Here is an 83128-nt window from a genome sequence, read left to right as displayed (position 1 = left end):
AGGGGAAAACTTGTTGTTCTTGCTCATGGCTCCATTCTCTCAAGAAATGAAGCCTCCTCAAAACCCGGTGTGATTCAATGTCTGCCTTGATATTATAAAATAGCAAGTCTGCATGGGTCCGTTTGCTTAGTGCGTGGTTCACGCCCTCCAAAAGCAATCTGAACATGTGCGCGTCTGAAGGTCGTAGGTTTCGCCTCGCATTGATTCGCACAATATGAAGTTTTGGGAACTCCAAAAGAAGCAAGGCCTGAACTGTCTCTGCACAGGTCGTTTTGCCCATACGAGGGCTCGCGTAAAGGTATACACCTGTTCGCTTCATCCATACGCGCTCACGGATGATGGCATACGTCCGCTCCAGCATGGGGGTTGGCAATCGATAGTTTTTTTCTAAAATTGGATGAGAATTGAGAAGAGCTGCTCGCTGCTCTGTCGTGAGTTGATTGACCATTTTCTTATCCAGCATGGTCCTCTCCTATCGCCGATTTTTAACTAACCGCAATATTGGAGCGTCCGTGTCCATCAATGATCGGCGCTGCTTGCTCGTTGATGAAGCTTTTGGGGCGACTATAGAGTTTTCTCGGCCTAGTTCTGGTGCAGTCACTATTTTTAACGGGAGATTTGCCTCTTTGGCAATTCGAGTGGCGTCGGTTGCCTGTTTTCTTGGCACTAGACTTGTTGAGCGCTGCTTATGTTGTACTGAAAGATGAGAAAGATAGGCACGTACGGGATCGTCAAACTCAGACACTACAAGAGTGCGCTTGGACATGAGACTGTTAATCGCCTTGCGTGTGCGGCGACTGTGCTTCGAATTTGACCACCTTCCTTTAGCAGTTAGAAAACCTAATTCCGCACCATTTTTTAAAAATGCTTTCACCTGACGCATATCGTCTTCATCAATTTTGATCAGCAATTTTTCACCGATTAAATTGCCAAGCTCGACTAGCACAGGACTGGTGTAATGAACCCGATCAAGCTGAATATAAGGTCTACGACCGTCCTTAACACTTCCACGAACGGTGGCCTCTTCGGTAACCGACAACATGTGCGTTTCCCCTGTCTCTGGCAGCGTACGAAGCATGAAACCTGAGCTCTGATTATCCAGAAAATGCCTGATGTATTCGAATGGCGTAAGAAGGGAAATGCCTTCGCAGGGAGTCACATTATGCTGGGCGATGTATACATCGAGCATTTGCTCCGCTTCCTCGGCTCGAATTTTGTAGCGCAACGCCTTGGCCTCCCCGTCCGGAGCCCTGCCGTTATAAGGATTTGATCCTGTCGTGGAGGGCAGGCGCTTAAAAAGATCATCTGCTATACGCCGAAAGGTGCGCTCTACGTTCGGTCGTCTCTCGAAGTGCCCGGGAGCGCCCCAACTAATGACAAAGCCAAGCTGCTTACGAACACGCTCGTAAACGGCGCGCGATAAATGAGCCAATGCCCCGTCAAACAGAAGCAAGTTCCACACGGCGCCATATGCCTCTGGAATAACACCGCTAGGCAGCCCTCCCCAAAGCGGATAATTAAATGGCAAGGTGAGTGCCTTAGGCTCCCATTTTTTCGTTATAGCATCCCGAATGACCTTCAAAACGTTATCAGAGGTCACTTCACTGCGGTAGACCACGTCATAAGCGATTACAGCCGTCGAAGCCCGGTCAACTGCCGCTATCAGCCACAAACGCTCCAGGAGAACTTCCGTTTCCGTTCCCTCAGGTGTCCGGAAGGCAACGGTAAGATGAGCGTCAATCCTATAGGAGTCTATTTCCACTACATCATAAGGCTCTTCAAAAGTAAGAAATGGAGCATGCCCAGTTCCTACGTTCATATGTGCCTTTGCTGTAGGCCCTTCGCGAGATATAACAGATTTGGTGAAATTTTCATTTATCACATACCTCATATATGCGTAAATCGTACGCAGCCCGAGGTGCTGTGTGGTAAAGGGCCATTCCAACTCAGAAACGCCTTTCGCTTTTACACACTGAATGAAGAGGCGGTGCAGGTCCTTTGCTCGGATCTTGAATTCGGGGATCCGCTTAAGCTTCCTGTCCTGCCTAATGCACTTTACGAGATCATCTTCGATGTCCGGAAATCGCATCAGCAGAGCGCCTAATGCCCCCGATTGCCCACCCTGCTGATGCTGCCGCTTTGCTTTCAATTCTGCATTGCGCTGGTAAGGCCTAGTCCTTATGTAGGGAATTAAGGCTCGGAATCCATAAACAGCACCATCCGGCGCCATCTGTAGACATTTTTGCGCCATTCGCGCGAGGCCGTACCGATTCACTCCTGTCACACGCGTAATTTTCTCGACCGGCTCGTCCGCGAAATATAGCCGCATGGCTTCTTTGCGGGCAATAAACGTTTGTGCCTGTTTGCGAGTCATTCCATCACTATTGACGGTCGGCCAAAGCGCAGTTGGTAGCGACGATGCCAGCATGGATCTTCTTGTCCTCATATCAAGGCCCCTTGACCCGCAGCATCCAAGGTGTGTAATACCCAAAGCCATTGGCAGTGAGGTCTAGCCTGATGTGCCCCTTAATACAAAGGCGAACGATTAAGCCAAGAATAACGGCTGGCTCCTGCTCACATACTTCAGCCTTCGCCAACACCTGCCCTACATCCCCATTGCCTTGCTGTCTAAAGTACTCAAGCAGCAAAAGTGTCTGACGGGTGTATTCTCGATCGCGCAAGGCAGACGCAAAAGCGATGGCTTTGAGCCATCGCAGGCTAGTTTTTACAAAAGGTTGAAGATCTTCATCGGTAAAAACCCGGATATCTGTAGGTGACGCGTTATCGGCCGAGTCCTCATTTTGAAGCTCACGTGCATCGCAGTGCTGCTCAGCCTTCTTCTGCCCGAGCTGATGTCTTACCCACGTACCGCTAGATAACAGAACATCGACGAGGCATAAGCGACTATCCCCACTATTGCCTTCCGACGTAAAAGTGAAGCCGTGCACCTCTGGATCTGTTTCCAGGTAGTGAACCCAATGCACCAGGTGCCTGTCGCTAGGCAACACCCAGTCCTGGCCTGTCTTTACGCTATAGACCACGAAAAGGTTGCTGCTCCTGTGTCCTCGCCCTCGATAAGCTTCGAAAAGGCGTAGGCGCTGAGCATTGCTTGGCGATAGATGTTCGTTGCTCAGACGAACCTCCTTCTTCCGTGCGGAAAGCGGGAAGTTGGAAATAGCGAAGATGCACAAGTGCACATTCGCACCGTGTCGCTCCCTCCCCCCGCAAGTCAACGGGCTTTCACCGAACAGCGCAGGTAAGGGTCATACAAACTCGAAGGATTATTATGCGCCCATCTTGAGCAATCAGCGTATCGAATTTGAGGAAATTACATGGCGGTTAGTACCCGCCCTCATCGCGTTAGTAGTTGTGCACGATATCGACAGTCCAGCATCCATGTGGGGAATTTAGTTCCTTTTCTGCCGTAAAATGAATTAGCACCCAATGATTTGGGAACTAAACTCCCCACCTAAAGACACAGTCAACATTAAGTTATCGCTGTAACCGATTAATTTAACATGTTTTTTATATTATGAAATGTGGGAAGTTTAGTTCAGCGTGCTCAAATTAGGACTCAAGGTAAGATGCTGGTTTACGGTAACTCAGGCTGCCTGCTTTTGCCATGCGCATCAATCCCTCCACCCTGATCGGCATCGTCACCAGCATTTTGCTGCTGGCACTCGTTCTGGCGCTTTCAGCCGACGATCCGCGTCTGTTTATTGATTGGCCGGGGCTTGGCATTGTTCTGCTGGGCACTGCCGCTGCAACCTTCATTGCGTACCCTTTGCGCGAGGTCTTGCGCATTTTCGGATTAATGGGCAGCGTGGTGCGCCACGAAAAACTTCACGCCGAACGCGATCTCGAAGATCTGGTCGAGATCTCCAGAATCTGGATGCAAAGCGATATCCGGGCTGTAGAGAGCGCCCTGGAAAAAGTTTCCAATCCATTTCTGCGCAGCGGCGTGCAACTGGTCATCGATAACGTCCCCGAACAAGACATCATCGATCTACTGCAATGGCGCATGGCCCGCATGAAAGCCAAAGAACAGGCAGAAGCCCAGCTATTCAGGATCATGTCGGGTTTTGCACCTGCCTTTGGGATGGTCGGCACCTTGGTGGGCCTGGTCAACTTGCTGTTTTTGCTGGGTGGCGGCGATATCAGTGCCATTGGACGGCAGATGGCGCTGGCCCTGATGACAACCTTTTACGGTGTGCTCCTGGCCAATCTGGTGTTCAAGCCAATCGCAGTCAAGCTCGAGCGACGCACCGAGCAGCGCCTGGTCCTGATGAACACGATCACGCAAGGCATCTCGATGATGAGTCAAAAGCGCAGCCCGGCGATGATGCGCGAAACACTCAAGGCCTTCGTCGCTGACGTGCAGGACGAAATCAAAGACAGCGCTCCCCGCACACACACCCAATCCTCATGAAATCTGGTCCTGTCGAACTCCAACCCGCCCGCGAGTTCATGCAGCGCATGCAGGAGCTCGAAGCCGAGCTGCAACGTGCACGGAAGGCGGCCCATCGCCACAGAACCAGCCCAGACGCCACAGCACGCTGGGGCCTGGAGCCCAGGCCCGCACCAGAACACGAGGAAGGCTGGTTTCTAACCTACCTGGACATGATGACTTTGCTTCTGGTCGTCATGATCGTCATGCTGGCCTTCTCCGGCGGGCTGGTTGGCGGGCTATCAGCCCCCGGCGCGCCCGGCCGGCCTGCATCGCCCACCCTGACCTCAGTCGCACCTGTCACGGGTAACCACGTCTCTCCCGCACCGGCAGCATTGCCTGATTCTCAGGCCGACACGGCCTCTACAGACATCCCGGCGCCCGACACCACGCTACCCTACCCGGCTGCACCAGAAGCCGCGTTCGAGCAATCGGCATACCCAGACCACGCAACCGCAGTGATCGCTTCCGCTTACCCGACACCGGCCGATCTCGCACCACCACCTAAACCCCAACCCCCGGCAACTCCGGCGCCAGGTCCTGAACCCGCAGCAGCCAGTGCGGTTTCACCCGATACCCCGGCCCCCAACCAACCAGCTACCACGCAGGCACCCACGACACCTGTGGCTGGCAGCACTGCCGCCCAGGCAACCACAGCTCCAAAACCCGCCGTTGCACAAACTACGGACACCCCCAGCCACGCACCAGCCAATCCCCCTCCAGCCAAGCCTGCCGGCCCATCAGAAGGCCAGGCATTGGCTGCCGCCCTACCCCTGGACGAACTCGGCAGCGAAGTCGAGGTTGTGGTCAACCAGCGCTCAGTCAGCCTCCGTATCAATAACGAGATTCTCTTTGGTACCGGACAGGCTGACCTCAGCACCCATGGATCTGATGTCCTCAAGCGCATGGCTGAAGTTCTGGCAAAAGGCGGCTACAACATTGTTGTAGAGGGCCACACAGATTCGATTCCGGTGCGCGGCAACGGGCGATATCCGTCAAACTGGGAGCTCTCGACTGCACGCGCAGGCAGCGTGGTGCGGTATCTGTTGGCCAACGGCGTGGATAAAGCACACCTGAAAGCAGTGGGCTACGCGGATACGCGCCCCATCGCCAGCAACAAGGATACCGAGGGTCGCGCAAAAAACCGCCGGGTTGAACTGGTGATCGAAAAGCCGGCCGCCAATGACAAGCCGCTTGAGCACGAGCAGCCTTAACGCTTAGCCGCCGCAAACTTGGCACACGTCCGGCAGCTTATCCACAGACGCCAAATGCGCACAGAGATCAGATCTGCTCGAAGCGCTCGTAGAGCCTCTCGGTTTGAACCTCTTCGTGGTGCACTTGGTTCACCCGTGCGGCCGGCGGCCCCTGCAGCAGCCAGGACAGCATCTGGTCTACGGCCCCGTGAGGCCCTTGCAGCAGTGCTTCTACGCGGCCGTCGGGCAGATTGCGAACCCAACCTCCCAGTTTCAATGCGTGAGCCTGCCGAACAGCAGCCGCCCGAAAGCCGACCCCTTGAACCTTGCCTTCGATCAGGACAGACAGGGTCTCGATGGAATGGCGCGTATGAAGAGACTTCATGGTGGTGTCAATGGTATCGTTGTAAATTGCAGCCGCCACACAGTGGCGCCTGTGGCTTGCTTAGGCGATATTTTGACACAAGGAGATTTCATGGCAGGTTCTGTCCCTCGCGTTGCTCTGGTTACTGGCGCATCCGCTGGCTTTGGTGCAGCTATCGCACGGCGACTGCTGTCTGAAGGCTATACCGTCATCGGCGCTGCGCGGCGTCTGGACCGCCTGCAAGACCTCCACGCCGAGCTCGGAGAGCGCTTCAGCCCGATGGTCATGGATGTCACCGATCCAGCGTCCGTCGAACAAGGCTACACCTGGATACGCGAACGGTTTGCAGGCCTGGATGTTCTGGTAAACAACGCCGGCCTGGCCCTGGGAGTGGCGCCGGCCCACGAAGCCAAAATGGCCGACTGGGAACGCATGATTGCCACCAATGTTCTGGGCCTGACACGCCTGGTGCATTGCGTTTTGCCGGATATGGTCAAGCGCAATCAGGGACACATCATCAATATCGGTTCTACCGCCGGTAACCACCCCTACCCTGGCGGCAACGTTTACGGCGCCACCAAGGCATTTGTACGCCAGTTAAGCCTGAACCTCAGGGCAGACCTCTGGGGTACCCGTGTCCGGGTCACCAACATCGAGCCCGGCCTGTGCGGTGGCACCGAATTCTCTTTAGTGCGGCTGGGCGATCAGGCACACGCAAAGGCGGTGTATGAAGGCACGGATCCACTGACCGCTGATGATATTGCCGACGCAGTGGCCTGGGTGGCAACTCGCCCCGCACGAGTCAATATCAACACACTCGAGCTCATGCCCGTGTCGCAGGCCTTCGCTGGGATGAAGATACACCGCGAATCCTGATCTTTAAGGTGGCGTCGGCATCCGCCAATGCCACCGGCAACAAAACACCCCAGGCGCGCTAATTTTTCAGCAACATCAGTGTCAGCGACCGTGGCTGGATGATGGTGGAGCCTGTAAAAGGCCTGTCATACGAGGCAATCAGATACAGCGTGGCACCAAACCCCAAAGAAAACAGAATCAGTGCCAGCACCATCGCGCGTCGTTGCAGTGCGTGAAGCTCGCAGATCACGCAAGCAGCTACAAACAACAGCACCAGCACCGCAATCCACTTGGTGGCCACCACTTTCCCACTGGCAACCAGCAAGCGCTGATTGCGGGCTTTTTCGATCTCTTGTGTGTAATGACGTAAATCCATAGCAGCCAGGCGCCAGCCAGTGCGCTCAGGGCCTGCGTCTGCGGCCGCCACATCCACCTGAACCGAGGTTTGTTCCAGGGCGTCAAGCAAGCTCTCCGCCTTGGCGCTAGACTGCCCGTTGCCCATCAAGGGCCACTCTTGCTCGACCACCTCACGGATATAATCGCTGACCAGACCTGTTGCCTGGTCGAGGAGCTCGGGCGGAAGATGTTGTGCCACCCGCAAAGTATCCGACACTGCAATGGCTTCTTGCTCAACAGCGATCCGGCCACGGTTTTCCTGTTGCCAGACATCTGATGCCACAAAGGCAATCACCAGCCCCGCCGGCAGCAAAATACCCGATAACATGGTGTTGACCATGGCGGTGCCACGACGATTGGGCCAAGCCAGGCGAAACAGCCAGATAGCCCCCCAGGACAGGACGGTAATCAGGCCCACGACCATCACACAGAAAATAAACAAAAGACTATCAGGCAACTGATACATGAAGTCGAACATGCGGTCTCCCCAAGCCGGCTGTGGTAGATTCTGAAGCATATTGCTACGGCGCTCAAGATATACCGGCATATTCTGTTTTAGCCTGGCACCGGCGCAGTCACCTTCACGTTTAATCAAGGGATACTGGTACATGCATACCCTTCAGCGCACCCGCTCATCACGATCCTGGCACCTGGGTCTTGTCTTGCCCCTGGCTCTTGCACTGTCTGCGTGCGCCAGCGGGCCACAGGATGGCGCACCATTGATTCCGGCAGAAACAGCCGAAACCACTGCCGCAGACGGACTGTTTGCACAACCCGTGAAATGGTCGGCCAAGCGGCCTGGCTGCACCGGAGAATGTCCAAAGCTGGTGCTCGACTCGCTCGCGTTTCCTGGCCATCCACAGCTCACCACACTGATAGACCACGCTCTGGCGGCCATGACCTGGCTGGACACTCAGCGTCAGGCACCCTACAACACCGTGCAGGCGTATCAAGAATATTTCTGGAAAACAGCAGGCCCCCGTGACGAAACCGACCTGATTGCCAAGCTTCGCTATCGCAATACGCGATTAACCGTAGTTGAGCTCATTGCCGGCCAATATCGCACAGGCATGGCGCACGGCATGACCGGCACCCAGCTGATTAATTGGGACAACCAAAGCAATCAGGTACTGACAATCGACCAACTGCTTGCCCCCGGCGCCCGGCCGGCGTTTGATACCGCATTAAAGCAAGCCCACAGCCGCTGGCTGCAGGCCCACCAAGACGCCGTACAAGACATGGACAGCTTTGCGCGGATGTGGCCGTTTGTGAGCAGCGACAATGTCGGCCTGACAGACCAGGGTCTGCTGGTGAAGTATCAGCCCTACGAGATCGCTCCTTATGCCTGGGGCCAGCCGGAGATCATGATCTCCTACCCGCAGTTGCGGGGCATCCTGAAATCCCGCTACCTGCCGCCAGGTAGCTAAACAAGGCTAACGCGCTGTGTTGCTGTCCTCGAATCTTCCCAGATCGAAGTAGCGCGAAAAAGAATCCGCATCATCGCTGGAAGTATCGGGTGCCTGCATCTGGCCCTGCCCGGATGCTGTTTGCGGGGCCATCGTATCGCTGTTTGTTCCTGCACCCTGGCCCTGGCGCGCACGGGCCTGCTGCACCCTGTGTGCAGCTTTTTTCAGGCTTTCTGCCAATGCAGTGTTATTGCGCTTCAATGCCCAATCCACGGCGGTTTCTCGGGCTGAATTAAACATGGTGGGATCGGCCCCGTGTGACAACAGCAATTGGACAGTGTCTGCCTTGCCCCACAACGCAGCCATCATCAACGGAGTAGTGCCATCAGGGCCCGGCGCGTTAACGATTGCGCCGCGCCGGATCAGCATTTTTGCCGTCTCCAACTGGCCCTTTGATGCCGCATAATGCAACGGTGTCCAGCCAAGCCGATTAACCTGTGCACCCACCTGAATCAATGCAAGCGCACGTTGGGTTTCACCCAATATGCACAGGTACATCAGCGCGGTTTCATTGTGCGCATTGGCCAGATCAACCTGCACGCCAGGTGCAGATTTGAGCAGATCAAACACTTTCCAGGATTGCTCTCGCGCAGCCTGGGTAAGGGCTGGGTTTCCCAGAGCATTGAAGGCGTTGACATCGACACCGCGCAACAGCTTGGTTTGCACCTCAGACACATCGTCGCGGCGGATGGCAGACCACCAATCGGCGTCAGGTGCTTGCGCGGCCTGTACAGTGGCCGCCCAGGCAACACCGCACAACAGAAGCGCCATCAGCCAATGCATGACAACACGTTTGCCAGATTGAATCTCTCGGCAGAGCAACATTTCTTTGGATGTCATCGGACGGTTCTCTTGCTGGATTGAACACAGGTCCACGGATACCACCCCAGAGGGAAACCGGCGGTATGCTTAGCTGTGTGCGTCGATCTTGTTAAACAGTGTGAAGAAATTGTGTGTGCTGGCATCGGCTATGGCAGACACCGGGGCACCCCGAAGCTCGGCGATTTTTTCTGCGACATGAATCACCCTGGAGGGATCATTCATCTTGCCACGATATGGCACGGGCGCCAAATAGGGAGAGTCAGTTTCGATAAGCATGCGATCCAGGGGCACTTTTTGTGCAACCTCTTGCAGAGCGACCGCATTTTTAAACGTGACAATACCCGAAAAAGAAATATAAAAACCAAGATCCATCGCTGCCCGGGCAACCTCCCAGGACTCGGTAAAGCAATGCATCACACCGTTATCTGCCTGCTCTTCACGCATCAGGCGCAACGTATCCTCTGCCGCCGATCGGGTGTGGATGATCAGGGGCAAGCCTGTTTTTCGTGCCACCCGGATATGCGTACGGAAACGGTCTCGTTGCCAATCCAGGGGCTCTGGCAGCCGGTAGTAATCCAGGCCGGTTTCGCCAATCGCCACCACCTTTGGATGCCGGGCACGCTGCAGCAGGTCTTCTTCGGTGGGTTCAACACCGTCTTCATCATCGGTATCATTGTCGGGATGTACGCCCACCGAGGCATGCAGGTGCGCCTGGCTCTCGACCAAAGCCATCAGCCCGGGCCAATCGCGCAAATTGACGCTGACAACCAGCGCGTGCCCAACCTGGGCAGATTTCATGCGTGCCAGGATATCGGGCAACTGGGCCTGAAGATCCGGGAAATTAAGATGGCAATGAGAATCCACGTACATAAAGCAGCCTGAAGCAAGAAAATTTATTGGGCCCTGACAGTGTAAGGCCTCACTGCCTGCAGCAGACGTTCGGCCGCATAATCACCCAGCAGCTTGACGTTTAAGGGATGGGAAACCAGCCCCCGCTGTGTTTGCAGCCACTGTCCGGTACGCGCCAGCGCCAGCGGATCCAGTTTGACAGCCAGCGCCTGGATCTCTTTGCTTTGCCCTGGGTAGTACCGAATCCCCAAGCCATGCGCCGACAGCCCCAAATCCACCCAAAGCCGTTGAAAGGCATCTACCCAGACAGCAGCATCTTCTGCAATTAGGGCGTCGGCCAATTGGCTGCGCGCACCATGATGCGCAGCCAGATCCAAAAACAGACGAATGAAATCCGGCACCGCAGCGTGTCCACCTTGTGCCAGCTGGTGCGCCAACAAAGGAGCGCCCCCTGCCGCGGCCAGGTACGCCGATGCATCCGCCACGCCATGCGCCTGCAGCCACTGAAGTGACTCTGAAGTACCTGGCACTGGCAGGGGCAAGCGCCGGCAACGGGACACCAACGTGGGCAAGAGCCGATCGGGCGCCTCTGCCACCAGCAAAAAAACTGTATGCGCGGGAGGTTCTTCGAGGATCTTGAGCAAGGCGTTGGCGGCAATGGTATTCATCGCTTCGGCCGGGTACAGCAAGGCAACACGCCAGCCTCCGCGGTGCGTGGCCATGTTGAACCAAGGCAACAGCCCCCTGATTTGCTCGATACGGATGTCCTTGGAAGGCTGTTTCTTGCTGGCCGCTGCCTCAGTATCTTCCGGCGATGCCCCTTCTTGAGCAGCCACCGCATCGGGCCGTATCCGACGAAAATCCGGGTGGTTGCCTGCCTGTAACCAGTGGCATGCCTGGCATTGGCCGCACGCCACGCCCGAGGCAGAATCTTCACACAGCAAGCTGGCTGCACCGGCCAGGGCAAATTCCAGCTGACCGATCCCCGGCAGCCCATGGATAAGCCAGGCATGGGCAAACCGCTGCTGCTGGGACAACCACTGGCTCGCCAGGGCCTGCTGCCAGGGCAAAAACGCTGTCATGCTCATGGGCGACCTGTCAACGTGCCATCCCGCCCCTGCCACCGGGATACCAGAACCTGCAAGGCTGCCGTCAACTGCCGCCGCACGTCTTCGATTGAACCACAGGCATCAATCACCACGAAGCGCCCTGGCTCTGCCTGTACACGCTCGTGATAGGCCTGACGGGTGCGTTCAAAGAACGCATGGTCTTCCTGTTCGAAGCGATCTGCGTGGGCTCGCCCGCTTTGCAACCGCTTTTGTGCGATTTCCAGCGGCACATCAAACAAGAACGTGCAATCAGGCCCCAGGCCTTGCTGCACCCAGTGCTCCAGCTGAGCAATCGCCGGAGCTCCCAGTTGGCGCCCTCCGCCCTGGTAGGCAAAAGACGCATCCGTGTAGCGATCGCAAAGCACCCACTGCCCCCGGGCAAGCGCAGGCTGTATGACCATGCGCCAATGTTCGTTGCGAGCCGCAAACATGATCAGGGTTTCAGTACGCAAGTCCATGGGCTGGTGCAGCACAAGCTCGCGCAGGTGCTCGCCCACTGGTGTACCACCTGGTTCGCGGGTTTCGATCAGCGAGATCTCTTGCACCTTGAGCCAAGCGGCAATCCAGGCTACATGGGTACTTTTACCCGCTCCGTCGACCCCCTCGAGGGTAATGAAACAGCCTTGCTGCGCCATTGTGTCACTGCCGTTTGAGAATGTATTTGCCCACCGCACGATTGTGCGCCGACAAGTTTTTGGAGAATTCGCTTGTCCCGTCGCCGCGAGACACAAAATATAGATAATCGTGCTGCTCTGGATGCAAAGTGGCCAGCAGCGCCGCCTTACCCGGATTTGCAATAGGCGTCGGGGGCAAGCCTGCCCGAGTATACGTGTTCCAGGGCGTGTCCTGCTCAAGGTCTTTCTTGCGCAAGCGCCCCTGGTAGTCCTTGCCCATGCCGTAGATGACGGTTGGGTCGGTTTGCAAAGGCATCCCCAGCCGCAGCCGGTTGATGAACACGCCGGCAATTTTCGCACGGTCGGCTCCGTGCCCAGTTTCTTTCTCGACAATAGAAGCGAGAATCAGCGCCTGGTAGGGGTTTTCAAGCGGCAGCCCGTGATCCCGTTCAGCCCATAGGCGATCCAGCAGCTGTGCCTCTGCCTTGGCCGCACGGCGCAGGATATCAAGATCAGAGGTGCCAGGCGTAAATACGTACGTATCCGGGTAAAACAGGCCCTCGAGAGAGTTTTGATCAATTTGCAACTGCTGGGCGATTGCCAGATCATCCAAGCCCAGGGTGTCATGTTTCACCTCTGGATCGGTATCCAGTGCTGTACGCATCTGCGTAAAGGTCCAGCCCTCCGGAAACGTCAGCCGCACCTGAGTCATATCGCCGTTGGCCATCCGCTCCAGCAAGCGCCAGGGGGTATCACCCGCCTGCGCCTCGTAGGCGCCGGCCTTGAGCAACTTGTCACGGCCACTCAGCCGGGCCAACAAGACAAAGGCATCCGTATTGAGCTCAATACCCGCCGCCTGCATGGCCTTGGCAATCTGGCGTGGCGTGCTGCCAGACTCGATCACATAATCAATGACAGGCGTTTGCATGGGCACCGGCCGTTTCCAGCCCCACCAGGCCGCCCCACCGATACCGGCACCGGCGATAGCCAGGCAAATAATGAGCGCCCAGATGAAGAATCGCAGCGTTTTTTTCATGGACGCCAGTTTACCCGAGGCGCACCACAACTCCATACACACCTGGGCACAGCCTGAATGAAAACCCCTGTCTCCCGGACAGAAACTGGTGTGGCCGCCTGTTCGGAAGAGGTCACCCTCACCAGGGTCTTTGTTTGGTGAATCCCTCCCCGACCGCTATCATGTGAATCTTCACGCATCCGGCTTTTGGGCGTTCAGCATGACAGCATCAATTATCCAGGGGAAGTGGCGGCTGCCCGACCACGCCATCATTCAGGCACAGGGCGCCGACGCTTTCCATTTCCTGCACAGCCAACTCAGCAACGCGGTCGAAGGCCTGGGCAGGGATCAGGCCAGGCCTGCAGCCTATTGCACTGCACAGGGGCGCCTGCTCGCCAACGGCATGTTTTGGCAGCACTCAGACACAACCATCCAATGGGTGGTTTCCCAGGATCTGGCAGAAGGATTGGTTCGCCGGCTTGGTATGTTTGTTTTGCGTGCCAAGGTGACGCTTACCCTTGAACCACGCTGGCATGTATGGGGAGCTACCGGCCCACAATGGGTGCCGGCTGCCTTGCATCAGCAGCCAGTGTGGTCGCGGCTGGACACCGAAGGTGACACCTGGATTGTCGCACCACACTCGCAGCCGCACGCGCCTGCAGCCTGGTGTATCCGGGCAACCGCCGATCCCACGCATGCCGCAAAAGCAATCCCCAACGATGTCGACGACCTGGCAAGCAAGGGCGCTGCCATATGGCAGGCGGCACGCCTGGATAGCGGCTGGCCCTGGATCCGCTCAAGCAGCCAGGATATGTTCTTGCCTAGTGCGCTGAACATGGACACCAACGGCAGCATCGATTTCAAAAAAGGCTGCTACCCCGGACAGGAAGTTGTGGCACGCAGCCATTACCGTGGCGCTACCAAACGCCGGATGGCCTTGGGCGGCGCTGTGTGGCCTGATACCCAAGAAGCCCCCGCGGCAGGTAGCGATCTGTTTGCGGCCGGCCAGGCCCCCGGCCGCCCGGTGGGGCGCATCATCGAAGCCATCGCCACCCCGGGGCGCCTGCATGTTGCCGCCGAAATCACGCTCACAGACTGGCCACAAACCACATACGCCATCGGCAACCCCGATGGCGTATGTCTGGATTTGACGCTGCCCAAGCCCTGAGTGCAAGGCAGGCGCCTGCCTGGGGCTAGGCTTGCAAGCTCAGCTTTTTTTAGCCTGGTGATACATCGTCTGGATGCTGGAGAAATCCAGACGTCCATTGCCTTGAGCGCTGTGCAAGGCATACAGGTTCCGGGCGAGTTCACCCAAAGGCGTCGTGGCCCGGGCCTGCATGGAAGCCTCGGCAGCCAGCCCAAGGTCTTTAAGCATCAGATCCACACCAAATCCACCCGCATACTGGTGCGAGGCGGGTGCTTGCTCCATCACGCCCGGCCACGGGTTATAGAGCTCGGTGGCCCAGTTGCGCCCTGAACTCTTGGAGATAATCTCGGATAGCGTGTTGGGATCAAGCCCATTGGCGACGCCAAGAGCCAGTGTTTCGGCAGTGCCTGCCATCAGGATTCCCAGGAGCATGTTGTTGCAAATTTTGGCGACCTGCCCTGCTCCGGCCTCGCCTGCGTGGAAGATGTTTTTTCCCATGGCCTGCAAATAAGGCATTGCGGCCTCGAGATCGGCCGCAGCACCACCCACAATGAAGGTAAGCGTACCTGCCACTGCACCGCCGGTACCGCCCGACACCGGTGCGTCAATCATGGGGATACCCAGTTGGGCAGCAGCCCGCGATACTTTGCGTGCGGATTCTGGCGCAATTGTGCTGCACTCAAGCACCAAGGTGCCTTTGGCAATGGTTCTCAGCAGGCCCGCGTCGCCCAGATACAAGCCTTCGACATGGCGGCTGGCCGGCAACATCGTAATCACCACATCTACGCCGGCTACCGCTTGGGCCGCCGACTCTACCGCAGTCGCTCCGGCCTTGACCGCCGCCTGCAGCGCCTCGGGAACCAGATCAAATACTTTCAAGCTATGGCCAGCCTTGATAAGGTTTTGCGCCATCGGGCCACCCATATGCCCCAAACCGATAAAACCGATTGTCTTGCCCATCATGTGTCTCCTTTTATTGGATTGGTATCAGATGATCTGCACTGGTTACCGCAAACGGATGCGCCGCCCTTGCAGAAAAATTAGCCTCGTAGATCTGCCAGGGGATGAACCTGCCCGCCGCCAGGCCACGGCTGCGCAAAAAAACGGCGCACCCACTCGGGAGAGGCTTGCTCGAGGGTGGCAGGCCGCCAGCGGGGCGACTTGTCTTTGTCAATCAGCAAGGCCCGTATCCCTTCACGGAAATCAGGTTCTGCACAGCAATGCAGCGACGCAATGTATTCCATTCGGAATACATCTGCCAACGACTGATGGCGCGCGCGCCGCAACAGCGTGTGGCTTAGCCGTGCAGACCCAGGCGAGCCCGCCAGAAAAGTGTTGGCAGCCCGCACCAGCCATGGATCGGTGTGAACCCGAAACCGTGCCAGCCGCTCGCCGATCTGGTTGAGATCCGAGCGATTGCATACCTCACGTATCACGGTGGCGTGCTGCTGCAGGGGCCCGGGTTCGGGTGCCTGCAGTTGAAGGCGATCAAATACAGCATCCACCTGAGACATGTGATCGGACACTTTGCTTGCCCATTCTGTTGCGGCCAGGGCCTCGAGCAAGGCCTCAAGGCCATCGGCAGGACAGTAATGATCGGCCAAACCAAAATGCAGGCAATCAGCTGCCCCCAGCTGAGCACCGGTAAGGGCCAGAAACTCGCCAATGCCACGCGGCATGCGGCTTAACATCCAGGTGCCTGCAACATCCGGGTATAGGCCAATGGTGATCTCGGGCATGGCAAAACGGGTATTGCCGGTGACAACCCGATGGCTGGCCCCCAGCATCAACCCGACACCGCCTCCCATGACGATGCCCCCACCCCAGCAGATAATCGGCTTGCCATAGCGGTGAATACGGTAATCGAGGCGATATTCTGTTTCGAAAAAGCTGCGGGCGTCGATATTGGCCCAGACTTCACCCGCAGGAGTATCCAGCATGCTGCGATAAAGGCTGTGGAGATCGCCCCCCGCGCAAAAGGCTTTTTCGCCTGCGCCACGCAATATCACGGCAGCGATCGCATCATTGTCCTGCCAGGCTTCCAGGCGCTCATCGAGCAAGCGGCACATACTGAGAGACAGACCATTCAGCGTTTGCGGGCTGTTCAAGGTAGCCACACCAACGCGCCGGCCGCCGCCCGAAGGTATTTCTTCAAACAGAACCGGCTCGGGTGGGATCTCGGATACGCTGCTGGAAACAGAATCAGTCATCGAAGATCAGCCTCCTGGGCAAGAATGTGGCGCGCCACAATGACGCGCATGATTTCGTTGGTTCCCTCAAGAATCTGGTGCACGCGGGTGTCCCGCACCAGGCGCTCGAGCGGATAATCCTTGAGATAGCCATAGCCGCCGTGGATCTGCTGTGCGTCCAGGCAGGACTGAAAGCAGAGGTCGGTGGCAAAGCGCTTGGCCATGGCGCAATAAGCACTTGCCTGGGGATCAGACTCATCCAGCCGGCTGGCAGCCAGGCGCACCATCTGACGCGACGCCACAATATTGGCCAGGAGATCGGCCAACTTGAACTGCAAGCCCTGAAAATCTGCCAGGGGCCGGCCAAACTGGTGGCGCTCAGACATGTAACGCCGCGCCGCCTCGTAGGCGCCTTGTGCGGCCCCTACCGAGCAGGTAGCAATATTGATGCGTCCGCCATCCAGGCCTTTCATGGCAAACCGAAAACCGTCGCCTTCGTCGCCCAATCGGTTGATGACCGGCACACGGACATTTTCGAAGGTAATGGGGCGTGTGGATTGGCTGTTCCAGCCCATCTTTTTTTCTTTGCGGCCATAGGTAATGCCATCACTATCTGCCGGCACCACCAAAGCGGAGATCCCGCGAGCGCCCGGGCCGCCCGTGCGCACCATCACCACCAGGACATCGGTATCACCAGCGCCCGAAATAAACGCCTTGGCACCATTCACAATGTAGTGATCACCTTCGCGTCGGGCACTGGTGGACAGTGATGCGGCATCCGATCCGGAGGCGGGCTCGGTGAGGCAATAGGATGCAAGTTTTTCGCCACTGGCCAGCAAGGGGCCCCAATGATCACGCACCTCTGCCTGCGCCCAACTGCCGATCATCCAGGTGGCCATATTATGGATGGTAATGAATGCAGTGGTGGATGGGTCGACGGCCGCCATTTCTTCGAACACCAATGTGGCATCCAAACGGGGTAGCCCAAGCCCTCCGATGGACTCAGGCGCATACATGGCGCAGAAACCCAGCTGACCGGCCTTGGCAAAGGCTTCTCGCGGAAAAATGTGTTCTTCGTCCCATCGGGCAGCGTGGGGGGCGAGCTCGCCCTGGGCAAATTCACGCGCAGCCTGCACAAAAGCCTGTTGTTCTTCGCTGAGGCGAAAATCCATTTGCTTGTCTCCGGATAGGTGTCGTCACGAGGGTAAGACGCGGATTGCGCTTTTCCGACATGGCTGGCCTGATCAAGCCCTGCCACTGTGTCGCAGGGCTACTTTAGCACCTGACGCGTCCGCTGTCGGAACAAACCCACCTTAAAACACACCTGAAGACACAGCTGTCAGGGGGGCGACAATTTGCCCTTGCGCGTGTCACGCCGGTGCTCAGCGCGGCGCCGACGGGAGGCCAGTGGATCGAACACCAGCGGGCGGTACAGCTCGACGCGATCCTGATCATTCAACACACGACTCAGCGCGCATCTTTCGCCATACACGCCGACGTCTGGCAAATGGTCAGTGAATTCGGGAAACACCCGAGAAAATCCACTGGCAGCAATGGCCTGCCCCACCGTACTGCCTTCGGGGAGATCCAGCGTTTGGCGCCACAAGGATGTGGGCGCCGCAAAGGCAATACTGATGCGCATTTAAGCCCCGTACACCGCGTGAGCCCGCTGAGTGAATGAATCGATAAAACTGCTGGCAATACGATTGAACACCGGCCCGATCACAGCCGACAGGGCCCGGCTGGAGAACGCATAATCCATGGTGTAGAGCACCTTGCACCCATCTTCGCCCAAGGGCAAAAACTGCCAATGTCCGGTAAGATTTGAAAATGGCCCGTCCACCAGGTGGAACACGATTTTGTCCGGGTACTCGTGATCGTTACGGGTAGTAAAGCTTTGACGAATACCCGCAAAGTGGATATGCACGGTTGCTTGCATGCCTTGGTCGTTTTGCCACTGGACATCCGCACCACCACACCAGGGCATGAATTCCGGATAACGTGCAACATCTGCTACCAGATCAAACATCTGGGCATTGGAGAACGGAACAAGAACAGAACGCTGAATCGAAGGCATTGAGGAGTCGTTGGGGCAGATTGTTACGCTAGAATGGAAGGATTTTATCAGTGTGTACCCGGGCCTTAAAAATATGAGCATTGTAGACAACCGCAAAGCCACCCACGACTACTTCATCGAAGAGCGCTTTGAGGCCGGACTGGTGCTGGAGGGTTGGGAAGTCAAGGCAATCCGTGCCGGCCACGTGCAGCTAAAAGAAAGCTATGTGATCGTGCGCGACGGTGCCCTCTGGATCATCGGGATGCATATCAGCCCCTTGCCCACCGCCTCGACACACATCCACCCCAATGCCACGCGCACCCGGAAACTGCTGCTTCACAGCCATGAAATCAGCAAGTTGATCGGCAAGGTTGAACAGCGCGGCTACGCCTTGATACCACTGAACCTGCATTACAAGGGGGGGCGGATCAAGCTGGACTTTGGGCTTGGGCGTGGCAAAAAACTGCACGACAAACGTGATACCCAACGCGATAAAGACTGGGCGCGCGAAAAAGAACGCCTGATGAAGCACGACACCCGCCAACCCCGCACCTGAGGCAAACGGCAGGAGGCAATAGCATGGCATCCATGCAGCACGGCAGCCTCTATTGCCAAGCGACTAGACGCCGATCTGCAGGCCTTCGAGCCTGAGCAGCTTCATCTTGCGATCCAGCCCGCCACCATAGCCGTTAAGCGTGCCATCACGGGCCAAAATACGGTGGCACGGAATAATGATGCTGATGGGATTGCTGCCTACTGCTGCGCCGGCAGCACGCCCGTGGCCGGCCGTCATCCCGGCTTTTTCTGCAAGTTGTCCGTAAGACAGGGTGGCACCAAACGGTACCTCTAGCAGAGCCAGCCAGATTTTCTTCTGAAATGGCGTGCCTTGAGGATCAAGCGACAACTTGAACCGTTGTCGCCGGCCTTGCCAGTATTCTTGCAGCTGAGTGCCTGCGGCTTCGCAGACAGCCTGAACATTTGCCGGTACCTGAGGTTGCAGCCACTGAACCGCTGGAACCGGTGCCTCATCTTGTGCAAGCGCTGGAATGGGTTGCTGGACGTCGTGGCAGCCCAGCAAACCCGGCAAGACTGCATTTTCCAAGGATTGCGGGGAGCCCACCCGCAAACTGCGGCTTGGGTGACCCTCGCACACGCCAGCTGAAGGCTGAGTAACGATCGCAGTGGCTGCCGGGACGCCCGGCACTTGCGGGCAATCGCGCTGATCAGTGAAATGCAGACCACAAAGCCCTGACCTGCTGGCAGACAGCAGGATCGGGCCCAGTGGAGAGGCCACAAGCGCATGAAAGGCTGTGTGTGCCATTGATTACACCTCTTTGTGTCAGGCAGCTACCCGCGTATCAGCCAGCTTCTGCCAAGTGTCGACCACCGTATCGGGGTTCAGTGACATCGACAAAATGCCTTCGTCACGCAGCCACTGCGCGAGATCGGGGTGGTCGCTGGGGCCTTGGCCGCAAATACCTACATACTTACCAGCTTTCAGGCAGGCCTGAATGGCACGGCGCAGCATGAACTGCACGGCAGGGTCACGTTCGTCGAAGTCGGCGGCCAAAAGCTCCATCCCGGAATCACGATCCAGGCCCAGTGTCAGTTGCGTCATGTCATTGGAGCCAATCGAGAAGCCATCAAAAAACTGCAGGAACTCATCAGCCAGGATGGCATTGGACGGCACTTCGCACATCATGATCAGGCGCAAGCCGTTTTCGCCCCGCTTCAGGCCATGGCTGGCCAGGAGATCGACAACACGCCCGGCTTGAGCCAGCGTGCGGACAAACGGCACCATGATTTCGACATTGGTGAGGCCCATCTCGTCGCGCACCTTTTTAAGCGCTTCGCATTCCATGCGGAAGCACTCGGCGAAGTCTTCGGAGATATAGCGTGATGCGCCACGAAATCCGAGCATCGGGTTTTCTTCTTCGGGCTCGTAGCGCGAGCCGCCTACCAGCTTCCGGTACTCGTTGGATTTGAAATCGGACAGACGAACGATGACAGGCTTGGGATAGAACGCCGCACCGATGGTGGCAATGCCTTCGGCCAGCTTCTCGACAAAGAAGGCACGCGGGCTGGCATAACCACGGGCAGCTGACTCAACGGCCTTTTTGAGGTCGCTATCCACATTGGGATAATCGAGAATCGCCTTGGGGTGTACGTTGATATTGTTGTTGATGATGAACTCGAGACGAGCCAGCCCCACCCCGCTATTGGGGATCTGGGAGAAATCAAATGCCAGCTGGGGATTGCCGACGTTCATCATGACTTTCAGGCCAATATCGGGCATTTCGCCCCAGCGAACTTCCTCGATCTCGGTTTCGATCAGGCCATCGTAAATATGGCCTTCGTCGCCTTCGGCGCAGGACACCGTGACCTCGCGGCCATTGGCCAACACATCGGTGGCATCTGCACAGCCCACCACGGCAGGAATGCCGAGTTCGCGTGCAATGATGGCTGCATGGCACGTGCGGCCCCCCCGGTTGGTGACAATCGCCGAAGCCAGCTTCATGACGGGTTCCCAGTTGGGGTCGGTCATGTCGGTAACGAGGATATCGCCTGCGCGAACCTTGTCCATTTCGGAGGCATCCGCCACCACACGAACGGTACCGGAACCGATCTTTTGCCCGATGGCACGCCCCCGGACCAGAACATCACCAGTGGCTTTCAGACGATAGCGCTCCTGGACGTCGTGATGACCTTGCTGTGACTTCACGGTTTCCGGGCGAGCCTGCAGGATATACAACTTACCGTCTACACCATCACGGCCCCACTCGATATCCATGGGCCGTTGATAGTGGTCTTCGATGATCGTTGCGTAGCGCGCGAGTTCGATGATTTCTTCGTCGTTGAGCGAATAGCGGTTGCGCTCGGAGGCGGGAACCTCGATGGTGCGCACCGCGTGCCCGGAGGTCCGTTGCTCGTCGAACTCCATCTTGATCAGTTTTGAGCCAATGCGCCGACCGATGATCGGATAGTGACCGGCAGCCAATGTGGGCTTGAACACGTAGAACTCATCGGGATTGACGGCCCCTTGAACCACGGTTTCACCCAAGCCATACGACGAGGTGATGAACACCACATCTTTAAATCCAGATTCGGTATCAAGGGTGAACATCACTCCGGCACTGCCCTTATCGGACCGCACCATGCGCTGGATACCGGCTGACAGGGCGACGTCGGCATGTGCATAGCCTTTATGTACGCGGTACGAGATGGCGCGGTCGTTGTAAAGCGAAGCGAACACGTGACGGATTTTCTCGAGTACGTCGGCGATGCCAACCACATTGAGATAGGTTTCTTGCTGACCGGCAAACGAAGCATCGGGCAAGTCTTCGGCAGTGGCAGAGGAACGCACGGCAAACGAGCCTTTGCCATCCGCATCCAACTGGGCAAACGCTTCCTGGATGGCCTGCTCGAAGGCAGCTGGAAACGGCGTGTCGATAATCCACTGGCGAATCTCTGCGCCAGCAGTAGCGAGCTCGCGCACATCGTCGGCATTCAGCGTATCCAGCCGCGCCTTGATGCGGGCATCCAGGCCTGTTGCCTGCAGAAAATCACGGAAGGCATCCGCAGTGGTTGCAAAACCACCCGGCACGCGCACACCGGCGCTGGCCAGCTGGCTGATCATTTCACCCAGCGAAGCGTTTTTGCCCCCGACAGAGTCAACATCCGACATGCGGAGCTGCTCGAACGATACAACATACGACATGATGTCACCTTTGAGATAGAGAAAGCGTGTTTGCCCGGCACACGTGATCTGCAGCAAAATGGCTGCACACAACGCGATGTTGCGCCTGGTTCACTGCATAGGCAGCAGCCCAAGCGCAGCAGGCGAGCGACATGTGTCTGGCAAACCAGCCTTGCCTCACCAACGGGTGACTGGTAACCTTCGCGGATTGTACCGTTTCTGACGCCTGCTGGCTCAAAATCCATGACGAACCCCGCTCCCGAACGTCCTGTCTTCATCGTTTCAGACAGCACCGGCATCACTGCCGAAACCTTCAGCCACGCAGTGCTGTCGCAATTTGAAGAAATCGCGTTCCAGGCGGTTCGGCTGCCGTTTATTGATTCAGTCGAAAAAGCCGATGCTGCGGCACGCCGCATCTCCCAGTGCGCCACCCAGGACGGCCAGCCTCCTTTGGTATTCAGCACATTGGTAGATCCGGATATCGCCGATCGTATCCGGCAAGTGCCCTGCATTTTTCTAGATCTGTTTGGTGCCTTTGTCGAGCATCTCGAAGGTGTACTGGGCGTCAAATCCAACCGCTCAGTGGGCCGTTCGCATACCAACGGTTTATCCAAGCAGTACAACAGCCGCATCGAAGCCATCAATTTCAGCCTGGCACACGACGACGGGCAATACGTTCAGGGGCTCGAGCAAGCTGACGTCATCTTGGTGGGTGTCTCGCGCTGCGGAAAAACCCCCACCAGCCTGTACCTGGCCATGCAGTACGCAGTCAAGGCAGCCAATTACCCCTTGATCCCGGAAGACTTCGACCGCGGTGCCCTACCCGCTACATTGCTGCCCTTTCGGCGCAAGTTGTTTGGATTATCCATCCAGCCAGAGCGCCTGTCAGAGGTGCGCAACGAGCGTCGCCCCCACAGCACCTATGCGTCGCTCAAGCAATGCCGCCAGGAAATCGCCGACGCCGAGCGCCTGATGCGCATCGAAAACATCCCCTGGTTATCCACCACCACCCGCTCTATCGAAGAAATCTCCACCAAGATACTCGACGAAGTGGGCCTGGACCGCACCACATATTAAGCAGGCCACTCATCAGCAGGCCACCAGACAACAGGGCTGACGCCTTGCTACTGGCTTTGCTGCCTGCGTTGCTCAAACAGGCACACTGCGGCAGCGGCGGCAACGTTAAGTGATTCAATCCCGTCAGCCTGAGGAATATGTATCCGCAAGGCTGCCTGCGTCAGCAAATCGGGTGCAACACCCCTGCCCTCATTGCCAAACAGCCACGCACACGGCTGGCGCAGATCCTGTTGATACAAAGAGCCAGCCGCTTCGAGCGTGGTGGCTGCCAGCGGGATATCCATCCGCGTCAACAAAGCGGAAAGATCCACATGCTCGTGCACCCGGATGGCAAAGTGAGCACCCTGGCCGCTGCGCAATACCTTGGGTGACCACGCGCTGGCGCAACCGGATGACAAAAAGGCATCTGCCAGCCCGGCGGCGGCCGCCGTCCGCAGCAGGGTACCGAGATTACCCGGATCCTGCACCCTGTCCAGGCACAGACAACCTTGTGTGATGCGCGCCGGCAGGCTGACCAATGGGGTCTCTACCAAAAAAAATATGGCGGGCCCGTGTTGTACCTGTGAGAGCAGCTGCGCCAGATGGTCTTCGAGGACAATTCTGCGGGTACTCTCGCACTGCTGCCATAAAGGCTTGATCCATCCTGGCGCGCGCGCCTGAATGTCCTCGCTGACAATCAGCGCCTCGGGTACACCAAATTGTGTCAGCCAGGCCCGGCACAGATGCTCGCCTTCAAGCAATATGCGGGATTCACGCTGGCCCGGGCGCCCTTGCGCAAGCCGAAGCCAGAAGCGAAAATCCGGATTATCCCTGGACGCAAGATGGCGGACAGAAATGGGGTTCATGTGGCCACCGGCATCAGGCTGCGGCGCACTGGCGCAAAGCTGCGCCGATGCTCCGGACACGGGCCGTATCGCACCAGCTGCGCCAAATGAAACGCGGTGCCATAGCCCTTGTGCCGATCAAAACCGTATTCCGGAAACTGTTGGTGCAGTTCCAGACAATAGGCGTCCCGTGCGGTTTTAGCCAAGATGGAGGCTGCTGAAATCTCGGCAACCAGTGCATCCCCCCGAACAATCGCCTGGGCCTGGCATGGCAAGCCAGCCGGCAAGCGGTTGCCATCCACCAAAATGCGCTGTGGCATCACAGTCAGCAGCTTGCAGGCCTTTCGCATGGCCTGCAAGGTGGCCTGCAAGATATTGATCTGATCAATCTCCTGGGCGCTGGCACTGCTGATTGCCCAGGCTACTGCCTGTGCCTTGATCTGCACTGCCAGCTGCTCTCTTTGTCTGGCGGATAATTTCTTGGAATCCGCCAGGCCCGCCACGGGCTGGGCCGGATCCAGAATGACGGCAGCAGCAAACACCGGGCCGGCCAAGGGGCCACGGCCGGCTTCATCCACCCCCGCTGTCAGGGGTGCGGCACACACCAGCAAATCCAGCTGTTCAGCCACGGCCACACACCTCTAAAATGGTCTGCGCAGCCAGAAGTGGCGTGTCGCGGCTCAATGAATGGTGCAACGCTGTAAAGCGCTGTGCAACCTGTTGCCCACGTGCGGCGTCCGTCAGTGCGGCCCAGGTGTGCTCGGCCAGCGCTTCAGGCGTAGCAGCTTCTTGTAAAAGCTCAGGTACGACAAATTCGCGTTCGAGGATGTTGGGTAAACCAACCCACGGCAGGCTGGGGGCCGTCTGCCCGGACTTCCAGGCCATGATTCGGCGCATCCAGGGACTGATCACATAGGAGATCACCAAGGGCCGCTTGAACAAGGCCGCTTCAAGTGTGGCTGTTCCGCTGGCGACCAGAACGGCGTCAGCCGCTTCCATCGCATGCCAAGCAATGGGCCAATCGAGGGAGTTCAGCCCGTCTGCGCGATTGGCCACCAGTGTCGGCGGTGTGTCGAGAACACGGCAATGATTCAGTGGGAACTGCTGAAAAATACGCTGAAATTGCGCCTTGCGCTGCGCATTGACGACGGGCACGACAACCTGCAAATTGGGGTCTTGCTTTTGCAGCAAGGCTGCAGCCTGCAAAAACCGCGGGGCGAGCCATTTGATTTCAGATTCACGGCTGCCCGGCATCAGGGCCAGCACACGGGCCTGGGGAGCAATACCCAATGCCTGGCGGGCCGCCGTGCGATCGGGCCGCAATGGGATCAGTTGCGCCAGGGGATGGCCTACATACGTTACCGGCACCCCTTGCTCTCGGTAAAGATCCACCTCAAAGGGAAACAGGACCAGCATGTGGGACACTGCCCGGCGGATCTGATGAATGCGCTCAAAGCGCCAGGCCCAGATCGAGGGACCAACAAAATGTACGGTGGGAATGCCTGCCTGACGCAACTGCTCTTCGAGGCGTAGATTGAAGTCGGGTGCATCCACGCCCACAAACACATCTGGCCTCTGTGCCAGAACCTGGCGGCGTGTGTCCCGCCATGTGCGAATCAACCGAGGGGCCTGCCGGATTGCATCAACATACCCAAACACGGATAAGGCATCCATGGGATGCCAGGCCTGGAGCCCTGCCTTGAGCATGGCGGGCCCGCCAATACCTGCCACCAGCATGTGCGGCTGCCTGGCCCGCAAGCCCTGCATCATCCGTGCGGCCAGGAGGTCACCCGAGGGCTCTCCGGCTACCACAGCAAGCTGCATGGCCGAGGTAGTCATGGCTGCACCCCGCAGGCGTCTGTTGCCCTGCAGGCTTTGCACAGGACACTGCCGGCCGAACGTGTCATGGACGCGCGATGCCCCGGCCTGCGTCGCGAAGGAAATCAATCAAAATCTGCACAGCAGGCGCCTCGTGCGGATGATCCTGTTGTAACACCAATAGAGCATCAACCGCCTGAGGAAGCTTGAGCTGGCGCCGGTACAAAATTTTGTAGGCTTCTTTGAGCACCAAAACATCATCAGCGGTAAATCCGCGCCGCCCAAGGCCTTCGGCGTTGATTCCGACAGGACGGAAGGAGTCGCCAGCACCGATCATGTACGGTGGCACATCCTGACGCACCGAGCTGGTGCCGCCAACCATGGCGTGCGCCCCGATTCGCACAAACTGGTGTACGGCCGAAAGGCCGCCGATGATCGCCCAGTCTCCGATGTGGATATGGCCACCCAGTTGCACGCTGTTGGCGATAATGATGTGATTGGCCAACTGGCAGTCGTGCGCAACATGCACATACGCCATGATCCAGTTGTCGTCACCCAAACGGGTAGTGCCAATATCCTGCACCGTGCCGGTATTGACGGTGACGAACTCGCGAAACGTATTGCCCGCACCGATCTCAAGGCCAGTGGGCTCGTCCGCATATTTTTTATCCTGCGGGATGCCGCCAATCGAGCAATAACGGTAAAAGTGGTTGTCCGGGCCAATGGTGGTGTGGCCATCGATGACACAATGCGGCCCGATCCGGGTACGCGCGCCCACTTTAACGTGTTCTCCCACAATGCTGTAGGGCCCCACCTGGACGGACTCATCCAGTTGGGCCCCGGGCGCAATAATAGCCGTGGGATGAATCATTGCCTCAGGCACTATTCTTCCAGGATGCGCACAGCGCACATGATTTTGGCCTCGGCTGCAATTTGATCACCCACCTTGGCAACCGCCGTATATTTACAGATAGAGCGGCTAAGCTTGTCTGCCGAGACTTCCATGCGCAGTTGATCACCAGGAACAACCGGCCGGCGAAAGCGCGCACCATCAACGCCCACCAGATAGTAGGCAACCTTGGTGCTGACCAGATTTGGAGCCCCGGCGTCGGCAAACGAAAACAGTGCGGCTGCCTGCGCCAGTGCCTCGATGATGAGCACACCCGGCATGACGGGGTGATGTGCAAAGTGTCCCTGGAAAAACGGCTCGTTGTAAGTGACATTCTTGATGGCCACGATGCTTTTGCCCGGGTCCATCTCGAGGACGCGGTCTACAAGCAACATAGGCTGCCGGTGAGGCAGCCTTTCCATGATGTCTTTAATATCGAGTTCCATTATTGTGTGTCCTGCTTGTTGTTCATCGGTGGCTCGCTCAGGCGTGCCGCCTGCTTTTCTGCTACCCGGATACGCTTGCGCAATTGTGCCAGTTGCCCAATCACGGCAGCATTGTGTTGCCATGTATGGTGTTCGGCAACCGGGAAAACGCCTGTATAGCGCCCGGGTGTCAGGATATCTGAGGTAACTGCAGTACCTCCGGAAATATGCACATCATCGGCCAGCGTCAGGTGCCCGCCAAACATGGCCGCCCCTCCTATGACGCAGCGCTGGCCCATGGTAGTGGAACCAGCCACCCCTACGCACGCGGCCATCGCCGTGTGATCACCGATACGGCAATTATGGCCGATCATGATCTGATTATCGAGTTTCACGCCATTGCCCAGAACCGTGTCTTCGACGGCACCGCGATCGACCGTGGTGTTGGCACCGATTTCAACATCGTCTCCGATGCTGACGCCACCCAGCTGGGCAATCTTGGCCCAGGCGCCGGGCGTGCGAGGATCCGGGGCAAATCCAAAACCGTCCGCACCCAGGACAGCACCCGAATGCAGGATCGCCCGTGCTCCCACCTTGACCCCATGATAGAGGGTGACGTGGGCATGAAAATAACAATCCGGCCCAATCTGACAATCAGGGCCAATGGTGCAACCGGCTCCGATGCGGGTACCCGTCTGAATCCGGGTGCCGGATTCGATGACCGCCAATGGCCCTACATGAACGCCGTCCTCGAGAATGGCGTCAGGGGACACCACCGCCGAAGGGTGGATGCCCTGGGGCAGACCGGCAATGCGGTGCTGATCAAACCACTGAGCAAGCAAGGCATACATCAGGTAGGGCTGGGTGCACAGCACAGGCACCCAGGCCGGGGCCTGCGGATGTTGTTGCTGGTAGGTTTCCCAATCCTCGGCCCGCAAAATCACTGCTGCCGCCTGGCTGTCAGCCAACTGTCCCTGCAAACGCGGATTGGACAGAAAACTGATCTCAGCCGGCCCGGACGTGTTTAGAGAGCCGATACCACCAATGAGGCGGGACGCATCTGGAGACGAACCCGCAAGGGTACAGCCCAGACCAACCGAATCAGCATCCTGCAGCAGCTTGGACAAGGCCGGGGCCCGCTGCGGCGCAAGCAACACCGGCATAGGGGATTAACCGCCCAGAACCTTGATGACCTGATCGGTGATGTCCACCTTGGGACTGACCGTGACGGCATCCTGGATGATTAGGTCGTAGTTTTGATCTTCCGCGATTTTTTTGATGGCTGCATCGGCTTTTTCGACGATGGCGGAAAATTCTTCGTTGCGGCGACGGTTGAAGTCTTCCTGGAACTCACGACGCTTGCGTTGAAGGTCGGAATCCAGATCCTGCAAGTGCCGTTGGCGTTTGACACGATCAGACTCTGACAGCACAGGTGCGTCTTTGTCGAGTTTCTGAGCCTGGGCACGAAGATCATCCGCAAGTTTCTGGAGAGCCTGATCGCGCTTTTTGAACTCGGCTTCGATTTTGGCTTGAGCTGCCTTGGCCGGCTTGGAATCACGCAAAATGCGCTCGGTGCTGACAAAACCGATTTTAGTGCTCTGCGCATACGCAGGAGACACGAACACAGCCCCCAGTGCAATTACGGCTGCCGCCGCAAAGGCCAGTTGCCTGGAGACGGCGCGTCGCGCCGAAATTGAAACGTTCAAGCCTGAAAGAATCATGATCAAAGAACCACCTGCCAAAAAGGCTGCGATAAAAAAAGACAATTGTGCCATTAAATGGCCAGAATCAGAAACCCGTACCGATCTGGAATTGGAAGACTTGTTTTTGGTCGCCTTCTTTGGCGTTGAGGGCCCGGCCAAACGATAACTGCAGCGGTCCTAGGGGCGACTCCCAGGACAAACCCAAACCAGCCGAGTATTTCCAGCCGCAGGGGTCTGCCACTTGCCCATAACGGCCCTGGGCGCAATCCGAGCCATCGGTTGTAGTGATCTGGCCAACATCAGAGAACACGAACCAGCGCAGCGTGCGATCGCGAGAGGCACCGGGGAAAGGCAGATACAACTGCACATTACCGACGATACGACGCGAGCCGCCCAGATAGGTATCCGTGAGGGCGTCGCGTGGCCCCAGAGAGGCACCCTCGTAGCCACGCACAGACCCTATCCCGCCGGCATACATGTTTTTGATGACCGGGAAGGCTTTACCGCTGCCATACGTTTTTGCCCAATCCACCTGGCCGTTAAGCGCCAGGGTAAACGCACGCCCGAGAGGCAAGTAGTATTGCTGCTGCCCCGACAACTTGTAATAGCGCAGATCCATGGTGGAGAAATCGGTGGACAGGCGGGTGTAGCTGCCCTTATGGGGAGCCAGTGCGCTGTCCCGGGTATCCTTGGCCCATCCCAGGCTGAAGATGCCGGCATTGGTGGTTTCACCGTACTCGCTGACAAAATTTTGGTAAGCCAGCGGCGCCGGATTGGTAACTCCGCAACCATCCAGAGTGCTTGGCCCGACGCAACCGCGGACATCCCTGAGCGAGTTGCGCTCGAAGGTAAAGCCGGCAAAGACGCGATCGACTTCGGAGATGGGCACCCCAAAGTTAAGCCCCAAGCCCATGGACTCGACAGAATACCAACCCAGAGACCCACTATCCGAGACATCGTATGGTGTCGTACGGCGATAGTACAAGGACGTTGTCTTGCTGATGCCGTCTTGTGTCCAGTATGGATTGGTATGAGAAATCACCGCGGCGCGGTTGGTCTTACTGGTGTTGACATTGAGTGACAGAGAATTGCCACTGCCAAACACGTTGTCCTGGCTGATGCCGGCCGACAACAACAGTTTGTCAGTAGAGCCGTACCCCACCCCCAGATTGATCATCCCGGTGGGTTTTTCTTTGACATTGACATTGACATCGACTTGATCAGGCGAGCCTGGTACCGGGTCGGTTTTAACATCGACCTCGCTGAAGTACCCCAGGCGATCCACCCGGTCTTTGGAAGTCTTGATGCTGGAGGAGTCGTACCAGGCGGCCTCTTGTTGGCGCATTTCGCGGCGCACAACTTCGTCTCTGGTACGGGTATTGCCACCGACGTTGATGCGGCGCACGTACACCCGGCGGCCCGGATCCACGTAAAAGGTAAGCTTGGCAACGTGCGTGTCACGATCCAGCACGGGGCTTGGGTTTACGTTGGCAAAGGCATAGCCCAAAGAACCCAGATAATCGGTGATGGATTTGGCCACCGTGTTGGTTTTTTCGGCTGAAAAGGTTTCACCCTGTTTGACCGTGACCAGTGGCTGAAGCTTGTCCTCGAGGCCCAGCAGATCACCGGCGAGGTCGACCTCGCCCAAGGTGTAGGGCTCGCCCTCGTGAAGCGTCATCGTGATGAAGATGTTCTTGCGATCTGGTGAAATTGTTACCTGTGGGGGCTCCATCGAGAACTCGAGGTAGCCACGATCCAGATAATAAGAGCGGATGCGCTCGACATCACCCTCAAGCTTCTCGCGGGAGTACTTGTTGGTACCGGTATACCAGGTCATGAAGCCACCCGTGGTGAGCTCCATTTCGTCTTCGAGGGTGCCGGCCGAAAACGTATCGTTACCAATGAATTCGATTTTTTCGATGGTGGCCACGCCGCCTTCGAAGATGTCGAAGCTGACCCCAACACGATTACGCGGCAGCGGCGTAATCACGGGGTTGATCTGCACCCCATATTTGCCCTTGGACAAATACTGCTGTTTGAGCTCGAATACGGCACGATCCAGCATGGCCTGATCAAACACCCGCCCTTGGCCAAAACCCACCTGGGACAAGGATTTGTTCAGCGCCTTGGCGTCGAACTCGCGCATGCCATTGAAACTGACGGATGCAATCGTGGGCCGCTCTTTGACAGACACAACCAGCACATCACCGCGAGAATCGATTTTGACATCGCTGAAAAACCCCGTGCCATACAATTTTTGAATGGCAGTGGCGGCTTCTTCTTCGGTGAAGGTCTGACCAACTTTAACGGGCAGATAGGTGAAAATAGTGCCCGGATCGACGCGCTCGATGCCCTGCACCTGAATGTCGCGCACAACAAACGGCGTAAACGCATCCGCCACCGCAGGTGCCAGCAACAAGGCAAGCACCATGGGAATGGCGCGCTTGATCAAACGAGTGTTCCGGAGAGACGACATCCTGGCAATCCTTTTTCGGCCGTGACGTGGACAGGGGCAAGTGATGCAGGATTGTAAGTCACAACCCGATCAACTGAAAAGCCGCGAAAAATCATTAAATAAGGCAAGAAATGTGAGACCCAGCACGAGACTCAAGCCTACGCGCACACTCACCTCTCGAACGCGGTCGGACACCGGCCGACCACCACGCAATGCCTCGATCAGATAAAACAACAAATGCCCGCCATCCAGCATTGGAATCGGCAGCAGATTGAGAATCCCGATGCTGATGCTGATCAGTGCCAGAAACCGCAAATAAGCATCCACCCCGATCCGTGCACTCTGGCCCGCGTACTCGGCAATCGTGACAGGCCCGCTGATATTACGCCAGGAGGCCGCCCCAACCACCATGCGGCCCATCATCCGGAGCGTAAATATGCTGGTATCCCAGGTTCGCTGCACGCCAGACAAAAGGCTGTCCAGCGGGCCCAGACGCACCAGAACCGTGTCCCTGTGCCCGGTGAGCATGGCACCAATACGCCCAACCGGCTGGCCCTCATCCAGTGCCTGCGCCGGCGTCACGCTGACATCCAGTACGGTGGCACCTCGTTGTACTTGAAGCTTGATGGGAGTTTGTGCGTGAGCCTGCACCAATTGGACGAACGCCTGGGCAGAGGGTTGTACTACGGTGCCGGCAGCCAAAATGATGTCTCCGGGCAAAAGGCCTGCCTGCTGGGCACTGCCCTCCGGCGTCAGCGAACCAATCTGCAACTGGGGCGGCTGCAGCACCAAGCCGACCTGATGCAAGGGATCTTCTGTATCAGGGCGAAAATCATGCGCCTGAACCTCAAGGGACACCTGACGACTCTGGCCGTTATCCCCTTGCACCAAAAGGCTGGCACGCCCACCAGAGGTAAGCGGCTGAAGCAACTGCCAGCGCGCCTGTACCCACGAAGCCACCGGCTGACCATCGACCGCCCGGATGGTATCCCCGGACTGTATTCCGGCCACAGCGGCCGGCGACCCTGCGGGTGGCGCCGACAGACGGGCAATGGGTTCTTGTGTGCCTATCAAGCCCAATACGGCATAAATCACTACCGCCAAGAGCAAATTGGCCAATGGCCCGGCAGCCACAACCGCTACCCGGCGAATCCAGGGTTGTTGATTGAAGGCGGCCTGGCGGGTAGCCGCATCGGCGCCATCAGGCGCATCATCCAGCATCTTGACGTAGCCACCCAGTGGAATCGCAGACAGGGCCCACTCGGTGCCATGGCGATCAAGGCGACGCAACAAAACGGGACCGAAGCCCACCGAAAAACGCAAAATGCGTACGCCGCAACGGCGGGCTACCCAATAATGACCCAGTTCGTGAAAGGTGACCAGCAGGCCCAGGGCAAAAACAAAAGCAAACAACGTCAGCACTATGCGGCGTCCAAAAAACAGATATCAGCAACTTGCCCGACAAAAATCGGTTGCCAGCCGTCTTGTGTGGGCATCCAGATGAAGAACGTCGTCCAGTGAGCCTAACGCTTTTTGCTGGCTGCCGGCAGCAGCATCCAGACAATGCTCGATGATCGCAGGAATCTGCGTATACCGGATCTGTCCACGCAAAAAGCCATCGACGGCGATTTCGTTAGCGGCGTTAAGAGTAATGCAGGCTTCCTGCCCTTGCTTCAAGGCAGCCAGGGACAAGCGCAAACACGGAAAACGGAGCAGATCCGGTTTTTCAAAATCGAGATGCCCCAGGCGTGCCAGCTCGAGCAACCCTACGCCGCTTTCGATACGCTCGGGGAACCCCAGACCGAAGGCAATCGGGGTGCGCATATCGGGTTGCCCCAACTGCGCCAAAATGGATCCGTCGATGTATTCGACCATCGAGTGCACCACGCTTTGCGGGTGTACCACCACCTGGATGCGATCCATCGGCATGGCAAACAACCAATGTGCCTCGATGACCTCAAGGCCTTTATTCAGCATGGTGGCGGAGTCTACCGAGATCTTGCGTCCCATCCGCCAATTGGGATGTGCGCATGCCTGCTCTGGCGTGACGTGCTCGAGTTGTTCGATGGCGGTACAGCGAAAAGGCCCGCCCGATGCTGTCAGAAGCAGGCGGCGCACACCCTCGGCAGGCCGAAAAGGCGCCCTGACGCGATCAGCGGTTTGCGGCAGGCACTGAAAAATCGCGTTGTGCTCGCTGTCGATGGGAAGCAGCTCTGCACCTGCTGTCCGGACAGCCTGCATGAAAAGAGAACCTGCCGCCACCAGTGCCTCTTTGTTGGCCAGCAATACCCGCTTGCCAGCCCGTGCCGCAGCAAGCGCCCCAGGCAAACCCGCTGCGCCGACGATTGCTGCCATCACGGCAGTGACTTCGGTGTCTGCGGCAGTATCTGCCAGTGCTTGCGCCCCGACACGGATTTCAGGACACGTCCGCCCTGCCGGCCAGATGTCGATAAAACGTTGACGCGCATGCGCATCAGGCACGATCACCACCCGGGGCGCATGTTGCAGGGCCTGCGCAGCCAGTTCATCAATCCGGCTGTGGGCGCTTAGGGCGTAGACAGATAAGCGATCCGGGTGTCGGGCGATGACATCCAGCGTATTCACCCCGATGGAGCCTGTTGACCCCAACACACACACACGTTGCACGACAGGCATGAGCTTATCCAATCAACAATAAGAGAATGGCTGCCGGCGCCACAGGCAAGACCGCGTCAATCCGATCGTACACCCCGCCGTGCCCCGGCAACAGTTGGCTGGAATCCTTGACCCCGGCACGCCGTTTGAGCAAAGACTCGAACAGATCACCGAGGATTGACCAGGCAGACAGCAGGACACCCGTCAGCACCAGGCCCGCGGGCCCCCACTGCGCCAACACCAGCGCACCGTAGCTGCCAGGCCACCAAATGGCGGTTGCTACCAGCCAGATCGTTGCCACCAGAATCCCGCCAAAAGCACCTTCGCGCGTTTTGCCCGGACTGACATCAGGCGCCAGCTTATGACGCCCGAACTGGCGACCTACAAAATAGGCCGCGATGTCGGCGCACCAGATCAGCGCCCACAAGCTGATCAGAGCAGAGGCACCATACTGTAAAAAAATCCATGCCAGAGCGAACCACATCGCGAGCAGTGTCAAGGCACCTGCCGCGATCAGGCCTGCAGTGGGACAACGCTTGGGCACCTGTGCGCGAACTACCATCAGAGGCACGGGAATCAGCCAAAAGAACACGGCCAAAGGTAAAACAATCGACTGAAAGGCCCACAACGTTTGCGGATGCGCATCCACCAGCAGGCGTGACAATACCCCCAGGACGCAAACAAACACCACAACAGCGCCGTTGCGCGCCAGTGTATGCGACCACACCAGGCGCCACCACTCCCAAACGGCGCACGCTGACATGATTGCGAGCAGTGCCAGCATCGGCCAAGGCGTTGAGGCACTGACAGCCGCAACGACAATCAGTAAAAGCACAATCGCCGTGAGGATTCTTTGACGTAGCATGGGTACCCTCAGTGTGCTTCGTGCAACTGCTCGCTGGTTCGGCCGAAGCGCCGCTCTCGCTGGCGATACCAGATAAAAGCCTGCTCGATCTCGTTGGCACCGAAATCAGGCCAATAGCAGTTTGTGAAATAGAGTTCAGTGTACGCCAGCTGCCAGATCAGAAAATTGGAAATGCGTTGCTCACCACCCGTACGGATAAAAAGGTCTGGCTCAGGGGCGTACGCCATAGCCAGCCGCTCGCTGATAGCTGCTTCGTCGAGCAGCTCAGGATGTTGTTGAAGTTCTGGATGAGCCTCCAGCAAGGCGCGCGTTGCCTGAAGAATATCCCAACGCCCACCATAATTGGCGGCGATGGTGAGGGTCAAAGCAGATTGATCCGCCGTTTTTGCTTCAGCCTCGCGGATCAGTCCTTGTAATTTTGCATCAAAAGCACTGAGGTCTCCGACAATGCGCAAGCGCACGCCCTGTGCGATCAGCTTGTCGACTTCTTTTTCGAGGGTGCGGACAAACAAGCGCATCAGCAATGTGACTTCTTGTGCCGGACGCCGCCAGTTTTCGGAGCTGAACGCAAATAAGGTGAGGTACTCGACCCCACGCCGGCCGCAGGCTTCGACAGCGCGCCTTACTGCCTGAACACCACGGACATGCCCTGCCGTGCGGGGCAAACAGCGCTGGGTTGCCCAGCGCCCGTTACCGTCCATAATGATGGCGACATGACGGGGCGTCTCTCCGGTGACAGGGATCGAGCAAGTCGAGCTGAGTGGGTTCATGCCGCGAAAACAGAGATGATCGACAATCAGACGGTCATGATCTCGGCTTCCTTTTGGGAGACGAGCTTGTCAATATCAGCCACATAGCGGTCGGTGAGCTTCTGAATGTCATCCTGGCCACGGCGTTCGTCGTCCTCGGAGATTTCTTTGTCTTTGACCAGCCTTTTAAACGTATCGTTGGCATCCCTGCGCAAGTTGCGAATCGCAACCTTGGTGTCCTCGCCTTCGCTGCGAACCACTTTGGTGAGGTCCCGGCGGCGTTCTTCGGTGAGTGCAGGCATTGGTACCCGGATATTGTCGCCCATCGCAATGGGATTGAGGCCAAGATCAGATTCGCGAATCGCCTTATCGACCGTGGCAGCCATGGTTTTCTCCCATACCTGCACGCTCAGCGTACGCGCATCAATGACGGTGACGTTAGCCACCTGACTGATAGGCACCGGAGAGCCATAGTACTCGACCTGAATGTGATCCAGAATACCCGCGTGCGCACGGCCTGTGCGAATCTTGCCCAGGCTGGCTTTCAGGGTTTCGATGGACTTGCCCATGCGTTCTTCAGTAGAACGACGTATATCGGAAAGGCTCATGAGGATTCCTATACCTGCACCAGAGTGCCTTCATCTTCGCCGCATACGACGCGACGCAAGGCACCTGGTTTGTTGATCGAAAATACCTTGATAGGTAATTTTTGGTCGCGACACAAGGCAAATGCGGTGGCATCCATGACTTCGAGTCGGCGCACAATGGCTTCATCGAAACTGATGCGCGAGTACCGGGTGGCGCTGGGGTCTTTATTGGGATCGGCACTATAGATGCCATCCACCTTGGTGGCCTTGAGCACCACTTCGGCGCCGATTTCGGCACCGCGCAAGGCAGCTGCTGTATCTGTGGTAAAGAACGGGTTACCCGTGCCTGCGGCAAAAATCACTACCTTGCCTTCTTCGAGGTAACGCAGTGCCTTGGGCCGAATGTAACGCTCGACCACTTGATCAATATTGAGAGCCGACTGCACCCTGGCATCCACACCATGGTTTTTAAGCGCATCCTGCAAAGCCAGGGCGTTCATGACGGTGGCCAGCATCCCCATGTAGTCGGCGGTTGCGCGATCCATACCCTGGGCACCCGGGGCTACACCACGGAAAATATTTCCGCCGCCGATCACCACCGCCAGTTGCACACCCAAAGACACAATACCGTGGATTTCCTCGGTCATGCGAAGGATGGTTGCGCGGTTGATACCAAAGGGATCACCCCCCATCAGCGCCTCACCCGAGAGTTTCAGAAGGATGCGCTTGTAGGCTGGATTTGACATGCACCAGGTTCCTGGAAGGACGAAACGGAAGAAAGGGTTTTAAGCGGACGTGCAACGGCACCGCGCACAAGGCGCGATGCCATCGTACCTGAATCAGAGAAAATCAGGAACCGCTGGCGGCAGCAGCGACTTCGGCAGCGAAGTCTTCTGATTTCTTTTCAATCCCTTCACCCACCACAAACAGGGCATAGCGATTGATTCGGGCGCCTTTTTCCTTGAGCATCTGCTCGACAGACTGCTTATCATTTTTGACAAAAGGCTGAGACAGCAGCGTGACCTCTTTGAGGAACTTCTGCACAGAGCCTTCAACCATTTTAGTGACGATCTCGGCAGGCTTGCCGGACTCGGCTGCCTTTTGCGCTGCGACGGAGCGTTCGGCGGCGATCAGGGCGGGATCTACCCCACCAGCGTCCAACGCACGCGGCTTGGTAGCTGCAATGTGCATGGCCAGGTCTTTGCCGACTTCGTCGGAGCCGGCGAAATCCACCAGCACGCCGATCCGGCCGCCATGCACGTAGCTGTTGAGCGCATCTACTGTCTCGAAGCGCTGGAAGCGACGAACGGACATGTTTTCACCGATCTTGCCGATCAGTGCGGCCCGGGTGGTTTCGACCGTGCCTTCACCCAGGGCACATTGGCTCAGGGCAGCCACATCAGCCGGGTTTTGTTCGGTTACAAGGCGGGCGAGATCATTGACGAAGGCGACGAAGTCGTTGTTCTTGGCAACGAAGTCGGTTTCGCAGTTGACTTCGACCAGTGCACCGGCTTTGCCATCCGCTGCAATATGCAGGCCGACCAGGCCCTCTGCAGTAATGCGGCTGGCTGCTTTGGATGCCTTGCTGCCCAGTTTCACGCGCAGTAATTCTTCGGCGCGAGCCAGATCGCCATCGGCCTCAGTGAGCGCTTTTTTGCACTCCATCATGGGCGCGTCGGTTTTCTCGCGCAGTTCTTTAACCATGGCGGCAGTAATTTGAGCCATTCGATTCTCCTGTTCGATCAATGCGGATACCGGCCTGTGCCGGTATCGGGCGGATCGGGGTGGCGTCAGACCACCCCGGCCGGTAAAGCAAACGGATGCGAGGAATTATTCCTCGTGGTGTTCTTGCTCAACCTCGATGAATTCTTCGCCTTCTGCCAGTTCTTCGACCAGGCCGTTGACGCTTTGCTCGCGGCCAGCCAACACCGTATCCGCCATACCACGTGCATACAACGCAATGGCTTTGGATGAGTCGTCGTTACCGGGAATGATGTAATCGATACCTTCGGGGGAGTGATTGGTATCCACCACGCCGACAACGGGAATACCCAGGGTGCGGGCTTCGGCAACGGCAATCTTGTGATAGCCGACGTCAATCACAAACAGCGCTTCGGGCAAGGTGTTCATGTCCTTGATGCCGCCGATCGACTTGTTCAGCTTAGCCAGCTCGCGTTCGAACATCAGGGCTTCTTTTTTGCTCATGTGTTCGGTGGCGCCTTCAGCTTGCAGGGCTTCCATGTCTTTCAGGCGCTTGATGGACGTTTTGACCGTCTTGAAGTTGGTCATCATGCCACCCAGCCAGCGGCTGTCGACATAAGGCATGCCGCAACGCTGGGCTTCAGCGGCGAGGATCTCGCGAGCGGAGCGCTTGGTGCCAACAAACAGCACATTGCCGCCACGGGCAGCGACCTGACGCACAAACTGAGTGGCTTCGAGGTATTTTTCGACGGTGCGCTCGAGGTTGACGATGTGAATCTTGTTGCGTTGGCCGAAAATGTATTCGGCCATTTTGGGATTCCAGTAACGGGTCTGGTGACCAAAGTGCACACCAGCTTCCAGCATTTCACGCATGAGGCTCATAGAGTTCTCCAAAGGGTTTCGTCTTGTACAGAGCCAGTATCCGGGGCTAAGATGTTGTTTATGCCCCAAGACACCCATGGTTGGCCCTGCACGCTATTTTCGCGTTACAGGCTGTGCGTTTTTGTACTGCTACCAGCGCCTGCCAATGTTGTGCCAACACATGGCCAAACCTGCATAGCTGCCGAAAAACGCAATTTTATTTGCAAACCCGCCTGCAAATATCTTATCCGCAGACAAAAGGCTACTAAGTAACGCGAAGCCTATAATTCTACTATTCTTCCTTTGTTTTCAGCAAGTACACCCCATGATCCCACTTATCACAGACCCAAAAGAACTCGATCAGATGCGCGCAGCCTGCAAGGACGCTGCCAGCATTCTTGATTACCTGGAACCTCATGTTCAGCCAGGTGTCACCACCGGCGAGCTTGAGCGTCTGTGTATGGCATACCTGACCGACGTACTGCATGTAGAGTCTGCCACTGTGGGCTATGCGCCACCGGGCTACCCCCCCTACCCCGCATCCATCTGCATCTCGGTCAATCATGTTATTTGTCACGGCATCCCGGGCGACAAGGTACTCAAAAACGGCGATATCCTTAACATGGACATCACCATCATCAAGGACGGCTGGTTTGGCGACACCAGCCGCATGTATTACGTGGGCGAACCCTCCATCCTGGCCAAGCGCCTGACTGAAACCACCTTCGAGTGCATGTGGCTGGGTATCGAACAAGTGCGCCCCGGCGCCACATTGGGCGATATTGGTCATGCCATCCAGAAACATGCAGAAGCCGCCGGGTTTTCGGTGGTACGCGAATACTGCGGCCACGGCGTTGGGCAGCGCTTTCACCAGGATCCGCAAGTACTCCACTATGGCAAACCAGGCACCGGCACGCGTCTTGAACCCGGCATGATCTTCACCATAGAGCCCATGATCAATGCTGGCCGTCGTGAAATCCGCACTTTGGCCGACCAATGGACAGTGGTTACCCGCGACCACAGCCTGTCCGCACAATGGGAACACAGTATCCTGGTAACCGACACCGGCTACGAAGTACTGACTGTTTCTCCGGGGATGCCTCAGCCGCCGGCATTCGTCAAGGCGGCGACCGCGTCTGCATGATGACGCAAGCGCCCGGTGCGCTGCAGGCACTGCGCACCGAGCTGCACGAGCGCCGTGCCAAGGCCATCGCCGCCTATCGCCAGCATTTGCGCCCCGACACCCTGCTCACGGCGCTCAGGCGCATTGCAGATGATCTGGTGCGACAACTGCTCAAGACCCACCCCGCCCCGGTTGGGGCCTGCGTGGCGGCGGTGGGAGGATACGGTCGTGGTGAGCTCTATCCGGGGTCCGACCTCGATATCCTGATCCTGCTTGATCATTTGCCCAACGCAGGCGATTGCGAACGGGTTGAGGCCCTGATTGCAGCCTTATGGGATATTGGCCTGGAGCCCGGTCACAGCGTCAGAACACTGTCGCAATGCCGCGATGAAGCCGCGGCCGACATCACGGTCCAGACGGCCCTGCTCGAGGCAAGGTGGCTTGCCGGCAGCCGGAAACTATTTCAGCGATTTCGGGATCAGATGCAATCTGACCTGAATCCGCGCAACTTCTACCTGGCCAAGCAGACAGAGATGCAGCAGCGTCATGCCCGCCACCAGGAAACCCCCTACGCACTCGAACCCAACTGCAAAGAGTCTCCCGGTGGATTGAGAGACCTGCAAGTGCTGCTGTGGCTGGCCCGTGCATCCGGCTTGGGAGACCACTGGAAAGCGGTTGCACAGACAGATCTCCTGACCTCCTCGGAGTTTCGCTCGCTGCACCGAGCCGAGCTGGCTTTCAAACGCTTGCGCATCGAACTTCATCTGCTGACGGGACGCCGGGAAGATCGCGTATTGTTTGATTTGCAGCCCCGCCTGGCTCAAATCTACGGCTTTAAAGATCAGGCCCACCGGCGCGCCAGTGAACTGTTGATGCAACGGTACTACTGGGCTGCACGTGTCGTCAGCCAGGTAAACAGGCTGTTGATGCAAAGCTTTGAAGAGCATCTTTTCCCGCAGCCCCACGCCGTCAGCATCTCGCTGGATGACGATTTTTTTATTCACAGAACCCGGCTGGCACTCTGTCGCCCGGACGCCTTCGAACGCAACCCGGCACTGCTGCTGCGCGTATTTTTGGTCATGCAGCAGCACCCCGAACTGCAAGGCATGGCGGCAGGCACCCTTCGCGCCATCTGGCATGCGCGACACCAGATCGACGCGCAGTTTCGCAAAAACCCGGTCAACCGCAAGCAGTTTTTACAGATTCTTCAGCAGCCGCGAGGGATCGTGCATGCCTTGCGGGACATGACGATGTGGAACATCCTGCCGCGCTATTTGCCGGTATTCAGGCGCATCGTCGGCCAGATGCAGCACGATCTGTTTCATGCGTACACCGTAGATCAACATATCCTGATGGTGATCCGCAACCTGCGCCGGTTTACCATGCCTGAGCACGCCCAGGAGCACCCGCTGGCCAGTCAGCTGATTGCAGACCTGGACGAGCACTGGCTTTTGTATATTGCCGCATTGTTTCATGACATCGCCAAGGGTCGTGGTGGCGACCACTCACAACTGGGCGCCGCCGAAGTGCGCCGCTTCGCACACCAGCATATGCTCGACCGCGAGCAAACCGCGTTGCTCGAGTTTCTGGTGCGGGAACACCTGACACTGTCTCAGGTTGCACAAAAGCGCGATCTCAGCGATCCGCGCGTTATTCACGAATTCGCCACACGGGTAGGCACGCAACGCAGGCTGGCCGCGCTTTATTTGCTGACGGTGGCGGATATCCGCGGCACCAGTCCAAAGGTCTGGAATGCCTGGAAAGGCAAGCTGCTGGATGATTTATATCACCAGGCACTGGCTGCCCTGGGAGGTGCCCGGCCCGACACAGGCACGATTCTAGCCTTGCGCAAGGATGCCGCCACCACAGAAATCCGGCGCATGGGGCTTAGGGACGAAAGCCGAGATGCATTTTGGTCACAGCTTGATGTTGCATATTTTTTACGGCACGATTCAAACGAAATCGCCTGGCACACCCGGCATCTGTACCATTGTTTTCAGGGTCCCAATCCAGTTGTCCGTGCGCGCGTCCTGGGCCAAAGCGAAGCCTTGCAAGTATTGGCCTACGCGCCAGACCGCGACGACCTCTTCATGGATATCTGCCGATATTTCGACCAGCACGGCTTGAGCATCCAGGACGCCCGGATTCACACTACCCGGCAAGGGTGGGCACTGGACAGTTTTATCGTGCTCCTACCGGATGCAGACCGCGATTACCGCTCGCATGCCACCTTGGTAGAGCACGAGCTGCTGGCGGCTCTTGGCAACCCACATGCCACCCAGACGCCGGCATCCACGCTTCGGCGTGGATCGCGGCGTTCGAGGGTGTTTCCCATCCTGCCCACTATCAGCCTGCAGGCAGACGAGCAAGGCGGCAACTGGCGGCTGTCGATTACCGCCGCAGACCGTATCGGCTTGCTGTACGATCTTGCCAGCGTGTTTACCCACCACAATATCAACCTGAAGATGGCCAAGATCATGACGCTGGGCGACCGCGTTGAAGATATTTTCATCCTGCAAGGCGCTGTTCTGGCGCAGCCGCGCGGGCAACGACAGTTCGAGCGCCATATTTTTGCAGTACTCTCCATAGATGCTCAAGACGGTGCAGTATCACGCCCCGCTTTCAATTCCGATGAACCACCCTTACTTGGCCATGAATCTTACCCAATCTGACCGAATTCTCAGAACCATCGCAGGGCTGTGCCTGAGTGCAGTGGGAATTGCCCTGGTTTCACAACATATGTTCGGGATGGCACCTTGTGCCTGGTGTGTACTGCAGCGGCTGATTTTGCTGGCCATTGCAGCAGTGTGCGGCTTGGCCGGCACGGGATGGGGCAAGGTAATTGTGCTGCGCCTGGGTGCCGCCATTGCCACGATTTTGTCAATCTGCGGCGTAGTGGCCGCATGGTACCAATATAGCGTCGCATCCAACTCGTTTTCGTGCGCACAAACGTTTGCCGACCGCTTTATTGCAGGCTCTGGCCTGGATGCTGCTGTCCCCTGGCTGTTTGGCATTTACGCCAGTTGTGCCGACGCTCGGGTAGAGCTTTTGGGGATCGAATACTCTATATGGGGTTTGATCCTGTTTATTGTGTGTGCCGCACTAGCCTTGTCGGTTCTCGCCTCTAGGCGGCCTCGACAAGGCTAACCACCGTTATCGGATCAGGCGTCTTCGGGCGCCGCTGCCATTGCTCCCGACTGAATCGGCTGACCACGGCCCAAACGCAGGCGTTCGAGATAAGCGTCATCAATATCGCCCGTCACATAGCGGCCGTTAAAGCACGAGGATTCAAATTCCTTGAGTGCCGGATTAAGGTCGCGCAGCGACTGCTCGAGATCGGCAAGCTCTTGATACACTAGGCCATCCGCACCAATCTCCTGGGAAATCTGTAAGGTATCCCTGCCTGTGGCAATGAGCTCGGCCTGCGTGGGCATGTCGATGCCATAAACATTGGGAAACCTTACCGCGGGGGCTGCCGACGCAAAATACACCTTGTTGGCGCCAGCAGTCCGGGCCATCTCCACAATTTCGCGGCTGGTCGTGCCCCGCACGATGGAGTCATCCACCAACAACACGTTTTTGCCCCGAAATTCAAGATCGATTGCGCTGAGTTTCTGCCGCACTGATTTTTTGCGCACCGCCTGCCCTGGCATGATAAAAGTACGCCCTATATAGCGGTTTTTGATAAAGCCTTCACGATAATTGAGCCCCAGATGGGACGCCAGCTGCATCGCAGACGGACGGGAGGAATCCGGAATAGGCATCACGACGTCGATATCACCCAGACGCAACGATTTGGCTACGTTATCAGCCAGATATTCACCCATTTGCAGACGCGCATCGTAAATTGAGATCCCGTCCATGACGGAATCAGGGCGTGCAAAATACACGTACTCGAACACGCACGGCGTTTGCTCCTGGCCTGGCTCGGCGCACTGCTGCTGGCTGACTTCACCTTCTTCGGTAATGACAATGGCCTCGCCGGGTTCGATATCGCGAACCAACGTAAATCCCGTACCTGTGAGTGCGACGGATTCTGAGGCCAACATCCACTCTGTACCAGTCTCGGTATCATGACGGCCCAGGCACAGGGGACGAATGCCGTGGGGATCACGAAACGCCACCAGACCAAAGCTGCTGATCCGGGCGATGACCGCATACGCCCCTTTTGCTCGCCGATGGACAGCCTGGACCGCCTGAAACACGGCATTGGCATCCAGTGTGCCCCCATTGGAGGCTTGCTGGAGTTCATGGGCCAGCACATTAAGCAAGACTTCAGAATCGGAATTTGTATTGATATGCCGCCGATCATGCTTGAACAGCGCCTCGCGCAGCTCACGCCAATTGGTGAGATTGCCGTTATGAACAAACGTGATCCCAAAGGGCGCATTGACGTAAAACGGTTGTGCTTCATCGACACTCGCACTGGAGCCGGCCGTGGGATAGCGCACTTGCCCAAGGCCACTATTGCCTGGCAGGGCCCGCATATTGCGCGTGCGAAACACATCACGCACCAGGCCATGGGCCTTGTGCATACTGAAAAATTGCTCGTGTGCCGTGGCAATACCGGCCGCGTCCTGTCCACGATGCTGCAAGAGCAGCAAGCTGTCATAGATCAATTGATTGACGGGGCCCTGCCCCACCACACCGACGATTCCACACATGATTAGATTTTCCGAAACTAATAAGGAAGCAACTGCGCGATATCGACAGGCAGTGCAGATTTGATTTGTTGAAAGCCTTTGACCAGAGCGTCCGAGGTACGCGCCTGCTGCCACCAGGCTTCTTGGGGCAATTTGGTATAGCCAGCCAACCCCACCAGAGCCAGCACAAGAATCAACCCGCGGGCTGCACCAAATACCGCACCCAGCCCATGATCTGCCGGCGTCAGGCCCGTGCGGTCGATCAGGGCGCCCAGTGCCATATTAAGCAGCCCTATCGCCAATAAAATCAAAATAAAAACGGCCCCATAGGCCGCCAATGTACGCAACAAGCCGTTTTCGATCAGGGTATCCAGCCACTGAGACGCCATTGGCCCCCACCAGATAGCCGCCACAAACGCTGCCAGATACGCAATCAACGACAGGACTTCCCGGAGGAAACCCCGCAGCAGACCGATCAGGCAGGACACCACCACGACCGTCAGGACGATGTAATCGAAGCTGGTCACTTGTCGGAAATCAGGCCATTTTGGTAACCCAACGCACGCAGCCGGGTTTGTGCAGCCTGGGCTGCCTCGTGTGAGCTAAAGGGCCCAACCCGTAGTCGATAAACTGTGCGACCCCCTGATTGACCTTGCTCGACGTAGGCATCGGTAACCCCGGACTGACGCAAGCTGTCACGCCGTTGAAGGGCGTCTTGCTGTGCGGTGTAAGCCGCCACCTGGAGGTAATAACTGCCTTGGCCGGAAGCCGGTACGGGCGTTTTGCTGGAAGGTTTGACGGGTGTTTTGCCCGACAGCAGCGCCAAGGCCACCGAACCGTCATCCGTGCGTTCGACTGATTTTGGTTTTGGCTCGGGCTTCGCTGGCTTGGGTGCTGGTTCGGGGGCCGGGACCGCTGCAGAGGGCTCTGGAGCCGGTGCGGGAGCAGGTGTTATGTCTGCCTGACTGCCGCCAGCTTGGGCAGCCCCTGAGGTATCGTCTGGCGGCGAGGCACTGCCAGAAGCCTGGGCAAGAGATGTCGAGCTGCCGCTTGCGGCAGGCGTGCTGGTGGTATCGGGCTGAGCCGGTACAGTAGAGGTGTCTGGTGACACCTGACCGGATGCACCACCCGACTGAGCGGCGAGTGTCGGCCCGGAGCCTGGCAACCCTGACGGCGCAGCAGGCACCACAATGGGAGCCTGAGCGTCGTCGGTGACAGGCTCGTCGAATAACCACGGAACAACAACGAAGGCGGCGAGCACCAGTGCCAGCGCACCAATCAGGCGCCTGCGGGCCCTGCCTCGAAGTTCTTTAAGCTGGGCCTCGCTGGTGCCGCCGGAACGCGTGGTATTGCGTTTGCCGGGCGTGGTCCCTTGACGAAAAAACATCAGTCAGCTCACCCATCGAAAAGGCAGGCTGACCCGCCTGCCTGGTCAAGAAAGAACGTCCCGGCCTTCTTGGCGCAGGACCTGAAGCACGGGCCCCACTGTTGCAAAAGACCCGAACACAAGAATTCTATCATTGTCGGTTGCCAAACGACGGGCTTCTGCAAAGGCTTGTTCCGGACTGTCAAAGGTTGAAACCTGAACATCTTGCTTGGCCACGGCTGGCCGGGGAGCCGCTTTTACCCCGGGTTTGTGGTCTCCGCGCTTGATTTCTGCGGTTTGTACAACGAAAGGATCGACCGGCGCCACATCACCGGTAATCCGGTGAACGATGTCGGCAAGCGCCTTGGCCGAGGTACCACGAGGGCCTTCAGTGGTGGCGCACAGCCAGCGATCCACCCGGCGGGTAAGCTTGGCCAGAGTGTGCTCGATGTCCTTGTCGTGCAGCATGCCCACGACTGCGTAGGTATGCGGGTAATGACCCATGCTGTCGAGGTTTTGCCCCACTGCAGCCGCAGCGTGCGGATTGTGGCCAACATCCAGGATGGTGGCGGGCAGGCCAGGCAAAATCTGCATGCGCCCAGGCAGACCGACATGCAAAAGCCCCTGACGCACATTTTGCTGTGTCACCACCAGGCGGTCGCGCAGATTTTCGAGCGCAGCCAGCGCAGCGGAAGCGTTGAGCAATTGATTGGCGCCACGCAGGGCGGGATAGCCCAACGCATTACGGCGCTGCAAACGCCCGCCGTAGGCCCATTGCTGCCGGTCTCCGGAATAGTTGAAGTCGATCCCAAAGCGCCAGAGATCTGCGCCAATTTCTGCTGCGTAGTCAATGACGGTTTGTGGAGGGACGGGATCCGCGCAGATCGCGGGCTTGCCCGGCCTAAAGATATGCGCCTTTTCCCAGCCGATCGCTTCACGGGTGTTGCCCAGATAGGCCATATGATCGAGGTCGACGCTGGTGAGCACGGCGCAGTCGGTATCAATGATATTGACCGCATCCAGGCGCCCACCCAAGCCAACCTCAAGCACCACTACATCCAGGGACGCCGCCTGAAACAGCAGGAGTGCTGCCAGCGTTGTCATCTCAAAATATGTGAGGGAAACATCGCCACGGGCCGCTTCGATGTGTTCGAGCTGGGCCACGATATCGGCATCGGTGACCTCCTGGCCGTTGATACGGATGCGCTCGTTGAAACGCAGCAGATGAGGCGAGGTGTACTGACCCACGTGATAGCCCGCATCCAGCAAAATGGACTCGAGCATGGCACAGGTGGAGCCTTTGCCATTGGTGCCTGCCACTGTGATTTTCACGCAGTCCAGCGACAGCTGCATGCGCTGGGCCACCGCACGGATACGATCAAGACCCAAGTCAATGGCTTTGGGATGCAGGGTTTCAAGGTAAGCCAGCCAGTCGGCTAACGGGGCACCAGAAGCAGGAGCAATAGAAGACATGAGAATGAAAATCACATAGAAAACGGCAGGTGCCGATATTAGCACCTGCCGTGTACGGACTGGCTGACACCCCTACTGCCAACCAGGCCCTTATCCCTTATCGGGCTGGCCGCGCAGGGGGTACGTCTGTGCAGTGACCATCGGCGATCTCTGCCGCCATGCCGACGGATTCTCCCAGGGTGGGATGCGGATGGATGGTTTTGCCGATATCCACCGAATCTGCGCCCATCTCGATGGCGAGTACAACCTCGCTGATGAGATCGCCCGCGTGGGTACCCACGATGCCACCACCGAGGATCCGTCCGGTTTCGGCATCAAAGAGCAACTTGGAGAAGCCCTCATCGCGGCCGTTGGCAATGGCACGCCCGGACGCCTGCCAGGGGAACAGGCCTTTTTTAAGGGCAATCCCTTGTTTCTTGGCGTCTTCTTCAGTGAGCCCCACCCAGGCAACTTCGGGGTCTGTGTAGGCAACCGAAGGAATCACACGGGCATCGAAGAAGGCTTTCTGACCGGCGATGGCTTCGGCGGCAACATGTGCCTCGTGTACTGCCTTGTGGGCCAACATGGGCTGCCCGACGATGTCGCCAATGGCATAGATATGCGGCACATTGGTGCGCATCTGCTTGTCGACGCCGATGAAACCACGATCGCCAACAATGACACCCGCTTTGTCGGCACCGATTTTTTTACCATTGGGCGATCGACCGACTGCTTGCAGGACAAGGTCGTAGCACTGTGGTTCTTTGGGGGCAGCCTCGCCCTCGAAAGTGACCCAGATCCCGTCTTCCTTGGCCTCGGCAGCAACGGTTTTGGTTTTGAGCATGACATGATCAAATCGCGGCTCGTTGCGCTTTTGCCATACCTTGACCAAATCACGATCGGCACCTGTCATGAGCGTTGGCAGCATCTCGACCACATCCAGCCGGGCGCCCAGTGCGGAGTACACCGTACCCATCTCGAGGCCAATAATGCCGCCACCGATGATCAGCATACGCTTGGGAATGGCCGACAATGTCAACGCACCGGTTGAGTCGACGATACGGGGATCTTCTGGCAAAAATGGCAATTTTACCGACTGGCTGCCGGCTGCAATGATGGCTGAGGCAAACTTGATTGTCGTGGTGCCACCGTCGGCTTTCTCTACCGTCAAATGGTGGGGATCGGCAAAAGAACCGACGCCCTGGACAACTGTTACCTTGCGTGCCTTGGCCATCCCGGCAAGACCGCCCGTCAGCTTGCTGACCACGCCATCCTTGTAGCCCCTGACGCCGGCCAGATCGATTTTGGGTTCGCCAAAACTGATGCCATGCGCACCCAGGGACTTTGCTTCTTCGAGTACGCTGACAGTATGCAGCAGCGCCTTTGACGGGATACACCCGACATTAAGGCACACGCCGCCCAGCGTGGCATAGCGCTCGATCAGCACCACTTTGAGGCCGAGATCCGCTGCGCGGAAGGCGGCCGAGTATCCGCCGGGCCCCGCACCGAGCACCAAGACATCGCACTCGGTGTCTGCCGTGCCACTGAACTGCCGTGCTGTCGGCGCAGGAGCCGGTGCACTGGCGGGTGCAACGGCAGCAGCCGCAGCAGGTGCCGCCGGCGCATTGCTGCTGGACGGAGCGGGTTCATCGGATTTTGCCGCCGTTTTTTTCTCGGCTGCAGGCGCCGACGATTGGCCGGATTCAATGGCTTCGACACGCAAAATAGTGGTGCCTTGGGTAACCTTGTCGCCGACCTTGACCAACACCTCTTTGACAACCCCGCCTTGATCAGACGGGATCTCCATGGAGGCTTTGTCCGATTCGACGGTGATCAGACTTTGCTCTGGGGTGATGGTGTCGCCCACAGCCACCAGCAATTCAATCACATCAACCTGATCAAAATCACCGATATCCGGAACATTGACGTCATTTAGACTCATGTGTGCCCCCTTTACAGGATGATGCGGCGGAAATCCGCCAGCAAGCCCGCCAGATAGGCGTTGAATCGGGCCGCAGAGGCTCCATCAATTACGCGGTGGTCGTATGACAGCGACAACGGCAGCATCAGCCGAGGTTGAAACGCCTTGCCGTCCCAAACCGGCTGCATGGCAGATCGCGACACCCCCAAGATGGCAACTTCAGGCGCATTGATGATAGGCGTAAAGTCTGTACCGCCAATGCCACCCAGAGACGAAATCGAGAAGCACCCGCCCTGCATTTGCGATGGCGAGAGTTTTCCTTCGCGCGCCTGGGCTGCAAGCTCGGAGGTTTCTGTGGCAATCTCAAGCACGCCTTTTTTGTCGGCGTCACGGATCACCGGGACGACCAGGCCATTGGGCGTGTCTGCCGCAAAACCAATGTGGAAATAATGCTTGAGGACGAGGTCGTCACCATCGAGCGAGGCGTTGAAGTCGGGAAACTTCTTGAGTGCCGCCACGACTGCCTTGATGATGAATGCCAGCATAGTGACCTTGATGCCGGCTTTTTTGTTCTCGGCATTGAGTTGCTGACGCAGCGCTTCAAGATCAGTGATGTCTGCAATGTCATTGTTGGTGACATGCGGGATCATGACCCAGTTGCGATGCAGGTTGGCGCCCGAAATCTTTTTGATGCGTGACAGCGCCCGGGTTTCAATCTCACCAAACTTGGTGAAATCAACCTTGGGCCAGCCCAGCACACTGAAGCCTTCGCCGGCTGGCGGGGTTGAACCCACCTGGCCGGCGCCACCCATCGACAAGGCCTGCTTCACGTAGGCGCGCACATCGTCGGCTGTGATGCGGTTTTTCGGGCCCGTCCCGCTGACTTGTACCAGATTGACACCAAGTTCGCGGGCAAATTGACGCACAGAGGGTGAGGCATGCGGCAGGTTGCGCAAGGGCATTTCGGCCTCGGCAAAGGCTGCAGTTGGCGAGGTACGGCCAGAACCAGCAGTAGCGGCCAGCGATTCCGCCGGCGCAGCCTTGGGTACTGCTACCTCGGGCGCCGCCTGCTGAGGCTCAGCAGGCTTGGCTTTCTCGGCTTCTGGCTGCTTGGCCTCGGGGGCGTCTGCCTTGGCTGCGGGTGCAACAGAGGCCTCGGCGGCCTTGGCGTCGCCTGCGGCTTCAGCCTCAACTTCGAGGATGACGGCGCCTTCGGCAACCTTATCCCCCACCTTGACCTTGATGGACTTGACCACCCCACCCTCGGAGGCGGGAATCTCCATGGAGGCTTTATCGGATTCGACGGTCATCAGGCTTTGTTCGGCTGTGATGGTGTCACCGACAGCCACCAGCAGCTCGATGACATCGACCTGGTCGAAATCGCCGATATCCGGGACTTTGATTTCCACGATACTCATGTTCCTCATCCTCCTCAGGCGTGATGCGGGTTGGCCTTATTGGCATCAATCCCGTACTTGGCAATGGCTTCTGCACACTTGGCAATATCAATCGTGCCCTCATCGGCCAGACTGCGCAGGGCAGCCAGCACGATGAAGTGTTGATCGATCTCGAAGTGCTTGCGCAGCTCGGAGCGGAAATCCGACCGGCCAAAGCCGTCGGTGCCCAGCACCTTGAAATGGCGGCCATCGGGAATGAATGGCCGGATCATGTCACCATACGCCTTGATGTAGTCGGTGGACACGATGATCGGGCCTTGAGTGTCTTTGAGTTGCTGGGTGACATAGGGCACCTGGGCGGGCTCAGTGGGATGCAGCAGGTTGTGCCGCTCGACATCCATACCATTCCGACGCAGCTCGGTGAAGCTGGTGGCGCTCCAGACATCAGAAGTCACGCCCCAGTCTTGCTCGAGCAGTTTTTGAGCGGACAGCACTTCGCGCAAGATCGTGCCCGAACCCATCAGCTGCACATGCGCCTTGGCCGGCTTTTTGCTGGCATTGAGCTTGTACATGCCACGCAGGATGCCGTCCTCATCGCCAGATTTGAGACCCGGATGAGCGTAGTTTTCGTTCATCACGGTGATGTAGAAAAACACGTCTTCCTGGTTGTGCATCATGCGCTGCAAACCGCTACGGATGATGACTGCGACTTCGTGTGCAAAGGCCGGATCATAGGCCACGCAATTGGGAATGAGCGAAGCCTGAATATGGCTATGGCCGTCTTCGTGCTGCAGACCCTCGCCATTAAGCGTGGTACGGCCAGCCGTACCACCCAGGACAAAGCCTCGCGCCAGCATATCGCCCGCTGCCCAGGCATGATCACCAAAGCGCTGGAACCCGAACATCGAGTAGTAGATGAAGAACGGGATCATGATGGTGTTGCTGACCGAGTACGACGTGGCCGCCGCAATCCAGGAACTGAAACCGCCCGCTTCGTTGATGCCTTCTTGAAGCAGTTGCCCGTTCTCGGCCTCGCGATAGTACATGACCTGGCCTTTATCGACCGGCACGTATTTCTGTCCTTCTGGTGCATAGATACCGATCTGGCGGAACAGGCCTTCCATGCCGAACGTGCGCGACTCATCGACCAGAATGGGGACAACCCGCGGAGCTAGTTCCTTGTCGCGCAAAATCTGGTTAAGCACGCGCACAAACGCTTGCGTTGTAGAGATCTCGCGACCTTCGGCGGTAGGCTCGAGCACGGCCTTGAAGGTTTCAAGCGGCGGCACTGGCAAGGATTGATCGGCCTTTTGGCGACGATGGGGCAGATAGCCACCCAAGGCCTTGCGGTGCTCGTGCAGGTATTTCATTTCGGGCGAATCGTCGGCCGGCTTGAAATACGGAATGTGATCGACCTGATCGTCGGGGATGGGGATATTGAAGCGATCGCGGAATTCGCGTACCGAATCGATGTCCAGTTTCTTTTGCTGGTGCGTGGGGTTTTTGGCCTGGCCCACATGCCCCATGCCGTAACCCTTGATGGTTTTTGCCAAAATCACGGACGGCTGCCCCTTGTGGCTAGCGGCCGAGGCAAAGGCGGCATATACCTTATGGGGGTCGTGGCCCCCGCGATTGAGACGCCAGACATCTTCGTCGCTCATCCGGCTGACCATTTCAAGCAGCTTGGGATGCTTGCCAAAGAATTTTTCGCGCACAAACTTGCCATCATTGGCTTTGTACGCCTGATATTCGCCATCAACGGTTTCTTCCATGATGCGACGCAAGATACCTTCTTTGTCGCGCGCAAACAGCGGATCCCAGTAACCACCCCAGATCAGCTTGAGGACGTTCCAGCCGTTGCCACGGAACGCGCCTTCAAGCTCTTGAATGATCTTGCCATTACCACGCACCGGGCCATCCAGCCGCTGCAGGTTGCAGTTGACCACGAAAATAAGGTTATCAAGTTTCTCGCGCGAAGCCAGGCCAATGGCTGCCAGGGTTTCGGGCTCGTCGATTTCGCCGTCGCCAACAAATACCCAGACCTTGCGCTCGGCCGTATCCGCCAGACCGCGGGCATGCAAATACTTGAGAAAACGCGCCTGATAGATGGCCATCATGGGGCCAAGGCCCATGGACACCGTGGAAAATTGCCAGAAGCCAGGCATCAATTTGGGGTGCGGATAAGACGGTAGCCCCTTGCCCTTGCCACCGACTTCCTGGCGGAACCAGTCGAGGTTTTCTTCTGTCAGGCGGCCTTCGAGGAAGGCACGTGAGTACATGCCAGGCGAGGAGTGCCCCTGAAAGTAGATCAGGTCGCCACCGTGTTCGGGGGACTCTGCATGCCAGAAATGGTTTTGACCACATTCAATCATGGTGGCCAGAGAAGCAAACGACGCGATGTGCCCGCCCAGGCTGCCGCCGTCGGCTGGCTCGTGCTTGTTGGCTTTGACGACCATCGCCATCGCGTTCCAGCGAATATAGGAGCGGATGCGTTCTTCGAGCACCATATTGCCCGGATGCGGAGGCTCGAGCCCTGGCGGAATCGTGTTGACGTACGCCGTGTTGGGCGAGAAGGGGATATGGGCTCCTGAGCGGCGTGCCAGATCGATCAGGTTTTCGATCAGGAAGTGGGCACGCTCGGCTCCTTCGCGATCGAGAACGGCTTCCAGTGAATCGAGCCATTCTTGAGTTTCTTGTTGATCAGGATCTGCCACCTGGGCGTTTGCTTGTTCAAGAGAGGACATTGTGCGTGTCTCCTGGGATGATAAGGACGCGATCACATATCGCGCCTGCCTGTTATGAGCCGGACATGAGGGCTCGAGGGTAAAAACATCGAGGTGCCGGCAACTACGCCCATTCTAGGAAAGACCCGGTCTGAGCACAAGCGAAATTTCACCTCGTGGTTTTAATTTTTATTATGTGAAATATTGAATACTGTTTTCGCGTCTAAAATGGCGCAATCATCTGACCTTCAAGGCCATGGCACACCCTCACCGCAAGTCACTCATCCCAACCAACTTCTACGAGCATGCGCGCAATAGCCGCCGCCTCTATTGGTTGACCCCAGCGATCGTACTGGTGCTTTATCTGTGCGTCATGGGCGCCTTCTTGTGGCTGCAACGGCTGCAAAGCGACAGCGTGATGTTTGTCACCATCGATCAGGAAGCCCGTCAGCAACGCCTGATGATGGTGGTGTTTGCCCTGTCGCTGGTGATTGTATTCAGCCTGCTGGCCTTGTGGCGCTATACGCGCTTTCGTACCCAGGCGGAAGCCGCCCTGATCGCCGAAACCGGCTTTCGGCGCGCCATGGAAAACTCCATGTCCACCGGCATGCGGGTATTCGACATGCAGGGCCGCATCGCATACGTCAATCCGGCATTCTGTCGCATGATCGGCTGGAACGAAGCCGACCTTGTCGGCCGGACGGCCCCGTTTCCGTATTGGTTACCAGGACGACACGATCACCATCGCGAGACGCTTGCACAATTGCTGTCGGGGCGCACGCCCAGCAGCGGGCTGGAGATCGAAGCCCAGCGGCGCGACGGCTCCCGGTTTACTGCCCGCATGTATGTCTCGCCACTGCGCGACCCAAAAGGCGAACAAATCGGCTGGATGACTTCCATGACCGATATCACTGAACCCAAGCGGATTCGTGAGGCACTGACCGCCGCGCACGAGCGGTTCATGACCGTGCTCGAAGGTCTGGACGATGCCATCTCTGTGGTGGCCGACACTCCCGAAGGGCTGGAGCTTTTATTTGCCAACCGCACCTATCGGCGCCTCTTTGGTGCGCAAACCACCGGCCACGCACAGCTGCTGGGCGGGCGGCTGGGCCGGTTTACCGACGACACCATGGAGCTTTTCTCGCCCACTGCCGAGCGCTGGTTTGAAGTGCACCACCGGATGCTGGCCTGGACGGATTCGCGACGGGTGCGGCTGCAGGTGGCCCGAGACATTACCGAGCGGCGCAAACACGAAGAAGCATCTCGGGTACAACAAGAGAAAGCCCAACTGACCAGCCGCCTGACTACCATGGGTGAAATGGCTTCATCGCTGGCCCATGAACTCAACCAGCCCCTGACCGCCATCAGCAACTACAATATGGCCGCCGTGGCGATGGTGAAATCCGGCAAGGCCCCCACCGAATCCTTGCTGCAGGCCCTCGAAAAAGCCTCGCAACAGGCCGAGCGCGCAGGCAAGATCATCAGCCGCATCCGGGAGTTTGTGAAGCGCAGCGAACCCCGCCGTCAGGCAGTGGGCTTGTCCAGGATCGTCGAAAATGCGGTTAGCTTTGCCGATATCGACGCCCGCAAACGGCAGATCGACATCATTCAAAGCCTTCCCGACCCCATGCCGGAAGTACTGGCCGATCCAATCCTGATCGAACAGGTGCTGCTGAATCTGTTAAAAAATGGGGTTGAAGCCATGGAGCACAGCGAATATCGCAGCTTGCATGTCAATATTACCGACCAAGACCCCCAGATCGAGATCGCTGTCATCGACCGAGGCCATGGTCTGCGCAATCCCGACCGCCTGTTCGAGCCCTTCTACAGCACGAAGTCTGAAGGCCTGGGCATGGGATTGAACATCTGCCGTACCATTATCGAGTCGCACCACGGACGTCTGTGGGCCACCCCCAACCCTGAGGGCGGTACCATCTTTCGCTTTACACTGCCCAAGGCACCATCAGGCTTTCAAGCCCGGGAATCCACGGAGGAAACGCAAGCATGACAGATCCCCAGCTCTCCAGCATTATTTACATCGTTGATGACGATGAAGCCGTCAGGGATTCTCTACGCTGGCTGCTCGAAGCCAACGGTTATTCAGTTCGCAGCTATGCTGGGGCAGAAGAATTTCTTGACGCCTATAACCCAGACCAAGTGGCCGTCCTGATTGCAGACGTGCGCATGCCCGGCATGAGCGGCCTCGAGCTGCAAGAGACGCTGATCGCGCGCAAGGCGCCGCTGCCAATCGTCTTCATTACCGGCCACGGCGATGTTCCCATGGCTGTTTCCACGATGAAAAAGGGTGCCGTCGATTTCCTCGAAAAACCCTTTAACGAAGCCGATTTGCGTCGTATCGTGGCCGGGATGCTCGAGCAGGCCACCGAAAAAGTCCGCGAGGCTCAGGTGCAACGCGATCAACAGGCCGTGCTGGGTCGTCTTACCGCACGCGAACAGCAGGTACTTGAGCGCATCGTGGCAGGCCGCCTCAACAAACAGATTGCCGGCGACCTGAACATCAGCATAAAAACGGTCGAAGCGCACCGGGCCAACATCATGGAAAAACTTGAAGTCACCACCGTGGCTGATCTAATGAAAATCGCTCTCACCCGCGCCGAGGAAACCCACTCATGACCGCCCGCATCATCGACGGCAAAGCACTGGCTGCACACGTTCGCGCAGATGTTGCCACGCGCGTTCAAGCCCTTAAGCAGCACGGCGTAACACCCGGGCTGGCCGTTGTTCTGGTGGGCGAAAATCCCGCCTCTCAAGTGTATGTGCGCAACAAGGCCGCTGCCTGCGAAGCAGCCGGCATGCTGTCGCGGGTAATCCCCCTGGGAGAAGACACCTCCGAGGGAGAACTTCTCGACGTGATTGACACACTCAACCAGGATCCAGCCATTCACGGCATCCTGGTGCAGCTGCCCTTGCCTGGCCACATCGACACCGGACTGGTGATCGAAGCTATCAGCGCTGCCAAGGACGTGGACGGTTTTCACATCAGCAACGCCGGCTTGCTAATGACGGGACGGCCGCGGTTTCTACCATGCACACCTTATGGTGTGATGAAAATGCTCGAGGCTGAAAACGTCCCATTAAGGGGTGCAGAAGCAGTCATCGTAGGTGCCAGCAATATTGTGGGCAAACCCATGGCCATGCTGCTGCTGGCGGCAGGTGCTACGGTTACCTTGTGCAATTCCAAAACCCGGGATCTTGGTGCACAAGCCCGCCGGGCGGACGTTCTGGTGGTTGCCACAGGCAAGCCCGGCATTGTCCAGGGCGATATGGTCAAGCCCGGCGCCGTCGTGATCGATGTGGGCATCAACCGTCTACCCTCGGGCAAACTGACTGGTGATGTCGACTTTCCGTCGGCTTCTCAGGTGGCCGGCGCCATTACACCGGTTCCTGGTGGAGTAGGCCCCATGACCATCGCCATGTTGCTGGTCAATACAATTGAAGCAGCGGAACGCACTGCACAGTCTTGAAATCAGGGCAACCGCCCCCATGTGCCGCTCATGACAACGCAAACGTTTGCCGAGAATCCCCTCCTCGTTCCGGCCGAGGCTTACGTCGACTATGCTGCAGTCAAGCCTGAGCATATCGAGCCTGCAATCCGCGAGCTGATCTCCGCCACTCGCGCGGCAGTCGACGTTGCAGCCGATTGTCCCCAGCCACCAAACTGGGAAAATCTCGTCGAGGCAATCGAAACCCCATCAGAGCGGCTGCACCGTGCCTGGTCGATTGCCGGCCATCTTAATAGCGTGGTCAATACGCCCGAGCTGCGCGCGGCTTATAACAGCTGCCTGCCGCTGGTCAGCGAGTTTTCAACCTGGGTCGGTCTGCATCGGGGGCTTTATCAGCGATACCAGGCCTTGGCCAACAGCCCCGCTTATGCGCAACTGGGCGCCACACGCCAACGCATCGTAGACCTCGCTTTGCGAGACTTCCGTCTTAGCGGAGTCGAACTGCAAGACGCAGCCCGGGACACCTATGCCCGCAACGCCGACCTCCAGGCTCAGGTATCCCAGAAGTTCTCCGAAAACGTCATGGATGCCACTGACGGCTGGACACTCCTGATTACGGATGAGTCCCGCCTCAAGGGCCTGCCCGAGCAGGTGATTGCGCAGGCACGCCAACAGGCGCAGTCCACCAGCGAAAGCGGCTGGAAGCTGACGCTGCACATGCCCTGCTATTTGCCGGTCATGCAATACGCCCAGGATCGTGAGCTACGCCAGACACTCTATCGGGCATATGGCACCCGCGCATCCGACCAAGGCGACATAGCGTTTGATAACTCCGAATCCATCGAATCCCTATTGGCACTGCGCGCAGAAGAAGCCGGCTTGCTGGGTTATCCAAACTACACCGCCCTGCGCCTTGAAACCCGGATGGCGGACAGTGCGCCACAGGTACTCGATTTTCTGCACCAACTGGCTGCCCGGGCACGCCCCAGTGCCCAGCATGATCTGCAAGAACTGCGCGAGTTTGCCGCCCGGGAGCTCGGGCTGGACACGCTGGAGCCCTGGGATATCGCCTTTGCCTCCGAACGCCTGCGCGAGCAGCGATATGCGTACTCTGACGAAGCCTTGCGCCCCTATTTCACCGAATCCCAGGTGTTGAAGGGCCTGTTTGAAGTCATCCACACGCTATTCGGCGTGCACTTGCAAGCCTGCGACGCACCCACTTGGCATCCTGACGCCCAGATCTTCCGCGTACTGGACGATCAAGACCAGGAGCTTGGGCGCCTGGGCATGGATTTGTATGCCCGGGCAGGCAAACAGGGCGGCGCCTGGGTGGACAGCGAGCGCAATCGCAGACGCCACGGCAAAACCCTGCACCGCCCCCTGGCGTGGCTGACATGCAATTTTTCTGCCCCCCAGGAAGGCCGTGATGCCTTGCTGACGCATGATGAAGTCATCACGTTATTCCACGAAAGTGGTCATGCCATGCACACCCTGCTCTCACGCGTTGACGACCCCGGCGCCTCAGCATTTGTCGCAGTCGAATGGGATGCCATCGAACTCCCCTCGCAGTTCATGGAGAATTTCTGCTGGGAATGGGGAGTCCTCAAATCCCTCACGCGGCACGTCGATACCGGCGAGTCTCTGCCGCGCGAGCTGTTTGACAAAATGACGGCTGCCCGCAACTTCCAAAGTGGCCTGCAAACGCTGCGCCAAGTCGAATTCGCACTCTTCGACCTCTTGATCCATACGCACGATCACGGCCTTTCCATCAGCGCGGTGCTGGACACACTCGACCAGGTGCGTCAGGAAGTCGCTCTGCTGATTCCCCCCGCCTGGCACCGGTTTCCACATGGGTTTTCGCACCTGTTTGCCGGCGGCTACGGGGCCGGTTACTACAGCTACAAGTGGGCGGAGGTTCTGTCCTCGGATGCCTTTGGCGCCTTTGAAGAGCACGCACAAACACTCGAGGATGGGACACGCAATGTCTTCCATCCCGACACCTGCCGACGCTATCTGGATGAGGTCATTGCTGTGGGTGGATCACGGCCGGCGGCTGAGTCATTTCGGGCATTTCGTGGCCGCGACCCTTCTATAGAGGCCTTGCTGCGCCACAGCGGGCTGATCGAGGCCTGAAAGATGCCCATGCGCCCGCAACCCCTCCTGAATATGCTGCGCCGCCTGGGCGCGGGGTTGCTATTGTGGCTGGCGGGCACCGGTCTGGTGCTGGCGGCCGTGCACCCCGTGAGGGGGTTTCTGCCTGATCTCCAATTCAGCTTGCAGGGTGCAGGGGGCGTGACGCTGACGCAAAAGGATTTTGAGGGCAAGGTGGTGCTGATGTTTTTTGGCTATGCCAGCTGTCCTGACATCTGCCCCACAACCATGGCGCAATTGGCCCAGGTAACCGAGGCCCTGGGCCCGGGCGCCGACCAGGTGCGGATTTTATTTGTCAGCGTAGACCCCCACCGGGACACGCCCGACATGCTGCAGGCGTATGTCGATCAATTCGACCGCCATGCCATCGGCCTGACCGGCAACGAGACCGCCATTGCCAGCCTGGCGCGACGATACCGCGTTGCCTACCAGATTGCAGCCCCCGATCCGGCACACCCAGACGCCCCCTACGAGGTTTCTCACAGCCGCGGGATCTACGCCTTTGATCAAACAGGGCATGCAAGCTGGCTGGCCTCCGACAGCGAATCGCAGGAAGACCTTCTGGCTGCGATTCGGCCCATGCTTAAATAAGGCTGGCCACCCGATGGGTGGCCCCAGACACTACTCTGCCTAAACAGCGCCCCTGACGGCATCCCGCAGGGCCGTGCGCACCCCTTCTTCGATGGTGGGATGATAAAACGGCAGCATCAGCATCTGCGGGACAGACAACTGCATCTGCAACGCCCAGGCCAGTAAATGTGCCACATGCTCTGCATCCGGGCCAACCATTTCGGCCCCCATGAAACGCTGGTCGGATCGACGCATATACACATGCAGCAAGCCCTGATTACGCAACATCACGCGAGAACGTCCCTGGCGCGTCCAGTCGACAGCACCAATCGCCATCGAGTCTGGGTCAAACTGAGAGAACCCCCCCCCTACCTGGACGATCTGGGGATTGCTGAACACCACCGCCATGGGAGCCCGCCGCGAGCCTGCCTGAACGTTGGGCCACAAGGCTGCATTACGCCCCGCCAGACGGCCATCGTCGGACGCCTCGTGCTGGATGGCATGGCGACCGGTGACGTCGCCAGCCAAAAACACCGGCTGCCCCGAAGCCTGCAAGGTATCCGGGTTGATCACGGGCGCTCCACGCTCGTTGAGCTTCAGGCCTGTGCGCTCGAGGTGGAGGCCGGCCAGTGCCGGTGCCCGGCCGGCAGTCAGCAGGACATAATCGAAAGATTCCTGAACCTCAGGACCACCATTGACTGTCCAGCCCACCACGGCCTGCACGCCTTCTTTGCGCACAGAGCTTACCTGGGCATCCTGTACCAGATTGAGCTCGGGGCCGAGGATATCCAGTGCTGCCTGCCGCACAGCAGCGTCTGCCAGGTGCGCAAAGCTTTTTGAGCGATTAAGGACGCGTACCCGCACCCCTAATCGAGCCAGAGCCAGACCGAGCTCGACCCCTATGACACCTGAACCCACCAGCAGCACACTGCTTGGCAGGGTTTGCCAGTCGAAGACGTCATCGTTGACGATGGCAAGCTTGCCCAAGGGCTGATAGATCTCAGGGATCACCGGCTGGGTACCTGTAGCCAGCACGACGCGCGAGGCATGGATCTCGTGCCCTTGGTCGCTTTTCAGCACCCCATCCCGCACAAACTCGACCCGAGCATCTAACCGGTGCTCAGGTGGCATGGCCTGAACATCTTCGACCACAAAGCCTACAAACCGGTCTCTTTCGCGGCGAACCCGTTCCATGACAGCCTCGCCATCAATGACAGGCGGAGCAGCCTGGACGCCAAAACCTGGCGCGTGCCTAACTGACGCAGCAGCTTCGGCGGCGGCAATCAGCAGTTTTGACGGCATACAACCCACCCGCGCGCACATGGTGCCGTGCGGGCCAGCTTCAATCAGCAATGGTTTGAGCCCAGCTTTGACGACCTCACGGTAAGCAGGCAAGCCAGCCGAACCGGCGCCCACGATGGCAACATCACACTTGATTATCTGGGTCATGAAGCCCCCTTTTCTTTAGGCTAGCCGGGCATCGTAATCGGCATCAAGAACGGCAGCTAGCACCGCGTCGCCTTGGACGCTGGCAGATTCTACCGTGACGCGATGCGTCGGCAAATCGGCCTGTACCTTGGCATCCGGCGCAATCGCCTGGACCGCTTGGGTAATGGTTTGCACACAATGATTGCAGGTCATGTCTGAGACGATCAATTCTGTTTTCATGGAGGACTCCTGTGACGAATGCCCTATCTTAAACCTTGACGCTGTGGCAGGCTCAAGCTTGCCAGGGCATAGAATCTCGTGATTGACCTTACCCTTAGGGCAAGCCTGATCCTACAATCATGGTAAATAACTGGAGTTGGTAATGAATGCCCTCTCAAAAACCCTTGATCTCGATATTGAGGGTATGACCTGTGCATCCTGTGTCCGCCGGGTAGAAACCGCCCTGAGCAAAGTACCCGGGGTAGCCCAAGCCAGCGTCAATCTGGCGACCCGCAGTGCTCACGTCACCCTGACGCCCGAGGGGGCAGCCCCCGAGGCGCTGCTGGCTGCCGTCAAAAAAAGAGGTTACGGAGCCACTGTCCGGACTCCCGAAACCCGCAACCGTAATGTACCGGCAGAAGAGGAATACCACGCCGCAGGCCTGCGCTTCTGGATAGCACTGGTGCTGACACTGCCTGTATTTTTGGTTGAAATGGGCGGACACCTGATCCCTGCTGTGCACCACTTTGTGCAAAATGCGGTCTCGGGGCAGACCCTGGCAATTGGCCAGTTTGTCTTGGCCACTGCCGTGCTGGCCGGCCCTGGCCGGCAATTTTTCAGCCGAGGCTTCAAGGCATTGTGGCATCTGGGCCCCGACATGAATACGCTGGTGGCGCTGGGCGCCGGCAGCGCCTGGCTATATTCCACGCTGGTTACGTTTGCGCCAGCCATCTTCCCTGAGGCCTCAAGGCACCTGTACTTCGAAGCCGCAGCAGTCGTCACCACACTGATCTTGCTGGGCCGCTGGCTTGAAGCCAGGGCCAGAGGCCGTGCCGGATCGGCGATCCGACAGCTGCTTAATCTTCAGCCCCGAACAGCATGGGTTCTGCGCGACGGGCACTGGTCAGAGCATCCCATCGACCAACTGTCTGTGGGTGATCACATCCGTGTACGACCTGGCGAGAAAATCCCTGTAGATGGCCTGGTCACAGAGGGTGAGTCCTGGGTGGATGAGTCGATGATCACGGGTGAGCCCATGCCCGTGACACGCCGCAGCGGCGATCCGCTGATTGGCGGGACGATCAATACACGCGGCAGCCTGGAGTTTCAGGCCACCCAGGTGGGTGCGGACACTGTCCTGGCACACATCATCCGGATGGTCGAACAGGCGCAAGGCTCGAAATTGCCGATTCAGCGGATGGTGGATCGGGTAACCGGATGGTTTGTGCCAGCAGTGATGCTGCTGGCTGTGCTGGCGTTTTTAGCCTGGCTGATGTGGGGGCCCACACCACAACTGGCGCACGCATTGATCGCGGGAGTGGCTGTGCTGATTATCGCCTGCCCCTGCGCGATGGGGCTGGCCACACCGATTTCAATCATGGTTGCAACAGGCCGGGCGGCCGGCCAGGGGATTGTGTTTCGTCAAGGTGACGCCCTCCAGCGCTTGCGCAATGCACGGGTAGTGGCTTTTGATAAAACCGGCACACTTACCCAGGGGCGGCCTGCACTGAGCGATATCAAGCCGCTGGGTGCCTGGGACGACACCCGTCTGCTGCAGGCGGTCGCCTCAATACAGAGTGCGTCCGAGCACCCCATCGGCAAGGCAATCACGGAAGCTGCCGAGCACGACCACCTGACACTGGACAAGGTCAGCGAGTTCGCTACATTGACGGGCGCCGGTGTACAGGGTCGTCTGAGTTCCGGCACGTGGCTGCTAGGTAATATCGCCTTGATGCAGGGGCGGGATATCGCCGTGTCCGACTCAGTGCAAACACAGGTGGAAGCGCTGGCATCACAAGGAAAAACCGTTTTTCTCGCTGCCTGTGATGGCCATCTGGCGGGGATTTTGGCCGTTGCCGATACGATCCGGCCCAGTGCCGCTGCGGCTATCCGGCAGTTGCACGCGCTGGGCCTGAAAACCGCCTTGATCACTGGCGATCATCGCTCGACGGCACTAGCGGTTGCCAAAACACTGGGGATCGATATCGTGCACGCGCAAACCCTGCCTGAACACAAGGCAGAGATCTTGCGCCACTTGCAACAAGAGACGGGTGCACTGGCCTTTGTGGGTGACGGCATCAACGACGCCCCCGCCCTGGCGACAGCAGATGTCGGGATCGCCATTGGCCAAGGGACAGACGTCGCTATCGAATCCGCCGACGTCGTCCTGATGAACGAAGACCTGGGATCTGTGGCACGTGCGGTGCGCCTGTCGCGCCTTACCTTGCGCAACATCAAGCAAAACCTGTTCTGGGCCTTTGCCTACAACGTGGCACTCATCCCGGTGGCTGCGGGTGCACTATATCCTTGGACAGGCCTGCAGCTCTCGCCCATGCTGGGCGCCGGCGCAATGGCCTTGTCCAGCGTCTTTGTCGTTACCAACGCCCTGCGCCTAAAATGGCAAACTCTGGAGGTTTCAGATGCCCGATCCTGATCACATCACACTTGCTGCGCCCCCAGGCAAACCACGCCTGAACAAGCCCGCGCATCTGCTGAATATTGGTGAGGCCGCAAAACAGACCGGGCTGACACCCAAGATGATCCGCTATTACGAAGATCAGGGGCTCTTTACGCCGCATACCCGAACACTGGCCGGTTACCGTCAATATGCGGAACCCGACCTGCACGCCCTGCACTTCATCCGCAGCGCACGGGATCTGGGGTTTTCGGTAAAGCAAGTGGCAGAACTTACCGAGCTATGGCGCAATCACGATCGCGCGAGCAGTGAGGTAAAAAAGCTGGCCATGGATCATATCCAGGAACTGGAAAACAAAGCGGCCATCTTGCAGCGCATGGCAAACAGCCTGAAAATCCTGGCCCAGCACTGTCATGGAGACGAGCGCCCCGACTGCCCCATCCTGGATGGCTTGCAAAGCCAGGACATGCAATCAAGGGCTTAATTGGCCTCTTGGTTGGTCACCGAGTGCCGGCCTTGCGATGCACTCCATTGCGACACCAGTGAATGCCAGTCAGGTCGCTCGGGCTGCTGCGGCGCATTGACAGGCGTGCCAATCGCCAGGTATCCCATGAAGGTCTCGTCCAGCGCATCAAACCCAAAGGCTTCGCCCATATTATCGAGATAGGTGCCCAGGCCTGTGCTCCAGTATCCATGAAAACCCAGTGCATGCGCTGCATTCAGGATATTCATCACCGCGCAAGCTACTGACAGCCGGCTTTCTTCTGGCCGGATACGTCCGTTGGGATCGGGTCGACAAGCCACTAAAATCAGCAAAGGTACGCTGCCAAGCCATTTTCTGGCCGTGGCCACCTTGGCTTCCGGCAGGGCTTGTCCGCTGGCCTGAGCCGCCTGCTCGGCCACATCCACAATGGCGGCCACGTCGGGCCCCTGCACCAGCGAAAAACGCCAAGGCCGGACAGCCCCGTGGTCGGGCGCACGCATGGCCGCCCGCATGATCTGATCCAGTTGTGCAGCATCCGGCCCCGGTGCCTGAACAAATTTGACCGATTGGCGGCTCAAAAGCGTGTCGAGCATCAAAGACATGGGATCTCCGAAAAAATAAACAGACAAATAAGGCCTTGAGAGGAACCGATCAGGCTGGTTGGCCGCTGGCAGCCTGCACCATCAGGGCCTTCATGCGCCGGATGGCCGGCTCCCAACCGTCGAATACCGCTTGCGCCACAATGGCATGGCCAATGTTAAGTTCGGTGATACCCGGGAGCGCGGCAATCATCTGAACATTGTCATAATGCAGCCCGTGCCCCGCATTGACGCGCAAACCCTCGCCCACACCGATTGAAATCGCCGCTTTCAGGCGCGCAAGTTGCTGTGCCTGCTGCGTATCGTCGGCCGCATCGGCAAAAGCGCCCGTATGGAGCTCGATGATTGATGCGCCTGCACGCACAGCCGCTTTGATCTGATCTGCCTCGGGATCAATAAATAGCGATACCCGGATGCCCGCATCCTGCAAACGCGCCACAGCAGCTTGTACTTCGTGAAACTTGCCCAAGACATCAAGCCCACCCTCAGTGGTGAGCTCACGCCGGTTTTCTGGCACCAGGCAAACATCCTGTGGCTGGATCTGGCAGGCGATTGCCAGCATCTCTGGTGTGATTGCGCATTCAAGATTCATGCGTGTACGCAACACCGGGCGGATCGCCTTGACATCCGCGTCCTGAATGTGGCGGCGGTCTTCGCGCAGATGCAGGGTAATGAGATCGGCCCCCGCGTCTTCTGCCCGCAAAGCCGCCTGCAGGGGATCTGGGTATTGAGTAAGGCGCTGTTGACGCAAAGTGGCAATATGGTCGATATTGACCCCGAGTTCCATCAGTTTTCTCCGGCAGGCACATCAGCGGCAGACCAGCCACCACCAAGCGATTTGTAGAGCTCTACCCGATTGGCCAAGGCAGCAGTGCCCACCTGAATGAACTGCTGTTGCACACCGTACAAATTGACCTGCGCGGTTTGCACCTGCAGGAAACTGTCAACCCCGGTTTCGTAGCGCAACTGGGCCAATTTCAGGGCTTTCAGTGCGGAAGCTTCTGTATCACGCACAGCATCGAGCTGGCGACTGTAGGTAGCCTCGCCGGCCAGACCATCTGCAACTTCGCGAAACGCGGTTTGTATGGTTTTCTCGTAGGCTGCCACGGCAATATTTTTGCGCGCCTTGGCCAGATCAAGATTGCCCTTCACTCCCCCGGCAAACAGCGGCATCTGGATTTGTGGCGAAAACTGCCAGTAGCGCTGGCTGCCGCCAAACAGGCCACCCAGCTGGGGGCTGGCAAATCCCAGCAACCCTGTCAGGGAGATATGTGGGAAGAACGCAGCACGGGCGGCTCCGATTTGTGCGTTGGCGGCTTTCAGACTGTGCTCGGCTGCCAGAATATCCGGGCGGCGCTCGAGTAGCTGCGAAGGCAGGCCGGCGGGAATGGAGGCCAGGAGCTGGTCGCGGCCAAACGCTTGCGGTGCCGGCAAGTCGCCTGGCACCGGCATCCCGAGGATGAGCTGCAAGGCATTGCCCGACTGCAAAATGGCTCGCTCGGTGGCAACCAGATCAGCCCGCACGGTATCCAGTTGCGCCTTGGCCTGGGCAAGATCAAGATCAGAGGCTACCCCGGCATCAAAGCGGGCCTGCACCAGATCGAGAGTCCCCTGGCGTGCAGTCAGGGTTTTCTCCATCAAGGCATGCATGGCCTGGGCCGAGCGCAGATTGAAATAGGCCTCGGCAGTTTGTGCCACCAGGCCCAACTGCACCGTCCGACGCGCTTCTTCGGTAGACAAATATTGCTGAAAGGCGGCTTCGCTGAGGTTGCGCACACGACCAAAGAAATCGAGTTCGAAGGCAGTCATGCCCACACCAGCAATGAAACTGCGATTGACCGACGAGCCGTCTGACTGGCGCATATTAGCTGGCAGCCGGGTGGCCTGCTCGGAGCCCAGCGCGCCGATGGTTGGCAAACGATCACTTTGCACGACCCCATATTGGGCACGCGCTTCTTCGACGCGATCGATGGCGATGCGCAAGTCTCGATTATTGTGCAAGGCAAGACCAATCAGTGCCTGCAGGCGCGGATCGTGAAAGACGTCATGCCATTCGGGAAGCATGCTTGTCTGCCCCGCTGCCTGTGCTTGCCCAACCACCCGAAACTGATCGGGCACAGGGGCAACGGGCCGTTGATAATCAGGTGCCAGAGAGCAGGCACTCAAGGCCAGGCTTAAGGTGGTCAGGGTGGCCAGGCGCCCATATTGCATCCGGATACTCATGCGCGATCTCCGCTGTCGTCATCGGCTGCGGGAATATGCGGTGCCTGGTGTCCCAACAGTTTGGGTTTGGTCTTGAACAATTTCAGAATCACCACAAAAAAGGTTGGCACAAAAATAACCGCCAGCGGTGTCGCTGCCAGCATGCCGCCCAACACCCCCAGACCGACTGCATTTTGGCTGGCGGCCCCGGCGCCGTTGGCCATTACCAGCGGTACCACCCCAAGGATAAAGGCGAACGAAGTCATCAAGATTGGCCGAAACCGCAGGCGGGCGGCTTCGATAGACGCCTCGGCAAGACCGGCGCCACTGGCGTACAAGTCTTTGGCAAATTCCACAATCAAAATTGCATTCTTGGCTGCCAGGCCGATCACGGTGACCATCCCCACCATGAAATACACGTCATTGGACTTGCCCATCAGGCTGCTGAGCAATACGGCGCCCAACATCCCCAGTGGAACTGCCAACATCACCGACAGCGGAATTGCCCAGCTTTCGTAGAGTGCCGCCAGCACCATGAACACCACCAGCACCGCCAAGCCCATCAAAATCGTGGACTGACTGCCTGCTTGAATTTCCTGGTAGGAAAGGCCTGTCCACTCGTAACCCAGGCCGCCAGGCAGCTCGGCAATCAGCCGCTCCATCTCGGCCATGGCCTGGCCGGTAGAGTATCCGGGCGCCGCCGAACCACCAATACGAACGGCCTCGTAACCGTTATACCGTACGACCTGAACAGGCCCTCGCGTCCACTCGAGCGACACAAACGAAGACAAGGGCACCATGTCGCCAGCCGCATTTCGGGCATTGAGCTGCAGGATATCGTCGGGATCCATACGTGAGGATTGATCGCCCTGTACCCAGACATTTTGCACCCAACCCTGGTTGGTAAACTTGCCCACGTAAGAAGAACCGATCGCAGTGGAGATCAGGCTGGCCACCTCAGAGAAATCCACCCCCAGAGCGGCCGCCTTGGCCCGATCAATCTGAACCTTCAGCTGGGGCCCTGCTCCCAGGCCCGTGATTCGGGTACCGGTAAGGATCGGGCTCTGGCTGGCAGCCTGCAACAACTGCTGAGCAGCTGCCTGTAAGGCATTATTGCCCACGCCGCTGCGATCCTCGAGGCGTAAATCAAAGCCGGAGGCATTGCCCAGCGACGAGATGGCCGGCGGCGTGATGGAAATCACCATGGAATCAGGCAAACCAAACAGCAGTTTCCCCATGGCGGTACCCGAAATTGCTTGTGCAGAATCTCCCGGGCCCTTGCGCTCGGAGAAGTCTTTGAGCGGAACAAAGGCAATTGCGGCGTTCAGACCATTACCGTTAAAGCTGAAGCCCTGGACGGCAATGACATTAGCCACTTGAGGCAGGTTCATGAAGTACTGCTCAACCTGTTTGATGACGTCAATCGTACGATTGGAGGTTGACCCCGATGGAAGCTCGATATTGGCGATCACGTAACCTTGGTCTTCCTCGGGCAAAAACGACGTGGGCAAGCGCGTGTACATCCAGACCAACGCAATCACCAGCACCGCAAACACAATCATCAGACGGGCCGAACGTTTCAGGCTGCGACCCACCCACCGCGCATATCCCTGCGTGCTGCGATCAAAGAATCGGTTGAACCAGCCAAAGAACCCGCCCTTGGTTTCGTGGTGTCCCTTGGCAACGGGTTTGAGAATGGTGGCGCACAAGGCCGGTGTGAAGCTGAGGGCGAGAAAGGCCGAAAACAGAATGGACACGGCCATTGCCACCGAAAATTGACGGTAGATGACCCCCACCGACCCTGACATAAATGCCAGAGGCAGGAACACGGTGGTGAGCACCAGTGTGATACCCACGATGGCGCCACTGATCTGTGGCATGGCCTTTTTGGTGGCTTCTCGCGGAGACAGGCCTTCCTCGGACATGATGCGCTCGACGTTCTCGACGACCACAATGGCATCATCCACCAATATCCCGATGGCCAACACCATGGCAAACATCGTCAGCACATTGATGGAGAAGCCCAGCGCCAGCATGACGGCAAACGCGCCAAGAATCGCCACAGGTACCACCAGCGCGGGGATCAGCGTGTAACGGATGTTCTGGAGGAAGATGAACATCACGACAAACACCAGGAGCATGGCTTCAAACAGCGTATGCACCACTTGTTCGATGGACAAGTTTACATAGGGCGAGGTGTCGTACGGAATTGCGTAGGTAATGTTCTCCGGGAAGAACTTTGCCAGCTCTTCCATTTTTGCCTTGGCCAGCTTGGCTGTCTCGAGCGCATTGGCTGTTGGTGTGAGAGAAAGCGCAAACGCAGCGGTTGGCTTGCCATTGAGACGCGCCCCAAACTGGTAATTGTCCGAGCCAAGCTCGACACGAGCTACATCCCGGATGCGCACACTGGAACCATCAGGATTGGCCCGCAGGATGATATTGCCGAACTCATCGGGGGTCATCAACTGGCCATTGACAACCAGGGGCGCTGCCACCCGCTGATTGTCGGGATTGGGAGGGGATCCCAAGGTGCCACCAGAAATCAGGACGTTTTGGCGCGCGATCGCATCGTTAACCTGCGACATGCTCAGGCCGTAGCCCACCAGCTTTTGCGGATCAACCCAGACACGCATGGCTTTGCCCGAGGCAAACAGCTGGAACTTGCCAACACCCTTGATGCGGGACATCGGGTTTTGCACATTACGAGTAATGTAGTCAGCCAGGGCGGTCTGATCCATGGAGCCATCCTTGGAGGACACCGTCACCACCATCAGAAAGCCCGAATTGGACTGGTTGACTTTCAAGCCCTGCTGCACAACGGCCGCCGGCAATTTTGCCATGACATTGGACAAGCGGTTTTGCACGTCGACCTGGGCCAAGTCGGGGTCGGTACCTGCGGCAAAAGTGACGGTAATCTGTGCCTGACCATAGGAGTCACTGACTGACTCGTAATACAGCAAGCCCTTGGCGCCATTGAGCTCGTTTTCGATCACGCTGGCCACAGAACTGGAAACATCGGTGGCTGATGCCCCTGGGTAAGTCGCACTGATGTTAATCGTGGGTGGCGCTACCTCTGGATACTGGGACACCGCCATATTTGGGATGGCCAGCAGCCCCGCCAAGGTGATGGCCAAGGCCACCACCCAGGCAAAAATTGGTCGATCAATGAAAAACTGTGGCATGAGAGCTCGCTAGAAAACCGGGAACGGGACGAGACAGCAGGCGCTTAGCCTGCTTTCGCCTGATCGGAAGCGCCGGGGGCGGGCTTCTGCCCCGCTTTAGGCTCTTGTGCTGACGCGGCAGGTTTCTCTGCACCAGAAGCCCCCTTGGCACCCGCTTGCTTCCAGGGCATGGCTTGCACCGGCGCACCGGGCCGGATTTTCTGGAAGCCCTCTACCACCACTTGATCTCCCGCCTGCACACCCTCGTAGAGGACATAGCCTTGTTCCACGCGCGGCCCAATCCGCACGGGCACGAACGCAGCCTTGCCGTCCTTGACCAGCACGATGGTGCTGTTGCCATCAGCGGTGTGCTGAATGGCCTGCTCGGGAACCACCAGCGCTTCTTTATCCATGCCCTGAGCCACCTGCACCCGGACATACAAGCCAGGCAAAAGAATTTGTTCAGGGTTGGGAAACTGAGCACGCAAATTGACCTGGCCAGTACCGGGGTCGACCGAGACCCCGGAAAACAGCAGTTTGCCGGGGTGGCGATATTGAGTGCCGTCTTCGAGGAGCACAGTTGCCTGTGTGTCGCCCTGGGCATCCGGCTGGATAACGCCATCGGCAATTTGGCGACGCAAAAGGGAGATCTGTGCCACTGGCTGACTGATATCAACGTAGACTTCGTTGAGCCGCTGCACGGTAGCCAGCTGGGTGGCAGAGGAAGCGCTGACCAAGGCGCCGACAGTTACCAGGGATTTACCGATCTGGCCACTGATCGGCGAGGTAACCTGGGTGTAACCCAGATTAATTTCTGCAGACTCAAGCGCCGCTTCGGCAGCTGCCACAGAGGCATCTGCCTGACGCGATTGCGCAGTGGCATTATCGTAATCCTGCTGGCTAATCGCATGTTGCTTGATCAGGGTGCCAAAGCGCTTGGCCTGAAGCCTGGCAGTAGTGGCGGCCGCTTGTGCATTTTTAAGCTGGGCAGCAGCCTGATCCCGGGCGGCCCGATAAGGAGCTGGATCAATGGTAAACAACAACTGGCCTTCTTTAACCAGCCCACCCTGTTCAAAATCAATGGATTTGACGATACCGGTAACCCTGGCACGGATTTCGGCATCTTCGATGGCCTGTACACGACCAGGGAGCTCAGTGGTCACCGACACGGCTCGAGGCGCAATCTGTACCACGCTGACCGGTATTTGCATGCCTTTCGCCTGCTCCTGGGGTTTGTCGCCGCAGGCAGCCAGAGACAGCAACAAGACCAGCGTCAAAGGCCGCATGATACGGCTGACGTGCGGTTGCACAAAACCCATAAGAGAACTCCAGGTGAGACAAAATTGAATTGATCGTCTGAGCAGCGAACCACAGCTGCACAGCCAATTTGCTTTAAGCTGAAAATATCTTCCGGACAAATGCCGCTACCGCCAAGTATAAAATGGAAACAACGATGGTGTTGTGACAGCCGGGCGTCTAACCCAGCAACAACGTGTCATCCGCGATTTCTTCACCCCGGACACGCTCGAACATTGCCAGCAGATCGGTAACCTCCAGCCCGCGTCGGGTATCGCCCGAAACATCCAGAACCACACGTCCCTGATGCAGCATCACAGTGCGATCACCAACATCAAGTGCCTGACGCATGCTGTGGGTCACCATCATGGTGGTCAGCCCATGTTCGGCCACGATTCGGCCAGTGAGATCAAGCACGAATTGTGCCGTACGTGGGTCCAGTGCGGCAGTGTGCTCATCGAGCAATAGAATTTGAGACGGCCGAAGGGCCGCCATCAGCAGACTGACCGCCTGACGTTGACCACCCGACAACAGGCCGATGCGGTCGGTGAGGCGATTTTCGAGGCCCAGACCAAGCATCACGAGGCGTTCGCGAAACAAGACGCGCATTTCTTCACGCACCGCCCGACGCAAGCTGCGAAACTGCCCGCGACCCAAGGCAAGTGACATATTTTCTTCGATGGTCAGGTTCTCGCAAGTGCCCGCCATGGGATCCTGGAACACCCGGGCCACCTTGCGGGCGCGATCCCAGACTGGCTGGCGCGTAACGTCTTCGTTCTCGATGAGGATGATGCCGCTGTCTACAGTTTGCTCGCCAGAAATTGCATTGAGAAAGGTGGATTTCCCGGCGCCATTGGAACCGATAACCGTGACAAACTGGCCTGCGGGGATTTCGAGGGACATCCCTCGAAGCGCCTGGGTCTCGATGGGCGTGCCCGGATTAAACGTGAGCTGGAGGTTTTGTGCACTTAACATGGTTCAAGCCCTCTTCTTGGAGAAACGCTGCTTGACCAGAGGGATCACCAAGGCAACCGTTACCAGCACCGCCGTGACCAGATTAAGGTCTTGCGCCTTCAGGCCAACGAAGTCGGCATTCAGGGCCAACGCGATAAAGAACCGGTACAGCACCGCACCAATGACCACCGCCAGCGTTGCCACCACCAGGCGGCGCGTGGGCAAAATGGACTCGCCAATGATGACTGCTGCCAGGCCAATGACGATGGTGCCGATGCCCATGGAGATATCCGCCCCGCCCTGGGACTGTGCAAACAAGGCGCCCGCCAGACCACACAGGGCATTGGAGATGGCCATCCCCAGCAAAACCATGCGGCCGGTGTGAATGCCCTGGGCTCGGGCCATCCGGGGGTTGGAGCCCGTGGAACGCATGGCCAGGCCGACCTGAGTGGCAAAAAACCAATCGAGTGCCAATTTGACCACTACCACCAGCACCAGCAAGATGAGCGGCCGGGCAACAAAATCGTCCAGGCCCGCCGGCTGCAGCACTGTGAAAACGGTGGGGTCGGTAATCAGCGGCACATTGGGCGCATTCATAATGCGCAGGTTGATGGAATACAAAGCAATCATCATCAGAATGCTGGCCAGCAAATCCATGATCTTGAGGCTGACATTAAGCCAGCCGGTAATCATGCCCGCAAACCCGGCCGCCAAAGTGGCAATCAAGGTAGCCAGGAAGGGATCCATGCCATTGTGAATCAGGATGGCCGCAGTGGCACCACCCAGTGGAAAGCTGCCATCCACGGTGAGATCGGGGAAATTCAGGACGCGGAAGGAAATCAGGACGCCCAAAGCAACCAGGCCAAAAATCAGCCCGATTTCAAATGCACCCCACATGGAATAAATGGACATGGAACTCTCTGGAAAATCTACCCCCTGAGGCGCTAACGGCCAGGGCGGGCAAGGAACACCCGTCCTGACAGACGGATGTCTGGACACGGTACAGAAGACGTACCGCATCCGTGCAGGTAAGGTTATTTAATGACTTCTGCCGCAGATTTTATCAGGGCATCAGACAAGGTTACGCCTTGCTTTTTGGCGGCCTCGGGATTAACAAAAAGCTGCAACTTGGAGCTGGTTTCAGAGGCAATGCTGCCGGGCTTCTCGCCCTTGAGAATACGCACAACCAGGGCGCCCGTCTGGATGCCGAGATCGTGGTAATTGACCCCCAACGCAGCAATGGCGCCTCGCTTGACGCTGTCGGTATCCGATGCCACCAGCGGGATCTTGGCAGAATTACCCACCTTGACCAGGGCCTCGTAGGCAGACACCACGTTGTTGTCGGTATTGGTATAGATGACATCGACTTTACCCACCAGACTACGCGCGGCAGCACCGACATCTACCGTACGGGCTGCCGTGGCTTCGACGAGAGTCATGCCAGCCTTGGGCAGGAGCTCACGAAGCTGCTTGACCACGACCACCGAATTGGCCTCGCCGGGGTTGTAGACCATGCCCACGTTTTTGGCATCAGGCACAACCTTTTTGATGAGCTCGATTTGTTTATCGAGAGACAAGGCATCAGATACCCCGGTAACGTTGGTACCAGATGGGCCCCAGCCAGGAACCAGCTGCGCAGCAACGGGATCGGTGACTGCGGAATACACAACCGGGATTGTTTTAGTGGCCGCAACAACTGCCTGGGCAGACGGCGTGGCAATGGCCACGATGACATCCGGTTTGTCGCCAATGTACTTGCGTGCGATCTGGGCGGCAATAGCGGTATTACCTTGGGCCGTTTGAAACTGCCATTTCAAGCCCTTGGCTTCGGTGTAACCGGCATTTTCCAGGGCTTTCTTGACACCATCCTTGACCGAATCCAGGGCAGGATGCTCAACAATCGAGGTGACGGCCACTGATTGCGCCGTTGCCTGCGTAGCAGCCAAGGCGCCCACAACGGCAGCAACACTAGCCAGCTTGCGAACAATGGGTTGCAGTTTCATGTAAGGCTCCTGAATATTGAATTATTGTCTGGAGGCGTGAGCCTCGCGTGGCGCTTATTCTAACCTGCCCGTCTCGTCGGCCAAGCGGACGGCTTCTAAAAATGCCTGTACCTTTTTTGCATCTTTCAGCCCTGGCGCAGTTTCGACACCGCTACTGATATCGACCGCATGCGGGTGCCAGGTGTGGATGCTCGCACCCACGGTGTCTGCAGACAGACCACCAGACAGCACCCAGACCGGGTGCGACTGGCCACGAGGTACCTGCGACAACAGAGATTGATCAAATTTGCGGCCACTGCCCCCATAAGCAGGGCTATAGCTGTCAAACAGCCAACCACTGGCATGCGGATATTGCAGACATTGGGCTGCCACGCCTTCAGGTGTATCCAGCCCCGGTGCTCCAATGCGAAACGCCTTGAGATACCGATGATCAAACTGAGCACAGAATGCCGGCGTTTCGTCGCCATGAAACTGGAGAAGGTCGGGTTGCACGCTTTGTATGGTGCGCCGGACATCCGCCGCATCCGGATTGACAAATAACGCCGCCACCGACACGAATGCAGGGACAGACGCCCGCAAACGCGCCGCGTCTTTTAGTGAGACCAACCGACGGCTGGCCGGATAAAACACCAGCCCAACGGCATCGGCCCCAGCGGCCACCACTGCCTGCACATCCTGGGGGCGCGTCAGGCCGCAGATTTTTACACGGGTTCGGGATGTCACTGGAACCCCCCGCCGGCATCCGTCCCATAGCTATCAAGCCCGTAGGCACTATCCTGGCCAAAAGTGACCGAATCGGGATTGACCTGCGGCGCATCACTTTTATAGTGCGTCACCATCCCAGGCATCGTAAGAACAGCCACCACCATCAGCACCTGAATGACAATGAACGGGATGGAACCCCAATAGATTTCGGCAGTCGTTACCTTTTTGATCAGTTGCCCCGTGACGCGGTCGTGGTAATCCTCTTTGGGTGCCACTGAACGCAGATAAAACAGTGCAAAGCCAAAGGGCGGGTGTACAAACGAGGTTTGCATATTGACTGCCAGCAGCACGCCAAACCAGATGAGGTCGATGCCCATTTTGTCGGCCACAGGCCCCAGCAAGGGCACAATGATAAATGCCAGTTCGAAGAAGTCGAGGAAAAAGGCCAGAAAGAAAGTAATCAGGCTGACCACAATCAGGAAGCCGATTTCACCACCGGGCACATGCAGCAGCAGCTGCTCGACCCATAAATCGCCGTTGATGCCCCTGAAGCTGAGGCTGAAGATGGTAGAGCCCACCAGAATAAAAATTACAAAACAGGTAAGCCGTGCCGTGCTTTCCATGGCCTGACGCAGCTGCTGCATCGAAAACCGCCCCCTGGAGACAGCCATGATAAGCGCACCTACTGCGCCCATGGCCCCGCCTTCGGTGGGGGTAGCCAAACCGATGAAAATGGTACCCAGCACCAGGAAAATCAGTGCCAGCGGGGGGATCATGACAAACACGACTTGCTCGGCCAACGAGGACAGCCAGCCCAGATGCAGGAGGCGATTGCCCAGCGCCATGGCCAGGGCTGCGCAGCCCCAGAACAGCAAGATGATCACTACCCGTTCGTCCACCGGGATATCGGCATGTGAGCGGAAGTAGTAATCAGACCCGAAATACGCCACTGCGGCGCCGATCACGGTGAGCACCAAAAGTGAGCGCAAGCCACGACGACCCTTGGCGTCGACCTCGCCACGGGCCTCTGGTGGCAAGGCCGGCACATAGCTGGGCTTAAACACCGCGACGATGAAGACATACGCCATGTAAGCACCTGCCAACAGCATGCCTGGCAGCATCGCCCCCCGATACATGTCACCAATCGACCGTCCGAGTTGGTCGGCCAGCACAATAAGCACCAGTGACGGTGGGATGATTTGCGACAGTGTGCCCGATGCCGCAATGACACCTGTTGCCAGGCGCCGGTCGTAGCCATAGCGCAGCATGATTGGCAGGGAAATCAGGCCCATCGAAATGACGGACGCAGAGACAACCCCTGTGGTGGCTGCCAGCAAGGCACCCACAAACACCACGGCAATCGCCAGCCCCCCCCGCAGGGGCCCAAACAGGCGCCCCACCGTATCGAGAAGGTCTTCCGCCATGCCTGAGCGTTCGAGAATGAGGCCCATGAACGTGAAAAACGGCACAGCCAGCAGTGTGTCGTTGCCCACAATGCCAAAAATGCGTTGCGGCAAAGCCTGAAACAACAGGGGGCTCATGAGATTGAGATCAATCGCCACCAGGCCGTACACTACCCCCGTTGCGGCCAATGAGAACGCCACCGGAAACCCGAACAGTAAAAACACGATCAGGTTGAAAAACATGACCGGGGCAAGGTTATTAACGATAAATTCCATGATCAGCGACCGTGGGTGTCGGGTTGAATTTGCCCGGCGTGTTGCTGAGCGAGGATGTCTTCGACAAGGGCTTCCTCAGCGCTCTTGCCACTGGATACCTGCATTGGATTGCTGCACTGCCCGCGCAGAAACCCGATGCACTTGATGAGATGCGATATCCCGGCCAATATCAGCAAGAAAAAACCCACAGGAATAAGCAATTTGGCGGGCCAACGGATCAGGCCATCGGTATTGGAGGAGAGCTCGTGGGTAATGTAGGACTCCCAGAAAAAGGGAATCGACAACCACAGCACCAGACAGGCAGCCGGCATCAGGAAAAAAATCACGCCGAAGATCTCTACACCTACCTGGGCGCGCTCGGGCAACTTTTGGGCCAGCACATCGACACGGACATGCTCGTTGCGCAAAAACGTAAATCCCGCTGCCAACAAGAATATGGCACCAAACAGATACCATTGCAGCTCGAGCCAGGAATTTGAACTGAGACTGAAGAGTTTTCGCATGACCGCATTGCCCGCGCTAATGATGGCGACAATGAGCACCAGCCAGGTCACACCTCGGCCAACAGCCGTATTGAGGGCGTCAATCCACCCGGAAAGCTTAAGAAGGATTCTCATTGCCAGCCTGCAGAACAAAGACCGCCGATGCAAAAGACACCGCGCGTAACAAAACGTCCAATTTTATCCGAAGCGCAGCGTATCACACCACGGTACTGTCCCGAACCCCCGCAAGTTAGGAATCGGCTGGGCACAACAGGCCCAAATGATGATGCAAGACATCATAAGCAGGTCGCAACGGCAAATCAGGCGCTGCGGGGTATCCAACATGCGCCAGATACAGGCCGTCGGGCATAAAGGTAGGGGCAGCCAGGCGACGGTCTTTGCTGGCCAACACATCGGCCACCCAGCGCACTGGTCGACGACCACGCCCCACCATCAGCAAAGAACCCATCAGGTTACGTACCATATGGTGCAGAAACGCATTGGCACGAAACTCAAAAAACAGGAATTCTCCCTGTCGCTGGACATCCAGTGCATCGAGTGTCCTTACCGGGCTGGCCGCCTGGCACTGGGATGAGCGAAAGGCGTTGAAATCATGTTCGCCCCGCAGCAGAAGTGCTGCTTCTTGCATCGCTTTTTCGTCCAGCACATCGTGCACCCAACCCACACGCCCGCGAAGCACTGGCGAGCGTACCGGCGCACTACGCAAAATATATAGGTAGGTACGGCCCCGGGCGTCGAAGCGGGCATGAAACGTATCTGCCACCGGCCTTGCCCACTGAACCGCCACACTGGCCGGCAACAATGCGTTCAAGCCCCGAACCCAGGACTCATCGCGTCGGATTGCATCCGTATCCAGATGCACAATCTGCTGCAAAGCATGGACACCGGTGTCGGTGCGGCCGGCACAAATCGTGGCAACCCGAGGGGTGTTGAGGAACTGCTGTAAGGCGGCTTCCAGCGTGTCCTGGACGGTTTGCCCGCCTGGCTGGGTTTGCCAACCTTGCCAGGCAGCGCCGTCATAGCTGATGCAAAGGGCAATCCGACCCACAGGGTGTCAGCCCTTAGGTGGCACGTTGGGTTCTTCTTGTGAAAGCTCGAGATCGAGCCCCTTCAATTTTTCACGCACCATGGCTTCGGTAGGCTGGGCGGATTCGATGATGACATCATCACGGCCCACGCTGGCACGTCGCAGCAACCAGGCAATAATGAAAACAATCAGGGCCAGCAGTGCTGTCATGACCGCCAGCAGGTGATCCTGGATCCAGGAAGCCCGATCTTGCGCTTGTGCCGTGGATGCCAGCTCGGCCGCTTCGGCGGCTGCCCCTTCGGGGGGTTCAGTTGAAGCCAGATTAGCGGCTACAGGCGCATTTGTTGACATACCACCGGTTGACGCACCACTGGCAGATGAGCCACCTGCGGCAGAATTGGACGCAGACGAATTGCCAGACGAAGAAGTGGCGCCCGAGGCACTGGAGGCAGACGAACCGGAAGCATCAGACCCTGACGCGCCCGAAGCCGATGAAGTATTGGACCCATCTGGTGCGGCAGATTGTGCTTTGCCGGCGTCGGCAGGCGCAGCCTGGCCCGGGGATGTGGATCCCCCCTGCCCTGAATGCTGTGGGTTTGCGCTATCGGAAGCGGCTGTTGGTGAAGATGTTTGCTGGTCAGACGCGGCAGAGCCATCTGCCCCTGCTTGTGTGCTTGCATTGGCTTGCGCCGCCGCATCCTGGCTGGCCTCGGTAATGGCACTGGCGACCTGCTGGATAGACTGCGTGATGGCCTCGGCACCAGCAGCGGCGGCACTGCGTGCGGCTTCGCCTTGGGCCTGCAAAGCCTGGTTAAGGTTGTGGACGTTGTCTTCAAGCTGCCCCACCCGGGATGCAGCGTCGGCTTGCGCATGACGCTCTGCAGTCTGGGCATCAGCTTTCTGATCGGGCGAGCCACCATTGCCTGATGCACCTGCTTTTGCCGCAGAGCCTTGGCTGAGCCTGAGCTGGTCTTGCGCAGCTTGCTGAGACTGGGCAGATTGCGCGTTAGGCGGCGAGACCTTGCCACTGGTGGAATTTGTGGATACGGCTGCCGACGGGCTGGTGGCTGCCTGAGCTGCCGCCGTATGACGCGAACGGGCCAGTGCAGCTGTTTGTGCAACAAACTGGCGACGTGCCTCGATATCGGAGATGGACAGCATCTCGGCGACATCCGGAACGGCAAGCTGCGCACCAGCACGCACCAGATTGATATTGTGTTGAATAAACGCACCTGGGTTGGCCCGCTGCAAGGCCATCATCAGCTGATACACAGAGACGCCATCCACGGCATGCCGCCGTGCAATCGCAAACATGGTGTCGCCCTTATGGACGCGAATGGAACCCTGCGGCACGCGCCTGACGCTGGTGGCCGGAGTGGTTTGCGTGGTACTGGCGGACGCAGCCGGGGCTATCGGGGCCGCCTGCCCCGCCGGTGCCTGTGCGGTGAGTGGTGCAGGTGCCAGCAAAGAGACTTGATAGCGCTGATGGCCGGAAGCCGTTTGCACGTCCAGAAGGAGATCTGCCAAAGAGCCTGAAAAAAGCTGTGGCGAGGTGATCTTGAGAACCCGCTGCCCCGCGCTACCTGAGCCCGGCGTGACGCCGACTGAAAGCGTATCGAGCGCAACGGGCGGTGTGAGGCCTACGCGAGACCAGTCGGCTGCAGGTGCCGGCTTGGCAGACAGCACCGGAATGTCTGCATCAGACAGCCCTTGGACAGGCACCAGAATAAGCAAGGGCTGCCCGGAAGCAGACGCCAGACGGGCATGGCCAATGCTGGCGGCCTGAACAGAACCGGCGGCAAATGCCGCCAGCGTGATGACACCACTTAGCAGGCGGGCAGCAGGTTTCATTAAAGTTCACCTAGCGCAATGCGCAACATGCGTCGCAGAGGCTCGGCGGCACCCCACAGTAGTTGATCTCCGACCGTAAAGGCACTGAGATATTCTGGCCCCATCGACATCTTGCGCAGCCGCCCAACGGGGATATCCAGGGTGCCCGTGACCGCAACCGGAGTCAGCGCCTTGACCGAGGAATCTTTATTGTTGGGAACATACCGGGCCCAATCCGTGCCCGAGCTGATGGCATCGGTGATCTCGTCGAGCGGGATGTCACCACGCAACTTGATGGTGAGCGCCTGGCTATGGCAACGCATGGCGCCAATACGCACACACAAGCCATCAACCGGCACCGGAGGGGCATCAAAGCCCGGCCCACGCCCCAGGATTTTGTTGGTTTCGGCACCACCTTTCCATTCTTCGCGGGACATGCCATCGCCAAGATCTTTGTCGATCCAGGGAATCAGGCTGCCACCCAGTGGAACGCCGAAGTTTTCTTGCGGCAGATCGGGGCTTTGCTGGGCTTTCAGGACACCGCGATCAATATCCAGAATAGCCGAGGCAGGATCCGCCAATTGAGCGCCCACCGCCCGATTGAGGATGCCAAACTGGGTGAGGAGCTCGCGCATGTGGCGTGCCCCGCCCCCAGAGGCGGCCTGGTATGTCATGGAGGTAAGCCATTGCACCATGTCGGCCTTGAACAAGCCGGCCAAGCCCATCAGCATGCAGCTAACCGTGCAATTGCCACCAATGTAGTCGCGCACGCCGCGCTGCAAGGCCGCATCAATGACAGGCCGGTTGACGGGATCGAGCACAATAATGGCGTCGTCTTTCATGCGCAGGGTGCTGGCTGCATCGATCCACATGCCTGTCCAGCCAGCCGCCCGCAGCTTGGGGTACACCTGAGAGGTGTAATCCCCGCCTTGCGCCGTAACGATAATGGGCAGTTTTTTAAGGGCGTCGATATCGTAAGCGTCTTGCAGTGCGCCGGCCCCGTTGGCCCACTGAGGTGCTGCGCCCCCGGCATTGCTGGTAGAGAAAAAAACTGGCTCGAAGAAATCGAAATCGTTTTCTTCGCGCATCCGCTGCATCAGCACCGAACCCACCATCCCTCGCCAACCAATCAGACCCACTGCTTGCGCCATAAATCCCTGCCTAAACCAAAAAGGTGAAAAGAAAGAATGTTTTATTCTAATGCCTTCAGTACTGCATCGCCCATCTCTGAGGTAGAAACCCGGGTAGTCCCGGCCTCGTGAATGTCGGCTGTACGCAACCCCTGGGCCAAAACACGTTGAACAGCCGCTTCAATTTGGTCGGCCGCTTCGCCGGCATCCAGAGAATATCGCAGCAGCATTGCTGCAGATAAAATCGTGGCCAAAGGATTCGCCACATTTTGTCCGGCAATATCCGGTGCAGAACCATGGCTGGGCTCGTAGAGCCCCTGCCGACTGGCATTCAGCGAAGCCGACGGCAGCATCCCGATGGAGCCGGTCAGCATCGCCGCCTCGTCGGACAAGATATCGCCAAAGAGATTGCCCGTTACCAGGACATCAAATGCCTTGGGCTCTCGTACCAGTTGCATTGCAGCGTTATCCACGTACATGTGTGTCAGGGTAACCTGCGGATATTCTTTGGCCACATCCAACATAATGTCACGCCAGAACTGGGAAGTCTCCAGCACATTGGCTTTATCGACACTGCACAGTTTTTTCTGGCGTTTGGCGGCTGCCTGAAAAGCTACGTGAGCAATACGCCGGATTTCGCTCTCGGCGTAGTGCATGGTATCAAACCCCTGACGCTCGCCGGCAAACGGGCCATCTTCGAGGGTGCGCACCCCGCGCGGCTGGCCAAAATAAATATCACCCGTCAGCTCACGCACAATCAAAATATCCAGACCCGCCACAATCTCTGGCTTGAGCGATGAGGCGTTGGCCAGCTCTGGGTACAAAATCGCCGGACGCAGGTTGGCAAACAAACCCAAAGCCTTACGCAGCCCCAGTACGGCCTGCTCGGGCCGCAGGGCGCGCTCCAGATGATCGTATTTCCAGTCGCCTACTGCGCCAAACAGGATGGCATCCGCCTTCAAGGCGATGTCCAGCGTCGATTGCGGCAGCGGGTGGCCCTGGGCAGCATAAGCGGCACCGCCCACTGGCGCCTCGGTGAAACTCAGATCCAGATCCAGAGCTCGTAACACCCTGACAGCCTGCTCGACAATTTCAGGGCCAATGCCATCGCCTGGCAGTACCGCAATATTTGAAGTCATGAAAAATCCCGAATAAAAAGTATCCCGCGCCCCACACGGGACGCGAGAGTTGTTTGACAAGACACAATCACCCGATGGCCAAAGGCCTGCTCCGGGCGAACGAGTGCCTTACTGCTCAGTTGGGCGATCTTTAACCAGCCAGGGATGGGTGGCCAGCCGTTTGGCTTCGAAGTCGCGGATCTGATCAGCATGCAACAGGGTCTGGCCGATTTCGTCCAGGCCCTGCAGCAAAGATTGCTTGCGATAGGCATCGACGTCGAAAGACCACTGCGCGCCATCAGGCGCCGTGACGCTTTGTTGCTGCAAGTCGACCGTCAGGGAATATCCCGGCTGGGCGGTAACCGCCTTGAAAAGCTGATCGACCACGTCCTCGGGCAAAACAATCGGCAACAGGCCGTTTTTGAAGCTGTTATTGAAGAAAATATCTGCGTAGGACGGCGCGATCAGGGCCCTGAAACCATACTGTTGAAGCGCCCAGGGGGCGTGCTCGCGGCTGGAGCCGCAGCCAAAGTTTTTGCGGCACAACAGGATGGACGCGCCCTGATATCGGGCGTGATTCAGCACAAAATCCGGGTTCAGCGGTCGCTGGCTGTTATCCATACCGGGCTCGCCATGATCCAGATACCGTATCTCATCAAAAAGATTGGGCCCGAAACCCGTACGTTTGATGGATTTCAAAAACTGTTTTGGAATGATCAGATCGGTGTCGACGTTGTCGCGATCGAACGGAGCCACC

General features: G+C 57.9%; 73 protein-coding genes and 2 pseudogenes (1 of these 75 running past the window's edge). 17 read left to right on the top strand and 58 right to left on the bottom strand.

What is annotated here, in order from left to right:
• The 3 genes and pseudogenes from ABS758_RS10340 to ABS758_RS10330 all read right to left on the bottom strand — a co-directional run.
• Positions 1-463: pseudogene (locus ABS758_RS10340) on the bottom strand (hypothetical protein); the annotation flags it as partial.
• Between the two features lie 9 nt (positions 464-472).
• Positions 473-2428, bottom strand: a complete 1956-nt coding sequence (locus tag ABS758_RS10335) for a hypothetical protein (protein ID WP_350382307.1) — start codon at positions 2426-2428, stop codon at positions 473-475.
• 19 nt (positions 2429-2447) lie between these two features.
• Positions 2448-3041 (bottom strand): hypothetical protein, encoded by a 594-nt coding sequence (locus ABS758_RS10330; protein WP_350382309.1) that lies wholly within the window; start codon positions 3039-3041, stop codon positions 2448-2450.
• A 581-nt stretch (positions 3042-3622) separates the two neighbouring features.
• On the opposite strand from ABS758_RS10330, the gene ABS758_RS10325 reads away from it, so the two are divergent.
• Both ABS758_RS10325 and ABS758_RS10320 read left to right on the top strand, forming a co-directional pair.
• Positions 3623-4429, top strand: coding sequence for a motility protein A (locus tag ABS758_RS10325; protein ID WP_350382311.1), 807 nt, complete (start codon positions 3623-3625; stop codon positions 4427-4429).
• Positions 4426-5661 (top strand): OmpA family protein, encoded by a 1236-nt coding sequence (locus ABS758_RS10320; RefSeq protein ID WP_350382313.1) that lies wholly within the window; start codon positions 4426-4428, stop codon positions 5659-5661. Before ABS758_RS10325 ends, ABS758_RS10320 begins: the two co-directional genes overlap by 4 nt.
• A gap of 67 nt (positions 5662-5728) precedes the next feature.
• On the opposite strand, the gene ABS758_RS10315 is transcribed toward ABS758_RS10320, so the two are convergent.
• Complete coding sequence (locus ABS758_RS10315) at positions 5729-6025, bottom strand: acylphosphatase (RefSeq protein WP_350382315.1); 297 nt, start codon at positions 6023-6025, stop codon at positions 5729-5731.
• Positions 6026-6115: 90 nt separating this feature from the next.
• On the opposite strand from ABS758_RS10315, the gene ABS758_RS10310 reads away from it, so the two are divergent.
• Positions 6116-6880, top strand: coding sequence for an SDR family NAD(P)-dependent oxidoreductase (locus ABS758_RS10310; RefSeq protein ID WP_350382317.1), 765 nt, complete (start codon positions 6116-6118; stop codon positions 6878-6880).
• Positions 6881-6938: 58 nt separating this feature from the next.
• Here ABS758_RS10310 and ABS758_RS10305 read toward each other — a convergent pair whose 3' ends face one another.
• Positions 6939-7733, bottom strand: a complete 795-nt coding sequence (locus tag ABS758_RS10305; protein ID WP_350382319.1) for a bestrophin-like domain — start codon at positions 7731-7733, stop codon at positions 6939-6941.
• A 130-nt stretch (positions 7734-7863) separates the two neighbouring features.
• Here ABS758_RS10305 and ABS758_RS10300 point away from each other — a divergent pair, with 130 nt between their 5' ends.
• Positions 7864-8682 carry an RsiV family protein gene (locus tag ABS758_RS10300; protein ID WP_350382321.1) on the top strand — a complete coding sequence of 273 codons (819 nt, stop codon included), beginning with the start codon at positions 7864-7866 and terminating at the stop codon, positions 8680-8682.
• Between the two features lie 6 nt (positions 8683-8688).
• Here ABS758_RS10300 and ABS758_RS10295 read toward each other — a convergent pair whose 3' ends face one another.
• From ABS758_RS10295 to mltG, 5 genes are all read right to left on the bottom strand, one after another.
• Positions 8689-9561 (bottom strand): ankyrin repeat domain-containing protein, encoded by an 873-nt coding sequence (locus ABS758_RS10295; protein WP_350382323.1) that lies wholly within the window; start codon positions 9559-9561, stop codon positions 8689-8691.
• Between the two features lie 69 nt (positions 9562-9630).
• Positions 9631-10413 (bottom strand): TatD family hydrolase, encoded by a 783-nt coding sequence (locus ABS758_RS10290; protein WP_350382325.1) that lies wholly within the window; start codon positions 10411-10413, stop codon positions 9631-9633.
• 23 nt (positions 10414-10436) lie between these two features.
• Positions 10437-11480: a DNA polymerase III subunit delta' gene (holB, locus tag ABS758_RS10285; protein WP_350382326.1), complete on the bottom strand. Its 1044-nt coding sequence runs from the start codon at positions 11478-11480 to the stop codon at positions 10437-10439.
• Positions 11477-12136, bottom strand: a complete 660-nt coding sequence (gene tmk / locus ABS758_RS10280; RefSeq protein ID WP_350382327.1) for a dTMP kinase — start codon at positions 12134-12136, stop codon at positions 11477-11479. Before tmk ends, holB begins: the two co-directional genes overlap by 4 nt.
• A 4-nt stretch (positions 12137-12140) precedes the next feature.
• On the bottom strand, positions 12141-13151 hold the full coding sequence (mltG, locus tag ABS758_RS10275; protein WP_350382329.1) for an endolytic transglycosylase MltG: 1011 nt from the start codon (positions 13149-13151) through the stop codon (positions 12141-12143).
• A 199-nt stretch (positions 13152-13350) separates the two neighbouring features.
• On the opposite strand from mltG, the gene ygfZ reads away from it, so the two are divergent.
• Positions 13351-14298, top strand: coding sequence for a CAF17-like 4Fe-4S cluster assembly/insertion protein YgfZ (gene ygfZ, locus ABS758_RS10270; RefSeq protein WP_350382330.1), 948 nt, complete (start codon positions 13351-13353; stop codon positions 14296-14298).
• Positions 14299-14337: 39 nt separating this feature from the next.
• Here ygfZ and mmsB read toward each other — a convergent pair whose 3' ends face one another.
• From mmsB to ABS758_RS10245, 5 genes are all read right to left on the bottom strand, one after another.
• Complete coding sequence (gene mmsB / locus ABS758_RS10265) at positions 14338-15237, bottom strand: 3-hydroxyisobutyrate dehydrogenase (RefSeq protein ID WP_350382565.1); 900 nt, start codon at positions 15235-15237, stop codon at positions 14338-14340.
• A gap of 80 nt (positions 15238-15317) precedes the next feature.
• A complete protein-coding gene (locus tag ABS758_RS10260) occupies positions 15318-16487 on the bottom strand; it encodes an enoyl-CoA hydratase/isomerase family protein (RefSeq protein ID WP_350382331.1) in 1170 nt (389 codons plus the stop codon).
• A complete protein-coding gene (locus tag ABS758_RS10255; RefSeq protein ID WP_350382333.1) occupies positions 16484-17638 on the bottom strand; it encodes an acyl-CoA dehydrogenase family protein in 1155 nt (384 codons plus the stop codon). The genes ABS758_RS10260 and ABS758_RS10255 overlap by 4 nt, the downstream gene beginning before the upstream one ends.
• A gap of 167 nt (positions 17639-17805) precedes the next feature.
• Positions 17806-18108 (bottom strand): RnfH family protein, encoded by a 303-nt coding sequence (locus tag ABS758_RS10250; protein ID WP_350382335.1) that lies wholly within the window; start codon positions 18106-18108, stop codon positions 17806-17808.
• Positions 18109-18543 (bottom strand): type II toxin-antitoxin system RatA family toxin, encoded by a 435-nt coding sequence (locus ABS758_RS10245; RefSeq protein WP_350382337.1) that lies wholly within the window; start codon positions 18541-18543, stop codon positions 18109-18111. It abuts the gene before it with no gap.
• Between the two features lie 73 nt (positions 18544-18616).
• Here ABS758_RS10245 and smpB point away from each other — a divergent pair, with 73 nt between their 5' ends.
• Complete coding sequence (gene smpB, locus ABS758_RS10240) at positions 18617-19078, top strand: SsrA-binding protein SmpB (protein WP_350382338.1); 462 nt, start codon at positions 18617-18619, stop codon at positions 19076-19078.
• A gap of 63 nt (positions 19079-19141) precedes the next feature.
• Here smpB and ABS758_RS10235 read toward each other — a convergent pair whose 3' ends face one another.
• Together ABS758_RS10235 and ppsA are read right to left on the bottom strand one after the other, a co-directional pair.
• Positions 19142-19843 (bottom strand): methylated-DNA--[protein]-cysteine S-methyltransferase, encoded by a 702-nt coding sequence (locus ABS758_RS10235; RefSeq protein WP_350382340.1) that lies wholly within the window; start codon positions 19841-19843, stop codon positions 19142-19144.
• Positions 19844-19861: 18 nt separating this feature from the next.
• Entirely contained in the window at positions 19862-22240 is a 2379-nt protein-coding gene (gene ppsA, locus ABS758_RS10230; protein ID WP_350382342.1) for a phosphoenolpyruvate synthase, read from the bottom strand.
• Between the two features lie 222 nt (positions 22241-22462).
• On the opposite strand from ppsA, the gene ppsR reads away from it, so the two are divergent.
• Positions 22463-23296, top strand: coding sequence for a posphoenolpyruvate synthetase regulatory kinase/phosphorylase PpsR (gene ppsR / locus ABS758_RS10225; RefSeq protein WP_350382343.1), 834 nt, complete (start codon positions 22463-22465; stop codon positions 23294-23296).
• Positions 23297-23343: 47 nt separating this feature from the next.
• Here ppsR and ABS758_RS10220 read toward each other — a convergent pair whose 3' ends face one another.
• From ABS758_RS10220 to rpsB, 16 genes are all read right to left on the bottom strand, one after another.
• Positions 23344-24141: a TrmH family RNA methyltransferase gene (locus ABS758_RS10220; protein ID WP_350382345.1), complete on the bottom strand. Its 798-nt coding sequence runs from the start codon at positions 24139-24141 to the stop codon at positions 23344-23346.
• Positions 24138-24749 carry a ribonuclease HII gene (gene rnhB, locus ABS758_RS10215; protein ID WP_350382346.1) on the bottom strand — a complete coding sequence of 204 codons (612 nt, stop codon included), beginning with the start codon at positions 24747-24749 and terminating at the stop codon, positions 24138-24140. Before rnhB ends, ABS758_RS10220 begins: the two co-directional genes overlap by 4 nt.
• Positions 24742-25959 carry a lipid-A-disaccharide synthase gene (gene lpxB, locus ABS758_RS10210; RefSeq protein ID WP_350382348.1) on the bottom strand — a complete coding sequence of 406 codons (1218 nt, stop codon included), beginning with the start codon at positions 25957-25959 and terminating at the stop codon, positions 24742-24744. Before lpxB ends, rnhB begins: the two co-directional genes overlap by 8 nt.
• 64 nt (positions 25960-26023) lie before the next feature.
• The gene (gene lpxA, locus ABS758_RS10205; protein ID WP_350382349.1) at positions 26024-26809 is read right to left on the bottom strand and encodes an acyl-ACP--UDP-N-acetylglucosamine O-acyltransferase; all 786 of its coding nucleotides are present in this window, start codon (positions 26807-26809) and stop codon (positions 26024-26026) included.
• Positions 26810-26820: 11 nt separating this feature from the next.
• Positions 26821-27273 (bottom strand): 3-hydroxyacyl-ACP dehydratase FabZ, encoded by a 453-nt coding sequence (fabZ, locus tag ABS758_RS10200; RefSeq protein WP_350382351.1) that lies wholly within the window; start codon positions 27271-27273, stop codon positions 26821-26823.
• Complete coding sequence (gene lpxD, locus ABS758_RS10195) at positions 27273-28415, bottom strand: UDP-3-O-(3-hydroxymyristoyl)glucosamine N-acyltransferase (RefSeq protein ID WP_350382353.1); 1143 nt, start codon at positions 28413-28415, stop codon at positions 27273-27275. The genes fabZ and lpxD overlap by 1 nt, the downstream gene beginning before the upstream one ends.
• 6 nt (positions 28416-28421) lie before the next feature.
• Positions 28422-28973: an OmpH/Skp family outer membrane protein gene (locus tag ABS758_RS10190; RefSeq protein WP_417277107.1), complete on the bottom strand. Its 552-nt coding sequence runs from the start codon at positions 28971-28973 to the stop codon at positions 28422-28424.
• A gap of 67 nt (positions 28974-29040) precedes the next feature.
• Positions 29041-31431 carry an outer membrane protein assembly factor BamA gene (bamA, locus tag ABS758_RS10185; protein ID WP_350382354.1) on the bottom strand — a complete coding sequence of 797 codons (2391 nt, stop codon included), beginning with the start codon at positions 31429-31431 and terminating at the stop codon, positions 29041-29043.
• A gap of 69 nt (positions 31432-31500) precedes the next feature.
• Positions 31501-32835: an RIP metalloprotease RseP gene (rseP, locus tag ABS758_RS10180; RefSeq protein WP_350382568.1), complete on the bottom strand. Its 1335-nt coding sequence runs from the start codon at positions 32833-32835 to the stop codon at positions 31501-31503.
• A 21-nt stretch (positions 32836-32856) separates the two neighbouring features.
• Positions 32857-34065, bottom strand: a complete 1209-nt coding sequence (locus tag ABS758_RS10175; RefSeq protein WP_350382355.1) for a 1-deoxy-D-xylulose-5-phosphate reductoisomerase — start codon at positions 34063-34065, stop codon at positions 32857-32859.
• 4 nt (positions 34066-34069) lie between these two features.
• Entirely contained in the window at positions 34070-34909 is an 840-nt protein-coding gene (locus ABS758_RS10170) for a phosphatidate cytidylyltransferase (RefSeq protein ID WP_350382356.1), read from the bottom strand.
• 8 nt (positions 34910-34917) lie between these two features.
• Positions 34918-35679, bottom strand: a complete 762-nt coding sequence (gene uppS, locus ABS758_RS10165; RefSeq protein WP_350382357.1) for a polyprenyl diphosphate synthase — start codon at positions 35677-35679, stop codon at positions 34918-34920.
• A 26-nt stretch (positions 35680-35705) separates the two neighbouring features.
• Positions 35706-36266, bottom strand: a complete 561-nt coding sequence (frr, locus tag ABS758_RS10160) for a ribosome recycling factor (protein WP_350382358.1) — start codon at positions 36264-36266, stop codon at positions 35706-35708.
• 8 nt (positions 36267-36274) lie between these two features.
• Entirely contained in the window at positions 36275-36991 is a 717-nt protein-coding gene (pyrH, locus tag ABS758_RS10155) for a UMP kinase (protein WP_350382360.1), read from the bottom strand.
• 103 nt (positions 36992-37094) lie between these two features.
• On the bottom strand, positions 37095-37970 hold the full coding sequence (gene tsf, locus ABS758_RS10150; RefSeq protein WP_350382361.1) for a translation elongation factor Ts: 876 nt from the start codon (positions 37968-37970) through the stop codon (positions 37095-37097).
• 105 nt (positions 37971-38075) lie between these two features.
• Positions 38076-38828 (bottom strand): 30S ribosomal protein S2, encoded by a 753-nt coding sequence (gene rpsB / locus ABS758_RS10145; protein WP_350382363.1) that lies wholly within the window; start codon positions 38826-38828, stop codon positions 38076-38078.
• A gap of 307 nt (positions 38829-39135) precedes the next feature.
• Here rpsB and map point away from each other — a divergent pair, with 307 nt between their 5' ends.
• From map to ABS758_RS10130, 3 genes and pseudogenes are all read left to right on the top strand, one after another.
• Positions 39136-39951, top strand: a complete 816-nt coding sequence (gene map, locus ABS758_RS10140; protein WP_350382569.1) for a type I methionyl aminopeptidase — start codon at positions 39136-39138, stop codon at positions 39949-39951.
• Positions 39948-42521: pseudogene (locus ABS758_RS10135) on the top strand ([protein-PII] uridylyltransferase); the annotation flags it as partial. The gene map and the pseudogene ABS758_RS10135, both read left to right, overlap by 4 nt.
• Before the next feature lie 61 nt (positions 42522-42582).
• Positions 42583-43077, top strand: coding sequence for a disulfide bond formation protein B (locus tag ABS758_RS10130; protein ID WP_350382364.1), 495 nt, complete (start codon positions 42583-42585; stop codon positions 43075-43077).
• A gap of 14 nt (positions 43078-43091) precedes the next feature.
• Here the strand turns inward: ABS758_RS10130 and purF are convergent, their stop codons facing one another.
• The 7 genes from purF to aceE form a co-directional block, all read right to left on the bottom strand.
• Positions 43092-44594 carry an amidophosphoribosyltransferase gene (purF, locus tag ABS758_RS10125; protein WP_350382365.1) on the bottom strand — a complete coding sequence of 501 codons (1503 nt, stop codon included), beginning with the start codon at positions 44592-44594 and terminating at the stop codon, positions 43092-43094.
• 17 nt (positions 44595-44611) lie between these two features.
• A complete protein-coding gene (locus ABS758_RS10120; protein WP_350382366.1) occupies positions 44612-45100 on the bottom strand; it encodes a CvpA family protein in 489 nt (162 codons plus the stop codon).
• Positions 45097-45960 carry an SPOR domain-containing protein gene (locus ABS758_RS10115; protein WP_350382368.1) on the bottom strand — a complete coding sequence of 288 codons (864 nt, stop codon included), beginning with the start codon at positions 45958-45960 and terminating at the stop codon, positions 45097-45099. Before ABS758_RS10115 ends, ABS758_RS10120 begins: the two co-directional genes overlap by 4 nt.
• 45 nt (positions 45961-46005) lie before the next feature.
• A complete protein-coding gene (folC, locus tag ABS758_RS10110) occupies positions 46006-47412 on the bottom strand; it encodes a bifunctional tetrahydrofolate synthase/dihydrofolate synthase (RefSeq protein ID WP_350382369.1) in 1407 nt (468 codons plus the stop codon).
• Between the two features lie 97 nt (positions 47413-47509).
• Entirely contained in the window at positions 47510-49333 is a 1824-nt protein-coding gene (lpdA, locus tag ABS758_RS10105; protein WP_350382371.1) for a dihydrolipoyl dehydrogenase, read from the bottom strand.
• 11 nt (positions 49334-49344) lie between these two features.
• Positions 49345-50730: a dihydrolipoyllysine-residue acetyltransferase gene (locus tag ABS758_RS10100; RefSeq protein ID WP_350382373.1), complete on the bottom strand. Its 1386-nt coding sequence runs from the start codon at positions 50728-50730 to the stop codon at positions 49345-49347.
• 14 nt (positions 50731-50744) lie between these two features.
• The gene (gene aceE, locus ABS758_RS10095; RefSeq protein ID WP_350382374.1) at positions 50745-53453 is read right to left on the bottom strand and encodes a pyruvate dehydrogenase (acetyl-transferring), homodimeric type; all 2709 of its coding nucleotides are present in this window, start codon (positions 53451-53453) and stop codon (positions 50745-50747) included.
• Positions 53454-53688: 235 nt separating this feature from the next.
• Between aceE and ABS758_RS10090 the strand changes: the two genes are divergently transcribed.
• From ABS758_RS10090 to ABS758_RS10070, 5 genes are read left to right on the top strand one after another with little or no spacing between them, the layout of a single operon-like run.
• On the top strand, positions 53689-55440 hold the full coding sequence (locus ABS758_RS10090) for a PAS domain-containing sensor histidine kinase (RefSeq protein ID WP_350382376.1): 1752 nt from the start codon (positions 53689-53691) through the stop codon (positions 55438-55440).
• A complete protein-coding gene (locus ABS758_RS10085; RefSeq protein WP_350382377.1) occupies positions 55437-56066 on the top strand; it encodes a response regulator transcription factor in 630 nt (209 codons plus the stop codon). Before ABS758_RS10090 ends, ABS758_RS10085 begins: the two co-directional genes overlap by 4 nt.
• Positions 56063-56917 (top strand): bifunctional methylenetetrahydrofolate dehydrogenase/methenyltetrahydrofolate cyclohydrolase FolD, encoded by an 855-nt coding sequence (folD, locus tag ABS758_RS10080; protein ID WP_350382379.1) that lies wholly within the window; start codon positions 56063-56065, stop codon positions 56915-56917. Before ABS758_RS10085 ends, folD begins: the two co-directional genes overlap by 4 nt.
• A gap of 30 nt (positions 56918-56947) precedes the next feature.
• A complete protein-coding gene (locus tag ABS758_RS10075) occupies positions 56948-59029 on the top strand; it encodes a M3 family metallopeptidase (protein ID WP_350382380.1) in 2082 nt (693 codons plus the stop codon).
• Between the two features lie 9 nt (positions 59030-59038).
• On the top strand, positions 59039-59638 hold the full coding sequence (locus ABS758_RS10070; RefSeq protein WP_350382382.1) for an SCO family protein: 600 nt from the start codon (positions 59039-59041) through the stop codon (positions 59636-59638).
• Between the two features lie 39 nt (positions 59639-59677).
• On the opposite strand, the gene ABS758_RS10065 is transcribed toward ABS758_RS10070, so the two are convergent.
• On the bottom strand, positions 59678-61066 hold the full coding sequence (locus ABS758_RS10065; RefSeq protein ID WP_350382383.1) for a dihydrolipoyl dehydrogenase: 1389 nt from the start codon (positions 61064-61066) through the stop codon (positions 59678-59680).
• Between the two features lie 15 nt (positions 61067-61081).
• Positions 61082-61285 carry a heavy-metal-associated domain-containing protein gene (locus ABS758_RS10060; protein ID WP_350382385.1) on the bottom strand — a complete coding sequence of 68 codons (204 nt, stop codon included), beginning with the start codon at positions 61283-61285 and terminating at the stop codon, positions 61082-61084.
• A 142-nt stretch (positions 61286-61427) separates the two neighbouring features.
• Between ABS758_RS10060 and ABS758_RS10055 the strand changes: the two genes are divergently transcribed.
• On the top strand, positions 61428-63698 hold the full coding sequence (locus ABS758_RS10055; protein ID WP_350382386.1) for a heavy metal translocating P-type ATPase: 2271 nt from the start codon (positions 61428-61430) through the stop codon (positions 63696-63698).
• Positions 63699-63756: 58 nt separating this feature from the next.
• Positions 63757-64164 (top strand): Cu(I)-responsive transcriptional regulator, encoded by a 408-nt coding sequence (gene cueR, locus ABS758_RS10050; protein ID WP_350382570.1) that lies wholly within the window; start codon positions 63757-63759, stop codon positions 64162-64164.
• Here cueR and ABS758_RS10045 read toward each other — a convergent pair.
• The 16 genes from ABS758_RS10045 to leuD form a co-directional block, all read right to left on the bottom strand.
• Positions 64161-64766, bottom strand: a complete 606-nt coding sequence (locus ABS758_RS10045; RefSeq protein WP_350382387.1) for a nitroreductase family protein — start codon at positions 64764-64766, stop codon at positions 64161-64163. The two genes, cueR and ABS758_RS10045, sit on opposite strands and share 4 nt — an antisense overlap.
• A gap of 49 nt (positions 64767-64815) precedes the next feature.
• Positions 64816-65553: a pyridoxine 5'-phosphate synthase gene (gene pdxJ, locus ABS758_RS10040; RefSeq protein ID WP_350382571.1), complete on the bottom strand. Its 738-nt coding sequence runs from the start codon at positions 65551-65553 to the stop codon at positions 64816-64818.
• Positions 65550-66986, bottom strand: coding sequence for an efflux transporter outer membrane subunit (locus tag ABS758_RS10035; protein ID WP_350382389.1), 1437 nt, complete (start codon positions 66984-66986; stop codon positions 65550-65552). The genes pdxJ and ABS758_RS10035 overlap by 4 nt, the downstream gene beginning before the upstream one ends.
• A complete protein-coding gene (locus ABS758_RS10030) occupies positions 66983-70147 on the bottom strand; it encodes a multidrug efflux RND transporter permease subunit (RefSeq protein WP_350382390.1) in 3165 nt (1054 codons plus the stop codon). The genes ABS758_RS10035 and ABS758_RS10030 overlap by 4 nt, the downstream gene beginning before the upstream one ends.
• Positions 70148-70191: 44 nt before the next feature.
• On the bottom strand, positions 70192-71445 hold the full coding sequence (locus ABS758_RS10025) for an efflux RND transporter periplasmic adaptor subunit (RefSeq protein WP_350382392.1): 1254 nt from the start codon (positions 71443-71445) through the stop codon (positions 70192-70194).
• A 157-nt stretch (positions 71446-71602) separates the two neighbouring features.
• The gene (locus ABS758_RS10020) at positions 71603-72397 is read right to left on the bottom strand and encodes an ABC transporter ATP-binding protein (protein ID WP_350382394.1); all 795 of its coding nucleotides are present in this window, start codon (positions 72395-72397) and stop codon (positions 71603-71605) included.
• A gap of 3 nt (positions 72398-72400) precedes the next feature.
• Positions 72401-73288: an ABC transporter permease gene (locus ABS758_RS10015; RefSeq protein ID WP_350382395.1), complete on the bottom strand. Its 888-nt coding sequence runs from the start codon at positions 73286-73288 to the stop codon at positions 72401-72403.
• A 122-nt stretch (positions 73289-73410) separates the two neighbouring features.
• Positions 73411-74379, bottom strand: a complete 969-nt coding sequence (locus tag ABS758_RS10010) for an ABC transporter substrate-binding protein (protein WP_350382396.1) — start codon at positions 74377-74379, stop codon at positions 73411-73413.
• Positions 74380-74433: 54 nt separating this feature from the next.
• A complete protein-coding gene (locus tag ABS758_RS10005; RefSeq protein WP_350382398.1) occupies positions 74434-75102 on the bottom strand; it encodes a phosphoribosylanthranilate isomerase in 669 nt (222 codons plus the stop codon).
• Positions 75099-76763 (bottom strand): TRAP transporter large permease, encoded by a 1665-nt coding sequence (locus ABS758_RS10000; RefSeq protein ID WP_350382399.1) that lies wholly within the window; start codon positions 76761-76763, stop codon positions 75099-75101. The genes ABS758_RS10005 and ABS758_RS10000 overlap by 4 nt, the downstream gene beginning before the upstream one ends.
• A gap of 2 nt (positions 76764-76765) precedes the next feature.
• A complete protein-coding gene (locus tag ABS758_RS09995) occupies positions 76766-77380 on the bottom strand; it encodes a TRAP transporter small permease subunit (protein ID WP_350382400.1) in 615 nt (204 codons plus the stop codon).
• A gap of 115 nt (positions 77381-77495) precedes the next feature.
• Complete coding sequence (gene truA, locus ABS758_RS09990) at positions 77496-78314, bottom strand: tRNA pseudouridine(38-40) synthase TruA (RefSeq protein WP_350382401.1); 819 nt, start codon at positions 78312-78314, stop codon at positions 77496-77498.
• 6 nt (positions 78315-78320) lie between these two features.
• Positions 78321-80144: a FimV/HubP family polar landmark protein gene (locus ABS758_RS09985; protein ID WP_350382402.1), complete on the bottom strand. Its 1824-nt coding sequence runs from the start codon at positions 80142-80144 to the stop codon at positions 78321-78323.
• Complete coding sequence (asd, locus tag ABS758_RS09980; RefSeq protein WP_350382403.1) at positions 80144-81274, bottom strand: aspartate-semialdehyde dehydrogenase; 1131 nt, start codon at positions 81272-81274, stop codon at positions 80144-80146. The genes ABS758_RS09985 and asd overlap by 1 nt, the downstream gene beginning before the upstream one ends.
• Positions 81275-81315: 41 nt before the next feature.
• The gene (gene leuB / locus ABS758_RS09975) at positions 81316-82392 is read right to left on the bottom strand and encodes a 3-isopropylmalate dehydrogenase (RefSeq protein ID WP_350382405.1); all 1077 of its coding nucleotides are present in this window, start codon (positions 82390-82392) and stop codon (positions 81316-81318) included.
• 108 nt (positions 82393-82500) lie between these two features.
• Positions 82501-83128, bottom strand: partial view of a 3-isopropylmalate dehydratase small subunit gene (gene leuD, locus ABS758_RS09970; RefSeq protein WP_350382407.1) — the 3' portion only. 29 nt of this gene lie beyond the right edge of the window; 628 of the gene's 657 nt are visible here — the last part of the coding sequence; the start codon falls outside the window, past its right edge; it ends in the stop codon at positions 82501-82503.

The organism is Castellaniella sp. FW104-7C03, from assembly GCF_040276085.1.
In the GTDB taxonomy this organism is placed as follows: Bacteria; Pseudomonadota; Gammaproteobacteria; order Burkholderiales; family Burkholderiaceae_B; genus Castellaniella.
The sequence above is the reverse complement of the archived record's forward strand: the minus strand, read 5'-3'. Positions and strand labels throughout refer to the sequence as shown.

What these genes read in the sequence shown, in the direction of transcription:
- ABS758_RS10260 (WP_350382331.1), bottom strand. Translation starts at nt 16,487, where the DNA reads ATGACTGATTCTGTTTCCAGCAGCGTATCCGAGATCCCACCCGAGCCG.
- ABS758_RS10070 (WP_350382382.1), top strand. Translation starts at nt 59,039, where the DNA reads ATGCGCCCGCAACCCCTCCTGAATATGCTGCGCCGCCTGGGCGCGGGG.
- ABS758_RS10115 (WP_350382368.1), bottom strand. Translation starts at nt 45,960, where the DNA reads ATGTTTTTTCGTCAAGGGACCACGCCCGGCAAACGCAATACCACGCGT.
- ABS758_RS10310 (WP_350382317.1), top strand. Translation starts at nt 6,116, where the DNA reads ATGGCAGGTTCTGTCCCTCGCGTTGCTCTGGTTACTGGCGCATCCGCT.
- ABS758_RS10255 (WP_350382333.1), bottom strand. Translation starts at nt 17,638, where the DNA reads ATGGATTTTCGCCTCAGCGAAGAACAACAGGCTTTTGTGCAGGCTGCG.
- ABS758_RS10320 (WP_350382313.1), top strand. Translation starts at nt 4,426, where the DNA reads ATGAAATCTGGTCCTGTCGAACTCCAACCCGCCCGCGAGTTCATGCAG.
- tsf (WP_350382361.1), bottom strand. Translation starts at nt 37,970, where the DNA reads ATGGCTCAAATTACTGCCGCCATGGTTAAAGAACTGCGCGAGAAAACC.
- ABS758_RS10295 (WP_350382323.1), bottom strand. Translation starts at nt 9,561, where the DNA reads ATGACATCCAAAGAAATGTTGCTCTGCCGAGAGATTCAATCTGGCAAA.
- ppsR (WP_350382343.1), top strand. Translation starts at nt 22,463, where the DNA reads ATGACGAACCCCGCTCCCGAACGTCCTGTCTTCATCGTTTCAGACAGC.
- ABS758_RS10065 (WP_350382383.1), bottom strand. Translation starts at nt 61,066, where the DNA reads ATGACCCAGATAATCAAGTGTGATGTTGCCATCGTGGGCGCCGGTTCG.
- ABS758_RS10300 (WP_350382321.1), top strand. Translation starts at nt 7,864, where the DNA reads ATGCATACCCTTCAGCGCACCCGCTCATCACGATCCTGGCACCTGGGT.
- uppS (WP_350382357.1), bottom strand. Translation starts at nt 35,679, where the DNA reads ATGAACCCACTCAGCTCGACTTGCTCGATCCCTGTCACCGGAGAGACG.
- pyrH (WP_350382360.1), bottom strand. Translation starts at nt 36,991, where the DNA reads ATGTCAAATCCAGCCTACAAGCGCATCCTTCTGAAACTCTCGGGTGAG.
- holB (WP_350382326.1), bottom strand. Translation starts at nt 11,480, where the DNA reads ATGAGCATGACAGCGTTTTTGCCCTGGCAGCAGGCCCTGGCGAGCCAG.
- ABS758_RS10235 (WP_350382340.1), bottom strand. Translation starts at nt 19,843, where the DNA reads ATGGCACACACAGCCTTTCATGCGCTTGTGGCCTCTCCACTGGGCCCG.
- bamA (WP_350382354.1), bottom strand. Translation starts at nt 31,431, where the DNA reads ATGTCGTCTCTCCGGAACACTCGTTTGATCAAGCGCGCCATTCCCATG.
- fabZ (WP_350382351.1), bottom strand. Translation starts at nt 27,273, where the DNA reads ATGGAACTCGATATTAAAGACATCATGGAAAGGCTGCCTCACCGGCAG.
- folD (WP_350382379.1), top strand. Translation starts at nt 56,063, where the DNA reads ATGACCGCCCGCATCATCGACGGCAAAGCACTGGCTGCACACGTTCGC.
- ABS758_RS10045 (WP_350382387.1), bottom strand. Translation starts at nt 64,766, where the DNA reads ATGTCTTTGATGCTCGACACGCTTTTGAGCCGCCAATCGGTCAAATTT.
- lpxB (WP_350382348.1), bottom strand. Translation starts at nt 25,959, where the DNA reads ATGACTACCTCGGCCATGCAGCTTGCTGTGGTAGCCGGAGAGCCCTCG.
- ABS758_RS10085 (WP_350382377.1), top strand. Translation starts at nt 55,437, where the DNA reads ATGACAGATCCCCAGCTCTCCAGCATTATTTACATCGTTGATGACGAT.
- ABS758_RS10075 (WP_350382380.1), top strand. Translation starts at nt 56,948, where the DNA reads ATGACAACGCAAACGTTTGCCGAGAATCCCCTCCTCGTTCCGGCCGAG.
- ABS758_RS10000 (WP_350382399.1), bottom strand. Translation starts at nt 76,763, where the DNA reads ATGGAATTTATCGTTAATAACCTTGCCCCGGTCATGTTTTTCAACCTG.
- ABS758_RS10030 (WP_350382390.1), bottom strand. Translation starts at nt 70,147, where the DNA reads ATGCCACAGTTTTTCATTGATCGACCAATTTTTGCCTGGGTGGTGGCC.
- ABS758_RS10010 (WP_350382396.1), bottom strand. Translation starts at nt 74,379, where the DNA reads ATGAAACTGCAACCCATTGTTCGCAAGCTGGCTAGTGTTGCTGCCGTT.
- ABS758_RS10060 (WP_350382385.1), bottom strand. Translation starts at nt 61,285, where the DNA reads ATGAAAACAGAATTGATCGTCTCAGACATGACCTGCAATCATTGTGTG.
- ABS758_RS10130 (WP_350382364.1), top strand. Translation starts at nt 42,583, where the DNA reads ATGAATCTTACCCAATCTGACCGAATTCTCAGAACCATCGCAGGGCTG.
- ABS758_RS10175 (WP_350382355.1), bottom strand. Translation starts at nt 34,065, where the DNA reads ATGCCTGTCGTGCAACGTGTGTGTGTGTTGGGGTCAACAGGCTCCATC.
- ABS758_RS10025 (WP_350382392.1), bottom strand. Translation starts at nt 71,445, where the DNA reads ATGGGTTTTGTGCAACCGCACGTCAGCCGTATCATGCGGCCTTTGACG.
- lpdA (WP_350382371.1), bottom strand. Translation starts at nt 49,333, where the DNA reads ATGAGTCTAAATGACGTCAATGTTCCGGATATCGGTGATTTTGATCAG.
- ABS758_RS10245 (WP_350382337.1), bottom strand. Translation starts at nt 18,543, where the DNA reads ATGCCTTCGATTCAGCGTTCTGTTCTTGTTCCGTTCTCCAATGCCCAG.
- lpxD (WP_350382353.1), bottom strand. Translation starts at nt 28,415, where the DNA reads ATGCCGGTGTTGCTTGCGCCGCAGCGGGCCCCGGCCTTGTCCAAGCTG.
- ABS758_RS10190 (WP_417277107.1), bottom strand. Translation starts at nt 28,973, where the DNA reads ATGATTCTTTCAGGCTTGAACGTTTCAATTTCGGCGCGACGCGCCGTC.
- lpxA (WP_350382349.1), bottom strand. Translation starts at nt 26,809, where the DNA reads ATGATTCATCCCACGGCTATTATTGCGCCCGGGGCCCAACTGGATGAG.
- mltG (WP_350382329.1), bottom strand. Translation starts at nt 13,151, where the DNA reads ATGAAAAAAACGCTGCGATTCTTCATCTGGGCGCTCATTATTTGCCTG.
- ABS758_RS10020 (WP_350382394.1), bottom strand. Translation starts at nt 72,397, where the DNA reads ATGTTAAGTGCACAAAACCTCCAGCTCACGTTTAATCCGGGCACGCCC.
- ABS758_RS10335 (WP_350382307.1), bottom strand. Translation starts at nt 2,428, where the DNA reads ATGCTGGCATCGTCGCTACCAACTGCGCTTTGGCCGACCGTCAATAGT.
- ABS758_RS10055 (WP_350382386.1), top strand. Translation starts at nt 61,428, where the DNA reads ATGAATGCCCTCTCAAAAACCCTTGATCTCGATATTGAGGGTATGACC.
- ABS758_RS10035 (WP_350382389.1), bottom strand. Translation starts at nt 66,986, where the DNA reads ATGAGTATCCGGATGCAATATGGGCGCCTGGCCACCCTGACCACCTTA.
- ABS758_RS10290 (WP_350382325.1), bottom strand. Translation starts at nt 10,413, where the DNA reads ATGTACGTGGATTCTCATTGCCATCTTAATTTCCCGGATCTTCAGGCC.
- ABS758_RS10305 (WP_350382319.1), bottom strand. Translation starts at nt 7,733, where the DNA reads ATGTTCGACTTCATGTATCAGTTGCCTGATAGTCTTTTGTTTATTTTC.
- frr (WP_350382358.1), bottom strand. Translation starts at nt 36,266, where the DNA reads ATGAGCCTTTCCGATATACGTCGTTCTACTGAAGAACGCATGGGCAAG.
- ABS758_RS10325 (WP_350382311.1), top strand. Translation starts at nt 3,623, where the DNA reads ATGCGCATCAATCCCTCCACCCTGATCGGCATCGTCACCAGCATTTTG.
- tmk (WP_350382327.1), bottom strand. Translation starts at nt 12,136, where the DNA reads ATGGCGCAGCAAGGCTGTTTCATTACCCTCGAGGGGGTCGACGGAGCG.
- aceE (WP_350382374.1), bottom strand. Translation starts at nt 53,453, where the DNA reads ATGTCCTCTCTTGAACAAGCAAACGCCCAGGTGGCAGATCCTGATCAA.
- asd (WP_350382403.1), bottom strand. Translation starts at nt 81,274, where the DNA reads ATGGCGCAAGCAGTGGGTCTGATTGGTTGGCGAGGGATGGTGGGTTCG.
- ABS758_RS10170 (WP_350382356.1), bottom strand. Translation starts at nt 34,909, where the DNA reads ATGCTACGTCAAAGAATCCTCACGGCGATTGTGCTTTTACTGATTGTC.
- rpsB (WP_350382363.1), bottom strand. Translation starts at nt 38,828, where the DNA reads ATGAGCCTCATGCGTGAAATGCTGGAAGCTGGTGTGCACTTTGGTCAC.
- ABS758_RS10090 (WP_350382376.1), top strand. Translation starts at nt 53,689, where the DNA reads ATGGCACACCCTCACCGCAAGTCACTCATCCCAACCAACTTCTACGAG.
- mmsB (WP_350382565.1), bottom strand. Translation starts at nt 15,237, where the DNA reads ATGGGCAAGACAATCGGTTTTATCGGTTTGGGGCATATGGGTGGCCCG.
- folC (WP_350382369.1), bottom strand. Translation starts at nt 47,412, where the DNA reads ATGTCTTCTATTGCTCCTGCTTCTGGTGCCCCGTTAGCCGACTGGCTG.
- ABS758_RS10100 (WP_350382373.1), bottom strand. Translation starts at nt 50,730, where the DNA reads ATGAGTATCGTGGAAATCAAAGTCCCGGATATCGGCGATTTCGACCAG.
- ABS758_RS10315 (WP_350382315.1), bottom strand. Translation starts at nt 6,025, where the DNA reads ATGAAGTCTCTTCATACGCGCCATTCCATCGAGACCCTGTCTGTCCTG.
- ABS758_RS09995 (WP_350382400.1), bottom strand. Translation starts at nt 77,380, where the DNA reads ATGAGAATCCTTCTTAAGCTTTCCGGGTGGATTGACGCCCTCAATACG.
- leuB (WP_350382405.1), bottom strand. Translation starts at nt 82,392, where the DNA reads ATGACTTCAAATATTGCGGTACTGCCAGGCGATGGCATTGGCCCTGAA.
- ppsA (WP_350382342.1), bottom strand. Translation starts at nt 22,240, where the DNA reads ATGTCGTATGTTGTATCGTTCGAGCAGCTCCGCATGTCGGATGTTGAC.
- ygfZ (WP_350382330.1), top strand. Translation starts at nt 13,351, where the DNA reads ATGACAGCATCAATTATCCAGGGGAAGTGGCGGCTGCCCGACCACGCC.
- smpB (WP_350382338.1), top strand. Translation starts at nt 18,617, where the DNA reads ATGAGCATTGTAGACAACCGCAAAGCCACCCACGACTACTTCATCGAA.
- purF (WP_350382365.1), bottom strand. Translation starts at nt 44,594, where the DNA reads ATGTGTGGAATCGTCGGTGTGGTGGGGCAGGGCCCCGTCAATCAATTG.
- ABS758_RS10220 (WP_350382345.1), bottom strand. Translation starts at nt 24,141, where the DNA reads ATGAACCCCATTTCTGTCCGCCATCTTGCGTCCAGGGATAATCCGGAT.
- ABS758_RS09985 (WP_350382402.1), bottom strand. Translation starts at nt 80,144, where the DNA reads ATGAAACCTGCTGCCCGCCTGCTAAGTGGTGTCATCACGCTGGCGGCA.
- ABS758_RS10015 (WP_350382395.1), bottom strand. Translation starts at nt 73,288, where the DNA reads ATGTCCATTTATTCCATGTGGGGTGCATTTGAAATCGGGCTGATTTTT.
- ABS758_RS10250 (WP_350382335.1), bottom strand. Translation starts at nt 18,108, where the DNA reads ATGCGCATCAGTATTGCCTTTGCGGCGCCCACATCCTTGTGGCGCCAA.